Source organism: Micromonospora sp. NPDC006431, from assembly GCF_042870725.1.
GTDB lineage: Bacteria > Actinomycetota > Actinomycetes > Mycobacteriales > Micromonosporaceae > Micromonospora.
This window is the reverse complement of the sequence record NZ_JBIAHQ010000003.1, coordinates 1-111,753: the sequence shown is the minus strand read 5'-3', so window position 1 is coordinate 111,753 and position 111,753 is coordinate 1. Positions and strand designations below refer to the sequence as shown.

Genomic DNA, 111,753 nt, shown 5'->3' with positions numbered 1-111,753 from the left:
ACTCCACCCACTGCCGGTAGGCCGCCCCGTCGGCGGGATCGGCGCGCCGCCGAAGCACCCGGACCGCGGCCCGGCAGGCGGCGAGCAGGTCGACCAGGTCGGTGAGGCGTTGGTCGCAGTCGGCGGCGCCGTCGTGGCGCGCGTAGATCGCGGAGACCACGGCCCGGACCAGGTCGCTGTCGAAGGCCCGGCCGGCGGCCACGGCGTCCAGGCCGGCGAGCCCGGCGGCGACCCCGCGCGGCGGGCGTCCGGGCCCGGGCGAGGCGGCGGCGACGAGGACCCGACCCGGCAGGTCGGTCAACAGGTCCCACTCCGCCGTGGAGTAGACGGCGGTGATCAGCGGGGCGACCCGACGTCCGGAGGAGGGCGGCTCTCCGGCGACGGAGGGCCTCATGCCGCTGCTCCGCTCCGCTCCGCGGCACCCTGCGGCACCGACGCGGTGAGCCAAATGATTCGCTCGCTGCGCTCGCTCATCGGGGGACCTCCGGCGCCAGCATATGCCCCGGAACGGGAAAAGGACCCCTTCCCCACGGATCGGAAAGGGGTCCTTCGCGCCGTACGTCGGCAGGTCAGCGCGGCTCGGGGAAGCTGGGCCGCTCCGGATCGACGCCCTCGGGCACGGCGGCGGCCGCGTACTCCTTCTTGGGGACCATGACCTTGCGGCGGAAGACGCAGACCAGGGTGCCGTCCTGGTTGTAGCCCCGGGTCTCCACCGCGACCACGCCGCGATCCGGCTTCGAGGAGGACTCCCGCTTGTCCAGCACCGTGGTCTCGCCGTAGATGGTGTCGCCGTGGAAGGTCGGGGCGACGTGCCGCAGCGACTCGATCTCCAGGTTGGCGATCGCCTTGCCGCTGACGTCCGGCACCGACATGCCCAGCAGCAGCGAGTAGATGTAGTTGCCGACCACCACGTTCCGCTTGAACTGGGTCGCCGACTCCGCGTAGTGGGCGTCCAGGTGCAGCGGATGGTGGTTCATGGTGAGCAGGCAGAAGAGGTGGTCGTCGTATTCGGTGACCGTCTTGCCCGGCCAGTGCCGGTAGACCGCACCGACCTCGAACTCCTCGTAGTAGCGGCCGAACTGCATCCTTGTCCCCTTCGACGGGCGGCGATGGAGTTCGGCACAGCATGCCTTACCGCTTGTTAAGGCGGCGACAGGGGCGCTGGCGGCGAGGAAATGTCACACCGGGCCTCGCCCGGGGGGAGACGCAATGAGCGGCGGGGCCCTCCCCGGCACCCGCCGCCCACGCTCTGATGCCCAAGATTCTGCCGTACGGCAATGCCGCGCCAACAGAGACGGCCGTCACATTTACCTTTTTGTAACAACACCGTGCGTGACCGACGTACGCTCCGGAAGCGATCTCTGCACGTCGGATAGGTCCTTGTCAAGCGGCAAATTGCTGATTAGCGAGGCCCGATCGGGTCGACCTCTTTGGAAGCGCTCCCATCACGCGTGGTCACGCAAATGCGACGTGCACTTGCGATCCGCACGGCCGATGGAAGAGATTCGGTTCGATATCCCCAGGGTCACCGAGGCGCTGCGCTGCGTTTCGTCGCGTACGTCACGGGAATGGAAGGACGTCCGCCCTGGTTCCACCGGACGTAGGCAATCCGCGCTGATCGGAGAGTGCAATGGCAACGGTTGAGCTGACCACGGCCAACTTCGACGAGGTGACCGAGAGCGACGGCATCGTCCTGCTCGACTTCTGGGCAGACTGGTGCGGTCCGTGCAAGCGCTTCGCCCCCGTCTACGAGCGCTCGTCCGAGAAGCACCCGGGCATCGTCTTCGGCAAGGTCGACACCGAGGCGCAGCCGGAGCTCGGCGCCAAGTTCAACATCCGCTCGATCCCCACGGTGATGGCGATCAAGGACGGCGTGATCGTCTTCGCCCAGCCGGGCGCGCTGCCGGAGTCCGCCCTGGAGAACCTGATCGAGCAGGTCGAGAAGCTGGACATGGACGAGGTCCGCAAGCAGATGGCCGAGCACAAGCACTGACCCGCCGCTGACTCCGGCGACGGCCGGGTCCCCGCTCTGGGGGCCCGGCCCTCGCCGTCTCTCGGCCCCCAGCGCGGTACGGCAGGCAGCGACACGGCCAGCGAGGACTGGACGACGGACGGAGGCCCCGGGAGGGTCCGGTCCCGTATCGTGACCAGCCGATGGAGACCTTGACCACCCGCGGCCGCGCCGTCCGGCTGGGCGCCACCGTGCTCGGGTTGGCGCTGCTCCTCGCCGGCACCGTCCGGGGCACCGACGACGACTTCCCGTTCGGGCCGTTCCGGATGTACTCCACCTCCGACCCGCCGGACGCACCCGCCCCGGACACCCGGGTCGAGGGGGTCGACCGCACCGGCGCGCTGGTCCCGCTCGGCCAGGACGCCACGGGCATCCGCCGCGCCGAGATCGAGGGCCAGCAGGACCGCTACGCCGCCGACCCGAGCCTGCTGCGCCGGGTCGCCGACGCGTACGCCGAGCGGCACCCGGCCGCCCCCGCGGTGGTCGAGGTCCGCATCGTGATCCGCTGGTACGACATCCAGGGCGGCCGCCCGACCGGCCGCTGGACCGACCAGACCGCCGTCCGCTGGCAGGCCAACCCGTGACCCGCTGGCTGACCGAGGCGGTCCCGCGCGGCCGGGTCGCCGCCTTCCGGACCCTCGTCTACCTCTTCGTCGCCGCCGACCTGGTCGTCTTCACCCCCTGGGTACGTACGCGGGTCGACGTGCCCGGCGACCTCTACCAGCCGCTGCTGATCGGCCGGCTGCTCCCGCTGCCCACCCCCACCCCGGCCCTGGTCGGCGTGATCTTCTGGGTGCTGCTGGTGGTCTCCCTGCTCGCCGCGACCGGGCGGGCGCCGCGACTGCTCGGCTGGACGGTCTTCGCCCTCTACTTCGAGTGGATGATCGTGGCGATGAGCTACGGCAAGGTCGACCACGACCGGTTCGGGCTCCTCGTCGCGCTGGCCGCCCTGCCCACCGCCGGCCGGGCCCGGCACGGCGACCCCACGCGTACCCAGGCGGGCGGCTGGGCGCTGCGGGTCGCCCAGATCGCGGTGATCTGCACGTACTTCCTGGCCGCCTGGGCCAAGTTCCGCTTCGGCGGCCTCGACTGGGCGACCGGCTCGGTGCTGGCCCGGGCGATCATCCGACGCGGCACCGACCTGGCCGACCTGATCGCCCAGGTGCCGCACCTGCTGATCGTCGCCCAGTTCGGCATTCTCGCCTTCGAGCTGCTCAGCCCGCTGGTCTTCGTGCTGCCGGAGCGGTGGCGGCTGGCCGTGGTCGGCTTCTTCTACTCGTTCCACCTGGTGACCATCGCGACGATCACCATCTCGTTCGCGCCGCACCTGGTGGCGATGACCAGCTTCCTGCCGCTGGAGCGGGTCCGCCCGGTCAGCCTGCTGCGCCGCCGGCGGTCACCGGCCCCCCTCGGCCAACTCGGCGATCATCCCCTCGCAGCTGCGGACGACGACCTGAGCGCCGCGCCGCTGGCCCAGTCGTAGCAGCGGGTCCTCCGCGCGTTTCCGCCATCGCCACTGCGCCTCGGCGGCGACCTCCCAGAGCCGCTGCACGGTCGCGTCGTGCTCGACGCCGAGCCGGGCCGCCAGCCCGATCCCGTCGCCGCCGACCAGCCGCTGCGCCTCGGCCGCCAGCTCGGTGTCGAAGCCGAGCCGGTTGGTGCGCAGCGCGGCGAGCAGGCGCAGCTCACGGAACTCGTGCGCCCCGGCGAGGATCTGCTCGACCCGGCCGAGCAGCTCGTCCGCGCCCCGGACGGGCTCGGCCCGCAGCAGCGCCTCCACGGCTGCCAGCGCCGAGCGCGCCTTGAGCGTGTCCCGGCGGTCGATGAGGGAGCGGGCCATCGACTCGCGCAGCTCGGTCAGGCCGCTACGCCGGATCAGCTCGGCGGAGAGCTTCGCCCGGCTGTCGCAGCCGGTCCGGACCAGCGTGGTGGCCAGCCGGAGCCCGAAGAGCCCGAGCCGGTCCAGCAGCGCGGCGCGTACCCCCGGGTCCAGCCGGATCGGCAGCTCGCCGCGGACGAAGCGGTCGGCGGAGAGCAGGTGCGGGTCCAGCTCCGGACGAGCCACCCGGGCCAGCGCCGCGAGCACGGCGTAGTCCGACTCGCTGAGGATCCGACCGGCCAGGCCGAGCAGGCCGCTGCACGGCACGACCTGCACGCAGAGCGCGTTCACCCGCGGGTCGCGCTGCTGCCGCCGGGCGAGCTGGCGGGCGGTGAGCAGCCCGTCGATCCGCCCGCCGCCGGTCTCGTCCACCCGCGACAGCACCATCACGACGTTCACGGCGGCGGCCTGCCCGACGGCACTCTCCCGGCTGGTCTCCAGCGCCCGCAGGTCGCTCTCGCGGCCGTCGCGGGTCAGGTACAGCACCGCGTCCGCGTCCCGCAGCACGCGCTCCATCACCGGCGCCCGGCCCTGCTCGTCGAGGCCGGTGGCCGGCGTGTCGATCAGCGTCACCTGGCGCAGAGTCCGGGTCGGCCACTGCACCACGATGTCCCGCAGCTCGCCCGCCCGCCAGCCGACGAGGTCCACCCGCATCCCGGTGGCCGACTTGGCGATCGCCAGCTCCTGCGGCGGATGGCTGGTCGAGTACGCGGTGGCGCTCGGCTGCGGTCCGTCCTCGTACCAGGTGAAGACGGTGCTGCCGTCCACCCCGTCGACCGGCGCGACCTCCTCGCCCATGATCGCGTTGAGCAGCGTCGACTTGCCGGACCGCCACGGGCCGACGACCGCGATCCGCAGCGGTTCCTCCAGCCTGGCCAACTGGTGCCGGAGATGGTCGACCGCCCGCGGGTCGCCACCGTAGAGCTGGAGGGCCTGGTTCAGCAGCCCCCACACCGCCTCGTCCAGCCGCAGCCCGACGGTCATGCCCGAGGCCCCAACGACGCCGGGGCGGGCCGCCCGCCGGTCAACTGCTGGGCCTGCTCGAAGAGCGTGGCCAGCCGGGTCATCTTCAGCCGGATCTCGCGCTGCCGCTGGTCGCGGGCGGCCGCGTCGGTGTCGGCGGCCTGCTTGGCGCTGCGGAACGACCGGATGATGGCCTCCTGCAGTTCCTCGGTGAGCGCACTGAAGTGATCCCGCAGCATCCGCTGCACCTGCCGGGTACCGTCCCGGCGCTCCTTGGTCACCCGGACGAAGAAGTCGTCGACGTGCCGCTGGATCGCCGTCTTGACGGTCGCCTGGCGGCGGCGGAGCAGCTGGCGACTCTCGTCGTGGATGCTCTTGCCACCGAACAGGGCACCGACGCCGATCGAGAGCGGATTGATCATCGGCATCCCGGCCAGCGTCGTCGCGAGACCGACCATCAGCAGGCCGCCGTACGAGCCGCGCATGCCGGTGATCAGCTTCTGGCTCGGGGTGAAGCGGTCGATCTGCGGCCGTTCGATCTCCGGCAGCCGGTCAGCGAGGTCCGGTGGTGTCGCCAGGGACCACGGCGGCAGCACGTCACCGCCGTACCGGGCGAAGGTGTCGGCCACCCGGCGGGCGGCCCAGTCGCAGCGCTGGACCAGCCACTCGTGGTTCGCCTCCGCCGCCTCCACCAGGCTGCGCTCCAGCCACTCCTGGAAGGCGTCCCAGCCGACCAGCGGGTCGGCCTCGTCGAACGCCTCCTCGACCTGGCGCAGGATCTGCCGGGTCCGGTCGCGCAGGTCGTACTCGATGTCGGAGAGCAGGTCGGCCATCTCGTCGGCGAGCGTGTTCTGCCACCTCATGGAGCAGCGGCGCAGCTCGTCGACCTCGCGCTGGGCCGCGTGCAGGCGGGAGATCGGACCGGACTGCTCCTCGGCCTCCTGGCTCGCCAACTCGGCCCGCAGCGGCGCGGCGAGCTGCTCCACCACGGTCCGAGCCACCACGCCGACCGCGGCCCGGGCCAGTCGGTCGGACTTGCCGGCGAGGTCCCGCTGCAACCGGCCGATCAGCACGGGGAAGCCGGACTCGGCGTTGAGCTCCCGGTCGTCGACGACGGCCGCACGCAGCCGCAGGACCGCCGAGACCGGGATGACCGGCGCCGGCACACCCGCGTCGGCCAGGTGCTGCCGGTTGCGCTCGGCGACCGCGCGCCAGTCCGGTACGAGATCGGTCTTGGTCTGCACCACCACCACGTTCGGGTGCGACCGGGCCAGGTGCAGCAGCATGGTCAGCTCGCCGGCCGAGAGTTCCCGGGTGGAATCGGAGACCAGCAGAACGGTGTCCGCCCAGGCCGGCGCGGCGGTCGGGCCGGCCGCGCCGAGCGCGGCGACCTCGTCGGTGCCCGGCGTGTCCACCAGCACCAGTCCGGTGCCGAGCAGGGCCCGGGGCAGTCCGATCTCGACATGCGCGGGACCGCCGCCGGCCCGGCGGCCGAGCGTGCCGGCAACCCCCGCGGCGACCTTGTCCAGCGGTACCGGGATCCGCTCGGTGGTCACCGGAACCGCGCTGCCGGCGGACCGGCCCGGGGTCGCCGGCGGGGCCTGGACCACGGCGGCCGACGGCACCTCGGCGTGCTGCACCACGGTCGGCAGCACGGTGGTGCGGCCGTCGCCGACCGGGCAGGCCGGCGCGTTGATGATGGCGTTGATCAGCTGGCTCTTGCCCTGGTGCGACTCGCCGATGATGAGCACCCGCAACCTGGGGTCCAGCAGTTGGACCCGCTTCTGCCGCACCGTCTGGAGCAGGTCACCTCGCCCGTGTGCGCTGCACGTACGGGCGATCTCGTCGAGCACGTCCAGCCAGATCGCCGCGATCACCGCACCAAGTGTGCTGATTTCGGCTCAATTATCAAGAGGGGCCCGAACCAGCACAGGAGCGGAAGGCCGGCGAGCCGGCCTTCCGCTGCTGTTCGGGGGCCCTCCGTCAGAGCAGACCGCCCAGCAGACCGCCGTCGGAGGAGGCGTGCACGTCGCCGTGGACGGTGGCGCTGCCGTGGGCCCCGGAGTCGCCGGTCACCCCGCCGGTGAGACCGCCGACCGTGCCGGAAACCCCGTTAACCGTGCCGGTGACGCCGGACAGCGTGCCGTTCACCTGCTGCGTGACGCCGTCCACGGTGGCCGGCACGTGGACCGGCGGGACGACCCCGCCCGCGCCGTCACCGAGGCCGAGGCCGCCCAGGGTGTGGTCGACGCCGAGCGAACCGACCACGCCGTTGACCTGGGCCTGGGTGCCGGAGAGGACGCCCAGGTCACCGCCGAGCACGCCGTCGCCGCCGAGCGCGCCGTCGCCGGACAGCACACCGGTGCCGGTGGCGGTGCCGAGCGGGTCGCCCGCCGTGCCGGCGAGGTCCCCGACGACCGGGTCGACGGCGGTGTCCACCGCGCCCAGCACGTCGGAGTCGAGGGTGTGCGCGACGTCGTGCGCCCCGGTCAGGTCGGTCGCGAGGCCGCCCGGCCCGACGCCCAGTCCGATCCCCGGCAGCACGGCCGCCCCGGCGTACAGGCCGGCCGGGTCGACCGCGATGGCGCCCAGCGCACCGGCCGAGACGTCCACCCCGGCGTACGTGCTGTTGACGCTGATCTGCTGCGGCGCGGCCGCGAGCTGGCCGACCACATCGGTGGCGTCGCTCGCCAGCGGGTCGAGCCCGAGCTGCCCGGCCACCGGGGCCAGCGGCGCGAGGCCCGCCCCGGGGGCGGCGTAGTCGACCACCAGCGGCACCACGTCCTGCACGTCGGCGGCGGTGACGTCGGTGAGCCCCGCGGCCTGCAGCGCACCCTCCGGGTCGAGGTCGAAGGCCGACCGGGCGTCCGGGTCGGTGAGCAGGTTGAGCACGAAGTCGTGCAGCGTCTGGGACGAGTCCACCGACTGCTGCGAGTTGACGTACAGGCTCTGTTGCGAATCCATGGGGGAGTTCTCCTCGAACGTAGCGTCAGCACCGTCGTGCTTCGACAGTGACGCTATGAGCGGGGGCCGCTGTCGTCATCGGGGAGCGACCCGAAACCGGCCGGGAGCGGATTAGGGCATTCCCCCCCTCGTTCGTTAGGGGGAGAGGGGGAGCCGGGCCGGCCAGAGTTAGGGTACCGGGACGGAAGCGATCTCTGGTACGAAAGTAGGAGCCCACGGGGCTCGCCGGGGGTGGGTAGCCACGGTACCGACACCGTCGCCAGGGCCACTCACGGTGGAGGAAGAAACACATGCCGTACGTCCTCGGGATGGACATCGGAAGCACCAGCACAGTCGCGGCAGTCGCCCGACGGCGGGGTGAGACCTGGGCCCGACCTGAGGTGGTCGCGCTGGACGCCGGGGAACCCGTCGTACCGTCGGTGCTGCACCTGTCGCCGGACGGGTCGCTCACGGTCGGCCAGCCCGCCGTCGACGACCCCGGCCGTACCACCCGGGACTTCGTCCGCCGGATCGGCGACGACGTGCCCCTGCTGCTCGGCGGCGAGCCGTGCCCGCCGGAGAACCTGATCGCGGAGCTGGCGGCGTGGGTGGTGGAGCGGGTCGCCGCCAGGGAGGGCGGGTTGGCCGAGGCGGTCGTGCTCAGCCACCCCGCCGGGTGGGGCTCGCACCGGCGCGACCTGCTGCGCCGGGCGCTGTGGCACCTCGACCTACGCAACGTGGCGCTGCTCCCGCACCCGGTCACGGTCGCCGAGAACCACGCGGCACGCGGCTTCCCGGGCACCACCGCCGCGGTCTACGCGCTGGGCGGCAGCACCTTCGAGGCGGCGCTGGTCCGCCGCAACCCGCAGGGCACCTACGAGGCGTTCGGCCTTCCCCAGGGCCTGGACCCCCTCGGCGGCACCGACTTCGACGAGGCGCTCGCCGAGCACGTCCGTACCGTGCTCGGCCGGGATTTCGCGGGCACGGCCCGCCGGGTGACCCACCCGACGCCGCACGGGCTGCTACTCGAGTGCGACCGGGTCAAGCGGGAGCTGACCGTCGGTACGGAGACCGACGTCATGCTGGCCCTGCCGACCGGACCGGTCCGGGTGCCGGTGACCCGGACCCAGTTCGAGGACCTGATCCGGCCGGCGGTGCGGGCGACTGTCGACCTGCTGGTGCGGACCGTACACTCCGCCGGCCTGACCCCCGCGCAGCTCGACGGGGTCCTCCTCGCCGGGGGCTCCGCCCGGATCCCGCTGGTCCGCGAGTTGCTCGCCGCGGCTTTTCCGGTCCCCGTCGAGGTGGAGCCGGATCCCCAGCTGACCGCCGCCACCGGGGCGGCCCTCGCCGCCTGCCAGGTGGTGTCCCCGCGCCGCCGGCCGGTGCCGGCGCCCCCGTCCACGCCGGTCAGCGGCGCCGGGCCGGCGGCCGTCCCGGCGCGGCACAGCGAGCCGCATCGTGTCCCCCACGGCGAGCCACCACCCCGCCCGCCGATCCGGATCGCCCCGCTGAACCTGCCGAAGCCGTCCCGCCTGGCGCTGGCCAGGGGCCGGGGACGCGAAGGATGACCATGATCATGAGTAGCGTGGCGGAGGCCCGGCTCGTGCTGGGCAAGCGGTCCACGGCCCTGCTAGGCGCGGTCGCGGCGGACCTGGGTACGCCGCTCGCCGTCGGCGTGACCGGTCCCGGCGGCCATGGCAAGACCGCCCTGCTCACCGAGCTGGCGCGGGCCCACCAGCGAGCCGGGGTCACCGTGCTGGAGGGCGTCCCGAGCCCGGCCGGCCAGGTCGACCCCGAGGCGGTGCTGCTGGTCGACGACGCGCACCTGCTCGACGACGCGCGGCTGGAGACGCTGCGCCGACTGGTGGGCGCCCGCCAGCACCGGCTGCTGGTCGGCTACCGTCCGTGGCCCCGGTCGGCGGCGCTCGCCGACCTGGCCGACGCGTTGAAGCGGGACGGGCAGCAGGTCGCGCTCACCCCGTTCACCCCTGAGCAGACCGGCGCGTACCTCGCCGGCGTGCCCGAGCTGGGCCGGCGCAGCGATCTGGTCGCCTTCGTGCACGCGCAGACCGGCGGCGTCCCGCGCGACGTCGAGCGGCTGGTCCGCGGGCTGCGCGGGCAGGAGGAACCGGTCACCGTCTCGGCCGAACCGCCCCGGCCGGCCGTCCTCCAGTTCGGGCCGGACCTGGAGGAGCTGCCGCCCGACGTCCGGCGGCTGCTGCTGGCCCTCGCCGCCGGCGTGCCGCTCCCGGTGGACCTGCTCGGCGTGCTGCTCGATCGGACGCCCGAGGCGGTGGACGAGCTGGTCACCGCCACCCGGGCCGCCGGCCTGCTCGGCGCCGACGGCCGGCTCTCGCCGCTCGTACGGCGAGCCGTCGTCGCGCTCAGCCCGGCCACCGAACGCACCGCGGTCTGGCGCCGGCTCACCGAGCTGCAGCTCGGCCGCGGTGCCGCGGTGCTCCCGCTGGTCCTGTCGCTGCGCGCGGCCGGCGTACTCGGCGACTGCCCGGCCCCGGCGCTGCGGGCCGCGGCCGAGGAGGCGCTCAGCGGGGAGCCCACGCTCGCGGCCGAACTGTTCGCGGCGGCCACGGTGGCGGGGCTACCGGCCGGCGCTCGGCAGGCGCTCGCCGCGGCGCTCGCCGGCGACCTGGACGCCGCCCTGCGGCTGGCGGACCGGCTGCTCGCGACGGCCGCACCGGAAGAGCGGGTGGCGGCGGCGACGGTGGCCGCGACGGCGCTCGCCCACCGCGGCCAGGTGAGCCGCAGCGTCGAGCTGTACCGGTGGTCGGGCAGCCCCTCGGCCGCCGCGTTCGCCGCCGTCGGCGCGCTGGCCGTCGGCCGCCCGACCGCCGCCGGAGACGGGCCCCGCGACGACCGGGCCGGCGGGCCACCCACCCTGCACGCCAGCGCCGCCCGGCTGATGGCCGAGGGGGTACGGGAGAGCCTCACCGGCCCGCCGACCACTGCCCTGTCCACTCTCGTGCAGGCCGCCGCGCTGCTGGAACCGGACGGGCGGGCGGTGCTCCTGCCGGACAGTCCGGCCGCGCTCGCCGCGCTGACCGCGATCCACTGCGCCGAGCTGGACATCGCCGAAGGAGTGCTGGACCGGGCCGTCGCGACCGGCATCGGGGGCCCGCTCATGGCCCGCCGCCACCGGCTGTTGCAGGCCTGGATCCTGATGGTCCGGGGCCATACGGCCGCCGCGGCCGAGTGCCTCACGGAGGTGGCCGCCGACCAGCGCCCGCTGGAGTCCCGCGACCTGCTCCTGGCCAGCGCGCTCCGGCTGGGCATCGCCCGGCGCAACAGCGACCTCGGGGCGCTCCACCAGGGCTGGGTACCCGCCCTGGAGGCGGTGGTCCGACACCCCGTCGACCTGTTCACGTTGCTGCCGCTCGGCGAACTCGCAGTCGTGGGCGCCCGGTTGGGCGACCTGGCCCGGCTGGAGCCGTACCTGCGGGAGGCGTGGTCGCTGCTGGACCGGCTCGGCGGCCCGGCACTGTGGAGCGCCCCGCTGCACTGGACCGGGCTGCACACCGCGATCCTGACCGAGGAGCCGGTGGTCGCCGACGAGCACGTCGCCGCTCTGCTCGCCGCAGCCGACCACAGCCGGTACGCCGCGGTGGTCGCCGCCGCCGCCGCGAGCTGGGTCGAGGTGCTCCGTGGCGTGGTCGACCCGGTGCGGGTGGAGGCCGCCGCCCGCGGGCTGTACGACGCCGGACTGTGCTGGGACGCCGCCCGCCTCGCCGGGCAGGCCGCGATCCGCACCTCCGACCGGCGAGCGATGACCAGCCTGCTGGAGTGCGCCCGGGTGCTCCAGGGCCGGCCCACCACGCCCCGGGGCGGCCAGCCGCCCGCATCTGGCGACGGCCCGGCCCCGGTCGCCGGGGCTGTCACCGGCCCCGCACAGCACCGGCTCAGCGACCGGGAGCACGAGGTGGCCGAGCTGGTGCTGACCGGCCTGACCTACCGGGAGATCGGCGACCGGCTCTTCATCTCCGCCAAGACGGTGGAGCACCACGTGGCGCGGATGCGGACCCGGCTGAACTGCGCCAACCGGGCGGAGCTGCTGGCGCTGCTGCGCACCGTCGTCGCGGACCGGTCGAGCACCGCCGGCCGGCAGCCGTGGCCGGAACGGTCCGCCCGGTGAGCCACCCGGTGGACCGGGCGGAGCGGGGCGCCCGGCAGCCCGGTGACGGGCGGATCCGGCTCAAGCTCGCCGCGCTGGCGGCCGTGCTGCTGACCCTCTGGGCGTACGCGGCGTTCCTGACCGGCCGGGACGCGGCCGAGCTGGTCCGGGTCCGGGTCCTGGCGGAAACCCTCGGCCAGCCCACCGACCTGCTGATCCTCAACCTGCAGGCCGAGCGCCGGCTCACCGCCGAGGCGCTGGCCGGGGCCGGCCGGGCCCGCGCCGATCTGGCCGGGGCGCGCGATCGGACCGACCGGGCCGCCGCCCCGGTGCACGCGTTCACCGAAGGCCACGACCTGCGGCTGCTCACCGCGGGCGCGGTCCGGGGCCGGGCCGGCGAGCTCGCCCACCGGATGGCCGGGCTGGCCGCTTTCCGGTCCGAGGTGGACGCCGGGCGGCTCGACCGGGTCGGCGCGGTCGCCGGTTACGACCAGCTGATAGATGCCGCCTTCGCCGTGTACGGCCCGGAGTGGGGCGGGCGCGAGGGCGCGCTGGCCGACGAGACCCGGGCGGTGATCGCGCTGGCCCGCGCCCGGGAACTGCTCGCCCGGGAGGACACCCTGCTCACCGCCGCCCTGACCGGCGGTCGGCTCAGCGCCGACGAGCGGCACCACCTGGCCGAGCTGGTGGCCACCCAGCGGTACGCCCGCACGACAGCCGCCGCGCAGCTGCCGGCCACCGGGCGGAACCAGCACCGACGGCTGGTGGAGGGCCCCCGGTTCGCCGGTCTGCTCGCACTGGAGGACCGGCTGCTGCGGACGGCGGACGCCGGCGCCACGACCGGGATCAGCGCGCAGAGCTGGCGGGCCGCGGTCGACCCGGCGCTGAGCGGCCTACGCGAGCTGGTGATCGCCACCGCCCGCAGCAGCGCCGAGCGGGCCGCGCCGGGCGCGGCACTGGTGGTCGCGCGGACCGGCGCGGTGGTGGGGCTCGGACTCGTCGCGATGCTCGTGGTGCTGGTCGGCTGGCCCGGCACGGTACGCCGGCTCATCACGGCGCTGGACGACCGGCCGGGCGGGCTCCGCCTCGCCGACGCCCCGACGATCCAGCTGCCACCGGTCGCCGCCGGGCACCCCGACGCCCACCCGACCGGCCAGTACGACGTGCCGGGTCCGGGTGCCGCCAACCGGCGCGCCCCGGGGCCTGAAGCGGCCACCCGGGAACTGTTCCTGCGGCTCACCCAGCGCAACCAGGCCCTGCTGCGCGACCAGCTCGACCTGCTCGACACGATGGAGCGGCGCGAGCGCGCGGCGGAGGAGACCGCCGATCTGTTCCGGCTCGACCATCTCGCCACCCGGATCAGGCGCAACGTGGAGAAGGTGGTCACCCTCGCCGGCGCGACCCCGGCCCGCCGCTGGCGACGACCGGTGCCGCTGCTCGACGTGGTACGCGGGGCGGTCGCCGAGGTGCCGGACTACCACCGGGTCCTGGTCGCACCGCACTGGCCGTGGTCGCTCGCCGGCGCCGCCGTCACGGACGTCGTCCACCTGCTGGCCGAGCTGATCGAGAACGGGCTGGCCTGCTCGCCGGAGCACGCCACCGTACGGGTCGCCGGTGAGCCCGGCCGGCAGGGCTGCTCCGTGGTGATCGTCGACGACGGGCCCGGCCTCACCGCCGCCGGGCTGGCCGACGCGAACGAACTGCTGGCCCAGCCGCCGCCGGACGGCCCGCCCACCGGCCGGGCCGGGCTGTACGTCGCCGCCCTGCTCGCCGCCCGCTGCGGCGCCCGGGTCTCGCTACGTCCCGGCCCGCGCGGCGGGACCGCGGCCGTCGTACTGCTTCCGGTCGGGCTGGTTACCGGGGCCGGACCCGAGGATGGCAGGCTTGCCGGGCAGGGGCACCGGGTCCCGGGCGGCCTCCCGTACCCGCGGACCTCGCCGGAGGGCGCCGACGGCGGCGGGCTGCCGACGCGGGTCCGTCGCCCCGGGGTGAGCCGGCCCGCACCCGGCGCCACCAGCCCCGACACCGCCGGGCTCCCGTTCGGGGAACGCAGCGAGAGGACGAGATGACACCTCCAGTGGTCACCATGGACAGCCTGACAGTCGCCCTGGACGGCCTGGTCGACCGGGTGCCCGGCGCCGAATTCGCCGTCGTCCTCTCCCCCGACGGGCTGCTGCTCGCCCGGTCCCGTGCCGTGTCGGACGAGGTGGCCGAGCAGCTCTCCAGCGTGGTCAGCGGCCTGTACGCGTTGGGCCAGGCCGCCACCCGGGTGTGCGCCACCGGCACGCTGCGGCAGGTCGTCATGCAGATGTCGCGCGCGTTCGTGTTCATCGCCACCACCCGCGGCGGGGCCATCCTCACCGTCCGGATGGGCGGTGACGCCGATGTCGGCGACATGGCGTACGAGGTGGCGCTGTTCGCGGCGCAGGCCGAGCGGGACCTGCCGGTCTACCTCGAGCCGGCCCGAGTGGCGACAGGCGGGGACAGCGGTGCGGACCACTGGGGACCATGACGAGGCGTGGTACGACGACGAGGCCGGACCGGTGGCTCGCCCGTACACGATGACGCGCGGGCGGACCACGTCCGACCACGGCCAGCTCGACGTCATCTCCCTGGTGGTGGCCCGACCGGCGGCTCCCGCCGCCGCGCAACTGTTTCCCGAGCAGGCCCGGATCCTCGAGCGGTGCCGGCGTCCACTGTCGGTGGCGGAGGTCGCTGCCGCACTGGACCTGCCGTTGGGTACCGTCCGGGTGCTGCTCGGCGATCTGTTGGGGACCGGGCTGATCGAGATGCACGAGCCGCCGACGCTGTCCGGGCGACCGTCCATGGAACTGCTTGAGGCGATTCTCGCCGGGCTCCGCGCGCTCTGAACCGGCGGGACCGGAGGACGCGGACGCCGGTCCGTCGGACGATCTGAAGGGGGAAAGGTCCAGTGCCGGCACCACCGTCCCAGCCACGGCGGACCACGGCGATCATCCTGTTGGACTGGATCGTCGCCACAGCCCGGGCCGCGCGGCGCGCCCTCGCCGGCCGGGGGAACGGGTCGCGGCTCGCCCAGGTGGCCGGCGTCGCCGCACTGGGGGTGCTGCTGGCGACGGCGTACTCGGCCGTCACGGTGCTGCGTACGCCGGATCGGCTGACCCCGGTGGCCGTCGAGCCGCCACCGGACCTGGTGGTGCCCGAGGCGCCGGCCACCGGGCCGGGCCGGCAACCCGAATCGGCCAGCGCCACACCCCGGGCGTCCACGCACTCCGCGACCACCGCACCGACCGCCGCGCCGCCGGCCGCCCCGCCGCCGGCCGGCGCACCGTCACCCACCACGTTGCCACCCGCACCGGCCGCGCTGCGCGCCGACTTCGCCGTCGAGGACAACGCCCTGCTCAGCTACGGCGCCACGGTGACGATCACCAACCCGGGCACGGCCGGGGCGACGGACTGGCAACTCGTCATCGTGCTGCCTCGGGAGTCGCTCGAGGTCGGCTCCGTCACCGGGGCCCGGGCCAGCCGGGACGGCGCGACGTGGACGTTCACCCCGGACGGGGACACCGCGACGGTGCCCGGCCGCGGCTCGGTCCGGGTGACGTTCCGGGTGAGCGGCGCGGCGATCAGCGCCACCCCCAGGGCGTGCACCATCGACGGTGCCGCCTGCATCGGTCTGCCGAGCTGACCGGCCGGCCCGGAGCCGACGGGCGGGTCGGCCCGGCGGCGGGCGCACGAGCGCCGGTCGGCGAGGCTCGGTGACGCGGTCAGGGCCGGTTGGCGGACGGCACGGCGCAGGCCGCGGTGCCGCCGGGCAACCGGTGGCGGTTGCGGGCCACCCAGCGGTACGCCGGCCAGGCGGCGGCCCGGACCGGGGGGAACCGCAGGCCGGCCCCGGCGATCCGCCACAGCGGGCCGCTCTCCCCGAGCAGCCGGGCGATGGCGTCCGGCCCCGCGGCGCGTACGCCGTCGGCGCCGACCCACTGGACCGCCTCCTCGCACTCCGCCTCGGTCAGCCCGAGCGCGGCGAGGTCGGCGAACTGCCACGGCAGCACCCGCGCGCGGGTCGGGATCCGGCGCTCGATGAACTCCGCGCAGCGGGTGCAGAACGCGCAGTCGCCGTCGTAGACGAAGGTCGACGTCTCCATGCCCTCCATCCTGCACCCGCCGCCTCGGGTTCGGGCCCCGGTGTCCGGCGAGTCACTTGCGCTCTCCTCGTACACGTGTTCGAATAGTGCCTGTGCGCTGGGACAACCTTTCCGCTCCCCCGGACGAGGAGGTCCCTGGTCGGGCAGCGCCAGCGACTCCACCCCTGCCGCTGGCGCTGCCCGGCGCGGTTGCCCGCACCTTCGACACCCCCGGCTTCGCCGGGATGACCTTCTACGAGGTGCGGGCAAAGTCGATCATCAACCGGGTGCCCGGCGCGTCCCGCGTGCCGTTCGAGTGGACGATCAATCCGTACCGGGGATGCAGTCATGCGTGTGTCTACTGCATGGCTGGCGACACTCCGATCCTGATGGCGGACGGCCGCACGAGGCCGATCAGCGAACTGGAGCCGGGCGACCGGATCTACGGCACCGAGCGGCGGGGCGCCTACCGGCGGTATGTGGTCACCACCGTCCTTGACAAGTGGTCGACGGTGAAGCGGGCCTACCGGATCACGCTGGAGGACGGCACCACGCTGGTCGCCAGCGGGGACCATCGCTTCCTGTCCGACCGGGGCTGGAAGTACGTGACGGGCGCGATGAACGGTGCTGGGCAACGTCCCTACCTGACCACCAACAACCGCCTGATCGGCACCGGCCGCTTCGCGACCCCGCCGAAGCCCTCGGCCGACTACCGCCGGGGCTACCTCTGCGCAATGGTGCGGGGTGGCGCGCACCTCGGTGCCCAGTCGTACGCCTATGGGACGGTGCACCAATTCCGGTTGGCCCTCGTCGACGGCGAGGCGCTGGACCGCACGCAGCGATTCCTGACCGACGCGGGCGTCGAGACCAATCGCTTCTCCTTCGCCCCCGCCAGTGCAACCCGGCGGGCGGTAACCGGCATCCTGACGTCGAAGCGGCGCGACATCGAGGCCATCACGGAGCTGATCCGGTGGCCGGACGCTCCCGGTGACGACTGGCGGCTGGGCTTTCTCGCCGGCATCTTCGACGCCGCGGGCAGTTGCAGCAGGGGCATCTTCCGGATCAGCAACGGCGACGACCGGATCCTCGAGGAGACCGGGGCCGCCATGAACCACTTCGGATTCACCTGGGTGCTCGAGGATCCGGGCCTGCCGAACCGAGTGCGGCAGATCCGACTGACCGGCGGTCTCACCGCCCGGCTGCGCTTCTTCCACCTGACCGACCCGGCCGTCACCCGCAAGCGTTCCCTGGAGGGGGCGGCGCTCAAGTGCCCGGCGGCGCTGCGGGTGGTGAGCATCGAGGACCTCGGGCTGGAGCTGCCGCTGTGGGACATCACCACGGGCACCGGCGACTTCATTGCCAACGGCGTGGTCAGCCACAACTGCTTCGCGCGTAACACCCACACCTACCTCGACCTCGACGCCGGGGCGGACTTCGACCGGAAGGTGATCGTCAAGGTCAACGCCGGCGAGCTGGTCCGGCGCGAGCTGGCCGCCCCGCGCTGGCGCGGCGCGCACGTCGCGATGGGCACCAACGTGGACTGCTACCAGCGGGCCGAGGGGCGCTATCGGCTGATGCCGCCGATCATCGAGGCGCTGCGCGACTTCGCGAACCCGTTCTCCATCCTGACCAAGGGCACCCTGATCCTGCGGGACCTGCCGCTGCTCCGCCAGGCCGCCGAGGTCACCCGGGTCGGGCTCTCCTACTCGGTGGGCTTCGTCGACGAGGCGCTGTGGCGCGCGGTCGAGCCGGGCACGCCCAGCCCCCGCCGCCGGCTGGACGCCGTCCGGCAGCTCACCGACGCCGGGTTCGAGGTGGGGGTGCTGATGGCGCCGATCCTGCCGGGGCTCAGCGACGACGACGAGTCGATCGAGGCGACCGTGTCGGCGATCGCCGCGGCCGGGGCGACCAGCGTGACGCCGCTCGCCCTGCACCTGCGCCCCGGTGCCCGGGAGTGGTACGCGCACTGGCTGGCCCGGGAGTTCCCCCATCTGGTCCCCCGCTACCGCCAGCTCTACCGGGCGGGCGCGTACGCGCCGCAGACGTATCAGCGGGAGCTGACCGCGCGGGTCCGGATCGCGTCCCGCCGGCACGGGCTGCACCGGGGCGAGCGGGGCGACAACCGCCGGTCGCCCGAGCCGCCACCGCCCCCGGCGGAGCAGTTGACGCTGCTCTAGGTGTATCCGGCCACGACGTCGGTCGGATCGCAGTGATATGACCGGACTCAGGGACCCGGCTTGACCCTCACGTCGCGTGAGGCCGGAGGGTGGGGTGCATGAGTGACTACTACAACGCGTTTGAGATGAGTCCCGTGCCCGCTCCCGGCCCGGATGCGGTTGCGCCGGAGCCGTTCCGTGGCATCTACGGAATGCCCGCGTTCGTGACGATCCCCACGAGCGATCTGGCGGCGTCGGTGGACTTCTGGATTCGTGGGCTCGGGTTCTTCGAGCTGTTCAGCATCCCCGGCAGGCTTGTGCATCTGCGCCGGTGGGCGTTCCAGGACGTACTCCTCGTCCCGGCGGCGAGCGTTCCGGCGCAGGCACCAGCGATGAGCTTCAGTTTCGCGTGCGTGCTCAGCCAGGTCGATTCCCTTGTCGAGGCCTGTCGGGCGTTGCGCCCGAACTCGGTCGATGGCCCACGGGACACTCCCTGGAACACCCGCGATGTCGCGGTGATCACCCCCGAGAACGCACGGATCGTTTTCACTGCGGCGAAGCCCTTTGATCCGGCCAGTCAGGAGGCGCGGAACCTTGAGGCCGTCGGCATCACCCCACCGGGCGTCGGTCGCGGCGACAATGAGGAGCATGCCTGATGCCACTGACGCTGATGGCCTGACCGTCGGTCAGGTCTCGACGCGTCTGGGCGTGACAGTCCGCGCGCTGCACCACTGGGATGACACCGGTCTGGCGCGACCGTCGCTGCGCACGGCTGCCGGATACCGGCTCTACACCGCCGGTGATCTGGAGCGCCTACACCGCATCGTCGCCTACCGGGAGATCGGCCTCGGCCTGGACAGGGTCCGGGCCATCTTGGACGACTCGACCGCAGACGTGCCCGGCGCGTTGCGCGCGCAGCGCACCCAGGTTGCCCAACGGATCGACCACCTCCAGCAGCTCAGCGCCGACCTGGATCGGATGATCGCCGCCCACGAGCGCGGCCTGCTGCTGACGGTCGAGCAGCAGGCCGCGATCTTCGGCCCCGAGTGGAACCCGGACTGGCCCGCCCAAGCCCGTCAGCGCTACGGAGACACGACGCAATGGCAGCAGTACGCCGAACGCTCAGCCTCTCGCGGTCCGGAGGAATGGCAGGCCATCGCCGACACCATTGCCGACCTCGACCGCGCCCTCGGGGACGCGATGGACGCCGGCGTCACCCCTGGCAGCCCGGAAGCGAATCAACTCGTCGAGCGGCACCGCGAGGTTTTTGCTTCGTACTTTCCCCTCACCAGGCAGATGCAGGTCTGTCTCGGCCGCAGGTATGAGGCCGATCCGGCGTTTGCTGCCCACTACGACGGCATCCGCGCCGGCCTTGCCACGTGGTTCCGTCGATGCGTCGACGCCAGCGCACGCGCCCACAACATCGACCCCGACACCGCCACCTGGCAGTAGAGCGCGGGTCCGGGACACGGCCGGGCGATGGGATCGACCGCAGAACGCACGCGGGCAACGGTCGCCTGCGACTCCATCAAGGCGGCGACTGCGGAACGACAGGGTTAGGCTCGCGTGGTGCGCTCAGCCCAGCAGATCCTCGCCGACTCCGCCGTGATCGCCGTCGTGGGCGCCTCTCGCGACCCGCACAAGGCCGCACACCAGGTACCGGCCGAGATGCAGCAGTACGGCTGGCGGATCATCCCGGTGAACCCGACGGTGGACGAACTCTTCGGCGAGAAGGCGTACCCGTCGCTGGCCGACATCCCGCACCCGGTCGACCTGGTCGACGTGTTCCGTCCTGCGGTGGACGCGGTCGACGTGGTCCGGCAGGCGGTGGCGGTCGGCGCACCGGCGGTCTGGTTGCAGCTCGGGATCGTCTCGGCGGAGGCGCGGCGGATCGCCGAGGAGGCCGGGATCGACTACGTCGAGGACCGCTGCCTCATCGTGGAGCGGGCCGCAGCGGGGCTGACCCGGCTCGGCTGACCAGCCAGGTCAGGGCACCGGCGAGCGCCGGGGCGGCACCGCACGGCCGCGCTGTGCCGCAGGCTCGGGGCCGAGCAGCAGGTCCAACTGGGCGTCCAGCGTGGCGAGCGCCGTCTCCGGCGGGTAGTGCCCGCCGAGCAGGTAGACGCCCAGCCCTTCCATGACGGCGAGCAGCGCCACCGCGGCCCGGTCCGGGTCGACGCGGCTCTGCGTCGCGCCGGCGGCCTGCGCGGTGCGGATCTGCCCGGCGATGAAGGTCAGCAGCTCGGCCGACTCCTGATGCAGCCCGGCGGCGACGGCGGGGCGTACCGCGGTGTAGGCCAGGAATGCCAGCGCCACGCGGCCGTCCGCCCGGCGCGCCTCGTCGAGCGGCAGCAGCTCGGCCAGCATGGTCCGGAGCAGCGTACGCGGGGACGGCTCGTCCCCCAGTGCGGCGACGGCTCGGGTCACCCGGGCTTCGCTGCGGTCACGCACCACCGACAGGGCGAAGGTCATCATCTCGTCCTTGGTGCGGAAGTAGTGCTGCACCATCCCGGAGGAGACGCCGGCCTCCGCCGCCACGTGACGCAGGCTGACCGCCTCCAGCCCGCGTTCCGCGGCCACCCGCATCAGCGCGTCGGCGATCAGCGTCCGCCGCTCCCCGTGATCAACCCGCTTCGGCATCCCCCCATGCTTTCACAGTGCGACTGCATTGACACGCTTCCGGTCAACCGATTACGTTGCAACTGCAATGCAAAAGAGGTGAAGGGCGGGTGAGCCGTGCGGAAGCAGAGTCCTCCGGTCGCGTTAGTGCGTCGCGTGCTCGCGTATGAGGTGGGGATGTGGCTCAGCCTCGCCCGCTGGCTGCTCCGGCGGCCCCCTGCGCTGGAGGCCGGGGCGGCGGCGTTCAGCTACGTCGGCGTGGTGCAGCCGATCCTCGTCGCCTTCATCGCGCTCTCCGCGATCGAGATCCCGATCTTCGACCTGATCCTCCGGCACACCGTCCCGTGGCCGTCGGTCCGGCACACCGCGCTCGTGCTCGGCATCTGGGGACTGCTCTGGATGTTCGGTCTCTTCGCCAGCCTGCGGATCCACCCGCACGTCGCCGGCCCGGCGGGGCTGCGGCTCCGCAACGGCATCTCGGTCGACTTCGTGGTGCCCTGGTCGGCCGTGGCCCGGGTCGAGCACCGCTACCGGTCGCTGCCGTCCAGCCGCGCCGTCCAACTCGAGCAGTCCGATGTGGGGACGATCCTGAACATCGGCGTGGGCAGCCAGACCAGCGTCGATGTCGTGCTGCGCGAGCCGCTCTCGGTCCGGCTGCCGAAGGGCCCGAGCGGGCCGGTGCACGAGATCCGCCTCTACGCCGACGACCCGGCTGCCCTGGTCGCCCGGGCCCGCGAGCACCTGGCGGTACGGCTGCCCGGCGCCAACGGCTGACCCCACCCACCACCGCTGTTCGGCTGCGCCAGATCGGCGGCAGTCGCTGGAGCCGGCGCCGGTGGTGGGGGGCCGGGACACGGCGGTGCCCGAGGAGCGGCTGGTCGCCGCGATCGAGCACTTCCGGACCCGGCCGGAGATGTTGGCGGTGGGGCTGCCGGTCACCGCACCGGAGCCGGCCGTGGAGCCGGCTGGCGGGTGACCGGCGCGCCGGTCAGAGCTTGTACTCCTTGAGCAGGCCCCGGGAGATGATGGTCTTCTGGATCTCCGAGGTGCCTTCGCCGATGAGCAGGAACGGGGCCTCCCGCATCAGCCGCTCGATCTCGTACTCCTTGGAGTAGCCGTAGCCGCCGTGGATGCGGAACGCCTCCTGGACGACCTCGGCGCAGTATTCCGAGGCGAGCAGCTTGGCCATGCCGGCCTCGACGTCGTTGCGCTGGCCGGCGTCCTTGAGCCGGGCGGCGTTGACCATGAGGGCGTGCGCTGCCTCGATCTTCGTACCCATCTCGGCGAGCTTGAAGGCGATGGCCTGGTGCCGGGCCAGCGGCTGGCCGAAGGTGCGGCGCTGCTGGGCGTACGCGACGGCCAACTCGAAGGCGCGGATGGAGATGCCGCAGGCGCGGGCGGCCACGTTGACCCGACCGACCTCGATGCCATCCATCATCTGGTAGAAGCCCCGGCCGACCTTCGCCTCGCCGCCGAGCACGGCGGAGGCGGGGACGTTGACCCCGTCGAGCACCATCTCGGTGGTCTCGACGCCCTTGTAGCCCATCTTGTCGATCTTGCCGGGGATGGTCAGGCCCGGCGCCGTCTCGCCGAATCCGGGCTCCTTCTCGAGCAGGAAGGTGCTCATGTTGCCGTACACCGAGTCGGCCCCGGCGTCGGTCTTGACCAGGGTGGCCACCACCGACGAGTACGCCCCGTTGGTCAGCCACATCTTCTGGCCGTTGAGGACGAAGGTGTCGCCCTCGCGGACGGCCTTCGACTTGATCGCCGAGACGTCCGAGCCGCACTCCGGCTCGGACATGGAGAAGGCGCCGCGCACCTCGCCGGTGGCCATCCGGGGCAGCAGCCGGGCCTTCTGCTCCGCCGAGCCGTGCTGCGAGATCAGGTACGCCACGATGAAGTGGGTGTTGACGATGCCGGAGATCGACATCCAGCCCCGGGACAGCTCCTCGACCACCAGGGCGTAGGTCAGCAGAGACTCACCCAGGCCGCCGTACTCCTCGGCGATGGTGAGGCCGAAGAGGCCCATCTCGCGCATCCCGTCGAGGATGTCGGTGGGGTACTCGTCGGCGTGCTCCAGCCGCTGGGCGTGCGGGATGATCTCCTTGTCGGCGAACTCCCGGACGGTCTCCAGGATCGACCGCTGCACGTCGGTCAGGCCGGGCGTCTGGGCGAGTCGGGCCATCTCAGCCTCCGGGGGATCGGCGCATTACTCGTGGGTAACTGAACGCTCGGTCAGTATCGGTCGCGCGACCGGCGGAGCCAAGGTGACCAGTCCACACAACCGCTGTGAAAAGGTTCACCGCTGCGGGTAGCGTCCGCAAGAGAGAGGGTCGTTGACCTGCGACGGAGGGGGCGAGCGGGCGTGAGCCAAACACCCGGTGAGCCGGACCAGCCGCCGTCGCCGTACGAGCCGCCGGCCTACGGCCAGCCGTACGGGCACCCGCAGCAGCCACCGTGGGGCCAGCAGCCGCCGTACGCCCCGCAGCCCCCGTACGGCCAGTACGGGCCGCCCGGGCAGGGGCCCCGACCGCGCGGCGGCGGGCCCAACGTGCTCGCCATCCTGTCGCTGGTCTTCGCCTTCGTCTTCGCGCCGGCCGGGATCGTCCTCGGTCACCTCGCCAAGCGGCAGATCCGGCAGACCGGTGAGGAGGGCGACCAGCTCGCCACCTGGGGGCTGATCCTCAGCTACATCTTCACCGCGCTCGGGCTGCTCGTCTGCTGCGGCTGGATCGGCCTGGCCATCTGGGCCAACTCCGACAACGGCAGCTACCGCTGACGGTCAGCGGAACTGCGCCTCCCGGACACTGTTGCCGCCGTCGACCACCAGCATCTGCCCGGTGATGTACGAGGCGGCCGGCGAGCAGAGGAAGGCGATCGCGGCGGCCACCTCGTCCGGCGTGCCGGGGCGCCCGACCGGGGTGCCCAGCCCCTGCTTGATCTCGGCCATGGTGGACGCCGCGGTGTGGATGATGCCGGGCGCGACCGCGTTCACCGTCACCCCGTCGGCGATCATCTCCATCGCCAGCGCCCTGGTCAGCCCCACCACGCCCGCCTTCGCCGCCGCGTATCCGGCCTCGGTGGGCAGCGCGTTGACCGGGCCTGCGGTGGCGGCGAGGTTGACGATCCGCCCCCAGCCCCGCTCGGCCATCCCGCCGATGAACGCGCGGCTGCACAGGAACGCGGTGCTCAGGTTGCGGTCGATCTCGCCGCGCCACTCGTCGTAGCTGAGCTGCGCCACCGGCCGCAGCACCTCCGGGCTGGCTCGGCTGGCCAGGCCCGCGTTGTTGACCAGCACCTCGACGTCGCCGAGCTGCTCGGCGACCGCGTCGGCCAGCGCGCCCACCTCGGACTCGTCCGTGAGGTCGGCGACGAACCCGGTCACGCCCAGCTCGCCGGCGCGCTCGTGGATCCGCCGGGTGGTGGAGACGATCGCCACCCGGGCGCCGAGGTCGGCGAGGCGGTGCGCGGTCGCGTACCCGATGCCGTCCGGGCTGCCGGCCCCGGTGACCAGGGCGACCCGGCCGTCCAGGCGCATGGTGGCCGGCTCGGCGAGCGGCGCCGGCTGGTCCTGGTCGGCGGACCCGGCCGGGCCGCCGCCGCGGTTGCGCCGCACCAGCCCTGGACGGCTCACGTCCCGTCGCGACCGACCGCCGCGCGCGTCAAGTGCCATGCCGAGATCCTGCCCGCTGTGGACGTTGCGGGCAACGCCGGCACCCGGAAAGGGGGTCCTCGGCGCGGCGGCCCGCTGACTACCCTGACGACACCACGTCTACGGAGATGATTCTGATGAGCTATCCCCCACCGTCCGGTGGCTGGCAGGACCCGTCGGCGGCGGGTCACCAGTCGAGCCCACCGGCCGACCCGACGCTGCCGATGGGCAACCCGATCCCGAGCCAGCCGACCCCGGCCGACCCGTACGCGGCGCCCGGCTACCCGCCCGCCGGGGGCGACCCGTACGCGGCGCCCGGCTACCCGCCCGCCGGAGGCGGCCCGTACGCCGCGCCCGGCTACCCGCCCGCGGGAGGCGACCCGTACGCGGCGGCCGGCTATCCGCCGCCGGCCCACCCCGCGTACGGCCAACCGTCGAGCAAGACCAACACCCTGGCCATCGTGGCGCTGGTGCTCTCGCTGGTGGGCTTCACCTCCTGCATCACCGCCCCGATCGGCGCGATCATGGGACACGTGGCCCGCAAGCAGATCCGGGAGACCGGTGAGCATGGCGAGGGCATGGCGAAGGCCGCCATCATCATCGGCTGGATCCTCACCGTGCTGATGGTGCTGCTGATCGCGGTCTATGTCGTGATCATCATCATCGCCATCGGCTCGGACACCGGCGGCAGCACGCCCACCTTCTGACCCGCGGTGCCGCCCCGGCTCCCGGGGCGGCACCGGCGGCCGGCGGTCAGTCCGTGGGCGGGGTGAAGGACGAGGTGCGCGTCATCCCGGCCGCGCGGCCCTTGGCGGCGACCACCAGCGCCATCTTCCGGGACGCCTCGTCGATCATCTCGTCGCCGAGCATCACCGCGCCGAGCTTGCCGCCCGCCTCCGACGTGTACCAGTCGTACGCGTCGAGGATCATTTCGGCGTGGTCGTAGTCGGCCTGGGCCGGCGAGTAGACCTCGTTGGCCGCGTCGATCTGGCCCGGATGCAGCACCCACTTGCCGTCGAAGCCCAACGCCGCCGAGCGCCTGGCCACCTCGCGGAACGCGTCCACGTCCCGGATCTGCAGGAACGGGCCGTCGATCGCCTGCTTGTCGTGCATCCTTGCGGCCATCAGGATGCGCATCAGGATGTAGTGGTAGGGGTCGCCCGGGTAGTCCGGGATCAGCGCGCCGACCACCAGCGACTTCATGTTGATCGAGGCCATGAAGTCGGCCGGGCCGAAGATGATGGTCTCGACCCGGGGCGAGGCGGCCGCGATGGCGTCCACGTTGACCAGGCCGGCGGCGTTCTCGATCTGCGCCTCGATGCCGATCCGGCCGAGTTCCAGGCCGAGGGTCTTCTCGATCTGGGTGAGCGTCAGGTCCAGCCACTGCACCTGGGCGGCGTCCTGCACCTTCGGCAACATGATGCAGTCCAGGTTGGCGCCGGCGCCCTCGACGACCTCGATGACGTCCCGGTAGGTCCACGGCGTGGTCAGGTCGTTGACCCGGACCACCCGGGTCTTGCCCGCCCAGTCGCCCTCGTTCAGCGCGGCGACGATGTTCTTTCGAGCGTCCGGCTTGGCCAGCGGAGCGACCGCGTCCTCCAGGTCGAGGAAGACCTGGTCCGCCGGGAGACCCTGGGCCTTGCCGAGCATCTTGACGCTGGAACCCGGCACGGCGAGGCAGGACCGGCGAGGGCGACCGACAGCGGCCATGGATGCGCTCCTTCCAGCGTCTGCGGGCACGCCGACGCGACCAGACGGAAATCCGCGAACTTAACGATCCCAAAGGGCGTAGTGACGCCACGGTAACCTCGTGCCGTGACCGGGGTGAATGAACCTGTGGAAGATCTCACTGAGCGTCGGACCGTGGTGGTGACGGGCGCCAGCTCGGGCATCGGACTGGCCGCGGCGGTGGACCTGGCCCGCCGCGGTGACCAGGTCGTGCTGGTCGGCCGGGACCCGGCCCGGCTCCGGGCCGCCGGCGACCGGGTACGCGAGTGCTGCGGCGAGCCGCCCGAGCTGTTCCGCGCCGACTTCGCCGTGCTGGACGACGTACGCCGGCTCGCGGACAAGCTGCGTGCGGCGTACGACCGGATCGACGTGCTCGCCAACAACGCCGGCGCGATCGTGCTCCAGCCGGTCACCACCGTCGACGGCTTCGAACTGACCGTGCAGGCCAACCACCTCGCCCCGTTCCTGCTCAGCAACCTGCTGCGGGATCGGATCGGGCGGATGGTGGTGACCGCCTCCGGCGCCCACCGCAGCGGCGTGCTCGACCCGGACGACCTGAACGTGGTGCTGCGCCGCTACCGGCCGATGCGCGCGTACGGCACCAGCAAGCAGGCGAACATCCTCTTCGCCGCCGAGGCGGCCCGGCGCTGGCCGGACGTGCCGGCGTACTCGTTCCACCCGGGCGTGGTGCGCACCCGGTTCGGCAACGAGAGCCCGCTGGTCGCCCTCGGCATGCGGCTGCTGCCGTTCCGCAGCCCCGAGCGGGGCGCGGAGACCCTGGTCTGGCTGGCCAATCAGGACCCGTCCCGGCTGGTTAACGGCGGCTACTACCACGACCGGCGGCCCCGTCGGCCGCTGCCGAAGGCGGCCGACCCGGCGCTCGCCGCCCGGCTCTGGACCGCCAGCGCGCAGGCCGTCGGCCTCGACGGCTGAGGCGTTTTCCGCTGTCGCGCCGCCCGGTCCGCGGGGATACTGCGCCGCATGACCGAGGACGAGGCAACCCTGCATGTCGGTGGAACGGACGACGATCTGGCCGCCCGGGTCGAACGGGAGCTCACCGCCTACAACAACGCGGCCACCGGCGCCGACGACGAGGCCGACATCTCGATCTGGGTCACCGGCGCGGACGGCGAGTTGATCGGCGGGCTGACCGGCTGGACCTGGGGCGGCCGGGCCGGGATCAACACCATGTGGGTACGCGCCGACCAGCGGCACCGCGGCTGGGGCGGACGCATGCTGCGGGCCGCCGAGGCGGAGGCCCGCAGGCGGGGCTGCACCGAGATCTCGGTGGCGTCGTTCTCGTTCCAGGCGCCGGCGTTCTACCGAAGGCACGGCTACACCGACACCGGGATCCGGGACGGCATCCCGGGCGGACACGTCGACCAACAGTTCTGGAAACCGCTGGTCGACGACCCGGCGGGCGTGCTCCGGGTGGTCGCCCTGGTCGACCTGGGCACCGACACCGAGGCCGGCCGGCGGTACGAGGACGGGGTGCTCGCGCTGCTCGGGCGGCACGGCGGACGGCTGGAACGGCGGCTGCGGACCGGGGACGGGCGGACCGAGGTGCACGTGATCCGGTTCGCCGCCCGGGCCGGCTACGACTGGTTCCTGGCCGACCCGGAACGGGCCGCGCTCCGCGCCGACCTGGGCGACGCCGCCCCCACCGGTCAGGTGCTGGAGGTCCAGGACGTGTGAGCCCTACTCGGCGACGTGAACCGGGACGCTGGTGACCACCACGCCGGGCAGGGCCCGCAGGGCGGCGCGCAGCCGCTGCTCGGCGCGGCTGTGCAGCAGCCGGTGCCAGCGGTGGCGGAGCACCACCTCCGGCACGATCACGGTCAGGGTCAGCTCCGGCCGGGTGGCGTGCAGCGCCTCCAGGTAGTGCGCGAGCGGCCCGATCACCGCCCGGTACGGCGACACGATCGTCTCCAGCCGCAGGTGGTCGCCCCAGGCCCGCCACTGGTCGCGGAACCGGTCCGCCTCGGCGTCCTCGGGGGCGATGTGCACGGCCAGCGTCGGCTGGCCCAGCGACGCCGCGTACGCCATGGCGCGCAGCGACGCCCGGTTCAGCCGGGCCACCGGCACCACCACGAGATGGCGTACCTCCTGGGGCAGCCGCTCGCCCTCGGCCGACCCGCCGGGTCCCCGCGGCGCGTTACCTGACGTGGGCCCGGGGGACGGCGGTGGGTGCAGCGTCAGGTTGTCGTCCAGCCGGGCGTAGTGGCGGTGGATCCCGCGGCTGAGCAGCACCAGGGTGGGTACCGCGATCACCACCAGCCAGGCACCCTGGGCGAACTTGCCGATCGCGGCGGTCACCAGCACCAGCCCGGAGAGGGTGGCGCCGACCGCGTTGAGCACCAGTCGGCGTCGCCAGCCCCGGTCCCGGTGCCGGCGCCAGTGCACGACCATGCCGGCCTGCGACAGCGTGAAGGCGAGGAACACGCCGACGGCGTAGAGCGGGATCAGCGACGCGGTGTGCCCGCGGAAGGCGACGAAGATGAGCGCCGCGGCGACGGCGAGCGCGACCAGGCCGTTGTTGAACGACAGCCGGTCCCCCAGGTGCAGGAACCGCCGGGGGGCGTGGCCGTTGCGGGCCATGAAGAAGAGCAGCCGGGGAAAGTCGTTGAACGCGGTGTTCGCCGCCAGCAGCAGGATCAGCGCGGTGGCGGCCTGGAGGAACGCGTACCAGGGCCCGGTGGGGAAGGTGAGCCGGCCGAGCTGGGACAGGATCGTCTGGTCCGGCCGGGGCACCAGGCCGTTCAGGTGGATCAGGCCGATCAGCCCGGCGAAGAGCACCACCAGCATGGTGACCATCCAGCCGAGCGTGGTGCGGGCGTTGCGCCACTCCCTGGGCCGGAACGCCGGGATCGCGTTCGACACCGCCTCGATGCCGGTCATCGACACCGCCCCCGAGGAGAACGCCCGCAGCACCAGCAGCAGGCCCAGCCCCTCCGCCGCCGGCACGGGCGGCGGCGGCACCGGCGCGAAACCCCGGGCCGCCGCGCGCGCGTAGCCGACCACCAGCACGGCCAGGACCGCGGCCACGAAGGCGTACGTGGGCAGCACGAAGATGTTGCCGGCGGTACGCACCCCGCGCAGGTTCCCGGCCAGCAGCACGGCGATCACCAGCACCCCGAGCGGCACGGTGAACGGGGTGAGTCCGGGCATCGCCGAGGTGATCGCGCTCACCCCCGCCGCGATCGACACCGACACGGTGAGCACGTAGTCGAGCATCAGCCCGGCCGCGGCGGCGAGTCCCGCCGTCGTCCCGAGGTTGTCACCGGCCACGATGTACGACCCGGCGCCGTGCGGGTACGCGGGGATGGTCTGCCGGTACGACAGCCCCACCGCGATCATGAGCACCACCAGCACTGCGGCCAGCGGCAGGGAGAGCCCGAGCGCGCCGCTGCCGGCGAGCACCAGCACGACCAGCATCGCCTCCGGCCCGTACGCCACCGAGCTGAGCAGGTCGGAGGAGAGGATCGGCAGCGCGATCAGCTTCCGCATCCGCTCGTACAGCACGGCGGAGCTGGACAGCGGCGGGCCGAAGAGCGTCCGGCGCAGCCGGGTGAGCACCCGCCCGGTCCGGGACCCGGGCTCGTGGGCCGGCCCGGTGGCGCACAGCTCGTCCGGTTCCTCGACGGTGAACATGTTGATCGGGGCCAGCCGCCCGAACCGGCTCGGCGCCGGACCGGGCCGGTTGCGGCCCAGGGTCGGGTCGACGGGCAGTTCGTCAGCGTGCCGAGGGGTCTGCCAGCGTTCCCCGATCCGGCCCAATGCCGCCTGCTCCTCGGGGCCCAACGGCGGGAACTCGGCCGAGGGGGTGACGAGTGTGCCCCGATCGGGCTCGTCACCCTGCCGCTCCGTCTGCGCCCCCACCCTCCGCACTTTCATCGAAAGCGGCGGCTCGGGAGGCGGAATCGCCACACTCCCCGGAAAAGTGTGGCCGCCGCGTCACGGGCGGCCGGTGTCAGTCGGTGAGCGCGGCGGCGTCGGCGGGGACCGGAACCGGCTCGGCGCGGCGGCCGGCGCGGGCGCCGCCGAGCACGACCACGGCCACGCCGGCCAGCAGCAGCGCGAGCCCCGGCAGGGCGAGCGGGCGGGGCAGTTGGCCCAGCCAGGCCCAGGCGATCAGGGCCGCGCCGGGCGCCTCCAGCAGGATCAGCACGCTGACCGTGGTGGCGGAGACCCGGTGCAGGGCGTAGTTGAACATCGAGTGACCGAGCAGTTGGGCGCCGGCCACCAGGCCGAGGATCGCCAGCCAGGTGCCCGCCGGGTAGCCGTGCAGGCGTACCCCGCCGAGCAGGCAGACCACCAGCAGCACAGCCGCGCAGACCCCGTAGCAGATGGTGGTGTAGGTGGTGGTGCTGATGGTGGCCCGAGCGCGCTCGCCGAAGGCGGTGTAGACCGCGGCGAACATGCCGCCGGTCACGGCGAGCAGGTCACCGGCGAAGGCCCGGCCGGAGACGGCGAAGTCGGCGCCGGTGGCCAGCACCGCGCCGAGCACCGCCACGGCGATCCCGGCCCACACCGCCAACGGCCGCCGGCGGCCCTGCCAGCGGGCGATCAGCCCCTGCCACACCGGCTGGGTGGCGCCCAGCGCGGTGGCGGCGGCGACCGTGGTGAGCTGCGCGCTCGGCATCCAGGTGGCGAAGTGGGCGGCCAGCGCCACCCCGGAGAGTACGCAGTAGAGCGCCTCGCGCCGGCCGGCGCCCACGGTCAGCGCCCGGAACTCGGCACGCCGCCGGGCCAGCGAGACCGGACCGAGCACGGCCACCGACAGCAGGTTCCGCCAGCAGGCGACGGCGAGGGCCGGCGCGGCGGCGAACGCGACCAGAGGGGCAGACGACGAGACGGCGGCGACCGCCAGCACGAGCGCGCCGAGAGTCAGCGCATCGGGGGGAGGGCGGTGCGGAGCGGACGACACGGAGAGCAATCCTCACACGAACAGGGGACACCACGGATGGTCAGCACTCCGTTACGATCATGCGCGTCCCGGCGACTCCCCCCTCGACGTCCGGAGGCACTCCCCCATGCCCAGCTACCATGCGGTGCTGTTCGACTTCTTCGGCACCCTGACCCGCTGCGTCCAGCGTGGTTCCGCCCACCAGGCCACCGCCGAGTTGCTCGGCTGTCCGGCCGACACCCTGGTCGAGGTGCTCGACCGCACCTACTACCAGCGCGCCAGCGGCCAGTTCGGCAACGCCGAGGCGACCCTGCGCTGGGTCTGCGACCAGGCGGGTGTCCACCCCTCCGACCTGGCGGTACGCGCCGCCGTCGCCTCCCGCCACCGGGCGATCCGCGCCGACACCCGGCTGCGGGACGAGGCGGTCCCGGTGCTGGCCGCGCTACGTCAGCGGGGCGTACGCACCGGGCTGATCAGCGATTGCACCCACGAGTTGCCCGCGTTCCTGCCCCAGCTCGCGGTCGCGCATCTGCTCGACGTACGGGTCTTCTCGGTGCAGTTCGGGTGCTGCAAGCCGGACCCGGCGCTCTACCTGGCCGCCTGCCGCCGGCTCGACCTCGCCCCGGCCGACTGCCTCTACGTGGGCGACGGAGGCAGCCAGGAACTCACCGGCGCGGAGCGGGCCGGCATGACGGCGGTCCGGCTGGCCGCCCCGGACCTGGCCGGGCACATGGTCTTCAACGCCGACCGGTGCTGGGACGGCCCGGTGCTGACCTCGCTGACCGAGGTGCTCGACCTGCTCGACCCGGTCCCCTGCGCCGTTTCGGTCTGAGGTTCAGCGGCGGCGCACCTTGTGCAGCCGGAACGGCTTGCGGGTAGCCCGGACCACGGGGGCCTCCCGGGGCGGCTCGGCCAGCGACTCGGCCGGCAGGTCGGCACCCGCCACCGGGGTGCCCGCCGGGGCCAGCCGGTTCAGCGCGCAGCCCTCGGTGGCCCAGCGTCCGATCAAGTCGGCGGTGGGGCCGGAGGCGTTGAGCCGCTTCGCCGCGACCAGCGGTGCGGCGGCCCCCCACTCCTCCGTACCCGGTTGCAGCCGGGTGACCCGGGCCGGCCAGGTGACGATCCGGCCGCCGTGGTCGCCGCGCAGGGTCACCTGCGCCGCGTCGGCGTCGGCCAGCCCGGGAGCGGACTGCTCGCCGGGGCCGCTGACCACGAGCAGCGTCCCCTCCAGCGGCAGGCACCAGAGCGCCACCGCCGGGCCCTTCCCGACGCTCACCCAGCAGACGGCCGCCTTCTTCACCGCCTCGTCGACCAGCGGCGTCACCTCGCGGCTGTCCAACTCGTCCGTCACACCGGCATCCTCTCGTACGCGCGCACGTCGGCGGTGGGCGCTGGTCAGCCCACGAAGGGCGGGACGGCGATCTCGCCGCGGGCCACCGGCATCACCTGGCCGGCGACCGTCGCGCCCACGGCCACTCCACCGGCCGCGGTCACCGTGCAGGCCAGCGCGGACGGGCGGTTGATCTCGATGCCCTGGCGGACCGCGTACGCCGAACGCCCCTCGCCGGGCAGCAGCCCGCTGGCGACCAGCCAGACCCCGAGGCCCAGCGCGGCCGAGCCGGTGGCCGGGTCCTCCGGCACGCCGAGCCCCGGCACGAACACCCGCGCGTGCGCGGTCTGCGTGGCCGGGTCCCAGGAGAAGACGCTCACGTGCTCCACGCCGTACCGCTCCGCCGCTGGCAGGTTCAGCTTGGCCCGGGCCACCACGTCGGGGCGTACCGGAAGGTACGGAAACTCCAGGCCGCAGCCGGCCACCCGCGGTGCCGGGCCGGCGTGGTCGGCGGCGGTGAGGCCGACCATCTCCAGCAGCGGCTCCGGGTCGAGCTCGGGGCCGAGGGTGGGCGTGCCGCCGGTGAGGGTCGCGCCCGTCGCGGTCACCTCGATCGGCAGCACCCCGGCACCGCACTCCTGACTGACCTGGCCCGCGCCGAACATGCCGCGTCGGCTCGCGGTCACCGCCGCGCCCACGCTCGGATGGCCGGCGAACGGCAGCTCCTCGGCCGGGGTGAAGATCCGCGCCCGGTACGTCGCCCCGACCTGTGTCGGCGGCAGCACGAACACCGTCTCCGACAGGTTGAACTCCAGCGCGAGCGCCTGCATCTGTTCCGTGGCCAGCCCTTCCGCGCCGAACACCACGGCCAGCGGGTTGCCGGCGAACGGGCGGTCGGTGAAGACGTCCACGATCTCGTAGGCCAAGGTCGACATGTTGATAAACACTAGGCCCTTAGGCTGGTGCTGTGAGCACGCCGAACCGGGTCTACCTCGCTCGACTCGCCGGAGTCGCCGTCTTCGACCCGAACGGCGACCAGGTGGGCCGGGTCCGCGACGCGGTCGCCCGGCTGCGGCCGAGCCCGCAGTCGCCCGAGGTGGTGGGTCTGGTCGCCGAGATGCCGATGCGCCGACGCATCTTCCTCTCCATCAACCGGATCACCTCCATCGACCCGGACGCCGTCGTCCTGGGCAGCGGCACCCTCAACCTGCGCCGCTTCGAGAAGCGCCCCAACGAGCTGCTGGTGCTGCAGGAGCTGCTGGACCGGCGGGTGCAGTTGGAGAACCGGCAGCCCGGCACGGTGGTCGACGTGGCGATGGAACGCAGCCGCGGCGGCGAGTGGCCGCTGACCCGGGTGGCCGTCCGCGAGCAGACCGGCCGGCTCACCCGCCGCGGCCACCTCCAGCAGGTCGAGTGGGACCGGGTACGCGGCCTCGGCGGGGTGGGCGACACCCGCGGTACGGCCAACCTCCTCGCCGTCCTGGAGGACATGCGCCCCGCCGACCTGGCCAACGCGTTGCAGGACCTGCCCGACGCCCGACGCAACGAGGTGGCGGCCGCGCTGGACGACGAGCGCCTCGCCGACGTGCTCAGCGAGCTGCCGGAGCACGACCAGGTGGAGATCCTGGCCGCACTGGACCGGGAACGCGCCGCCGACGTGCTCGAGGAGATGGAGCCGGACGACGCCGCCGACCTGCTCAACGAACTGCCGCCGCCGGAGCAGGACGTGCTGCTGGACCTGATGGAGCCGGACGAGGCCGACCCGGTACGCCAGCTGCTGCGCTACGCCTCGGGCACCGCGGGCAGCGTGATGACCTCCGAGCCGGTCATCCTGCCCCCGGACGCCACGGTGGCCGAGGCACTCGCCCGGATCCGGGAGCCGCAGCTTTCCCCCGCCGTGGCCGCCCAGGTCTTCGTGACCCGCGCCCCGATGACCACCCCCACCGGCCGCTACTTGGGCATGGTCCACTTCCAGCGGCTGCTCCGGGAGCCCCCGGCCGACCTGCTCGGCGGGGTGGTGGTCAACGACATCGACCCGCTGCGACCGACCACCCCGCTGCCCGAGATCACCCGCCGGATGGCCACCTACGACCTGGTCGCCATGCCGGTGGTGGACCGCAGCAACCGGCTCGTCGGGGCGGTGACCGTGGACGATGTGCTGGACCACTCGCTGCCCCGCGACTGGCGCAACCGGGACGTCGCACCGGCCCCGGCCGCCGCCGAGGCGGAGACCCTGGACGGTGGCGATGGCTGACCAGCGACGGGCCGAGCGACTGGACCAGCCACGCGAACCCCGGGGCGTCCGGCTGCCCCGGGTCGACCAGGAGACCTTCGGCCGGTGGTCCGAGGGGATCGCCCGCGGCATGGGCACGGCCAACTTCATCGTCTACATGACGCTGGTCATCGGCGCGTGGTTCGCCTGGAACACCCTCGCTCCGCCGAGTTGGCGCTTCGACCCGTACACCTTCACCTTCCTCACCCTGCTCCTGTCCATCCAGGCCTCGTACGCGGCCCCGCTGATCCTGCTGGCACAGAACCGGCAGTCGGACCGGGACCGGATCGCACTGGAGGAGGACCGGCGGCGCGCCACCATGCAGAAGGCCGAGACGGAATACCTGGCCCGGGAGATCGCCGCGCTGCGGATCGCCGTGGGCGAGGTGGCCACCCGGGACTTCGTCCGCTCGGAGCTGGCCCGGCTGGCCGAGGAGCTGGACGAGGCGGCGCAGCGGCGGCAGCGGCGGGAGCGCCGGCAGCCGGCCCGGGAGCCCCGGCGGCACGGCGGCGAGTCACTCGACGAGCCGCAGGACGAACTGGACGGCGACTACGCCCGGGACCGGCGCCCGGAGGGCTGAGCCGGGCGGTGACCGGCACGTCGCCCGGGCCGCCGGCAGCCGCGGGAAAGTATTGAACGCCGCGCGCCTCAAGGGGCCAGGCGAGCGGCGTTCGCCTCGATCGTCCCACTTCGCGGCACGGCCCGTCCACCCCTCGGTCGCGTCATCGATTCGCTCACACCGGCCCCCGCCACGGCGGACGCCAATGACCAGCGACGTAGCATTGCGGGCATGTCAGCACCCGTCAGCACCGTCTCCGACGCGATCCAGGCCGCCCTGGCCACCGTCAACGACCCGGAGATTCGTCGGCCCATCACCGAGCTCGGCATGGTCCGTTCCGCCGAGGTCGGCGACGACGGCGTCGTCCGGGTCGAGCTGCTGCTCACCGTGGCTGGCTGCCCGCTGAAGGACAAGCTGCGTACCGACATCACCGCAGCCGTCGGCGCGGTGCCCGGCGTGACCGGCGTCGAGATCGAGTTCGGTGTGATGAGCCCGGAACAGCGCCAGGAGCTCCAGTCGAAGCTGCGCGGGGGCGGCGGCCAGGAACCGGTCATCCCGTTCGCCCAGCCCGGCTCCCGCACCCGGGTGTACGCCGTCGCCAGCGGCAAGGGCGGTGTCGGCAAGTCCAGCGTCACGGTCAACCTGGCCGCCGCGCTGGCCGCCCGCGGCCTCTCGGTCGGCGTGGTGGACGCCGACATCTACGGCCACTCGGTGCCCCGGATGCTCGGCGCCGAGGGCGCCCCGACCCGGGTCGAGGACATGATCATGCCGCCGCAGTCGCACGGCGTGAAGGTCATCTCGATCGGCATGTTCACCCCGGGCAACACGGCGGTCGTCTGGCGCGGTCCGATGCTGCACCGGGCGCTGCAGCAGTTCCTCGCCGACGTCTACTGGGGCGACCTGGACGTGCTCCTGCTGGACCTGCCCCCGGGCACCGGCGACATCGCGATCTCGGTGGCCCAGCTGCTGCCGAACGCGGAGATCCTGGTCGTCACCACCCCGCAGACCGCCGCCGCCGAGGTGGCCGAGCGGGCCGGCGCCATCGCGCTGCAGACCCACCAGCGGGTGGTCGGCGTCATCGAGAACATGTCCTGGCTGGAGCTGCCGGACGGCTCCCGGATGGAGGTCTTCGGGGCCGGCGGCGGCGAGGCGGTCGCCGAGTCGCTGACCCGGACCATCGGCGCGCAGGTGCCGGTGCTGGGACAGATCCCGCTGGACACCCGGGTCCGCGAGGGCGGCGACGCCGGCACCCCGATCGTGCTGGCCCAGCCGGACGCACCGGCCGCCAAGGCGATCCTGCAGGTCGCCGACCGGCTGGCCGTCCGCCGCGAGTCCCTGCTCGGCAAGCCCCTGGGCCTCAAGCCCGCCGGCCGCTGACCCCTGACCTCCCTGACCCACCTCACCGACCCTCCCCGGCCTCCCGCCCGGGAGGGTCGCTGACGTTCCGGCCCGCCTCGTTGATCATGGGGTTGGCGGTGCGACACGCCGATCCGTGCGCCGCCAACCTCATGATCAACGGCGCCGGGGGGTCGGGAAGCCCTGGGGGCGGACGGGTCAGGTGGCGTCGTCGTAGCTGGCGCGGGGGGCCGGGGCGGGGGCCGTGCTGCCGGTGGCGGTGATCGGACGGGTGGTGTTCCGCACGTCGGCCGCCTTCGCGACCTCCTTCAGGTCGTCGTGCACGCCGCTGACGTCCGCGCGCAGGCCGTCGTACATGCTCTGCAGCGGCTTCCGGATGGCCTGCTCGTCCTCCTCGCTGAGCAGGTGCTTCCGGATGAACGCCTTCGGGTGCAGGTCCTCCAGCTGGATGTCGGTGCCCAGCTCACGGCTCAGGTCGCCGGTGGCGTTCCGGGCCATGGCGCGCAGGTTACGGACCATCCGGAGCCCGTCGTTGATCACGGTGGGCAGCCGGTCGCCGAAGATCAGCAGCGCCAGGAGCAGCAGGGCGCCGATCTCCCACCAGTTCAGGTTCTCGAACACTCCGGCCTCCTCGTCCGCGTCCATGGCAAGACTACGCACGTCACCGGGCTGTCCGGGAGGGGGAGAGGGGTGCTCACTTCGCGTCTGCGGCCAGCGTTACCGAAGTGTTCTGCCGGGTTGTACCCCGCCGATACTCCACCGTCACCACCGATCCGGGGGCGTACTTGCGGACGAGTGCCACCAGATCGGTCGGGTCGGTCATCGGATGCCGGTTGAGCCGGAGCACCACATCCCCGGCACGCAGCCCGGCCGCCGCCGCCGGCCCGGACGGCTCGACGGCGTTGAGACGTACGCCACCGCCGGACACGCCGGTGCCGCCCACCTGGGCGCCGATCACCGTGCGCCGAGCCTTGCCGGTGCCGATGATGTCCTGGGTGATCCGCTTCGCCTGGTTGATCGGGATGGCGAAGGCGAGCCCGATGTTGCCGGCCTCCTGCCCGTCGGCGACCAGCGACTTGATGGTCGAGTTCACCCCGACCACCCGGCCGCCGGAGTCGACCAGCGGACCGCCGGAGTTGCCGTGGTTGACCGCCGCGTCGGTCTGGATCGCCGCGTAGTAGCGCGTCGGGCCGCCCGGCTCGCCGGCCTGCATGGTCCGGTCCACCGCGCTGACGATGCCGGCGGTGACCGTGTTGGCGAGCGAGAGCGGCGAGCCGATGGCGAGCACCGGGTCCCCGACGGCGAGCGCGTCCGAGTCGCCGAACTCCACCGGCTGCAACCCGGTACGCGTCACCTTGATCACGGCGATGTCCGACTCCGGATCCTGCCCGACGACCGTGGCCGGCGCCGAGCTGCCGTCATTGAAGATCACCGTGGCCTTGCTGGCGCCGCCGGCGACGACGTGGTCGTTGGTGATGATGTGCCCCTCGGCGCTGACCACGAAGCCGGAGCCCTCGCTGGTGCCGCCCAGGCTGGCCACCCGGATGGTCACCACACTGGGCAGCACCTTCTCGGCGACGCCTGCCAGGGACTCGGGCTTGCGCTGGGCGAGCGCCGGAGCCGACGGGGACGGCGCGCCGAGGGTGGTCACCGCACTGCCGCGCAGGAAGGCGTACGTCAGGGCACTGCCAAGCGAGCCGGCCAGCAGGGCGGTAATGAGCGAGACCAGCACCACCTGCCGCAGCTTCGGCCGGCCCTGCGCGTCCGGATCGGTCACCGGCTCCGGTTCGCCGGCGCCGACCGGGGCGGCGGGGACCACCACCGCGGCGGGTGCGTACGGGTCGCGCCACGGATCGGCGAGTGCGTCGGACCACCAGGGCGAGGTCGTGCCCTGAAGGCCCTGCGGCCAGCTCCCGGGGAGCGTGCCGCCCCCGGCGCCGTATGTGCCCTGGGGGCGCTGCGGCGGACTCCCGGGGGTCGTGCCACCCCCGGCGCCCGGTATGCCCGGGGGCGGACTCCCGGGCGCCGGCCCTCCCGCCGGTGCCGGGGTCCCGCCGGGCTGGCGCCAGTCCCAGCCGTCGGTCACGTCGGTGCCTCCCAGTCCGTCCCGCACGTCCCGTGGCGCGGGGCCGGCGAAGCCGGCCGTGCCGCACGGGACACCGTCCAGGATTGCACGAATGCCCCGAACGGAGTCAGGGGTTGCCCGGCCGTGATCGTCGCAGAGCACACTCGCGGCTGCGCGCGTCGGATCACGCCTATGGGCTGAACAACTTGATTATGAATCTTCACTGGCCATAGGTTGACCGTGTGGATCTTCTTCGACTCCCGAAGGCCGCGAAGCGTTTCGGTGGTCACCCCGTGATGCTTCTTTTGGGCCCGGGAAGATTCCGGTGATGTGGGTCGGCCGTACGCGTCGGTTCTCCTCGATCGATCTCGAGGCGATGAGCCGGTGAGCGGGAAGCTGCCGCTGGCCGAAGGCGAGGTCTTGCGTACCGCGTGCGCTCGCACTGTGGTGCGTGCGGGTGTGGACGAGAAGACCGGTGAGGTCCTGTCCCAGGCGGTGCTTGCGCAACGTATCGGCTGGTGTGCCGATCTGGTGGCGGGCATGGTCTGCGCCCTGGTTGGCGAGCACTGGAACACCGCGGATGTACAGGTGTTGGCCTCCGGGCAGGATGCGGGCGGCCGGAAACTGCCGCCGAATGCGTGGATGGCGCTGCGGCGCTTGGGCTGGGCCGCCGCCGCGCCCAAGGGTGTGAGGGTAAATGACCGGATCGTGCGGATGGCTCAGGAGCAGGCGGGGCGGCTCCTGCGTTCGGCGACGTGGCGTGCTGACCTGACAGCCGGGATCCTGGCGACCTGGCCAGCCGATCCGCGCAGACGCACCCCGCAGGAATGGGAGCAGGTACGCAAATCGGTTCCGGGCGGGGAGCATCTGCCGTCCAGCGTCATCAAGGGCCGCACTCGTCAGGTCGCCACGTTCCTTGCCGCGCATGGCCGCCTGCCGGTGGACGTGTTCGAGCTTGAAGACGCCCCGAACGTCCCGCGGATGCTGCTGCTGGCCGCGTGTGATAGGCAAGAGGCCACCATCGAACGCAGCCGGACCGACCCCACAAGTGTGTTGCTGCGCTTGCAGCTTCCCTCACGCCCGGATCCGCGGGCGTATCGGGACTGGACGTGGGTGGCCTGTCCCATCACGCTGCCGCCCACGGTCCCTGCGGGCGCGGTGGTGCACCTGCCCACTCTCCGCGTGACCGGCCGGCAGGTGCGAGCCGACGTCGCGTACACCCACGCCGTGCCGAAAACCCGGCGCATCGGGCACTCGGTGGCGCTCGGTGTGGACTGGGGCCTGAACACCCTGTTGTCCGCCGGAGCCCTACGACTCCACAAGGATGGGCGGATCACGGCTGTGGGGTCTGGTGGCCAGTTCCGGGCCGCCGGAGTCCTCGCCAAACAGCACCGCCTCCGCCGCCTGTCAGAACGACTGCACGCCAAAGCCGACCACTACCAGCGGCTCGCCAGCGGTGACGAGCAACATCAACTCTTCGGCAAGCATGCGGTACTGCGCGACGAAATCTGCCACGTGTCCCAGCGCCGCTCGCACCTGAACGCCGCGGTTGCGTGGGCCGCCGCCCGATGGGCCGTGGACCAGGCGATCGCCGCCGGGGCGACCGTGATCTATCTGGAAGACCTGCGGTCGTTGGAGGCACGGGACATGGGCACCACCATGAACACCCGCGTATCCCAGCAGGTACGCGGGCAGATCACCGACCGCATGCGGCACCTCGCCGCCGAGGCTGGTATCGCCGTGGTCACCGTGCCCGCCCGGAACACCTCCAAACACTGCCCGCAGTGCCTGGCCCCGCTGCGGCACCGCAAAGCCCCCGACCATCCCATGGTGGCAGGCTGGAAGTGGGCCATCTGCCCCAACACAGGCAGCTGCGGCTGGCAGGGCGACCGCGACGACGGAGCGTGGCGTCGTATCGCCGCCCGTGGCCTCACCCACCAGGCCAACACCATCACCGACAAGACCAGCGGGCACATGATGATCCGCGCCGTGGTCGACAAACTTGAAACGGTGGCGGTAATCACGAAGACCAGCCGGAAGGACCGGTCGAAGACCGGCCCCACCCGGGACAAGCCACCACGCCCCGCGCCCAGGCGACGCAGGGCACCCTCCCCCGCCAGGCCTCACGGCCAGGCGGGCAAGCGTCCGGAGGGACACGCACCAACGGACCGGACCCGGCTGCCCCGCGCAGCCCACCGGCTCCAGGGCGTGAGCACGATCAGCACACCCACCACCGGCCACCGGCCACGAGGGGCCGCACTGGGCGCAGGATTCCACCTGCACGCCCACGCGACCCCACCACGATGGGAAACGATCTCGGAAACATCCGATTCACGATCGCTAAGCTGATCAGAGACGCTCATAGCGCCAACCGACCACTACGCCGCCCGGAGGTGTCCCATCGCCACGGTCGCCAGCTCCGGCAACGCGACGGCCCAGGCGCTCCAGTTCGCCGAGTCGTACGTCACCGAGGATCTCGTGCTGCGGACGGCCCGCAGCCTCGCCCACGAGGTGGGCGTGGAGGCGGTGACGCCGGGGGCCGGGGCCGCGCTGCGACTGCTCGCCGCCGCCGGCAACGCCCGGGCGGTGGTGGAGATCGGCACCGGCACCGGGGTCAGCGGCGTCTGGCTGCTACGCGGCATGCGGCCCGACGGAGTGCTCACCACCATCGACCTGGAGGTGGAGCACCAGCGGATCGCCCGGCGGCTCTTCGTGGAGGCGGGCTTTCCGTCCGGGCGTACCCGGATCATCACGGGCCGGGCCCTCGACGTGCTGCCGCGGCTCGCGGACGGCGCCTACGACCTGGTCTTCGTCGACGCGGAGGCGACCGGCTTCACCGCCTGTGTGGACGCCGCGCTGCGGCTGCTGCGGCCCGGCGGGTTGCTCGCGCTCAACGGCACCCTCGCCGGCGGCCGGATCGGCGACCCCGCCGCCCGGGACGTGGAGACGGTCACCGTCCGGGAGACCATCAAGGCGATCCGGGAGTCGGAGCACTGGATCCCCGCGCTGCTGCCGGTCGGCCACGGCCTGCTCGTCGCCGTGAAGGCCTGAATCGCCGGGCGGCCTCCCGCCGGCACGGGCTGCGACCGGGCCGCACCCAGGGCTCAGCCACACCGAGCGCGGGGTGCGCCCGCGCCCAGGGGTCGACTGCGCCAGCGACGCGGCGCGAGGTCCGCCCGCCGTCAGCCCAGGGTCGCCAGCCAGCGCAGCAGCCCGCGTACGCCCCAGCCGGTGGCGCCCCGGGTCAGCTCGCCGTGCACGTCCTCCGACCAGGAGGGGGCGGACATGTCCACGTGCACCCAGCGGTCCCGCAGGTCGCCGGTGAACTCGCGCAGGAACAGGGCAGCGGTGATGGACTTGGCCGGGTCCGGGGAGCTGTGCAGGTCGGCCACGTCGCTGCCCAGGTACTCGACGTAGTCGGCGGGCAGCGGCATCCGCCAGGCGCGCTCGCCGGCCGCCCCGATCGCCGCCAGCAGGTCGGCGGCGAGTTGGTCGTTCTCGCTGTACAGGGCGCCGTGCCGCTTGCCGAGCGCCACCGCGTTCGCGCCGGTCAGGGTGGCCAGGTCGACCAGCAGGTCGGGGCGGAGCTCGCGCTCCGCGTACGCCAACGCGTCGGCCAGCACCAGCCGACCCTCGGCGTCGGAGTTGGTGCTCTCGCTGGTCAGGCCGCCGTAGTGGCGGATGATGTCGCCGGGGCGGAACGCCGAGCCACTGACCATGTTCTCGGCGAGCGGCGCGAGCGTGGTGATCCGCACCGGCAGCCGCAGCGCGGCGGCGCCCAGGGTCGCGGCGACCACCGCGGCGGCGCCCGCCATGTCCTTACGCATCAGCTTCATGGCCGGCACCGGCTTGATGGAGATGCCACCGGTGTCGAAGGTGATCCCCTTGCCGACCAGCACCACGTGGGTACGCGCGTCCGCCGGCCGCCAGTCCAGCTCGACCAGGCGGGGGCCGCTGGCCGAGCCACCGCCGACGGCGAGGATGCCGCCGAAGCCCTCCGCCGCCAACTCCTCCGGGCCGCGTACCCGCAGGTGCAGGTCGGGGCGGTCGGTCGCCGCGGCCGCGACCTGAGCGGCGAACCAGCCCGGGTTCTTGGTCGAGGAGGGGGTGTTGGTCAGGTCGCGGGCCAGCCGGGTCATCTCGGCGGTGGTCCGGGCGGCCGCCAGGGTCGGGGCGAGCGCGTCCGGGTCGCGCACCACGACGTCCACCTCGGCCAGCGCGGGCGTCCCGCCGGCCTCGGTCAGCCGGAACCGGTAGGAGCCCAGCAGCAGCCCCTCGACCAGGCCGCGTAGCGTCTCCGCCGCATCCGCCGGGAGGGTCACCGTGACGTACATCTCATCCTTGGCGGCGCGGGCCAGCGCCGCGCCCGCGCTCCGCCAGCCGTGCTCGTCGCCGTCGCCGACGCCGAGCAGCACCAGGCGCGCGGGCGTGCCACCCGGGCGCAGGTGCTCCCGGACCTCGCCTGCGGCACCGGTCAGCCGGGCGGCGGGGAGCAGTGCGGTCGCCTCGGCCCGGACGTCGTCGCCGGGCGGCGAGGCGGTGGGGACCAGCGCGGGCGGGCGGTCCGGCCCGTCGGGACGAACGGGCAGGACGAGGGTGTCGAGCCGCTCGGGCTCGCGCACCAGACGAATGGCCAGCACGCTGGACCGCACCTCCGAAAAGTTCTCAAAACGGGATAACTCGCCGAAGCGAGCCGACGAAGACCCTGAGCCACCGGCGGTGCCGGTGGCTCAGGGTAGGACGAACCGCTCGCGCGACCCGGGCCGCGCGGACCGCTCCTCGCTCAGCCGGCGGCCGCCTTCAGCGCGTCACCCAGCGCGGTGGCCTCGTCGGGAGTCATCTCGACGACGAGCCGGCCACCACCCTCCAGCGGGACCCGCATGACGATGCCCCGGCCCTCCTTGGTGACTTCCAGCGGACCGTCGCCCGTCCGCGGCTTCATCGCCGCCATGTTGTCTCCCCTCAGACCTACACCAGGGTCGGTGGGTTGCCCCACAGCCACTTCGCCATAACCACCCGCAACCATCGCGGGGGCGTCGACCAACGATTTTCCCTGATGAACACCGCCGGACCCAAACCGAAGCAGCATTGATGTAACAGCATCTAGCTTATCTTGGATAGGCCTGTCACAATGTGCGGTCATGCAGGCACGGTCGGCACTCTTCGACCTGTACGGCGACCACCTCCGGGCGAGGGGTGGGCGCGCACCGGTCGCCGCCCTGGTCAAGCTGCTGGCGCCGCTCGGGATCGCCCCTCCGGCCGTCCGCACCGCGGTCTCCCGGATGGTCCGCCAGGGCTGGCTCGAACCGCTCCGGCTCGCCACCGGACCCGGTTATTCGATCACGCCGAAAGCGGGCCGGCGACTCGACGAGGCGGCCTCCCGGATCTACCGCACCGGCCGGCACAGCTGGGACGGGCGGTTCGACATGCTGGTGCTGGAGGCGCCGACGTCCCGGCGGGACCGGCAGCGGCTCGCCGCCAACCTGACCTTCCTCGGCTACGGCACCCTCGACGACTGCACCTGGGTGGCGACCCGCCCCGGTGAGGACGTCGACGTCCTGCTCGCCGAGGCGGGCGTGCGCTACGAGCGGTTCACCGCCGCCCACGCCGCCGGCAACCCCGGCGCGATGGGGGTGGTCCGCCGGGCCTGGGACCTGGCCGAGATCGGCCGGGCGTACGAGCGGTTCGTGGCGGAGCAGAAGCCCCTGCTGTCCGGCGTCACCGTGCGCAGCAGCGACGAGGAGGCGTACGCGGCCCGGTTCCGGCTCGTGCACGCGTGGCGTACCTTCCTCTTCCGGGATCCGCAGCTGCCCCCGGCGCTGCTTCCCGAGCGCTGGCCGGGCACCAACGCGGCCGGTTTCTTCGACCGGCACGCGGCCCGGCTCCGGCCGGCCGCCGACCGGTACGTCGAGCACTGCCTCGACGCCAGCAACCGCCTCGCCCGACAGAAGGGTCGTTAGAACGTGACCGAGCCGCTGCTCGTCGACCGCACCGACGCCGTCGTCACCCTGACGCTGAACCGCCCGAACGCGATGAACTCGCTGGACGTGTCGCTCAAGGAGGCGCTCCGCGACACCCTCGCCGAGCTGGAGACCGACCGGTCCTGCCGGGCGGTCGTGCTGGCCGGGGCGGGCGGCTCGTTCAGCGCCGGGCAGGACCTGCGGGAGCACGTGCAGACCCTCGAATCCGCCGACACCGACCAGCTGGCCACCGTGCGGGCCCACTACAACCCGATCGCCGCCCGGCTGGCCAACCTGCCCAAGCCGGTGGTCGCCGCGGTCCGGGGCATGGCCGCCGGGGCCGGCGCCTCGCTGGCGTTCCTCGCCGACTTCCGGATCGGCGGGCCGAAGACGAAGTTCCTGATGGCCTTCGCCGGAGTCGGGCTCGCCGCCGACACCGGCGCCTCCTGGACGCTGCCCCGGCTCGTCGGGCACGCCAAGGCCGTCGAACTGCTGATGCTCGCCGAGCCGGTGGGCGCCGAGGAGGCGGGCCGGCTGGGCCTGCTCACCCGCCTGGTGGACGACGACGAGCAGGTGCTGCCGGCCGCGCAGGAGCTGGCCACCCGGCTCGCCGCCGGCCCGACCGTCGCGTACGGGGCGATCAAGCGCCAGCTCTCCATCGCCGACGCCGGCACCCTCGCCGACGCCCTCGCGGCCGAGGCGCAGGCGCAGTCGATCTGCGGCGCCACCGCCGACCACAAGGCGGCCACCATGGCGTTCGTCAACAAGCAGAAGCCCACCTTCGCGGGCCGCTGACCCCCACCGGGGCTTCCCCGCGCGCCGCCCTGGATCGCCACGCTTTCACCGAAATAGCGGCCATTCGGCGGAGAATGAGCCCTCTCTCCGTGAAAGAGGTGCCTCGGCGGGGCGTGCTCGGCGGGGGCGTGGGGCCCTTGCGTGGCCGGGGCGTACCGGCCGTCCGGGCACGGTAAGCGGGACGGCGACGGTCAGTCGTCCTCTTCGGGATCCTGGTTGGCCGCCGCGCCGAGCACGTACGCCTGCATGGCCAGCTCGTCGCCGGTGGGCGCGACGAAGGCGGGCAGCTCGCGGGGGCCCAGTTCCTGCACGTACGACCAGAAGAGCCGGACCGCCTCGGCGGGCGAGGACGCCTCGATCGGCAGGTCGAGGCTGACCAGCCAGGACCGCCGGGCGGGCGGCGGGCCGAGCAAGGCGGCCAGCTGCCCCCAGGCCGCCAGGTCCAGCCCGGTCACCGGCCCGTCGAGGGCCACGTCGTCCACCGGCACCGGCTCGTCGAGCACCCGCCGGGTGTACGACACGACGAGCTCCCCCGGGCCGGCCTCGGACTGCGGGTCGTCCGGGTCCTCCCGGGTCTCCGCGGTGGCCAGGGCGACCCGGCCGAGCGCCACCAGCCGCAGCGGCTCGTCGACCAGCACGGCGACCGGGTCACCGGGCCGGGGCCGGGTGACGCCGTTCAGCCCGGTGAGCTCCAGGGTGTCGTGGTGCACCAGCCGCTCGGCCTCGTACCGTTCGGCGGGCAGCAGCACCGCCCAGGCACCGGACGCGGTGCTCTCGGTCGTCCCGCTCGTACGGAGCTCGGTGTCGGTCATGGCGTCAATCCCATCACGCGGGGACGGTGCTGGTCCCGGCACGTCCGCCGGACGCCGCGGGCGTCACGTCCCGACCGGGTCGAGGGTGACGTGGCAGCCGGCGAGGTGGTCGTCCACCATGCCGGTGGCCTGCATCAGCGCGTACGCGGTGGTGGGGCCGACGAAGCGGAAGCCCTGCTTCTTGAGCGCCTTGGCCAGCGCGGTCGACTCCGGGGTGAGCGCCGGCACGGAGGCGTTCGACCGGGGCCGGGCCGGCCGGGGCGGCGGCGCGTAGGACCAGAGCAGCGCGGAGAGGCCACCGGGCAACTCCAGGGCGGCCCGGGCGTTGGCGACGGCCGCTTCGATCTTGGCCCGGTTGCGGACGATCCCGGCGTCGGCCAGCAGCCGGGCCACGTCGGCCTCGCCGTAGCCGGCGACCTTCTCGATCCGGAACTCGTCGAAGGCGAGCCGGAACGCCGGCCGCTTGCGCAGGATGGTCAGCCAGGACAGGCCGGACTGGAACGCCTCCAGGGTCAGCCGCTCGTAGAGCGCGTCGTCGCCACGGATCGGCCGGCCCCACTCCCCGTCGTGGTACACGGCGTAGTCCGGCGTGCTAGCTCCCCAGGCGCAGCGGTGCAGCCCGTCGGCGCCGATCACCAGGTCAGTCACGGCGTCAAGGCTAGGCCGACCCACCGACAACGAGCGACGACGGCCCCCGCAGGCTCAGGGCAGCCGGCCCTGCTCGACCAGCCGGGCGAACTTCTTCAGCGCCTGGGTGAGGCTGAACTTCGAGCCGGGCCAGAGCACCGGCCAGGCCACCCGGCCGGCGGTCCCGCCGGGCAGGTGGAACCACTCGTGCCAGACCACCTGGGTCCGGTCCTGCTCCACCGGGGTGCAACGCAGCACCCCGGGACCGCGCAGCAGCTTGCCGCAGTGAACCACGCCGACCTCGTACGGGGCGTCCACCCGGACCACCCGCATCTCGTCCCGCAGCACTGCCGGGCCGAGCGTGGTGACCGCCTCGACCAGGCTCCCCTCGCCGCCGTCGCCCTCCACCACCCGCACCGTGGTGAGCGGGATCCAGTCGGACTGCCGTTCCCAGGCGGTCAGTGCGGCGAAGACCCGCTCGGCCGGCGCGTCGACGATCACCGTCGCGGTGACCTCGGCGGCACCGGGTTGGGTCGCCTCGCCGAGCGATTCGCCCTCCGGGCCGGTCACGCCGACTCCGAGCGGACCACCGCGCCGCGCTCCCGCTCGCCGTCGAGGTCCGGGGCGGTCGCCCCGGTGGGGCCACCGGCCGGGGTGCCGGCGGCCGGGGCGGAGGTGGGGCCGGCCGGCGGCCGGTCGGCGGCGGCCCGATCGGTCGCTGCCTCGTCGGCGGGTGCCGCGACCGGGGCTACCGGGCCGGGGGGCGCCGGGGTGTCCGAGGGGAGCACGGCCTCGTCCTCCACCGCCGCGGCGGCCGGTGCCGCGGCCAGCCCCGCCTCGGCGGTCAGCGCGTCCGTCGAACTGTCGGCGGCCGCGTCGGCGGAGGTCCCGGTGGTCTCGCCGGCCCCGTCGGCCGGGGCGTCGGCGGGGCTGCTCCCGGCGGTCGGGCTGTCGGCCGGCTGCGTGCCGGCGGCCTGCTCCCGGGTCCGGCGCAGCGCGTCGGCCTCCTCGGTCCGCCCCGCCCGGAGCGCGGCGATCTCGGCCTCGAGCACGCCGATCAGCTCGGACTTGTAGCCGATGTCGTACGCGGCCCGGCGCATCGCCTGGTCGACCTGGGCCATCCGGTAGCCACGCAGCGCGGTGTCGAAGCGCACCTCGGCGATGTCCGACTCGTCCAGCGGGCGGCTGCCCGGCAGGGGCACGGCCCACCCGTCCGGCTCGGTGGGCACCAGGCCCGGGTCCCGCCCGGAGACCAGCACCGTCACCCCGAACACCACCGCCGCGACGGTCAGCGCCACGACCAAGAGGAGCAGAACGTCACCCATGGGGAGATCGTGGCATGCGGGCGCGCATCGGGCGAGCCCTCCACCCGCACCGATCATGATTCGAAACCCGGCGTACCGGGCGGGCCGGCCGGGGACCGACCGGATAGCGTCGGGGGCGTCCGGCGGACGATCGGGGCCGGGGCGGAGATCAGGAGGCGGGCATGACCGGGGCGCTGCGGCTCGGTGGGCGGACCTTCTCCCCCGGCGAGCTGGTGGTGATGGCGATCGTCAACCGCACCCCGGACTCGTTCTTCGACCGGGGTGCCACCTTCGCCCAGGACAGCGCGCTGCGGGCGGTGGAACGGGCGGTGACCGAGGGCGCCGGGATCATCGACATCGGCGGGGTGAAGGCCGGTCCGGGCGACGAGGTCGGGGTGGCCGAGGAGATTCGCCGGACGGTGGACACCATCGCCGCCGTCCGGGCCGCGTTCCCCGACGTGGTCATCTCGATCGACACCTGGCGGGCCGAGGTGGCTGTGGAGGCGGTGGCGGCCGGCGCCGACCTGCTCAACGACACCTGGTCGGGGGCGGACCCGGCGCTGGCCCGGGTCGCCGCGGAGACCGGCGCCGGGCTGGTCTGCTCGCACGCCGGCGGGCTCACCCCGCGGACCCGGCCGCACCGGGCCGCGTTCGACGACGTGGTGGCCGACGTGGTGGCCACGGTGACCGGGCTCGCCGACCGGGCGGTGGCTCTCGGCGTACGCCCGGACGGGATCCTGATCGACCCGGCGCACGACTTCGGCAAGAACACCCGGCACTCCCTGGAGATCACCCGCCGGCTCGGCGAACTCACCGACACCGGGTGGCCGCTGCTGGTCGCCCTGTCGAACAAGGACTTCATCGGCGAGACGCTGGACCTGCCGGTGCCGGACCGGCTCGAGGGCACCCTGGCCGCCACCGCCGTCTCGGCCTGGCTCGGCGCCCGGGTGTTCCGCGCCCACCAGGTCCGCGAGACCCGCCGGGTGCTGGACATGGTCGCCTCGATCAAGGGGGACCGGCCGCCGACCCTGACCCGCCGCGGCCTGGCCTGAGCCAGGTCACGTCCAGCGGAGGATGTTCTTCCGCCAGGCGTAGAGAATGCCGAGCGCCACCACGGCGACGAAGACAGCCATCTCCACCACCGTCGTCACGCCGAACCCCGGCCGGTCGAAGACCAGGGCCCAGGGGAAGAGGAAGACCGCCTCGACCGCGAAGAGCACGTACAGGTACGCGTAGACGTAGTACCTGATCTGCATCTGCGCCCAGTCGCCACCAACCGGGTCGAGGCCGCACTCGTAGCTGGCCCGCTTCCCCCAGGGATCGGCCGGACGGCTGGGACGTAACACCCGATTGGCTGAGAACGCCGTGACGAAGAAGAGCACGGCGGCGAGCAGCAGGAGACCGAGGGTGGCGTACGAGCCGAGATAACCGGTCACGGTCGGGAGCCTACCGCTCCGCCCGCCAGCGGGTCCCGAACGCAGGTTTGTTTCGTTTTGGGGCCAACGCCCGATGACAACCATGGCCGAAAAACGGAAACGAGCCTCACCGGAGGACAGATGACCCGCCCCCGCGTACGGCCCACCCGGCGGGCCGTGCACCTACGTACCTCGGTGCTGCTCCCGCCCGCGCTGGCCGCCGGCCTCGCGGCGGCGCTCGGCGTGGCGCCCGGGTGGGCCACCGCGTCGCCCACGGCGGCCGGCGTGGTGCGCGCGGCCACCGATCCGGCGACCGAGCCCGGCAGCGGCACCCCCACCGGGGAACCGACCACGACCCAGCCGGCACCGACCACGGCGCCGCCGACCGAGAGCGCACCCCCGGGGACCACGCCGCCGACCCCGACCAGCACCGCGCCGGCTCCGACCGGCACCGCTCCGGGCAAACCCCCGCCCACCATCACCCCGCCGACCACCACCGCACCGGCGCCGCCGCCGGCCGCCCCGCCCGGTCAGCCGGCCGGCGCTCGGCTCGGGGTACGGGTCACCACCGAGGACGTCACGCTGACCTCGGCGTACTGGAACGCCGACCGCGCGGTGACCACACTGCGGGTGACCGTGACCAACACCGGCGGCAGCACCGCACGGATCCGGCTCGGCTACACGCTGCCGGCCGGCCTGACCGACGTGGGGACCGCAGGCTGCGCGCCCGCCGGGGGCGGCAGCTACCGCTGCGGCGAGTGGACCACCCCGCCGGGCGCCCGGTTCCGCAGCGCGATCCGGGTCCGGGTCGCCGGCACCGCCTGGCGGTCCATGCCGCTGGCCGGCTCGGTCCAGGTCACCGCCACCGCACCCGGGGTCAGCGGCTCGGCCACCGACGACGAGGGCTTCGCCGTCCTCTTCCCGCCCGGGCCGCCGGCGCCCGGCATCGCGCTCCGCGCCGAGGAGGTGCTCCTCGACGACAGCGGCGGCCCGACCACCCTGGCGGTACGCCTGGGCAACACCGGCCGGGTCGACGCCGCCGGCCGGGTCGACGTGGTCCTCCCTGACGGGGTGACCCCTGCCGGCCCGCCCGCCGGCTGCACCGCCGTGACCCCGGGCCGCACCCGGTGTGACCTGGGCACCGTGCCGGCGGGACGCACGGCCACCCTGCGGCTGCCGGTGGCGGCCACGCCGGAGGCCCGGCGCCGGGCCCCGCTGTCCGGCGCGGTCGCCGGCCGGCTGGAGCCCCGCAGCGGGCGGGACCGACAGGTGCAGATGAGCTTCCGGATCACCTCCGCCGCCGCGCCGGCCAGCCCGGTCGTCGATACGCGCGGCTCGCAGGGCGAGCTGGATCACGCGGGACGGCCCGGGGGCGAGGACGACGCCAGCCCGGTGCGGACGGCCGTCGTCCTGATCGCCGCCTCCGGACTCGTGGTGGTGCTCGCGTTGGTCCTGGCGACCGCCTCGCTGCGCCGCCGGATGAGCGGCGGCCGAGCCGCGGCAGCCGCCACCCGAAGTGATCCGCCGGACCACTCCAGGCGTGCGGTGATCTGAGTTACGGTGACGGTACTAATGCCGCAAAGCCGGGCATACAGCCGGCCGAGCAGGTCCCACACGTCGGACCTCCACCAAGGTGGCCCTAACGGACCGACGTAGGCTCTGACGTGAGAAATGGAGCGGGCCGAACCGGGCACGGACGGCTCGCGGTAGCAGCGCGTCAAGGAGGGCACGTGGCCGGGCAAGGCGGGGTCACCATCATGTTCAGCCGCCCGTGTGACGGCGCTGAGCGAAGCGAGGTGCGGGCGTGACCAAGCAGATCCGTCAACTGGACCGGGTGGTCATCCGGTTCGCCGGCGACTCCGGCGACGGCATGCAGCTCACCGGCGACCGGTTCACCTCGGAGACGGCCCAACTGGGCAACGACATCTCCACGTTGCCCAACTTCCCGGCCGAGATCCGGGCCCCCGCCGGCACCCTGCCGGGCGTGTCGAGCTTCCAGGTGCACTTCGCCGACTACGACATCCTGACCCCCGGCGACGCGCCGAACGTGCTGGTGGCGATGAACCCGGCCGCCCTCAAGGCCAACCTGGCCGAGCTGCCGCGCGGCGCGGACATCATCGTCAACACCGACGAGTTCACCAAGCGCAACCTGGCCAAGGTGGGCTACACGACCAACCCGCTGGAGGACGGCTCGCTCTCCGGCTACGTGGTGCACCCGGTCGCGCTGACCTCGATGACGGTCGGCGCGCTGGCCGCGCACGAGGTGTCCAAGAAGGACGCCGAGCGGGCCAAGAACATGTTCGCGCTCGGCCTGCTGAGCTGGATGTACTCCCGCCCGTACGACTCGACGCTGCGCTTCCTGGAGCGCAAGTTCGCGGCCCGCCCCGAGCTGGTCGCGGCGAACGTGGCCGCCTTCCGGGCCGGCTGGAACTTCGGCGAGACTACCGAGGACTTCTCCGTCCGGTACGAGGTCAAGCCGGCCAGCATGGTGCCGGGCACCTACCGGAACATCACCGGCAACGCCGCGCTGTCGCTGGGCCTGGTGGCCGCCGGCGTCCGCTCCGGGCTGCCCGTCTTCCTCGGGGCGTACCCGATCACCCCGGCCTCGGACATCCTGCACGAGCTGAGCAAGCACAAGCGGTTCGGCGTGATCACCATGCAGGCCGAGGACGAGATCGCCGCGGTCGGCGCGGCGCTGGGTGCGTCGTACGGCGGGTCGCTCGGGGTCACCACCACCAGCGGCCCGGGCGTGGCGCTGAAGGGCGAGACCATCTCCCTGGCCGTGGCGCTGGAGCTGCCGCTGGTCATCGTCGACGTGCAGCGCGCCGGGCCGTCCACGGGCATGCCGACCAAAACCGAGCAGGCCGACCTCAACATGGCGCTCTACGGCCGGCACGGCGAGGCCCCGGTCGCGGTGATCGCACCGAAGTCCCCGGCGGACTGCTTCTACGCCGCCCTGGAGGCGGCGCGGATCGCGCTGACCTACCGCACCCCGGTGATCCTGCTCTCCGACAACTACGTCGCCAACGGCTCCGAGCCGTGGCTGCTGCCGGACGTGGCGAGCCTGCCCGACCTCCGGGTCGACTTCGCCAGCCGGCCCAACGGCGAGGACGGCACCACCTTCCTGCCGTACCTGCGGGACCCGGAGACCCTGGCCCGGCCGTGGGCCGTCCCGGGCACCCCCGGGCTGGAGCACCGGATCGGCGGCCTGGAGAAGGCCGACAAGACCGGCGACATCTCGTACGACCCGGCGAACCACGACTTCATGGTGCGGACCCGGGCGGCGCGGATCGAGACCATCCCGGTGCCGGACGTCGAGGTGGAGGACCCGGACGGCGACGCCCGGGTGCTGGTGCTCGGCTGGGGCTCGACGTACGGCCCGATCGGGGCGGCGTGCCGTGGCCTGCGGCAGCGCGGGCTCTCCATCGCCCAGGCGCACCTGCGCCACCTGGCCCCGATGCCGGCCAACCTGGGCGAGGTGCTGCGCGCGTACGACCGGGTGGTCATTCCCGAGATGAACCTCGGCCAGCTCGCCCACGTGATCCGGGCGAAGTACCTGGTCGACGCGATCGGCTACAACCAGGTCCGCGGCCTGCCGTTCACCGCCGCCGAGCTGGAGACGATGCTGGAAGAGGTCCTGAAGAATGTCTGAGCCCATCGCCCTCAAGCTCACCGCCAAGGACTTCAAGTCCGACCAGGAGGTGCGCTGGTGCCCCGGCTGCGGCGACTACGCCATCCTGGCGGCCGTGCAGGGCTTCATGCCGGAGCTGAACATCCCCCGGGAGAACATCGTCTTCATCTCGGGCATCGGCTGCTCGTCCCGCTTCCCGTACTACATGAACACCTACGGGATGCACTCGATCCACGGCCGCGCCCCGGCGATCGCCACCGGCCTGTCGGCGACCCGACCGGACCTGTCGGTCTGGGTGGTCACCGGTGACGGCGACGCGCTCTCCATCGGCGGCAACCACCTGATCCACGCGCTGCGCCGCAACGTCAACCTCAAGATCCTGCTCTTCAACAACCGGATCTACGGCCTGACCAAGGGGCAGTACTCGCCGACCTCCGAGGTCGGCAAGATCACCAAGTCGACCCCGGTCGGCTCGGCGGACGCCCCGTTCAACCCGCTGTCGCTGGCGCTCGGCGCGGAGGCCACCTTCGTCGCCCGGACCATCGACTCCGACCGCAAGCACCTCCAGTCGGTGCTGCGGGCCGCCGCCGAGCACCAGGGCTCCGCGTTCGTGGAGATCTACCAGAACTGCAACATCTTCAACGACGGCGCGTTCGACCAGCTCAAGGAGCCGGCCACCCGGGACGACTACCTGATCCGGCTGGAGCACGGCCAGCCGATCACGTTCGGCAAGGACGGGCAGTTCTGCGTCGTCCACCCGCCGGGCGGCTTCGGCCTGGAGGTCCGCGACACCGCGGCCACCCCGGCCGAGGAGATCGTGGTGCACGACGCGGGCGTCACCGACCCCGCGTACGCCTTCGCGCTGTCCCGGCTGCCAGGGGCGGACCTGCGCAACACCCCGATCGGCGTGTTCCGCTCGGTGACCCGCCCGTCGTACGACCGGGTGGTGCAGGAGCAGGTCGCCACGGCTAAGGCCACCGTCGACGAGACGCCGGAGCAGCAGCTCGCCGGCCTCCTCGCCAGCGGTGACACCTGGACGATCGGCTAGCGTCCCGACGGAGAGGCCAGGGAAAAGGGCCCGCGACCTGTGGTCGCGGGCCCTTTCGTTGAGCGGTGGAGCGATCCCGGTCAGAAGACCAGGTTGTAGGAGCCCCAGCCGGTGGCGATCACCTGGCCGCGGCCGTCGATCCACTTGCCGTGCCCGTCGGTGGTGTAAATGCGCATGCTGTTGCCGCCGTCGACGCCCAGCATGTCCACCATGTTGTCGCCGTTCCAGTCACCCGGCGTGAGGATGTTCTTGAACCCGCCCCAGCCGGTGCCGATGAGCGTGCCCTTCGGGTTGGTCCAGCCACCCGTGCCGTTCGACTGGTACAGCTTCAGCTCGCCGACGCTGGTGCGGCCGATCAGCACCTCCAGGCCGTCACCCTTCCAGGCGCCCGGGGTGAGGAACAGGTTGAACGTGTTCCAGCCGGTGCCGATCAGGGTGCCCTTCGGGTTGTCCCAGCCGCCCTGGCCGTTGCTGGTGTAGCGGATGAGCTCGCCCTTGGAATTGCGGACCATCAGGCTCGGGCGGTTGTTGCCCAGCCAGTTGTTCGTCACCATCAGGGCGGTGAAGCCGCCCCAGCCAGTGCCGATCAGCTTGGGGCTGCCGAGGAACTTGCCGGCGCCGTCGGTGTTGTAGATCCACAGCTCGTTGGCCGTGTTCACCGCCATGATCGACGGCTTGTTGTCGCCGTTCCAGTTGTAGACCCGGAAGACGCGCTTGAAGCTGCCCCAACCGCTGCCGATGATCCGGCTCGACCAGATGCCGCCGTACCCGTCGTTGAAGAACCCGCTACCCAGGAAGAGCCGCAGGTTGCCGGCCGTGTCCCGGCCGATCAGGTCGGTGTGGCCGTCGCCGGTCCAGTCGGCGTTGACCAGCGGCGGGCGGGTGAAGTCCGCCTTGATCGCGTTGGAGTAGTAGCCCAGCTCCTCGTAGAAGCCCGGGTGCTCACCGCAGTTGCCGTAGCCCCAGTCGGTGAGGCCGACCTGCTTGGTGCCGTTGTTCACCAGCAGCGGGCCGCCGGAGTCGCCGCCGCAGGTGTCGGCGGACGGCGCGGTGGGCGTGCCGTCCCCGGCGCAGAGCATCCGGTTGGCGTCGTACCCGATGCCGACCCGGTTGGCGTCGGCGGCACAGTAGCTGTCGGTCTGGATCGGCACCGACGCCTTGCGCAGCCGGGTGTCACCCCTGACGTTCGGGTCCGACGTCGTGACGCCGTACCCGACGATGTCCGCCGTGTTGCCGGGCGCGTACGCCGTCTCGCCCTGGGCGCTGAAGGTGACCGGCGTGTACTCGACCGGCAGGTCCTTCTTGAGCGTGAGGACGGAGACGTCGTCGAGGATGATGTTGCTGCCCGCGTACTGCGCGGCGATGTTCCAGTTCTGGTGGGTCCAGGTGGAACCGACCTCCGCGACGTAGCCGGCGGTGGTGATGATGTCGCCGTTGGCGTCGAGGAGCTGGTCGTGCCCGGCGATGACCCGGGTGGTGCCCGCTCCGTCAGCGGTGCAGTGCGCCGCCGTCAGCACCTTGTTGCGGGCGATGATCGTGCCCGTGCACCAGCCATAGCCGCCCCCTTCGAGGTAGGTGACGACCCCGACGATGTAGGGGTGGTCCGCCGCGCTGACGGTGGTGCCGCCGACGATCCGCGGAGTCGCGCCAGTGCCCTTCGACTGGAACCGGGGACCGTACGCGCCCGGGGCGGGCGGGGTGAAGTTCCCCTCCCGGAAGTGCGGCAGCTTCGTCGGCCGTTCGGCCTGGGCGGTGCTCCCCGCGTCGTACGCGCCGGGCGCCGGGGCGGCCTGGACGGCCGTTCCCGGCGCGACGATCGCCGCGCCGCCGAGAGCGATGCCGGCCACAATTCCGGCCGCCCGTCGCCGTCGGGTTCCTGCGTTTTCTGCCTCTTGAGCCATAGTTTTCCCGTCGTTTGGTTACCGAGGCACTCGAAACTGCCGTCGTGACGCGGCACCCAGCGGAGGCTGAGAACGAGACACACGAGCTCCATGCGCTCGCGTGACAGTGAATCCCCCGTGCCCGGGCCAAGGTAATGGCGCCGGCGACCGACCGGTTGCCGCGCCCGTTGGCAGTTCCAAGCGGCCACACGCTAACAAGTCCGCGCCGAAAGATAAACATCCAAGTGGTTGATCGTGAATGTCCGACCGACCCTTGGCCCGGCATATCGCGGCACCCGAACACCTGGACCGGCGCCCCAACGCGCACGGCACCCGACGGCAACCGGATCAGGGTGCGGCGGCCGTCGCCTGGGGGCGGTCGTCTCGGACGTACACGACCATGTCGCCGGTCTCGATCTCCGCACCGGCCCGGTCGGTGAGCGTCACCACCCGGCCCCGCCGGACCAGCGCGATCACCAGGGAGTCCAGTTCGCGCGGCGACCTGCCCACCTCGTCGCGCTCCGCCGAGCGCATCGCCAGCGCCATGCCCTGCCCCGGGGTGAGCAGGTCCTCCACCACGTCGATCAGCGGCGGGGCGGAGGTGGAGAGGCCGAGCAGCCGGCCGGCGGTCGCCGAGGAGACGATCACGTGGTGCGCGCCGCTCTGCTTGAGCAGCGGGGCGTTCTCCGCCTCGCGTACCGCCGCGATGATCCGGACCTGGCCGGCGGTGAGCTGCCGCACGGTCAGCGCCACCAGCACCGAGGCGTCGTCACTGTCGGTCGCGATGATCACCGCGCGGGCCGTCCGGATGTGCGCCTGCTCCAGCACCGCCGACCGGGTCGCCGAACCCTCGATGGCGACCAGCCCGGCCGAGGTGGCCTGCCGCAGCGCGGCACCGCTCCGCTCCACCACCACGATCCGGGACTTGTCCGTCCCGTTCTCCAGCAGCGCGGAAACCGCGCTGCGGCCCTTGGTGCCGTAGCCGCAGATGATGACGTGGTCCTTCACGGTCCTCCTCCACCGCGACAGGCGACGGCCGGTCCGGTACTGGTCGGTCAGGACTTCCAGGGTGGTGCCGACCAGGATGATCAGGAAGAGCACCCGGGCCGGGGTGACGAAGACGACGTTGATCAGCCGGGCCGAGGGGCTGGCCGGGGTGATGTCGCCGTAGCCGGTGGTGGAGAGCGAGACCACCGCGTAGTAGAAGCAGTCGAGGAGGGTCATCCCGTCCTCGTTGACGTCGCGGTAGCCGTCCCGGTCGAGCCAGACCGCGGCCACCACGGCGCAGACCAGGGCCAGGGCGGCGAGCAGGCGCAGACTGAGCGCGCTCAGCGGCCCCCGCCGTTGCGCGGGAAAATGGATCACTGGCGGTCCTGCTCCGCCACGGTCACCTGCACGAGCACAAGATAGCCGTTGCGGCGGGCGCCGGCCTCCCGGGTCGCGGACCGCGCCCGCGTGACGTGCCCGGCCGTCGGACGGGGCATGATGGGGACGTCCCGGGACGACGACCGCGAGGAGGCCCGCATGTCGTTGCTGCGACGGGTGATCGGCGGGGTGCTCCGCCGGGTACGGCTGCGGCAGGGCCGGACGCTGCGCGAGGTGGCCCAGGCGGCCGGGGTGTCGCTGCCGTACCTCTCGGAGGTGGAGCGCGGCCGCAAGGAGGCATCCTCGGAGGTGTTGGCCGCCATCTGCCGGGCCCTCGGGATCCACCTCTCCGACCTGCTCGAGGAGGCCCGCGACGAGCTGCGGCAGGTCGAGCGGCGGACGCCGGTGACGTCGGGGGTGGCCCTGGCCCGGCTGGACCGGGTGCCGGCGGCGCACGCCCCCCGCACCGGTCCGCACGTGCGGGTGGGTGGTGCACCCCGGCTGCACGTCGCCCGACGCCCCGCCCTGCCGGCACCGCTGCTCGGCGGGTCGCTGCGGCTGCCGGAGGCCGCGTTCCCGCTCGGCGGCGCGAGCCTCGGTTACCCGTCGCCGACGACCGTCGGGTCCGGCACCCGGATCTGGCTGTTCCCCGCGCCGACCGACGCGCGGCGTCGCCCGCGTACCTCGGCCACGCTGGCCAGGCGGCGGGCCCGGGCGGGCCGGCGGCGACTGGCCGCGGCCTAGGGCCCGCCGGTTCTGCCGACGGCGGATCTGCCGCGGGCAGAAACCCTGGGCCCGGGGCCACCGTCCGCCGGACGCTGGAGACCGCCGGTTCCCGGGCGGCCCGTCGCCCGCCGGTGGCACGGAGGGTGGTCAGGTCATGGGGTACGGCATCTGGATGCTGGACGAGGGGCAACCGTCCCTCGGCGATCGGGTCTTCGAGCGGCTGCTCGCCGAACGCATCATCTTCCTCGGCACCGAGGTCACCGACGCCTCGGCCAACCAGATCTGCGCGCAGATCCTGCTGCTCGCGGCCGAGGATCCGGAGCGGGACATCTTCCTCTACATCAACTCGCCGGGCGGCTCGGTCAGCGCCGGGATGGCCGTCTACGACACGATGCAGTATGTCAAGAACGACGTGGCGACGCTGGCGCTCGGGATGGCCGGCTCGATGGGGCAGTTCCTGCTCTGCGCCGGGACGGCCGGGAAGCGGTTCGCCCTCCCCCACTCGCGGATCATGATGCACCAGCCGTCCGGCGGTTTCGGTGGCACGGTCGCCGACATCAGCATCCAGGCGGAGAACATGCTGCACGTGAAGCGGACCATGCAGGAGCTGATCGGCCGGCACAGCGGGCGCCCGCTGCCGGAGATCCAGCGCGACTGGGACCGGGACCGCTGGTTCACCGCCGAGGAGGCCCTCGAGTACGGCCTCATCGACCAGGTCGTCGCCCGAGCCGAGCAGCTCGCCGCCTGACCGCCGGCCGACACTGGGGCGACCGGCCGGGCGCGCGTGGCGCAGATCGCCCGGAACGTGCGCGGGCATCGGCGACGGCCGGTGCCGGACACGCCCCCTCGATCGCGTCCGACACCGGCCGTGGGTGGCCGCGAAGGCTCATATGCACCGGAGCCTATGGTCGGGACGGTGCCTGTGCACGGTGGAGCGGGCGCAGCGCGTTCCGGTGAATTTTTGTTACCTCACCGGCGCGCCGCGCCCGCGCCCCCGTCTCACGGGTAGCTGATCACCGGGCTGGTGCCGTACGAGCCGACGACCGGCGTGCCGGCCTCGTTGATGGTGCGTTCGATGCCGCCGCTGCCGTCGAGGAAGACGGTGATCGCGTTGTGGAACCGCACACCGGCCCGGCGCGGCGCCTCGATCGCCCGGTCACAGCGGATGTCGACGCCCTGGTTGAAGTAGGAGTAGACCCCCAGCCCCCACGCCTCGTGCGTGCGGACGTGGTCGGCGACCCGGTACGACGCCCAGCCCCGCCCGGTCGGGCTGTGCCAGGCGGCCTGGCTCGGCGGGTCGTACGGCAACTCGCTCTGGTAGAACACGGTCCGGCCGCGCTCACCGTTCCAGACGGTCTGCCACCGCTGGTAGTGCTCGACGAAGAGCCCGTACGCGGTCACGTCGTCGCCGTTGACCACCACCCCGGTGCCGGCGGTGTTGACGGTCCAGCCGATGGTGCCCGGCTTGCCGTGGTCGCCGCGCCAGGCCCAGATGTTGTCGATCAGGGTGTGCCGGCTGTTCACCACCAGGCTGGTGACCGCCCGGCCGGCCGAGGGTCCGCCGATTCGGAAGAAGACGTCCTGGAGCGAGATCGGGTTGGTCGCGTGCGACCGGTGGCTGTTCCGCTTGCCGACCTCGACCAGCACCTCCGACTCGACCGGCCCGGCGTCGACCAGTACCCCCGCGATGCGTACCCCGTCCACGTCCTCGATGCGCAGGGCCGCGTCGCCGGTGGTCGGGGCGAGGCTGGGCATGCCGAGGCCGAGCACGACGGTGTCCGGGTGCTTGACCCGCAGTGTCCGGTCGAGGTGGTAGACGCCCGGGGTGAGCAGCAGGTGTCGACCCCGGGACAGCTCCTGGTTGATCCGCTGCGCGGAGTCGGTGGGCCTGGCGACGAAGAAGGCGGACAGCGGCAACGAGGGTACGGCCGCGCCCCAGCTGGTGCCGGCGGTGTCGTGCCGGAGCCCGGGTACGGCCACCCGCCAGCGGCCCGCGCCGTCGACGAAGAGGTACGGCTTCTCCCGGGTGACCGGGCTGGTCGGCAGGGTGGTGTACGGCGGGTTCGGGAAGCCCTGCGCGGGCGCGCCGAGCACGCCGGAGAAGACCTGGTTCCAGACCCCGTTGGTCCAGTCGCCGCCGAGTTCGCTGTCCCGGGTCAGCCACTGCTGCTGGGAGCCGTTGATGGTGATGCCGTCCACCTTGGAGTCGGCGATGTAGCCGCCGCTGGAGTAACCGCCGTTGCCCGGCTCCAGCCAGAGGATGCCCTTGATGTGCACCCGGCGCATCGGGGACGCCTGGGAGACCGCCCACTGGTTCGACCAGTCGGTCGGGGTCACGGCGAGGTTCTCCACCGAGCGCCAGAAGTTGGTGAGGGCGGAGATGCCGGCCGGCGAGTTCGGGTCGGGCTGCCCGATCACCCGTACCGCGCCGTGGATCTCCACGTCGTCCGGGTGGGCGCCGAGACCGGCGACGGTGGTGTAGTAGCCGAGCTTCGCGTTGGCCTCGTACCGGCCGGGCTTGAACAGCACGGCGTACCGGTCGGTGCCCATCTCGTTGCGTTCCTGTGCGGCGAAGAGACGGTCCAGGGTGGACTGGATCTCCTCGATCGGGGTGGTCGGGTCGTACACGAAGACGTTGGGGCCGAGGTCCGGCTCGGCGTCCTCGGGACGGCCGGGCGCGGCGGCGGCCGGGAGAGCGGGGAGCCCGAGGCCGGTGAGGGACGCGGCCGAGGCGGCGGTCAGGGTGAGGAAACGGCGGCGGGAGGGGTCGAGTGGTCTCATCTACCTGCCCTGTCGGTGATGGGGTAGGGATCGGCCGGGGAGCCGTGAGAGCGCTCTCCGGGACGGGACGCCCTGTTCCTACCGCATCGACGCCGATCGCGCCAGGGTGCGCCGGTTCCGGAACCGTCAGCGGGCGTCGTAGCGGGCCCGGGCGGCCTCCACCTCGTCGAGGTGGGTGGTGGCCCACGCCTCCAGGCCGGCGACCAGGTCGAGCAGGCTGCGACCGAGGTCGGTGAGCGCGTAGTCGACCCGGGGCGGCACGCTGGCCTGCACGGCACGGGTGACGATGCCGTCGCGTTCCAGCCCGCGCAGGGTCTGGGTGAGCATCTTCTGGCTGATCCCGTCGATCCGCCCGGCCAGTTCGCCGTAGCGCTTCCCGCCGTCGGCGAGAGTGAGCACGATCAGCACGCTCCACCGGTCGCCGATCCGGTCGAGGACCTTCCGGCTGCCGCAGTTCCGGTTGAACGGGTCCGCCTGCACGCGCTTCACTCTCCTTCGGTGCGTATCGAACTTGAAGGTGCCTACTCTCCAACGGGAAGTAAGGCTGCGATGTTCCCGTTGCTGTGCGAAGACAGTGTTCTCAGCACCGACCACAGGGAGTTCCCATGTCCATCGTCGTCACCGGCGCCACCGGCCACCTCGGCCGCCTGATCGTCCAGTCGCTGCTCGACCGGGGCGTACCGGCCGACCAGATCGTGGCGGCCGGCCGCGACGTCGACCGGCTGGCCGGCCTCGCCGGGCGCGGCCTGGTCACCCAGCGGGTGGACTACGACGACGCCGAGTCGTTGCAGGCCGCCTTCGCCGGCGCGGAGCAGCTGATGTTCGTCTCCGGCAGCGAGGTCGGCCGGCGCGTGGTGCAGCACGGCAACGTGATCACCGCCGCCAAGGCCGCGGGCGTCGGGCTGGTCGTCTACACCAGCATCGCCAAGGCGGACACCTCCAGCCTGGTGCTCGCCGCCGAGCACAAGGCGACCGAGCAGCTGATCCTGGACTCCGGCCTGCCGCACGTCTTCCTGCGCAACAGCTGGTACCTGGAGAACTACACCGGGCAGCTCCCCACGTACCTCCAGCACGGGGTCGCCGGCGCGGCGAACGACGGCCGGGTCAGCGCCGCCACCCGCGCCGACTACGCCGAGGCCGCCGCCGTCGTCCTCACCACCGAGGGGCACACCAACCGGGTGTACGAGCTGGGTGGCTCGCCGTTCACCATGACCGAGCTGGCCGCCGAGATCTCCCGGCAGAGCGGCAACAGCGTGTCGTACCTCGACCTGCCGGTCGACAAGCTCACCGAACTGCTGGTCGCGGCCGGTCTGCCCGAGGGGTACGCGGCCGTGCTCGCCGACGGCGACCGCGGTCTCGCCCAGGGTGACCTGGAGGTCGGTGACGACCTGGCGAAGCTGCTCGGCCGCACGCCGACCACGCTCGCCGAGGCGATCCGCGCGGCGCTCTGAGCCGCCTGGGCAGCGGGGCCTCAGCACGCGCTTGGGGCCCCGTTTCCGGGCTCGGCGGTTACGCCCGCTGAGCGTGCCGCCGGACCAGGTCGTCGACGAGCACCTGCACGTAGTCGGCCGTCTCCTCCCAGCAGGTGACGGCGTGGCACCGGATGCCCATCGCCTTGACCGGGTAGTCGTTGCCGCCGTGGTCCAGCCGGTCGCCGACGAAGAGCACGTTGTCGTGCTTCAGGTCCAGGCACTCCAGCAGCTTGCGCATGCCATACGCCTTGTCCACGCCCTTGCGGGTGACGTCGATCGAGGTGGAGCCGCCGCCGCGTACCTCCAGGTCGGGCAACTGCTCGGCGACCGCGTCCCGGAGCCGCTTCTTCTTGCTGCCGTCCGGGTCCCAGCCGTACTTCTCCTGCGGCGGGGCGGACTGGCCCAGCGCCGAGAAGGTGATCTGGCTGCCCCGGTCCTCGATGATGTCGCCCCAGGTCCGGTCCTCCCAGAGGCCGAGCGCCTTCGCCGACTCGGTGAGCGCCGCGACGATCCGGATCTTGTCCGCCTCGCTCAGGTCCTCGGCGTAGACCAGCCGCCAGTCGCCGTCCCGCCAGCGGTAGTACCGGGTGCCGCAGGTCGGCATGAGGTGCAGCCGGCTGCGCTGCTCCTCGGTGAGCTCGAGGTGGGCCAGCACCTGCGCCTCGAACTGCTCGAACCGGCCACCGGAGATGATCAGGACGTCCACCTCGGTGAGCAGGTGGCCGAGGAGTTCCGCCATGCGACGATCGATCTGCGACTTGGAGACGGCCAGGGTGTCGTCCAGGTCGAACGCCACCACTCGAAGATCGTTCATCAACAAACCACCATGTCGTCGCGGGCAGGCCAGGACTAGCAGGGTACCGATGTGACACCCTCCGCCGGCCGCGAGTCCAGAACGTGACGGTACGCAGTCCTCCCGCGCGGAGCGTAACAGCGCGGCGAGTGGGCCCGGGCCCGGACGACACGGCAGCACCCGAACGGCGTCACGCCGCACCGCCGGCACCCGGCCAGCCGGCCGTGCCGACGCAGGCCTCGTTGCCCTCGGCGTCGGCCAGCACCCAGTTCGGCGGCGCGTCCGCGTCGCTGACCAGCCGTCCGCCGGCCGCCAGCGCCGCCGCCACCCGGGCCTCGGCCTGGTCGTACGGGACCCAGACGTCGACGTGGACCCGGTTGCGTTGCGGTCGCGGCGCGTCCATCGCCTGAACCCAGAACGCCGGCCCCCGGCCGCGCGGGTCGACCAGGTCCTCAGGGCTGCCGGCCCGGTGGACGTAGCCGAGCAGGGCGCGCCAGAACGGCGTCACGTCGGGGCCGACCAGCGCGTCGATGGTGACCTGCACGGTCTGCACGGCCGACGGGTCGGCGGGTACGCCCAGCTCCCGGGCCACCGCCGAGATCCGCCGGGCCAGCTCGAGGTCGCGCCCGGTCAGCCCGTAGTAGTCGGACGTGAGAGTGATCAGCCGGACGGCCACCCCGCCGTGCCGCAGGTCGACGTCCGGATGATGGTCGTCGAGGCCGGGCAGCTCGCCGATCGCCCGGACAAGGCGGGCACCGGCCGCGAACGAGCCGGTACGGAACCAGGCACACGCCCCCTCGCCCAGCACCCGCCATTCCTCGACCCCGGCGGCCGCGTGGAACTGCCCCGGCGTGATCCGCTCCGACAACGTCTTCTCCCTCGGTGATGCGACTCGGTCCACCGAGGTGACGGCGGACCGTTCCCCGTCCGGCGGGAGTTTCTGAAGCCGCGTATGTGACGACAACAGAGCTGGGAGGCTGGCGTAGACCCCTACGTCGGCAGGACCAGGCGACCGTGAGGAGAGCCCGATGGTGGACCGCGACGATCTTCCCGCGCCACGGCAGGGTCTGGTTGTCACACACTTCCTCACCGTGCGCGACGTCGCCGTCTCGCGGAAGTTCTACGCCGACATCTTCGGTGGGCAGGTCGTCCTCGCCGAGAACCCGACGATCGTCAAGATCGCCAACAGCTGGATCATCATGAACCCCGGCGGCGGGCCCACCCCCGACAAGCCCGACATCACCCTGACCCCGCATGAGCCGGGCGACCCGGTCTCCGCGTTCCTCAACGTCCGGGTGGCCGACATCGCCGCCTTCTACGCCGACGCCCGGGCCAAGGGCGGGCAGTTCCTGACCGAACCACTCGACCGCAAGGCCGAGGTGCGCTGCTACCTCCGCGACCCGGACGGCTACCTCATCGAGATCGGGCAGGCCACCGGGATGCTGCAGGGCATCTACGCCGACAAGCCCGCCAGTTCGAGCTGATCCTTCCCGCCCTGGGCGGTGGCCGTCCCGGCGTCCGCCGCGCTTCGACCTGGCGAGCAGCGCTGGAGTACGGGAGCGGAATTCTGGGCTCGTGACCCAGAGAGCGTAGCGGCCATTTGACGGCATTGAGTCGAGACGCAGGTTGGGCCCGCCGCGGAGCAGCGAGCCGAACCCCCGTGTCGCATGTGTGCGGCTATCCCCGGCTAACCGATGAGTTCTGAGACTGATCGGTCAATGTTGATGGTCAGCGGACCGTCTGGCTGGAAGCCCGGAAGACCCACAGCGCGATCGACCGACGCCAACCATTCCGGGAGTGCCGACTCCACCAGGTCGATGGATGTGGTCACCGGCGAGTACCCGATATCGAAGGCACGAATTTCATCACCTACCTCGATCCTTACGTAGTGCCACTGCGAACCGGCGCGTTCAGCGGAGCGCAACGTCAACTCGGAATTATTCATCGAGGCAACAAAGTCTTCCGTAACACCGATCACCTCAGGACCGGTGTTTCGATTAACGAACGTAAAGACATTCTCCACCTGCTCACCGCACGAGAGATACGACCTGAAGTTTGATGCCTTCTGCACCGAGGCGAGGTCGGCATCGAGCAGCCAGGCAGATTTTCTCGAGCAGAAGGTCGGGCCCTCCCCTTCCGGCTCCCGCCCCAGGGGAGAGTCGGTCCGGTAGACCCCCGTGACGGAAACAGAGCTGGCCTCATCGATCATGACCGTCAACCAGGGCTGGAACAACAGGCGATCCCCCGAGAAGGAGGCGCTGATCATTCGAATTCCGGCCAGCTTGGATACGGCGATGCGCTTGAGCGTGCCAACGTTCTGCAGGAGGCGAGGCGGTCGCATCACGACGAAACCAGGGTACCCAGCTTCCGAACCTTCACCCTCGCTCACGGGACCCACCCTTCAATATCACCCCTTCCGCGATCACCACCTAAGGACCACTTGGCACGTGGTCGACAGCATCGATATCGACGTTGCCGGCTGGATCCGCCGCCTTTATGGCGTTCAGCGGATCTGCCAACGGAAGTCCCACAAAGCCCATTCCCATCGTCCGCATCACTAGCTGAAAGGGGATTTGGCGCGCTCCCCCCGACAGCCTCGCCGCAGCGCCGGGCCCGCTGGAGCGCGCATGTCAGCAGCGGCCGCCGACCTGCCCTACGTCCTCTGCGTCCTCTGCGACCACCATACGGAGATCCTCGGCCTTCCCTTCATCACCGAGAACGGCCAATGAGCCGCTCACCGGCTCAACGGCGAAGTCAGCGTACTCACCGCGGAGCACGAGGGAGAAGTCTCCTCCGTTCGCCGGCGTCGCCCAGATTCCCGAAGTCGCCCAGATTCCCAAACCTGATTTCTCACCGGAGACAAGCAAGCTGCAGTCGTTCAGTGCGACGAGTTGAGTGGGACGCCGCAACGTCTCGACTGACCTACGCACGTTCTTCCACTGGGGATCGGATCGGTAGACGAACCATTCCACATCGCCTCTGCCTTCGGGCTCAACACCTGCCGACGACGGAGCAGCGAGAAGAGCCACCGACTCCCCGGCCCGGGTGACAAAGCCACCCATGGGCAGCTCGCGGCAGTCGGAATCTAGTCGTCGATACGTCGAACCGACGTCCAGCAGTCCGCCGCCCACCTCGAGCGCGGGGATCGGATCAACGTGTGACCCGCTGACAACACCCACCGCCGAGCAATAGTAGCCATCGCCGGAGACCAGAAGTTGCGACCCGTACCATTCGACCCGGTTCACCACTGGCCGGGAAGGCTCATGGCTAATGCGGGCGACCTCTTCCGTACGGCCGGTCTCCGGGTCGAGGAGCGCCACGACGGAGGCCGCATCGCATTCCCACAGCAGCGTGATACGGCCTTCCGCACCCGCCGCCAGGTCTTTGATCACGCCCTCGTCGCACCCTCCGGCAAGGGGGACCCGGGCCGCTCGATGCTCTGGTCCGACACTCCAGAGCTCGGTCGCCCCAGCGCTCGCATACAGTGGTTCCCGCGCGAAGTACAGCTTCCGCTCATGCCAGAGCAGGCTCGACAGGTAGCCGCCGGGCACGCCATCAACTCTGTCGCCCACGGCTTTCAAATGACCGAGGATCTGGGCTCCGCCGACGACTGTCCCCAGTACCGAGACCGCCAGGATGACGGCAGTCAGTACGGGCCGTCGGCGGAGCCAGATCAACATTGACTTCCTTAGTTTGCTAGTCGACATACCGACCGATATAGATGGATGGCATTCCCCGCTTGACCTGCGCTTGCCCCCGGGAAACCGGATGGAAGGTTGTCACAGCACGGCGTTGACCGGCACCATCGAGACAAAAGAGGCAATTCCCTGCCAACCGAGGTCCCGCCAGGCGGACCGTGGCCGGGTCGATTCGCCGGCGCGCAGGACATGCGCCGGCGCGAGCGGCACGGCGGCCAGCTCGGTGAGATATTCACGAACCAGCGCCGGCAGGTGGTAGCCAGCGGGGCCGTCCGGGTGGAGCAGGTGGGCGTCGACGAGGCTGTCCAAGGCCCGTCGGATTCGCTGGGTGCTGACCCCGAGCTGGGCGGCAGCTCGATCCGCCAGTTCTGGCGCATCGGGGTGGGCACCGAGCAGTTCCAGGAGCTGCCCGGCCACCTCGTCCTCGGCACGGACAGCGGCGACGATGCTGGCCAGGCTGGCCCGCACCGACAGATCCCCGTCAGCGAGCAGGTCCAGCCGGTCGCGGTCGTCGCCGAGCTGGGCGACCAGGGTGGCCACCGGCATGGTGGGCCAGCGCGCCAGGCGGGCGCCGGCGATCCGCAACGCCAGCACCGAGCCGGCGCACAGTCGGACCAACTCCGCGGTGGCCGCTCCATCGGCCGCCAACCGTTGCCGCCCCACAATGCTGGCCAGCAGGTCCCGTGCCTGCCCAGCACCCAGCGGCCGCAGCGCTACCCGCCGGATGCCGTCCAGGCTGCCGAGCTGCCGCGAACCGACGGCGATCAGGGCGGGCCCCGGACCGGCGGGAATCAGCGGTCGCACCTGGGCCGCCCTCGTGACGCCGTCAACGACCATCAGCAGCCGGCGCCCGGCGACCAGGGAACGGAACCAGCCAGCCCGCTCGTCGCCGTCCTCGGGCACGTCAGCGGGGGCGACCCCCAACGCCCGCAGCACCCGGGCCAGTACCTCACCCGGAGTCACTGCGCTGCGGTGGCCGAGGTCGACGAAGACCTGCCCGTCCGGGAAGTTGGCGGCCACCTGGTGCGCGGCGCGGACCGCCAGCGAGGTCTTGCCGCTGCCCGCCGCGCCGGTGACGATCACCGCGGCCGGTGCCGGACCGCGCAGCGCCGCGACCACGTCGGCGGTCTCCCGGACCCGGGCGACGACGGTGACCAGGTCCGCCGGAAGCTCCCGCGGCACTGCCCAGCCGGCAGCAGACCGCGTCTCGACGGCCGGCATGACCAGGGGGCCAGAGGGCGCCGCCGTCGACAGCTCGGGCGCCCGATCGAGCATCGCTCGATGCAGGCTCGTCAGCGCCTCACCGGGCTCGATACCGAGCTGTTCGTTGAGGACGGCCCGCGCATCCCGATAGACAACGAGCGCCGCCGGCACCTCCCCACAACGGTAGAGGGCGAGCATGAGCTGCCCCCAGGCCCGCTCCCGCAGCGGGTGCGCGGCGAGGTGACGACGCAGTTCGGCAAGCAGTAGCGCATGCTGGCCGGCGGCGAGTCGGGCCTCCGCCAGCTCCTCGAACACCTGCAACCGCTGCTCGTCGAGACTGGCCCAGCGGTTGTCCAACGCCGTGCCACGCGGCACCCCGTCACCGGAGGCGCCACGCCATTGCGCCAGTGCGCTGGCCAGCGCCCCGATGGCGCCGAGCGGGTCGGGCGTAGCCAGCATGCTGTGCCCCTCCCCCGCCAGCCGCTGGAACTCGGTCACATCCAGCTCATCCGCCGCCAGCCGCAGCTCATACGCATTTCGGTGCGCGACGAGGCGGGCACCCAACATGCGCCGCAACACGGCGACGTGCGACCGCAGGTTAGCCACGGCGGAAGCCGGCGGGGCATCGGACCAGACCATGCCGGCCAGCCGACTGAGCGCGACGGGCCGGTTCGCATCGAGGGCCAACCCGGCCAGAACCGCCCGCCGATTGGCCCCGCTAGGGGTGGCCTCCTCGCCGTCCATGAGGACTTCCACCGGGCCTAGAAGCCGAATCCGTAGTTCCATGCCGCGCTCCCCCGTTGAACCCATGAGCGCGCTCAGGCTAGGGAAGCGATTCATCGGTCGGCAAGGCGCAAACCGGACGGACTGTCGTGACGAGCGTCAATATCTTCCAGCGGCGTGTCCATGTAATACAACTGCCGATGCAGACGCCCAGTTCTTGACCCGTTACGAACAGCCACCGGGACCGGGCTCGACCGAACGTGCCGCCGGCACCCTACACCGTGCCTGCCCCAACCGATCTGGCAGCGCTGCCCATCAGCTGACAACACGAAGGCAATCGCTGAGGCGAATCACCGGCCGCCGAGCTCCCTCGTCTGTCGCTCGCATGACGGTCGCCATGGCCGGTTGCTGTGCCCGGGATCAGGGGTGTTCGCTCAGGACGGCGCAGTCGTGGTCGGCGGCGGCGAGCAGCGCGGTCGCTGTGTCGAGCTGGCCAGTCCTGCGACAGATGACGGCGAGTGCCCTCCATTTGAGCGGATCAACGGTGAGCACCGCCGCAGCTGGATGGTTGACCAGGAGGTCCAGCCGGATGGGGTCAGCCCCTGATCTTGATGCCTCAGCCAGGCACATCACGGGTAGCCCGAAGAGGCCACCCTCATCGGCAACCGCCGCGATCGTTTGGCCCACGGCGATCGAGCCCTTGGCGAACGCCATTATCGCGGATGTGTCGAGGATGACCCGGATGGAAAGGTCGTTCAGCGGGTGGGCGCGGGCGGGCTGGTCCGGGTGCCTGGTTCGGGCGGATGCGTGGTGGCCGGGCCGCCGCTGTCCCGGGTAGCGCCACATCGGATAGGTGATGGTGCCGTCGGGCAGGCTGAATGGCTCGTGGGGAACGTAGCCGTGCCGGGCGTACAGGTCTCGCTCGGCGGTGGTTGTCGCCTCGGCGTATGTGGGCAGCAGGCCTTGGCCCATGCGGGCGTTGCTGGTGGCGAGCAGGGTGGCGGCGCGCCGGTTGCGGTGGGGAACGGGTGCCACGCTGAAGAACGCCAGGTGGTTGTGGGGATCGACAGGTCGGTGGGCGCGCAGGACGTCGTCGAGGTGAAGGAAGCGGTCCAGGTAGTCGCCGCAGGCGACAGCGAGCCGCTCCCCGTAGCCATTCGGCGGTGGGACGGGACCGTACCGGTGTAGCCACACGGCGGCGGCGGAATGATCCTTCAGGAGGTAGGCCTCGCCGAAGAGCAGAGCGTGTTCGGCCCAGACCCGGATGACGGCGGCGAGCACGTCACGCCGGCGGTGCCCCTCGGGTACGAGCCATGCGCCGACGGCGCTCTCGGCGAAGGGGCCGACGACAAGATCGACGATCTCGGGGATGTCTCCCCATCGGGCACGGCAAACGGGCAGGGTGTTGCTCACGGACCTCTCCTGTTGGTGGGTGTGACTGGTCGGCGGACGACGGCCGGGGCGGCAGGGACGGCGCCGGCCAGGATCAGGCGTGGAGCAGCGCCTTCGGCCAGGGCACCGCGTCGCCATGCGGGCGGGTGTCGGGCCTCAGGCGGCAGCGGCGGTGGCAGTTCCTGCCAGCGGCGTGAGTGGTCATCGCGGCGCTCCTGCACGCGATGGAACTACGGGCGCCGGACCTGCCGGGGCAGGCCGCACCGTTCACACCAGCCGTGGCTGTTCCGCCTCTCGCCCAGGCGGCCGGGGCTCTCAGGCGGGTCTGGTGTCCGGTTGACTCGACCGGTACGCCAGCTTGTCGCACCGGCAGAGGCGGCAGCCGAGAAGTTGTAGGTCCGGCGACCAGCAACGAGGTGACGCGCTGGCGGGGATGCCCGTCCCGGCGGTAGCGGAGCCGGTCCCGGCCGTGCTGACGGGGGCGGCAGGCGTCACTCCGGGGGTTCCCTCCGGGTCGCCAGGCCAGGACACCTGAACCATCTCGCCATCGCCCGCTGGCACCTCATCCCGACTTGGCGGCTTGGCCGGAACCTCCGGTGACGGAGCTTCCGGGTGAGTCGCAACGACCGGCAGCACAGGGCGGGCGATCGTGGCGCCGGCGCCATCGGTCGACGCCTGCCGGGCCGGTGTCGGCGCCCCGTCGGCCGGAGCGCCGGAAGAAGGCGGAGGCGCAGCGGGTGCGCCGATGATCGGCTGGGTCAGCCCGAGCACCGGGGCCAGGGCGGGAGGCAGAACGTCAACGATCGGCTCGGCGACCGGCCTGACGGCATCCCGGACCGGCTCCAGCAGCCGCGTGTCGGAGATCCCCGCGACCACCGGCGACGCCAGGTACACGACCGGACGCGTCACCCCGATGACCGCCTCGACGCCCCTCTCCACGCCCGGCACTGCCGCAGCATCCTCCGCTCGGTCGGGTTTGCCCGTAGGTACTCGTGCCGGTGTCACCACGGCTGTCAGCGGCTGGCCCAGGTTCGCAACCGTCACATCAGCGCCGGCGCGTGCATGAGCCACGTCATCCGCAATCGCATCGTGAACAGCCCACACGCCGAACGCGCCACCGACCAGGAGTGCCCCGCGCAGCGTCCACCGAGCCAGTCGGCCGCGACACCACAACAACGGACACCTCCGAACGGAACGCCTCATCCTTGTGCCAAGGCCCTCAATTCTGCCCTTCATGGCCACACCAGCACCCGCCGACACACCGGTTAAATCGACGCCCATTGAAGTATGCGAAGGGAATTCGGCTCGCCCGAGAGGCCGCTGCCTACAATGGCTCATTGCCCGGCCCGCACCCACCTGGCTCGATGCTCGGTCATCAACCAGCGCAGCGGGCTGGTCAACCTGGGCGGATCCCTGGCATCCCGGGTCGACGCGCAGGTCGCTAGACTGAGCGCTCGCGCCCTCGTAGCTCAGGGGATAGAGCAACGGTTTCCTAAACCGTGTGTCGCAGGTTCGAATCCTGCCGGGGGCACCAGCATCGCCTGGCCAACGATCGCCTTCTCCGCCGTCCGGTACGTCCGGGCCCGATCCAGGTTGCCCAGCCGGACGGCACCTCCGCGTCGCGCCGGCGCCCTGGAAAGGCCGCAGACCGAGCTCGGCATCAATTCCGGCCTCACCGATGGCCCCACCACCGTCGGATCCACACCGGCTCCATCGGATCGCGCAGGCCGACCAAAAGGCACCGGAGGGCGCTCCGTCCCGGGCTACGCGAACACCCGGGTGGCGGCGAGCCCTGCAACCGGCCAGGGCTTGTGGCAACGTCTCTGTAGTTGCCAATTGTTTGCAACAACTCCGCCACAGCTCTGGACAACCTGCCGCGCTGGTAACTAGCGTCTGCGCTATGAGTCCTTACGAGCTTGACCCGCGCGCCTGGCAGGAGAGCTGGGACCGGCAGCAGGAGGCGTACCTGCCGGACCGGGAACACCGGATCACCGCGATGCTCGACGCGGTCGACGCCGTGGTGGACGGCGACCGCCCACGGCTGCTCGACCTGGCCGGCGGCACCGGCTCGATCAGTCTGCGGACGCTGGCCCGCTTCCCCCGGGCCGAGGTCACCCTCGTCGACCTCGACCCCGTGCTGCTGGCCATCGCCGAGGCGTCCCTGGCCGGGCGGGCCACGGTCGTCACAGCCGACCTCAACACCCCCGACTGGGTGGCGGCCCTGCCGCACCGCGAGTTCGACGCGGTCCTCACGGCCACCGCCCTGCACTGGCTCGACGCCCCGCGCCTGGCCACTCTGTACGGCGAACTCCACGGGCTGCTCCGGCCCGGCGGCGTGTTCGTCAACGCCGACCACATGCCCGACGACGCCCTGCCGGCGCTCAGCACCCGCCTGGCCGCACGCGCCCACGCCCAACGCGAGGCGCGGCACGCGGCCGGGGCGGCCCTCTCCTGGTCGGCCTGGTGGGATCAGGTCGGCACCGACCCCGGTCTCGCCCCGCTCGCCGAAAAGCGCCGGCAGATCTATCCGACCGGCCACAGTCCCGAGTGGACGCCGCCGGCCGCCTGGCACCTCGACGCCCTCGGGGCGGCGGGGTTCACCGAGGCCGGCGTGCACTGGCGCAACGGTGCCGACGCCGCCGTCGCGGCCCTGAAATGAGCGGCGGCGACGGACCGCACGGAGAGCCGGATCAGGGGCGGTAGCGGTAGCCCATGCCCGGCTCCGTGATCAGGTGCCGGGGCCGGGCCGGGTCGTCCTCCAGCTTGCGGCGCAGCTGTGCCATGAACTGCCGCAGGTAGTTGGTCTCCTGGTGGTACTCCGGGCCCCAGACGTCGTGCAGCAGCTGCCGCTGGCTGATCAGCTTTCCCGGGTTGCGGAGCAGCTTCTCCAGCATGGCCCACTGGGTGGGGGTGAGCTTGACCTCGGCGCCGTCGTCCCGGGTGACCGTCCGGTCGGCCAGGTCGACGGTGTGCCGGCCGATCCGGAGAGCGGGGGCGGCCGGGGTGGCGCCGCCGAGCCGGCGGGTGACGGCCCGGATGCGGGCGAGCAGCTCGTCCACGCCGAACGGCTTGGTGACGTAGTCGTCCGCGCCGGCGTCGAGGGCGGAGACCTTGTCCTCGCTGCCGGCCCGGCCGGAGAGCACGATGATCGGCACGGCGGTCCAGCCGCGCAGGCCGCGGATCACGTCGACGCCGTCCAGATCGGGCAGCCCGAGGTCGAGCACCACCAGGTCCGGCGGGTGGCTGGCGGCGGCCTTGAGCGCGGCGGCGCCGGTCTCGGCGACCTGGACGTCGTAGCCGCGGGCGCGCAGGTTGATCCGCAGGGCGCGCAGGATCTGCGGTTCGTCGTCCACGACCAGGATGCGGGTCACCGGACCCCCCTCTCCTCGGCGGCGGGCAGCCGCAGCACCATGGTCAGCCCCCCACCCGGGGTCGTCTCGGGGGTGATGCTGCCACCCATCGCCTCGGCGAGTCCGCGGGACAGTGCGAGCCCGAGGCCCACCCCGGTCTGGTTGTCCCGGTCGCCGAGGCGCTGGAACGGCAGGAAGACGTGCTCCCACTGGTCCTCGGGGATGCCCGGGCCGGTGTCGATGACCCGCAGCTCCACCTGGCCGGCGTGGACGCTGGCGGTGATGGTGGGCGGCTGCCCGGGCGGGCTGTGCCGCAGGGCGTTGGCCACGACGTTGACCAGCACCCGTTCCAGCAGGCCCGGGTCGGCGGTGGCCGCCGGCAGGTCGGCGGGGATGTCGGTGGTGACGTCGGCAGCCGCCGGCCCGAGTTCGTCCAGGGCCCGGGGTACGACGTCCTCCAGCCCGACCGCGGTGGCGGTCACACCGAGTACGCCGGCCTGGAGCCGGCTCATGTCGAGCAGGTTCGCCACCAACCGGCCGAGCCGGTCCAGGGACTCGTCGGCGGTGGCCAGCAGTTCCTCCCGGTCTTCCGCGCCGAACTCCACGTCGTGACTGCGCAGGCTGCTCACCGCCGCCTTCGCCGAGGCCAGCGGCGTACGCAGGTCGTGGCTGACCGCGGCGAGCAGCGCCGTGCGCATCCGGTCGGCCTCGGCGAGCGGCCGGGCGGTGGCGGCCTCCTCGGCGAGGCGTTCCTGGCGCAGCGCAACGGCGGCCTGGGCGGCGAACGCCTCGACCACCCGCCGGTCGGCGGCCTCCAGCCGTCGTCCGGCGAGGACCACGGTGAGCCGCTCGTCCACCGGCACGGCGGTCTCCCCGGCGCCCGGGCTGCCCGGCGGCCGGTCGCCGACGGCGGCCACCACCCGCCAGGCCGCCTCCTCCTGGGCCCGGCCGGGACGTCCCTCGGCCTCGGCCACCAGTTCCAGCACGCTCACCGCGCGCAGCGCGAAGGTCTCCCGCAGCCGGTCCAGGAGCGCCCGCAGCGGCCGCTCGCCGCGCAGCACCCCGCCGGCGACGGTGGCCAGGGTCTGCGCGTCGGCGGAGGCCCGCGCCGCCTCCCGGGTACGCCGGGCGGCCACGTCGACCACCCAGCTCACCGCGACCGCGACGCCGACGAAGACGCCGAGCGCGAGGAGGTTGTCCGCCTCGGCGATGGTCAGCGTGTAGAAGGGCGGGGTGAAGAACCAGTTCAGCAGCAGGGAACCACCCAGCGCGGCGACCAGCGCCGGCCACAGTCCACCCACCAGCGCGACGCCGACCACGCCGGCGAGGAAGAGCAGGATGTCGTTGGTCAGCATGAGGTCGGGCAGCACCCACAGCAGCCCGGTCAGGGCGGGCATGCCGAGCACGGCGAGCGCGAACCCCAGCAGCCGGCGCCGCCGGGACAGCGCGGCGGGCACTGCGGCACCGCGCCGCCCCCGCCCGGCCTCGGCGTGCGTGACCAGGTGTACGTCGATCGCCCCGGACAGCGCGGTGGTGGTGACGCCGACCCCCCGGGACAGCAGTTGGGCGAAGCGTCCCCGCCGGCTGGCGCCGAGCACGAGCTGGGTGGCGTTGACGCCGCGGGCGAAGTCCAGCAGCGCCGCCGGGATGTCGGTGCCGAGCACCTGGTGGTACGTCCCGCCCAGGCTCTCCACCAGCACCCGCTGCCGGGCCAGCTGGGCCGGGTCCGCGCCGGCCAGGCCATCGCTGCGGGCCACGTGCACGGCGAGCAGGTCGGCGCCCTTGCTGCGGGCGGCGATCCGGGCCGCGCGGCGGATCAGGGTCTCCCCCTCGGGGCCGCCGGTGAGCGCCACCACCACCCGCTCCCGGGCCTCCCAGGTGGCCGAGATGCCCTGCTGGGCGCGGTACGCGTCGAGCTGCTCGTCGACCTTGTCGGCGAGCCAGAGCAGCGCCAGTTCGCGCAGCGCGGTCAGGTTGCCGACCCGGAAGTAGTTGCCCAGGGCCGCGTCGATCTTGTCGGGGCGGTAGATGTTGCCGTGGGCCATCCGGCGACGCAGGGCCTCCGGGGTCATGTCGACCAGCTCGACCTGCTCGGCGGCCCGCACCACCTGGTCCGGCAGCGTCTCCCGCTGGGTGACACCGGTGATCTGCGCGACCACGTCGTTGAGCGACTCGAGGTGCTGGATGTTGACGGTCGACAGCACGCTGATCCCGGCGTCGAGCAGCTCCTGGACGTCCTGCCAGCGCTTCTCGTGCCGGCAGCCGGGCACGTTGGTGTGCGCAAGCTCGTCGACCACGGCGACCTCGGGCCGGCGGGCCAGCACCGCGTCGAGGTCCATCTCGGTGAACTCGACACCCCGGTAGGTCACCGTGTGTCGGGGCACCACCTCGAGCTTCCCGATCATCGCCGCGGTGTGCGGCCGGCCGTGGGTCTCGACCAGGCCGATCACCACGTCGGTGCCCCGCTCGGCCCGCCGCTGGGCCTCCTCCAGCATCGCGTACGTCTTGCCGACGCCGGGGGCGGCCCCGAGGTAGATGCGGAGCTCTCCCCTTGCCACGGACACGATCCTCCCTGATTGCTGGAAGGCGGCGCCCCTCCTTGGCGCCCGGCGCGGCGAAGGGGGTCCTTCCTGACCTGTCAGCGGGCGGGGAACTCTCGGTCGAGCGCGAGGTTGAGCTCGAGCACGTTGACCGCGGGTTCGCCCATGAAGCCGAGCGTCCGGCCGGTGGTGTGCGCAGACACCAGGCGGCGGACGGCGGCCGGGTCCGCGTCCCGCTCCCGCGCCACGCGGGCCACCTGGATCTCCGCGTACGCCGGGCTGATGTGCGGGTCGAGGCCACTGGCGCTGGCGGTGACCGCGTCGGCCGGCACCGCCGGCTCGGCGGGAGCGTCACCCCGGATCGGGGTGACCACCCCGCCCTCGGCGACGTAGTCGTGGCCGGGCTGGGCCAGCTCCACCGGCACCCCCTGGTAGCTACGGAGGACAGGGGTGGCCGGGGCGACCTGGTTGACGCTGACCACTCGGGTGATCCGGCCGGTCAGCCCGTCGGTGCGGAACACGGCCAGCACCGCGCCCACCCCGTCCGGGGTGCAGTAGGGCCGCCGCCCGTCGACGCCGTCGAACTCGCCGATGGCCCTGCTCCGGGCGCAGACCTGGGTGAGCAGGCTCTGCTTCGAGTCGTCGGGTGTGCTGGCGATGGTGTCGACCACGCTCTCCGGGCCCAGGTTGCTGGCAGCGGTGGCGGTGGGGTCGTAGCCGGCCGCCGACGGCCGGGACTGGAAGTAGCGCGGGACGGGGTTGCCGTCCCCGTCGGTGAACGACTGCCCGATGAGCGAGCTGCCCACGGTCCTGCCGTTCACGCTCACCAGCGAGCCGTCGGCCTTGCCGTCGAGTGCGGGGACCCGGCCGACGGCGACCATGGCCAGCGGGTACGCGAGGCCGAGCAGGACGGTGAACACGAGCAGCGCGCGCAGCGCGGCCAGGTGTTGAGCGAGCCAGGTAGGGAGGCGCATCACGAGATCCCCGGGACGAACTGGATGAGCAGGTCGATGAGCTTGATGCCGAGGAACGGCATGAGGATGCCGCCCAGGCCGTACACCAGCAGGTTGCGGCTCAGCAGCTTCGACGCGCTGGCCGGCCGGTAGCGCACGCCGCGCAGGGCCAGCGGGATCAGCGCGACGATGACGATCGCGTTGAAGATGACCGCGGACAGGATCGCCGACTCCGGGCTGGCCAGCCGCATGATGTTCAGCGCGGCCAGGCTCGGGTAGATGCCGGCGAAGATGGCCGGGATGATCGCGAAGTACTTCGCCACGTCGTTGGCGAGGCTGAAGGTGGTCAGCGACCCTCGGGTGATCAGCAACTGTTTGCCGATCTCCACGATCTCGATCAGCTTGGTCGGGTCGGAGTCGAGGTCGACCATGTTGCCGGCCTCCTTGGCGGCCGACGTGCCGGTGTTCATGGCCACGCCGACGTCGGCCTGGGCGAGGGCGGGCGCGTCGTTGGTGCCGTCGCCGGTCATCGCGACCAGCCGGCCGCCCTCCTGCTCCTTCTTGATCAGGGCGAGCTTGTCCTCCGGGGTGGCCTCCGCGAGAAAGTCGTCCACCCCGGCCTCGTCCGCGATGGCCTTGGCAGTACGCGGGTTGTCGCCGGTGATCATGACGGTGCGGATGCCCATCCGGCGCATCTCGTCGAAGCGCTCGCGCATCCCCGTTTTGACGATGTCCTTCAGGTGGATGACGCCGAGCGCCCGGGCCGGTTCGCCCTCGACGTGCTCGGCGACGACGAGCGGCGTGCCACCGATCCCGCTGATCTCGTCGACGAGCTGCCCCACCTGCTCGGTGGGGTGGCCGCCGTTCTCCCGGACCCACTTCATCACGGCCGCGGCGGCGCCCTTGCGGATCCGCCGGGCCGGCGCGCTGGCACCGCCGTCGGCGGTGCTGTCGGGGGTAAGGTCGACGCCGCTCATCCGGGTCTGCGCCGTGAACGGCACGAAGGTGGCGTGCGGCATCAGGCCCGGCTCACGCTCACGCAGCCCGAACTCGTTCTTCGCGAGCACCACGATCGAGCGGCCCTCGGGCGTCTCGTCGGCGAGGCTGGACAGCTGCGCCGCGTCGGCAACCTCGCCCACGGTCACGCCCGTGACCGGGAGGAACTCGTCCGCCTGCCGGTTGCCGAGGGTGATGGTGCCGGTCTTGTCGAGCAGCAGGGTGTTCACGTCGCCGGCCGCCTCGACGGCCCGGCCGCTCATGGCCAGCACGTTGCGCTGGATCAGGCGGTCCATGCCGGCGATGCCGATGGCCGAGAGCAGCGCCCCGATGGTGGTCGGAATCAGGCAGACCAGCAGGGACACCAGGACCACCCCGGTGACCCCGGCGTCGGTGATCGCACCGGTGTCGGGGGCGGCCGCCTGGAAGCCCTTGGCGAAGATCGCCAGCGGCTGGAGGGTCACCACGGCCAGCAGGAAGATGATCGTGAGCGCGGCGAGCAGGATGTTCAGCGCGATCTCGTTCGGGGTCTTCTGCCGGTTGGCACCCTCGACCAGGGCGATCATCCGGTCGATGAAGCTCTCGCCCGGCTTCTGGGTGATCTTGACGACGATCCGGTCGGAGAGCACCCTGGTGCCGCCGGTGACCGCGCTGCGGTCGCCGCCGGACTCGCGGATGACGGGCGCCGACTCGCCGGTGATGGCGGACTCGTCGACGCTGGCGATGCCCTCGACCACGTCGCCGTCGCCCGGGATGATCTGGCCCGCCTCGACCAGGACGATGTCGCCCTGCTTCAACTCCGGCGCGGGCACCGCCTCGTCCCGGTACCGGTTGGCCGGGGCGCCCGGGGTCCAGCCGATCAGCCGGGTGGCCATGGTGTCCTTCTTCGCCTGCCGCAGCGTCGCGGCCTGGGCCTTGCCGCGGCCCTCGGCCACCGCCTCGGCCAGGTTGGCGAAGATCACGGTGAGCCAGAGCCAGGCCGTGATGGCCCAGGCGAACACCGATGGGTCGGCGACGGCCAGCACGGTGGTGAAGACCGCGCCGATCTCGACGATCAGCATCACCGGGTTGCGCCACAGGGTGCGCGGGTCCAGCTTGCGCAGCGCGCCCGGCAGGGACCGGATCAGCTGCTTCGGGTCCAGCAGGCCCCCGCCGACCCGGTTGCCCTGGGTGGCCGGGGTGCCGGCGACCGGCTGCTCGCCGGCGCCGTGTGTCACGGGCGCGACGGACATGTCCTCGTTCCTCATGATGGTCACAGCCCCTCTGCGAGGGGGCCGAGCGCGAGCGCGGGCAGGAAGGTCAGCGCCACGAGGATCACCGTGACGCCGACGACCATCCCGACGAAGAGGGGTCGGTGGGTCGGCAGGGTGCCCTCGGAGGCGGGGGTGGGTTTCTGGCGCGCCAGCGAACCGGCCAGCGCGAGCACGAAGGCGATCGGCAGGAACCGGCCGAGCAGCATGCACAGCCCGAGCGCGGTGTTCCACCAGGGCGTGTTCACCGTGATGCCGGCGAACGCGGAGCCGTTGTTGTTGCTCGCCGAGGTGAACGCGTAGAGCACCTCGGAGAGGCCGTGCGGGCCGACGTTCAACGCGGTCGAGTTGTTGCCGGTGGCGAAGGCAGCCGCGGTACCGATCAGCACCAGGGCCGGAGTGATCAGGAAGTACAGCGAGGCGAGCTTGATCTCGCGGGAGCCGATCTTCTTGCCCAGGTACTCCGGGGTGCGGCCCACCATCAGTCCGGCCACGAACACGGTGACCACGGCGAGGATCAGCAGGCCGTAGAGGCCGGAGCCGACCCCGCCCGGGGCCACCTCGCCGAGCATCATGTTGATCATCGGCATCATCCCGCCGAGGGCGGTGTACGAGTCGTGGAACGAGTTCACCGCGCCGGTCGAGGTGAGCGTGGTGGCGGCGGCGAAGGTCGCCGAGTCCGACACGCCGAACCGGACGTCCTTGCCCTCCATGGCGGCGGCGACCGCCTGCGGCACGGTGCCGTGCCCGGCCAACTCGAAGACGTTGGTCAGGGTGACGCTGGCCAGCGCCAGGATCGCCATGACCGCGGCGATCGCGTAGCCCTGGCGGGGCTGCCCGACCATCCGGCCGAAGACCCGAGGCAGGCTGAACGGGATGACCAGGATCAGGAAGATCTCCAGCCAGTTCGTCCAGGTCGTCGGGTTCTCGAACGGGTGGGCGCTGTTCGTGTTGTAGAAGCCGCCACCGTTGGTGCCCAGCTGCTTGATCACTTCCTGGCTGGCCACCGGCCCGCCGGTGATCGTCTGGCTGCCGCCGGTCAGCGTGGTGACGTCGGTGCCGCCGGACAGGTTCTGCACCACCCCGCCGATCATCAGCGCCAGCGCGCCGAGCACGGCGATCGGCAGCAGGATCCGCAGCGTGATCCGGGTCAGGTCGACCCAGAAGTTGCCCAGTTCGCCGGCCCGGTTGCGGGCGAACCCGCGGACCAGGGCGACCGCCACGGCGATGCCGACCGAGGCAGAGACGAAGTTCTGCACGGCCAGGCCGGCCATCTGCACCAGGTGACCCATGGTCGACTCACCCGAGTACCACTGCCAGTTCGTGTTGGTCACGAACGAGACCGCGGTGTTCCAGGCGCCGTGCGGGACCACCGGATCCAAGCCCAGCGAGAGCCACAGGTGGTTCTGCAGGCGCTGGAACCCGTACAGGAACAGGATCGACACGGCCGAGAAGGCCAGCACACTGCGGGCGTACACGGCCCAGGTCTGCTCGGCGGCGGGGTTCACCCCGACCAGGCGGTAAACCACCCGCTCGACACGCGACTGCCGGGTGCCGGAGACCACCCCGTACAGGTAGTCGCCGAACGGCTTGTGGACCGCGACGAGCGCCGCCACCAGGGACAGCAGGAAGACGATGCCGGCTGTTGTCATGGTCATCAGAAGCGTTCCGGGAACAGCAGGGCGACGACCATGAACGCGCCCAGGCCGATCGCCAGCACCAGACCGACGGCGTTCACCGCACTCACAGCTTCTCCACCCCTCGTACGACGAGGGCGAGCGCTGCGAACAGCCCCACCGTGATCAGCACGAACACCAGGTCAGACACGGCTGACTCCTCTTACGGACGTCCCCCGCGGCCGACTCCCGGCCGCGCCGGGCAATCACAACGCCCCTGCCAGCAGACGGACAGGGGCCATAACGGGACCGTGACGGCGACCCGCGGTTTCTTGACGCGCTTTTCACGGCGCCCGTCCCTGAGGTGAACCCGGTCACTCGGCCAGGCCGGGCAGCACGAACATCGCCAGCGCCAGCGCCACCTGCGGGAGCCACCACAGGTGGCGGAGGCGGTGGGTGGTACGGGTGGACGGGTTGACGGTCGTCGGATTTCCCCTTCGCCGAGGTTGGCACTTTCCCGGTACGTCGGAGCCGGGGCGGGGATCCGGACCGTGAAATCCGTCAGCCGTCGAGGCGGCGGACCATGTTCATGATCGTTTCGACCTGGTAGCCGCCCTTGATCGGGTAGTTGGTGGCGCCGAGGTAGCCCCACCAGTCCCAGCAGCCGTTCGGATTGGCTCCGGTCGCGATGGCCTGCGGGTAGAGCACGATCAGCCGGTTGGTGTCGGCGTACTGGTTGAGGTTCGCCCGGTCGACGAAGGCGGTGCCGATCTTGGCGTACCCCTGGGCGCAGCCGTGCAGGGCGACCAGCAGCCGGCAGGTCTGGCCGGCGGCGCAGGCGCTCGGCACGTACGCGAAGCCGTTGGCGTCCATGCTCAGCCCGTTGGCCCAGCCGTTGGTCGCGAAGGTGTCCTGGCTGAACCGGATGAGCGTGCCGCCCAGCGGCCCGGTGTTCGGGGCGGACACCGGGCCGAGCAGCTTGCCGAGGAAGCTGCCCTCCGGGTCGGTGCCGCAGTCGTTGAGGAACGGCGAGGCGGTCGCCGTGCAGCCGACCGTGCCGTACGGGGTGACCCAGGCGTGGCCGGCGGCGCTGCCGCTGTCGTAGCGGACGCTGGCGCCGAAGTCCTGGTAGTAGCGGACCAGGTCGTCGGTGACGGACTTCTTCACGGTGTTGTCGTTGCCGCCGTGATAGACGTACACCGGCTGGCCGGGGAGGTTGCCGGTGCCGTCGATCCAGCCGTACGACGCCCAGGTGCGGGTGTAGCTCTCCAGGGTGGACAGGTACGTCGGGTAGATGTTGTCGCCGCAGCCGTAGAGCGCCTGGGCCACGTTGTTCTGGGCGCAGTAGTACGGGCCGGCGGCGAAGACGGCCGCGCCCCGGATCCGTGCCGAGTACGCGACCTGGAGCTGGGTGGCCAGGTACCCGCCGGAGGAGACCCCGGCGACGTACACGGCGGAGACCGGATAGCTGCGGAGCGAGCCGGCGATCGGGGTCTTGGTGTACGGGGTGCCCGCGGCCCGGGCGGCGGTGCCCCCGGGCAGGATCAGGAGCAGGGCCGCGGCGAGGGTGGTGGCGACTTTCCACGGTGTCTTCATGGGGTTCTCCCCTCCGAGCGCCGGCGGGTCGGCCGGCGTGCCGGAACGCTAACGCGACATTGACCACAGCAGATATCCGTACGGCCGACACCTCCGGGCCGGCGGCGGTGTGGGCTGCCCACCGGGGTATTTCGGTTGGCGGTCGGCGGGATGAGGGTTACCGTCCCCGCGACGTCACTCCGAGATCGCGAAGAGGGTGTTTCTGGTGCCGGTGCCGAGCGCGACCAACCGAACCGACCTGCCCGACGGACCCACCTTCTGGAGTGACCGCATTGGATCTGCCACGTAGTTTCGTCATCCGCGAGGGCGACCTCCGGATTCTCAACCCGTTCGACGCCGGCAAACTCGCCACCCTGGGCCGGGCGATCAAGCTCGCACCCGGCACGTCGATCCTGGATCTGTGCAGCGGCAAGGGCGAGCTGCTCTGCACCTGGGCCCGCGACCACGCGGTGACCGGCACCGGCGTGGACATCAGCACCGCCTTCACCGCAGCCGCCCGGGAGCGCGCCGTCGAGCTGGGCGTCGCCGACCGGGTCCGGTTCGTGCACGGCGATGCCGCGACCTTCGTAGCCGAGGCGCCCGTCGAGGTGGCCGCCTGTGTCGGCGCCACCTGGATCGGCGGGGGTGTCCCCGGCACCCTGGAGATCCTCCGGCGCAGCCTGCGCCCCGGCGGGATGGCGCTGGTCGGGGAGCCGTACTGGCGACGCGACCCGCCCGACGCGGAGACTGTGGCGGGGTGCCACGCCCGGTCGCGGGACGAGTTCCAGGATCTGCCCGGGCTGGCCCGGCTCTTCGGGGAGTGCGGCTGGGACCTGGTGGAGATGGTCCTCGCCGACCAGGACAGCTGGGACCGGTACGCGGCGGCGCACTGGCTCAACCTGCGCCGCTGGTTGGACGCCCACCCGGATGACGAGCTGGCCGGGGAACTGCGCCAGGAGCTGACCGAGGATCCGCTCCGGCACGTCCGCTACCAGCGGGAGTACCTGGGTTGGGGAGTCTTCGCCCTGCTCCCGCGGTGATCGCGCCCGGGTCGGTTCCCCCGCGCGGGGAGCCGGCCCGGGACGACGTTCCGCCGCCGTTCGGCGGCCGGACCGGCTCGGGCGGCTTAGCGGGCGGCCACCAGGGTAAGGCAGGATCATGGGACAGCTGCGCGCGTCGCCGCCGCCGTCACGGACCACGGAACTGGAGCGGTGGGGCCTCGGCACCCCGACCGAGCTGCGCGACCTGCGGGCCTCGCTGCGCGACGCGCTGACCCGGCACGGCCTCACCCAGGGTGAGGATCTCGACGAGATCCCGCACCTCGTGGTGCTGGTCGCCACCGAGCTGGCAACCAACGCTCTGCGGCACGGCATACCGCCGACCATCGTCACCCTGCTTGCCGCCGACGACTGCTTCATCCTCGACGTGGCCCACCACGACCTCAGCACGAGCCCCGACCTGAGCGACACCAGCCCGCTCGACTCGGGCGGTCGCGGGCTGCTGCTGGCCCAGTCGGTCTCCCTTGCCGTCGGGTGGTACGCGACCGGGGACACCAAGAACATCTGGGCCTCGTTTCCCCGCTGAGCACCCGCGTCGATCTCCGTCCGTCGCATCGCTGCGGTCTGGGCGGGACCACGGACGCCGGGGCTGGAGGGTTGACGGCCCGAGGTGAGGGCACTCACGGGCGGCGGCACCGGGTCCGCCGGTACCGTTCCTCCTCGGGCGCGCGACCCGCCGCGCCGTCGGCGAGTTGCGGCATACCGCGCCGTCCCAGCTGCGGTGACGGCCTGAACTGCCGCACCCCGAGTGGATCATGGCGCGCCCGCCGGACGACCCCGAGAAGAGGAGGGCCCAGCGTGCCGGACGCCGAGCAGCTGCTCGCCGACGCCCTCGCGGCGGCGCGCGGCACCGACGTACGGGCGGCCGAACGCGCCCTCGACCGGCTGGTGGTCGGCGACGGCCCGGCGGTGGACGCGGTGCTGCTCGCCCGCCTGACCCGGGGCGTCGGGCGGCTCTGGCCGCGGGGCTGGCAGCCGGTCGACCTGGACCGCATCGCGGCCCGGCGGCTGGCACCCCGGGGCGTGCAACTGCTCCGGGGCGTGCTGGCCGCCCAACGGCGGGAGCAGCCAGGCCCGGTCCCGCAGTGGTTCGACGACCAGCTCGCCGAGCTGGACGCGCGCTGGGACGGTGACGCCGGCTGGCTGGACCGCCAGGCCGGCGGCGACCGGATCACCGCGCTGCGGGACGCGGTCGACGCGGTCGGGCTGGTCGAGGCGCTGCCGCCGGTCGCGGTCCTCCGCCCGCCACCGGGCGGTCCGGCCGCCACCTCGCGGACCGCCACACCGGCCACCGGCTCGCGGATGCTGGACCGGGTACGCGCCCTGCTGGCCAAGGCTGAGTCGACCACCTTCCCGGCCGAGGCGGAAGCGCTCACCGGGAAGGCGCAGGAGCTGATGGCCCGGCACAGCATCGACGCCGCCCTGCTCGACGCGACCGCCGAGCGGCCGGACCAGCCCAGCGGCGTCCGGCTCGGCACCGACGCCCCGTACGCGGCGGCGAAGGCGCTGCTGATCCAGGAGGTGGCGGCGGCGAACCGGTGCGAGTCGGTGTGGTCCGACGACCTCGGCTTCGCCACCGTGCTCGGCTTCCCGGCCGACCTGGCGGCGGTCGAGCTGCTGCACACCTCGCTGCTGGTGCAGGCCACCGCGGCGATGCTGCGCGGCCGGGGCGAGCGCCGCGCGGGCCGCGGCCGGCGCACCAAGGGCTACGACGAGTCCTTCCTCAACGCGTTCGCGCTGCGCATCGGGGAGCGGCTGCGGGCGGTCACCGCGGCGGCGGACCGGGAGGCGGCCGGGGAGCGCGGCGGTGACCGGCTGCTCCCGGTGCTCGCCGCCCGCTCGGACGCCGTCCGGGAGCGCGTCGACCAGCTCTTTCCCGGCGTCACCCGGCACCGGCTCCAGGTACGCGACGCCGAGGGCTGGACCTCGGGCACCTCGGCCGCCGACCGGGCCTCGCTGGAGGTCGGCGCCCCGGCACGCCGGCCGGTACAGCGGGGCCGCTGATTTTTTCGGGGAAGATGTCGGATCGGACGTCCCGGCTCCGACCCGTCTGCGAGAGGCGCCACCGCCGGTGGCCCGTACCCGAGGAGTGGACCGTGAAGTACATGCTGCTGATCTGGAACCGGCCCGGCTTCGTCGAGGAGCTGTCCGAGGCGGATCGGAACGCGATCTTCGGCGAGGTCGACGACATCATGAAGCGGCTGACCGAGTCCGGTGAACTGGTCGGCGGGGAGGCCCTGGCCCACCCGTCGCAGACCCGTACGGTCCGGACCGGCGCCGCCGGCGTCGAGATCACCGACGGGCCGTTCGTGGAGAGCAAGGAACAGTTCGCCGGCTACCTGATGGTCGACTGCGAGACCCCGGAGCGGGCCGCCGAGATCGCCGCGAACTGGCCGGACGTGCGGCGCGGATTCGGGGTGCTGGAGGTGCGTCCGGTGATGGACCAGGCCGGGACGGAGATGTGACGTTCCCCGTCGTCGAGGACCTGCTGCGCACCCTCGCGCCGCAGGTCCTCGGCGTGCTCGTGCGCCGGCACGGCCAGTTCTACGCCTGCGAGGACGCCGTGCAGGAGGCACTGCTCGCCGCCGCCACGCAGTGGCCGGAGCAGGGCGTGCCGGACCACCCCCGCTCGTGGCTGGTCACCGTGGCGACCCGTCGGCTCACCGACGAGTGGCGCAGCGAGCGGGCTCGCCGGGACCGCGAGGTCGCGGTGGCGGTCCGCGAGCCGGCGTACGCGGCGGTCGCGCCGGCCGCCGACGAGGAGCCGCCGAGTGCGGACGACACGCTGAAGCTGCTCTTCCTCTGCTGCCATCCGGCGCTCACCGGCTCCGCCCAGGTGGCACTCACGCTACGTGCCGTGGGCGGGCTGAGCACGGCCGAGATCGCCCGGGCGTACCTGGTGCCGGAGGCCACGATGAGCCAGCGGATCCGCCGGGCCAAGCAGCGGATCGAGGCGGCCGGTGCCCGCTTCGCGCTGCCCTCGGCCGCCGACCGCGACGAGCGGCTGCGGGCCGTGCTGCACGTGCTCTACCTGGTCTTCAACGAGGGGTACACCGCCTCCAGCGGCGGCGAACTGCACCGGGCGGAGCTGACCGGCGAGGCGATCCGGCTGGCCCGGGAACTGCACCGGCTGCTCCCGGACGACGGCGAGGTCACCGGGCTGCTCGCGCTGATGCTGCTCACCGACGCACACCGGGCCGCCCGGACCGGCCCGGGCGGGGAGCTGGTGCCGCTGACCGAGCAGGACCGCACCCGCTGGGACCGGAGCGAGATCGAGGAGGGCATCGCCCTGGTGACCGAGGCGCTGACCTGGTCGCCACCGGGTCCGTACCAGGTGCAGGCGGCGATCGCGGCGGTGCACGCCGAGGCGCCGTCGGCGGCGGAGACGGACTGGCCGCAGATCGTCGCGCTCTACCGGGTACTCGCCCGGATCGCGCCGAACCCGATGGTCACCCTCAACCAGGCCGCCGCGGTGGCCATGGTGGACGGTCCCCGGGCCGGGCTCGCCCTGCTGGCCCCGCTGGACTCGGACGACCGCACGGCCGGGCACCACCGGCTCGCCGCGGTCCGCGCCCACCTGCTCGAAATGGCCGGCGACCGGGACGAGGCGCGGGAGGCTTACCTGGCCGCCGCGCGCGCGACGACCAGCCTGCCCGAGCAGCGCTACCTGGAGGTACGCGCCGCGCGCCTGGCCGTGGAGCGCTGATTCGGAACAGCCGCCCCGGGCCAGCACACCGGTCAGGCGCGGCACTCCCGGGCCAGCCGCTGCGGGATCTCGACGAAGCTGGCGCTCAGCCACGTGACCGGCGCGGACGACTTCGCCCCGACGTCGATCCGCCGCGCGGCGTCCGTCACGAGCGCCTTGATCTCCGGATCCTGCGCCCGGGTGGCCTGCCGGCGTACGTCGTCGGCCAGGTCGGCGAGATTCGCCTTGACCTGGTCGTTGATCTGCTCGGGAGTGAGGTCCCGGCGGGTGGCCGCGGCGGAGTCGGCGGCGATCTCCTTGCTCTTGGCGATGATGAGCTTGTCGACCTCGGCACAGACCGCGGCGGTGTTGGCCGCGGTCACCGGCGACGGCGACGCGGTGGCGGTCGGGGCCGGTGCGGTGGCGGAGGCGGTCGGCGGGCCCGCCCAGTTGCCCGTCGACGCCCCGGTGTCCTCCTCCGGGGACGGCTGGCAGGCCGTGGCGAGGGCCGTCATGGTCACCAGGGCGGCGGCACGGATGGCGGCGGTACCCGACATGGTTCTCCCCGTACGGTCGTCGGCCGTCGGTGACGGCGCGTGGTCACCCGGGGCTCCGTCCTGGGCCGCCGCCCGCGCCCCGGGCAGATCGAGCGGCGACGGATCGAGTGTGCCAAGGATCCGGCGCGACCGCCGGACGCGGCCCGCGCGCGGCACGCCGGGTCGGCGAGATGCCGGTGAGCGAGACGCCGGCCGCCGGCCCCGGGCGGACCGGGACCGGCGGCGGGTGCGGAGGTCAGCCGACCGGCCGGAAGCGCCGCAGCCGGAGGCTGTTCGCCACCACGAAGACCGACGAGAAGGCCATCGCGGCGCCGGCGATCATCGGGTTGAGCAGGCCGGCGGCGGCCAGCGGCAGAGCCGCCACGTTGTAGGCGAAGGCCCAGAACAGGTTGCCCTTGATGATGCCGAGGGTCCGCCGGGAGAGCCGGATGGCGTCCACGGCCGCCATCAGGTCACCCCGGACCAGGGTCAGGTCGGACGCCTCGATCGCCACGTCGGTGCCGGTGCCCATGGCCAGCCCGAGGTCGGCCTGGGCCAGGGCGGCGGCGTCGTTGATGCCGTCCCCCACCATCGCGACCGTCCGCCCCTCGGCCTGGAGGCGCTGCACCACCTCGACCTTGTCGGCCGGCAGCACCTCGGCGATCACCTGGTCGATGCCGACCTCGGCGGCCACCGCCTTCGCGACGGTGGTGTTGTCGCCGGTGAGCAGCACCGGGGTGAGCCCGAGTTCGCGCAGCCGGGCGATGGCCGCCGCGCTGGTCGGCTTCACCACGTCGGCCACCGCCAGCACGCCACGGGCCCGGCCGTCCCAGCCGGCCAGGACCGCCGTCCGGCCGGCGGCCTCCGCCTCGGTCGCCGCCCGCACGACCTCCTCGGGTACGTCCAGACCCCGCTCCCGCAGCAGCCGGAGCCGCCCGACGACCACGTCCCGGCCGTCGACCGAGCCGGCAACGCCGAGCCCTTCCGCGTTGGCGAAGCCGGTGACCGGGGGCACCGGGCCGGCCCCCGCGGCACCGTCGGCGATCGCCCGGGCGATCGGGTGCTCGGAGGCGGCCTCCAGCGCGCCGGCCAGCTGGAGCAGCTCGTCGGCGTCCTGACCGGCGGCCGGGAGCACGTCGACCAGCGTCATCCTGCCGGTGGTTACCGTGCCGGTCTTGTCCAGCACCACCGTGTCGACCTGGCGGGTCGACTCCAGCACCTCGGGGCCCTTGATCAGGATGCCGAGCTGGGCACCCCGCCCGGTGCCGACCAGCAGCGCGGTCGGGGTGGCCAGGCCGAGGGCGCACGGGCAGGCGATGATCAGGACGGCCACCGCGGCGGTGAACGCCGCCGTCGTCCCCGCCCCGGTGCCGAACCACCAGCCCAGCGTGCCGGCGGCCAGGGCGATCACGATCGGCACGAAGATCCCGGAGATCCGGTCGGCGAGCCGCTGCACGGCTGCCTTGCCGGTCTGCGCCGCCTCGACCAGCTTGGCCATCTGGGCGAGCTGGGTGTCTCCGCCGATCCGGGTGGCCCGCACGACCAGCCGGCCGCCGGCGTTGACGGTGGCGCCGACGACGGTGGCGCCGGGCCCGACCTCGACCGGGACCGATTCGCCGGTGAGCATGCTGGCGTCGACGGCCGAGGTGCCCTCCTCGACCACGCCGTCGGTGGCGATCTTCTCGCCGGGCCGGACCACGAACCGGTCCCCGACCACCAGCTGGTCCACCGGGATCCGGGTCTCCCGGTCGCCGCGAAGCACCGCGACGTCCTTGGCGCCCAGCTCGAGCAGGGCCCGCAGGGCGGCGCCGGCGGTCCGCTTGGACCGGGCCTCGAAGTAACGGCCGGCGAGGATGAAGGCGGTGACCCCGGCCGCCGCCTCGAGATAGATGTTGCCGGCGCCGTCGCCGCGGGTGATGTCGAAGCGGAACGGGTGCACCATCCCGGGCATCCCGGCGTCACCCAGGAAGAGCGCCCAGAGCGACCAGCCGAACGCGGCGAGAGTGCCGAGCGACACCAGGGTGTCCATGGTCGCCGCGCCGTGCCGCAGGTTGATCCAGGCGGCCCGGTGGAACGGCAGCCCGCCGTAGACCACGACCGGGGCGGCCAGGGTCAACGACAGCCACTGCCAGTAGGTGAACTGCCAGGCGGGCACCATGGCGAGCAGGATCACCGGCACGGCCAGCGCGACCGAGACCCACAGCCGGGTACGCAGCCCGCGCAGCTCGTCCACCGGCTCGGCGGTCGCCTCGGCCAGGGCCTGGGCCGGCGGGGGCGGTACGGCTGCCGTGTAGCCGGTCTTCTCCACCGTGGCGATCAGGTCGTCCGGCGTCACGTCGTCGGCGTACCGGACGGTGGCCTTCTCGGTGGCGTAGTTGACCGTGGCCTCGACGCCGTTCATCCGGTTGAGCTTCTTCTCGATGCGGGCTGCGCAGGAGGCGCAGGTCATGCCGCCGATCGCGAGTTCGATCTGGTTCGGCGCGACCGGCAGGGACGAAGAGCCCGCGCTCTTGGCGGTCGATGTCATCGCGGCACCTCCGGTCAATTGTGCCCGTGACCCGGGGTGCCGTGGTCGGCCTCCGGGGTCGGTGTGGTGGTCGGGGCCGGCGCGCCCGTCGCCGGCGCGCCCGGGTCGCCGGCCACGACGGTGAACTCCGCGGTGTGCACCGCGTCGCCGTGCCGGAAGTCCAGGTAGAGGCGGTACGTCCCGGCCGAGGGCACCTCAGCGGAGAAGGTGACCGCCGGCCCGGCCGCGGTCCGCCCGTCACCGGGCGCGCCCTCCGGGTGCACGTGCAGGTAGGCCAGGTCGCCCTGCCGCAGCGCCACCAGGTGCCCGTACGCCCCGAGGTAGGGCTGGAGGTCGGTGACCGGCCGGCCGTCCCGGCTCACGGTCAGGGTGAGCTGGCTGGTGCGGCCCGGCTGCGGGGTGCCGCCGAGGGTGACGGTGTAGCCGTCGACGGTGGTGCTGGTGGCGGGTGCCGGCAGCGGCCGGTCGGCCAGCGTGCCGGGGACCGTGACGTCGACCCCGAGCGTCAGCGGCACGCCGCCGGTCGGGGTGAAGTCGGCGAACGCCCGCCAGGTGCCGGCGCCGGCGAGCGGCGAGGCGACCCGCCAGGTGCCGTCGGCGGCCAACTCGGGGTGGACGTGCCGGAACCCGGAGAGGTCACGCCGGGCGACGATCAGGTGCATGCGCTTGTCGTGCGCCACGTCGTAGCGGGTGACCGGCCGGCCGTCGGGGCCGGTGATCCGGAAGGCGAACTCGCCGGCCGGGGCGCTCACCGGCTGCAGCGTGTAGCCGCGGTCGGAGACGAGCAGCCCGCCGGGCAGGTGGTCGGTGGCGGCCGCCGTGTGGCCGGCGTCGCCGTGACCTCCGTCACCGTGATCGCCGTCGGTGGTGTCGTGCGGGGTCACGGCGGGCGGGGCGACGGGGCCGGCCAGGTGACCGACCCCGTACGCCGCGCCGAACACCGCCGCGAGGCCGAGGGCGAAGCCGCTCAGCTTCGTCGTCGTGTTCATGGGGTACCTCGGTTCCTTCGGGTCCGCGGACCCGTCACGCCCCGACGAGGTCGTAGCCGGCCTCGTCCACGGCGGCGCGGACGGCGTCCGTGGCCAACGGGCTCTCACTGGTGACGGTGACCTGGCCGGAGGCCAGGTCGACCTGGACGTCCGTGACGCCCGGGATGGCGCTCACCTCGGTGCTGACCGAGTTGACGCAGTGCCCGCAGGTCATGCCCTGCACCTGGTACGTGGTGGTGACCATCGCAACTCCCCTCTCGCCGCCCCCACCCTATACCCCCTGGGGGTAACTGGTGGAGAGACTGCGCCACTCTCCTGTTACCGCTACCCCGTGGGGGTATCAGCTAACGAAGAGGACCGTACCATACCCCAGAGGGGTACGCTATCCTGGACGCCATGACCGCACCGACGACCCCGACCCGGGGCTACACCGCCAGCAAGGACCAGCTGCTCGCGCGGCTCCGCCGTATCGAGGGCCAGGTCCGCGGCATCGAGAAGATGGTCGAGGACGACCGCTACTGCATCGACGTGCTGACCCAGATCTCCGCCATCCAGGCCGCCCTGGACAAGGTCGGCCTCGGCCTGCTCGACGGGCACGCGCGGCACTGCATGCACGAGGGTGCGGCCGAGGGTCGCGCCGACGAGATGGCCACCGAGATGATGGCCGCCGTCGGCCGGCTGATGAAGCGCGGCTGACCAGGCCCGTTGGGGGCCGGACGGCGCGTCCGGCCCCCAACGGCTGCGGTGTCAGCGCCCGTCGAGCAGCTTCCGCATGCTGTCGATCTCGGCCCGCTGGGCGTCGACGATCCGCTGGGCGAGCGCCCTGGCCTCGGGATTGGCGCCCCCGGTCAGCTCCGCCTGCGCCATCGTGAGCGCACCCTCGTGGTGGGCGATCATCATGGTCAGGAACTGCCGGTCGAAGTCGGCCCCGGACGACGCCTTCAGCGTCGCCAGGTCGGCGTCGGACATCATCCCGGGCATGCCGTGGTCCATCCCCGGCATGCCGTGGCCGGCACTGGCCGGAGGCACCGGCCGGCCCCATGCGCTGAGCCAGTCGGTCATGCTGGCGATCTCCGGCGCCTGGGCCGCCTTGATCTGCCCGGCCAACCTCCGCACCTCGGGGTCGGCGGCCCGGTCGTCGGCCAGCTCGGCCATCGCCACGGCCTGCCGGTGGTGCGGGATCATCATCTGGGCGAACGTCACGTCCGCCTCGCCGAAGGAGGCCCCGGGGGAGGGCGATCCCGTGGCGGGCGTGTCGTGGCCGGTGCCGGCGATCGGGTGGTCGCCACCGCCACAGCCGGTGAGGGCGAGCGCGGCGGCTACGGTCACGCCGGCCAGGGCGGCCCGACGCGCGAGGGTACGAGTGGACATGGAATGGCCTTTCGGTGTCGAAACCTACGCAGCGGACGGCGGACGCGGGGTGACCGGTCTTCCGGTCCACCCGCGCCGGGGCGTCCTATCTGCGCAGCACCGACACCGTCGCCAGGCGCAGCCCGTACGGTCGGGGCGGCGGGGCGCGCGGTCCTGGGGCGGCCCGGAGGGCCACCCTGGCGGCCGGCCCGTAGGTCCGGGCCCCGGCCCGCAGCAGCAGCGCGACCAGCAGCGTGACGGCGAACGCGCCGAGCACGGCCAGGCAGATGCTCCAGCCGGACCGGTCGCCGCCGGGATCACCCAGCGGGAGCAGCCGGGCCTGGGCGTCCGTCGGCGGGAGGACCCGGGCCGGGCCGCAGCCGTCACCCGGGCAGTCGCCGGCCCAGCCGGCCACCGCGGCCGGCAGAGTGGCGGGACCGGCCACCGCGGCCGGCGGGGCGGCGTGGTTGGCCGCCGCGTGGTCCCCCGGGCCGCCGGAGGCGTGCGTGCCGTGGCCGAGAGTGTGCATGGCGGTCAGCCCGACCAGGGTGCAGAGCAGCAGCAGGAGCCGGACCCACGGTCCGGTCGTCACCGCTGGCGCCGTACGCACGAGAACCACGCTAGTGGGTGCGCCGGGCCGGGCCGGCAGGAACCACCGGAGATCGCTCATCGCCTGCGTCGCGCCCCCGGACCTGGCTACCATTCCCGGCGGCGACCGGCCTGCACTCCCCCCGCCGGCGCCAGCGCCGGCCCGGTGAACCGACCAGCCCGGTGACACGTATCGCGCTGTGACTCGTTGGGAGACACGCCATGGGCGCCGACCACACCCGTCCCGCTCCGCCCGCCCCGCCCGGGGTGCGACGGATCCTCGTCGCGACGGTGGTGCCGCTGTTCCTGGTGACCGTGGTCGCCGCGCTGGTGCTGTGGCCGCGGGACAGCCGGGAGCCGACGGGTGGCGCGGACCTGCCGCGTTACCACGGCACGGTGACCCGGGTGGTGACCGAGCCGTGTCCGCCGACGCCGGAGGACGACGGCACCGGCCAGGCCACGGGGCCGTGCGGAACCGCGACGGTCGCCGCCGAGCAGGGCCCGGACGCCGGCCGGCAGGTCGAGGCACCCCTCCCGTCCGGCCCCGGGGCACCCCGGGTCGAGGTCGGTGACAAGATCATCCTCGTCGAGCTGATGGACCCGGCCGACCTGACGATCAAGACCTACAACATCGCCGAGCACCAGCGCGGCACGCCGCTGGTCTGGCTGGCCGTGCTGTTCGCCGTCGCCATCGTGGCGTTCGGGCGCTGGCGCGGACTGGCCGCGCTGGGCGGCCTGGTGGCAAGCTTCGCCGTGCTGCTCGGCTTCGTGCTGCCCGGGATCGGCGCCGGCCAGCCGCCGCTGCTGGTGGCGATCGTCGGCGCCGCGCTGATCATGTTCGTGGTGCTCTACCTGACCCACGGGATCACCGCCGAAACCTCGGTGGCGGTGCTCGGCACCCTGGGCAGCCTGGTGCTGACCGGCATCCTCGGCACCCTGGCCACCGCGGCCACCCACCTGACCGGCTACGGCAGCGAGGACGCCACCACGCTGTCGATGTTCCAGCAGAACGTCGACCTGCACGGGTTGCTCCTGGCCGGCATCATCATCGGCTCGCTCGGCGTGCTGGACGACGTCACCGTCACCCAGGCGGCCACGGTCACCGAGCTGGCGAACGCGAACCCGGGGCTGTCCCGGATGCAGCTCTACCGGGCGGCCACCCGGGTGGGCCGCGCGCACATCGCCTCCACCGTCAACACCATCGTGCTGGCGTACGCGGGCGCGTCGCTGCCGCTGCTGCTCCTGCTGGTCGCCGACTCGCGACCGGTGGGCGAGATCCTCACCAGCGAGTTCATGGCGCAGGAGATCGTCCGGAGCGCGGTGGCCACGCTCGGCCTGATCGCCGCCGTACCGCTGACCACCGGTCTGGCGGCGGTGGTCCGGACGGCCGGACGGGCCGGCGCCGCGACGGACGCCGGACCCCGCCCGCCGTCGTCCCGGCCGCCGGCCGAACGGCACGACGCGCTGGAGGCACTCGGCGGAGCGGCCACCGGACGATCCGGACCGGAGAGGAGCACGGAAGCCGCATGGTGACACTCCGCAGCGTGACCGGCCGGCGCGAACGCGACGCTGGTCACGCAGGGCGACGACGAAAACGTGCGATTGGTCGGCTTCCGGACGTAGATCGCCGACCCGCCTCTCGGGTAACCTCGCTGCCGGTAACCGCCGAAGGCGCGCACCGGCGCCAGCGGTACCACCGCCCAATCGCCCTGTGGCGAACCGGGGAACCAGGTACCTGGGGTGAATCCGCGCGAGCGGTAGGGGCCACTTCCGTCCCGAACCCGACAGCTAACCCGGTCGGCGGTCGACGGAAGGGAACACTGTTGACGGCACCCCTGCGCCGCTGGTTGACACCTGTGGTGGCCGTGCTCACCGCGTTCGCCATCGTCGCCGGGCCCACCCCGGCGCTGGCCGCACCCAACACCCCCAACCCATCGGGCCACGAGGAGGACAACGATCCTCCGCTCATCACCGAGGTCATCGATGCCGCCAATCGCGGCTTCCTGCAGGCCAAGGCGAAGCTGGACAAGTCGAAGCAGCGCCAACTCCAGTTGGCCCTCGAGATCCGGGCGGCGCAGGCCGACCTGGACGCGCTGCGGCCGCAGGTGAGCCAGATCGCCACGCAGTCCTATCGGACCGGCCGGATCGGCGCGATGGCCCTGCTGCTGGAGAGCAACGCGCCCGACTCGTTCGTCCAGCGGGCCTCCGCCCTCGACGAACTGAACCTGATGAACGCGCAGAAGCTCGCCGAGGTCAACGCCGCGAAGAACCGCGCGGAGCAGGCCAAGATCGCGCTCGATGCGGAGATCCGCGAGCAGCAGAAGCAGACCAACGCGATGCGGCGCGAGAAGGCCGAGGCGGAGAAGGCCCTGCGGCTGGTCGGCGGGCGGGGTTTCACCGCGGGTCTGGTCGCGGCCACCTCCCCGGTCGCCCGGATCGCTCCCGGGCGGACGGCTGACGGAGGGTGGAAGCCCGAGTCACGCAGCGTGAAGGATCCGACCACCTCGGGCTACATCACCCCGCGCACGCTGCACATGTACAAGGAGGTCAAGCGGGCCGGCTTCGACCGCTTCGTGGGCTGTTACCGCCCGGGCGGTCCCTGGGAGCACCCCAAGGGCCGGGCCTGCGACTGGTCGCTACAGCGCAGCGGCTTCTCCCCCTGGCACAACAACGACATGCGGATGTACGGCAACAACCTCGCCGCGTTCCTGATCCGCAACGCCGACCGGCTGGGCGTCTACTACGTGATCTGGAACCGGCAGATCTGGTTCCCGGCGACCGGTTGGAAGTCCTACAGCGGGCCCTCCAACCACACCGACCACGTGCACGTGTCGCTGCTGTAGCCGGAGTACCACGCCGAGGGGCCGTTCCGCGACCGCGCGGGGCGGCCCCTCGGCGTCAGGAAGGACTCAACCGGCGACGGCGGTGGGTGCCGGGTCCGCGGGCGTGGCCGCGCCCGGCAGCGTCGCGCTCGGCTTGCCGGCCGGCACCTCGGCCACCGTCCGCACCTCGCCCGCGCTGAGCCGGTACGACATGCCGACCACCCCGCACCGCCCGGCCGCCACCCGCTCGGCGAGCACGGCGGACCGGGCCAGCAGCGCCTCCACGGTCCGCGCGATGTGGATGTCGACGATCTCGTCGAGGTCCTCGACACCCTCCCGGGCGGCTCGGGCCAGGCTGGGCACGACGGCGTCCACCAACGCGCCGAGGTGGCCGGCGGGGGGCGTGCCGGTGGCGACCACCTCGCGGGCGGCCTGCACCGCGCCGCACGAGTCGTGGCCGAGCACCACCACCAGCGGGGTGCCCAGCACGGTGACCGCGTACTCGACGCTGCCGAGCACCTCGGGGCCGACGGTGTGGCCGGCGGTCCGCACCACGAACAGGTCACCGAGGCCACGGTCGAAGATGATCTCGGCGGCGAGCCGGGAGTCGGCGCAGCCCACGATCACCGCGAACGGGTGCTGGCCGTCGGCGACGGCGGCGCGGTGCTCGGCGTCCTGGTTGGGATGACGGGGTACGCCGGCGACGAATCGCCCGTTGCCGGCGAACAGCTCGGCGAGCGCCTGTTCGGGATTGGTCGGCAGCACTGCACTCACCTCGTCCTCGCGCGAAACGACCTGGTCAGCCGGGCCGGCGGCAGAGGCGGCCTCGACCACCACGGTCACACCCGAGCCAAGACACGTCAAGATTTACGTGATACGGATTTCATACGTCACCGGTCACTTGACGGGCGGCCGCCCGCGGCCCGCCGCCGCCCGGGGCCGGTCGACACCGGCGCGGGGCCATACCATGACCACCATGGCGACGACAGCGGGCGAGAACGGGAGCGGCCGGAACTGGACCTTCCTCACCAACCACGGGCACGTGCTGCTGGCCATCGCGCGCAACCCCACCGCGCGGCTGCGTGACGTGGCCGACGAGGTGGGGGTGACCGAGCGGGCCGCCCAGGCGATCGTCGCCGACCTGGCGGCCGGCGGCTACCTGCGGCGCACCCGGGTCGGCCGGCGCAACGAGTACACGATCAACCCGAGCGGCCACTTCCGGCACCCGGCGGAGGCCGACCAGCAGGTCGGTGCCCTGCTCGCGCTCTTCACCACCGAACCGGCCGACAGGCGCGCCGCCGAGGCGTGACCGACCCCGGCGGCTCCCGTCACCGCACGACCGGCGCGCCGACGGTAATCTCAGCGCGTGCGCGACAGCTTGCGGCCGGACGGGACGACGGTGCGCGTCCGTACCGGGCACCGGATCCGGTCCATCCTCTGTGGAGCGGGAGCGGCCGCCCTGCTCGGCGCCGTCCTGGTGGCGCCCGGGCCCGCCTCGGCGGCCCCGAAGTGCGGCCCGCCCGGCGGCCCCGCCCCGACCGAGGCGTCCTGGGCGCTGGAGCGGCTCGACCCGGCGGCGGCCTGGCGGGTCACCCGGGGCCAGGGCGTCACCGTGGCGGTCATCGACTCCGGCGTCTCCCCCAGCCACCCCCTGCTGCGCGGCCGGGTGCTGCCCGGTGAGGACTTCAACAACCTGGTCCACCTCAAGGGACAGTGCGACCTCGTCGGCCACGGCACCCTGGTGGCCGGCATCATCGCCGGCAAGGAGGGCACCGGCGTGCCGTACAGCGGGATCGCGCCCGAGGCCAAGATCCTGCCGGTCCGGGTGCTGGCCGACAACCAACGCACCTTCGACGAGTCGATCCCGGCCGAGATCGGCCGGGCGATCAAGTGGGCGGCCGACCACAAGGCCGACGTGATCAACCTGTCCCTGGTGACGCTGGACGACCCCCGGCTGAAGGACGCCGTGGACTACGCCCTCGACAAGGGGGTCGTCGTGGTGGCCGCCGCCGGCAACCGGCAGGAGAACCAGCAGGACCAGCCGGGGTACCCGGCCGCGTACCCGGGGGTCATCGCCGTCGCCGGCATCGACGACGCGGGCGAGCACGTCGGCAGCTCGGTCACCGGCGACTACGTGGACATCGCCGGCCCCGGGCTGAAGATCGTCGGCCCGGCGCCACAGGGGTCGGGATACCGGGCGGAGCCGCAGGGCGGCACCAGCTTCGCGACCGCGTACGTCTCGGGGGTGGCCGCGCTGGTCCGCGCCGCCCACCCGGACCTTTCCCCGAAGGAGATCGCCTTCCGGCTGACCCAGACGGCCGACAACCCGCCGGACGGGCACAACGCCGAGGTCGGGTACGGCATGGTCAACCCGTACCGGGCGGTGACCAGCCTGCTGGGGAGCCGGACCGACCCGCCGCTCGGCGCGCTGCCGAAGCCGACGCCGCCGGCCGACCCGCTCGCGTGGCAGCGGACCGTGGCGATCTGGGTGGCCGCGGTCGGCGGGCTGCTGGCCGTCGCCCTGCTGGCGCTCCGGCCGATCCTGATTCACGGCCGCCGGCGCGGCTGGCGCCCTGGACGCCGCCCCGCGGCCCTGGACGCCTGAACGCACCCACCCCGGCCCCGGACACCGCCCCGCGCACCAGCGGCGGTCAGCGCGCCGCTGGTGGCGCGGGAAAAGCACTACGGCCCCGACCCCGGACAGAGCCGGAGCGGAGCCGCAGCAGGGCCGGTAGGGTCAGTTGCCCCAGACCTTGGAGTTGCTCATCTCGGTGGTCATGTAGTTCTCGCGGGCGATGCCGACCGCCTGGCCGATGTCGTTTAGGACCTTGTTGATGTCCCGCACGGCGGCGTCCCACTGGGCCTGGTGCTGCTGGTAGGCGACGCGGTCCTGGCCCTCCCACTCGAGCCTGGTCAGCATCGAGCGCAGCGTGTCCAGCTTCTCGTCGATGGTCCGCGAGATGGCCTGCATCTGCTGGTTGCTGCTCTCGAGGACGGCGTAGTCGACCTTGATGCTCATCGTTCCTCCTCTACCTGGCTACTACGCGGATCACGGGTTGAGAGCAGCGTGGAACTTGTCCAGCATCTGCTGCTGCTCTTCGTCGTTGACCTGGTGCGTCGTACCCGACTTGTCGAGCAGGTCGGCGATGTTGTCCATCGCGGTCAAGAGCTTGTTCGTGTCCTCGTTCCAGCGCGTCATCAGGCTCTGAAAACCCGTGGACGCCTGGCCCTTCCAGGCCATCGCCAGGTCGTCGACGACATTCCACAGCTTCTTGAGCTCACCGTCGACGTCGCTGCGCGTGGACCGCACGTCACTCGCGGCGGTGTGCAGAGTCGCTGCACTGACCTCGAACGCCATGCTTCACACCCTTCCGTCATCTTCGTGGCGGCGGATCCGCCGCGCCCCTCCCCCGCGGCAAGGCGTACACACCCCACCGACGGACACTTCAACCGAACCGTAGCGGACGACGTCCAACCCGCGCAGCCCTGTCCCCGTATCGTCGTCTCCCGGCAAGCCAGGATCCACAACACATTCCCTGTCGGACCGTACGATATGGACGGACGACCCCTCGATCCGCACCGGCCTCAGGACGGCTGGCGGTACGACTTGACGTGCATCATCACCCCGAACACCAGCAGTACCGCCAGCAGCACCACCACGGCCCACAGCACCGGCCGCTCGAAGGCGCGCTGGAGCACCACCGGAAGCAGCGCCACGCCACCGGTGAGCATCACCACTTCGGCGGCTCGCCGGACCCCTGCCGAGCCCGTGAGCCGGGCCGCCAGGGCGAGGCCGAGGAAGACCGGGATGGTCAGCAGGAAGTACATGAACAGCCAGTAGAGCGCCGCGAACACCCCGACCCCTCTCGTCACTGGTAGAATTTGGAATCCTTGACCCAGTCGATCTTGATGTCCTTGATGTCCGGGTCGGAGCCGGTGGGCGCCCAGCCGGGGCGGGAGTCCGACACGAACGCGAACCGGCTGTTGGTGTTGAAGCCAGCCATCACGGCGTGCAGGAGCGCGCCGATGTCCCCGAAGACCATCACCAGGATGGCGGAGGCAGCCGTCAGTCCGGCGATGCCGATCGCCTGGGCCAGCGCGGTGGTGCCGGGGAAGAACTGGAACACGATCGAGGCGATCACCGCGACCAGGATCGGCAGGAGCGCCTGGGCCATCCCGGAGACCGCGTCGTTGTAGGCGTCCCGCGCCGAGGTGAGGGTGTCCTTGTTGGCGTTGAACGCCTCGGCCAACGAGTTGATCTCCGCCCCCAGCTTGCGCATGAAGAGGTCGAACGCATCCCGGTCGTCGAAGTCCCACTCCTTCGGGTCCGGCGGGACCGCCGCGATCGCCGCGCCGAACTGCTCCGAGCCGAGCAGGCTCGCGGCGTCGCTCCACTTCTTGATGGCCTCGTTGACCTCCTGGTTGTCGAACGTCTCCAGGTAGAGGATCGAGCCGATCAGGATCCCCGAGAAGACGATCCACATCCAGTTGCCGCGCGCGACGGCCGCCGCCGTACGCACCGGCGCCGTCGTCTCGGCGACCGAGACGGTGCCGGTCACCGCGCCGGAGGCGTTGGCGATGAAGATCTCCGGTGGCATCAGATGCTCCCCCCGTGGCTGGCCCGGCCGGTCACTTGACCACCCAGGGCTGGTCCGACTTCTCCCAGTTCTTCGCGCTCTGCTCGAGCTGCTCCGCGGCCTTGTGCAGGTGGTCGATACCGGTCTTGACGTTGTCGAGGTGCCCGTCGACCGAGGCGTTGTGCTGGGCCACCGTCCCGTGGCCGAAGAGGCTCAGCGCGCCGCCCGGCAGCTTCACCTCCTCCAGCAACGCCTGCACGTTGCGCAGGTACTGGATCGGGCCGTCCGGAGCGTCGAGCAGCTTGCTCGCCTTCCGGATCGCGTCGACGTCGACCTTGTTGGCCATCGCGCCTCCTCCCAGCTCAGCGACGCAGGCCGCGGGTCGGGTCGGACAGGTCCACACCGAACTGGCGGAACCAGTCCTCCGGGGTCAGGGAGCCCTCCTGGGCCCGGCGGACCAGCTCGGAGCCGCCGAGCATCTCGGTCAGCAACTCCTGCTGGCGCTCATTGAAGGCCGCGTACGCCGCGTCGATGGCGGCCTGGAGCGACTCCGCCAGCGAGTAGCTGTCCAGCCGCATCGCCCGCGCGTTGAGCTCGATGTCGCCGACCTTCATCTCGCCGTCCACGGTCACCCGGACCAGGCCGTCCGGGCTCTCCCCGGTCATCCGCAGGTCCGCTCGCTGCTGCTGGAACTCGGCCAGCCGGCGCTGCTGCTCCTGCGCCTGGCGCAACATGTTCTCCACGGCGCCACCGGCGCCACCGTAACCCCACGGGCTGCTCACGACGGGTCCCTCTCTGCACGCGCGACGGTCGGGCCGACGCTATCGGAACGTTTGCCTGGCGTCCGCCCCTAGGCCGGCTCCGTCCAGGCGGTCTGGATCAGCTGCTGGCCGTCCCGGCGGCGGACCAGGGTGCCCCGACCCGGCGGCTGCGGGCTCGGCCGCAGGTTGCCGAAGACCGCACCCTCCTCCCGGCTGCCGGACATCAGCAGGCCCGGCGAGTCCAGCTCGCGCAGCCGCTGCAGCACCGGCTCGTATAGGGCGCGCGCCACGCCGCCCACCCGGCGGGTGATGATCAGGTGCAGGCCGATGTCCCGGGCCTGCGGCAACAGCTCGTGCAGCGCGCTGAGCGGGTTGCTGCCGCCGGAGGCGACCAGGTCGTAGTCGTCCACCAGGACGTAGAGGTCGGGGCCCTTCCACCAGCTCCGGTCGCGCAGCTGGGCGGTGGTCACGTCCGGGCCGGGCAGGCGGTTCTGCAGCGCGCTGCGGATCGAGCCCAGCCCCTGGCTGAACACCTGGTTGGACGGTGCGTAGTCGAGCAGGTGGTCGCCCTCCACCGCACCGAGCAGGCCGCGGCGGTAGTCGGCGATGACCAGCCGGGCCTGGGCCGGGGTGTACCGCTCGGCGATGCCCCGGGCGATCAGCCGCAGCAGGTTCGTCTTGCCGCACTCGGCGTCGCCGAACACGGTCAGGTGCGGCTCGCCCGCCAGGTCCAGGTAGACCGGGGCCAGCGCCGACTCGTTGACGCCGATCGGGATGCCCGGGACCGACCGGTCGATGACCTTCGCCAGCTCGCCGACCGGCAGCTTGCGCGGCAGCAGCCGTACCTTGGGCGCCGGGCGGCCCGACCAGTTGGCCGCGATGTGCCCGGCCAGGGCGACCGACGCCTCGGTCAGGTCCTCGATGTCGCGCTTGCCGTCGATCCGCGAGATCCCGCTGAGGAAGTGCAGCTTGTCGTGGGTCAGACCGCGGCCGGGCGTGCCGACCGGCACGTTCTGCGCGGCCCGCCGGTCGATCTCCGACTCGGCCGGGTCGCCGAGCCGCAGCTCCAGCTTCGTGCCGAGCAGGTCCCGCATGTTGATCCGGATCTCCGCCCACCGCACGGCCGTGACAACCACGTGTACGCCGAAACCCAGCCCCCGGTTGGCCAGGTTGGTGATGATCTGCTCCAGCTCCTCGTACTCCTGGCGCAGCGTGTTCCAACCGTCGACCACCAGGAAGATGTCGCCGAACGGGTCGTCGGCGAACTCCCCGGCCGCCCGGCGGCGGCGGTAGCTGGCCATCGAGTCGATGCCGTGCTGGGTGAAGCGCAGCTCCCGGTCGTCGATGATCGCGACCACCTCGGCCACGGTCCGCCGGACCGCCTCGGTGTCCCGCCGTCCGGCCACCCCGGACATGTGCGGCAGCCGCTCCAGGCTGCGCAGCGCGCCGCCGCCGAAATCGAGGCAGAAGAACTGCACCTCGCGCGGCGTGTGGGTGAGCGCCAGCGAGGCGAGCATGGACCGCAGCATGGTGCTCTTGCCGCTCAGCGAGGCACCGACGATCACCACGTTGCCGCCCGCGCCGGACAGGTCGATCATCATCGGGTCGCGCCGCTGCTCGTACGGGCGGTCGACGATGCCGACCGGCACGGTAAGTCGCCCACGCCCCGGCCAGTTCGCCGTGGTCAGGCCGAACGTCGGGTGCACGCTCAACGGCGGCAGCAGCTCGGCCAGGCCCGGCGGCTCGGCCAGCGGCGGCAGCCAGACCTGGTGCGCCGGGCGCCCCCGCCCCTTGAGCCGGTCGATCAGCACGTCCAGCATGGCCACCGCCTTGCCGTCGGCCGCCTGCTCCGGCTCCGGCGCGGTCTCCGCCGGGCTCGGCAGGGCCGGCACCGGCACGTAGTCGATGCCGTACGGCACGATCCGGCGCTGCACCTGCGCCCGGGTGGACCGCTGCACCTGCCCCGGCGCCCGGTACGGCCCGGAGACGTACGCCGCCCGGAACCGGAGCATGGTGCTGGTGTCGGTCTTCAGGTAACCATGACCGGGCGCGCTCGGCAGCTCGTACGCGTCGGGCACGCCGAGCACGATGCGGCTCTCGACCGCCGAGAAGGTACGCAGACCGATCCGGTACGACAGGTGGGTGTCCAGGCCGCGCAGCTTCCCCTCCTCCAGCCGCTGGGAGGCCAGCAGGAGGTGCACGCCGAGCGACCGGCCGAGCCGGCCGATCATGACAAACAGGTCGATGAAGTCCGGCTTGGCGGCGAGCAGCTCGCTGAACTCGTCACAGATGATCAGCAGGCTGGGCATCGGCTCCAGCGGCTCGCCGGCCGCCCGGGCCTTCTCGTAGTCGTACCGGGAGACATAGTTGCCGGCCGCCCGGAGCACCTCCTGGCGCCGGTTCATCTCGCCGGCCAGGGCGTCCCGCATGCGGTCGACCAGCGGCAGCTCGTCGGAGAGGTTGGTGATCACCGCGCTGGTGTGCGGCAACGCGTCCAGCGAGGCGAAGGTGGCGCCACCCTTGAAGTCGACCAGGACGAAGTTGAGCTCCTCGGACGAGTGCGTCACGGCCAGCGCCCCCACCACCGTCCGCAGCAGCTCGCTCTTGCCGGAGCCGGTCGCGCCGATGACCAGGCCGTGCGGGCCCATACCCTCGTGCGCGGACTCCTTGAAGTCCAGCTCCACCACATTGCCGTCCGGCCCGAGGCCGAGCGGGATCCGCAGCCGGTCGCGGTGGCTGCGCGGCCGCCAGGTCTGCTGCACGTCCACCGCCGCCGCATCGCCGACGCCGAGCAGGTCCGGCAACTCCATGCTGCGGGCCAGCGGCTCCTCCGTGCTGGCGCCCTGCTGCTGGGAGAGCCGGTAGGGGGCCACCTGCCGGGCCAGCCCCTCGGCACCCGCCATGCTGAGCCGGTCCGGCCGGCCGAGCCGCGACGCCGTGGCACCGCGGACCAGGTCCAGTCCGCTGCCGTCACCGGTGTCAAGGCAGAGCAGCCAGCGGCCGGCGTCCCGGGGCACCGTGCCGGACAGGTCGATGACCGTGGCGCCGAGCAGGCCGGGACCCATCAACGCGCAGGTCGACGAGACCTCGCCGCCGTCGAGCACCACCACCAGGTGTGGGGCGGTGGTGAGCGGCTTCGCCTCCGGGGCGAAGCGGGGCCGGCCGCCCAGCTCGTTGGCGAGCGCCGCCTCCGCCTCGGCAAGGCTGGCGAACACCATCCGGCGCGCGCCCGCCGCGTCCGTACGCCCCGGGTGCTGGGCGTGCGGCAGCCACTTCACCCAGTCCCACACCGGCTGCCGGTCGGGCGCGGCCACCACCGCCACGATGAGGTCGTCCGGGGCGTGGAAGGTGACCAGCTGGCCCAGGGCGGCCCGGGCCAGGTCGAGCAACGGCTCCCGGTCGCCGCGCAGCACGATCCGGCTGAACGCGCGCAGCGAGAGCGCGGTGGGCAGGTCCGGCACGGTGGAGTGGGCCCGGACGAACCGGCGCAGCGCGATCGCGCTCATCGGCTCCAGGTCCTCCACCGGCTTGGTCTCCGGCGGCACGATCTCCACCGCCAGCCGCTGCGGGCCGAGCGCGATCCGGGCCTCACCGAAGTCGTCCTCGGTGATCCGCCGCTCCCACAGCCGGCGCGAGGCGGCGATCGACCAGAGCGCGTCCGGCTCCGGATGCCGCCAGGTCATCCCGGCACGCTGCTGCTCGGCGGCCCGCCGGGTGCGCTTGCGCATCTGGGCCAGATACCGCATGTAGTCGCGGCGCTGGGCATTCAACTCGGCCTTGTTGTTGCCGCCGTTGCCCAGCGTGCCGATCGCCATGCCAAGCATGGACACCCCGAAGAGGCCGCCCGCGACGTACGTCATCATGCCGCCGCCCCGGCCGGCGTACAGGAAGGCCATCGCGCCGACGCCGCAGAGCATCGGCAGGATCATCAGCACCTGCCCCATGCCCCGCGACTGCTGCTCAGGCAGCTCGGGCGGAGACTCCAGCAGCACCTCGCCGCGCGGCAGCGCGGGCCCCGGTTGACGCGGCAGTCGGCGGAACACCACCGTGCTCACGGCGTCTCCTCCCCAGAATCAGCCCTGATCGTGGTCTGCCAACGGCCCGAGTCGTCGGGTGGGCAACCTGTGCGACCGCCATCGTAGGTAATCTCCCGGAGGCGCCGTGGACCCGTGTCGGGGCGACGCCGCCGGCCGAGGTGGATCGTAGGCGAGTACGAGGAGGCCACAGTGGCGACGAAGACCGCGACCGGCGGGCTGAGCCGGATCACCATCGTGGCGCCGCGCACCAGGATGGATCTGGCGTTGCCGTCGGACGTCCCGTTGGCCGACCTGCTGCCCACGCTGCTCCGGTACGCCGGTGAGGACCTCGCCGACGAGGGCGTGCGGCACGGCGGATGGAGCCTGTCCCGGCTCGGCGGACAGCCGCTGGACAGTGGGCGTACCGCCGCGCAGCTCGGCGTCCGGGACGGCGAGGTGCTCTACTTCAACCCTCGGGCCGCCGCCGCGCCGGAGATCGTCTTCGACGACGTGGTGGATGCCGTCGCCACGGCCACCAACCAGCGCCCCGGCACCTGGCAGGTCGGCACCACCCGCTCGTTCGCGGTGCTCCTCGCCGGGGCCGCGCTGACGGCCGGTGCCGCGGCGGCGCTGTTCGCCGGGCCGCCGCAGCTGCCCGGCGCGCTGGCCGCGCTGGTGGTCGCGGTCGCCCTGCTGGTGAGCGCCGCGGTGCTGTCCCGGGCGGCCGGCGACAGCCGTACCGGCGCGATACTGGCCATGGGCGGCCTCGGCTACGCGGCGATCGGCGGCCTGCTGGTGCTCGCCGGGGACCGGGCGCTGGCCGACCTGGCCAGCCCGCACGTGCTGCTGGCCGCGACCGCGGCGGTGCTGTTCGGCGCAATGGCCGCGCTGGCCGTCGGCGACCGGCTGCCGCTGTTCCTCGGCGCGGTCGCGGTGGGGGTGGCCGTCGGCATCGGCGCGGCGCTCTGCCTGGCCTTCGGCATCGGCGCGGCGGCCGCCGCGGCGGTGGTGGCGACCGTCGCCTTCGCCGCCCTGCCGGCGCTGCCGATGATCGCCTACCGGCTGGCCCGGCTGCCGGTGCCGTCGATCCCGACCGGGCCGGACGACCTGAAGACCGACAGCGAGTCCGTCGACGGCCCGCAGGTGCTGAGCAACAGCGAGCGCGCCGACGCGTTCCTCACCGGCCTGCTCTGGACGGTCTCGGTGCTGGTGCTCGGCGGTCAGGTGGTGCTCGCCGACAACGGCCGGCTGCCGGCGGTGCTGCTCTGCCTGGTGCTGGCCCTGCTGTCGCTGCTGCGGGCCCGCCCGTTCATCGGCCGCGCGCAGCGCACCCCGGTGCTGCTCGCGGGCACCCTCGGTCTCGGACTGGCCGCGGCGGCCACCTTCGGCGCCGGGTCGCTGCCGGTCCGGCTGGGGTTGATCCTGGGCGGGCTGCTGCTGACCACGGTGATCGGCCTGATCTACGGCCTCACCGTGGCGGGCAAGCGGATCTCGCCGGTCTGGGGTCGCCTCCTCGACATCGTCGAGATCCTGCTGATCATCGCCGTGGTGCCGCTGGCCGTCTGGGTCTGCGGCCTCTACGGCTGGATCGTCAACCTTCGACCGTGACCGTGCCCATCGCGGTGGCGACCGGGGCGGTGGCGTAGACGCCGGGGCCGTGCTGCCCGTCCAGCGGGCGGGCCGGCACGCCGCTGCGCTTCGCCACGTCCCGGACCACCTTCACCAGCGCCTCGGCATGCCCGTCCATCGCCGCCACCCGCAGCAGCGGAGGCACCCGGCGGCCACCCGGCAGCACCACCGCCGCGACCGTGTGTGACGGCGCGGAGGTGGCGGTGACGGCGTCCACCAGCGCGCCGAGCGATCCGTTGGGGCGGACCCGCAGCGCCAGGCAGCGCTGGGTCCAGCCGCCGCCGCGCAGGCTGGTCCAGCTCTCCACCGGCGCCTCCGGGGCCAGGTCCAGCCCGGCGCCGGAGACCACCGCGGTGTGCAGCTCGTCCCGGCCCAGCACCCGGTGGCCGAGGCCGGCGGCGTTCAGCGTCTTGCCGAGCCGGCCGATCCCGGCCGCCACGGTCCGGTGCACACCGCGTATGCCGCCGCCCCGGCTCACCGCTTCCGCGCGGGCGTCGGACACCGACAGGCGGAGCGCCACCCAGATCGTGCGGTGCGCCGCCGGCGGGGCGCCCGGCGCGGGGTACCAGACCAGGGTGTGCGAGACGACCTGGGTCTGCGTGACCGGCCCGGTGAAGTCGGCGAGCACCGCGAGGGCGCGGTCCATCGTCGCCGCCTCCACCGACCCGGCGGGCGCGCCGGGCCGGCCGGTCAGCGCGACCGCGGCGAACCAGCCCCGGTCGTCCTGGCCGATGCCGAGCCGGGTGCCGCGCTCGGTGAGCTCGACGACGGTCAGCTCCGGGGCGAGCGCGGCCAGTCGCGGGTCACCGGACGGCGTGGCGCTCCGGGCCCGCCCGCGGCGGCGGCGCAGCCGGCGGCGGAGCATCAGGTCCTCGTACCACCAGCGGCCGCCTCGGCGGGCGAACGCGGCGACGACGGCCAGCACGGCCAGCACGCCGACCGACGCGAGCAGCCAGGCGGGGCCACCGGTGGCGAACCAGACGGCCAGCGCGGCGCACTCCAGCACCACGAGCTGACCGACGACGAGCGGGCCGAGCCGACCACGCCGACGCTGGTCGGCCGGGATGATCGGGCGGTCCGCCGGGGCGGCGGGGGCGGTGGCCGTACGACCGGGTGGCGCCTGGACCTGCGTCATCGGTGAGCGTCCCTTCTGGACATTCTGGGCTTCCGCCCCGGCGTTGCGTCGCCGGAGGACGGGCGGGGTCCCGGTGAACCGCCGCCGGCCCCTTATCGTAGGGAAGCCCGCGGCGACGTTCGGACCTGATCGTCGCGGACCCACCCCTGCCGGAGGTTAGCCATGCGGACCCGCCGCGATCAGGTGCAGGCGTACCGCTTCGTCACCCGCCGCATCGTCTCCGCGCTGCTCTCCGGCGACCCGGAGACCAACGACCTGCCGATGCGCCGGCTCGGCATGGCGGTGTTCGGCAGTGTCATCGCCGCCGCCGTCGTGCTCGGCGGTGCGGGCGCGTACGGCCAGCTCACCGGCAACGCCGCGCCGCTGGAGTCGAACACGCTGGTGATCGAGCGGGAGACCGGAGCCACCTACGTCTTCACCGACGGGGTGCTGCACCCGACGCTGAACTACGCCTCCGCCCGGCTCATCCTCGACGAGGCCGATCCGGCGGTCCGCACCATGTCGCAGGCGTCGATCAAGGAGCGCCCGCGGGGGCGGGCGGTGGGCATCGTGGGCGCCCCGGACGACGTGCCGGACCGCAAGTCGCTCGTCGGCCTCCCCTGGTCGGTCTGCGACGTGCCCGACCCGGCCGATCCACAGCGCTCCACCACCCGGCTGGTGATCGACCGGCCGCTGCCGGGCGGCACCTCCCTCACCGACCGGGCGGTCCTGGTCCGGGTGAACGAGGCGCGGTACCTGCTCACGGGCGGTTCCCGGCTGCGAGTGGTCGGTGACGAGCAGGCGCTGGTCGCGTTGAAGATGGCCGGCGCGGCCACCCTCACCGTGGGGCAGCAGCTGCTCAACGCGGTGCCGGTGGGGCCGGCGCTGCGCAAGCCGACCATCGACGGGGACGGCAGCTCCAGCGGCCTGACGGTGGGTGACCGCCCGGCGAAGGTCGGCCAGGTCTACCGGGCCGCCGGCAACCACTACGTGCTGACCCGGCAGGGACTGGTGGCGATCAAGGAGATGACCGCGCTGCTGCTGCTCGGCGGCGGCGGTCAGATCACCGACATCACGCCGGACCAGGCCGGCCAGCTCCTCACCGACCAGCGACTGGAGCCCGAGGGCCTGCCGGACAAGCTGCCCACCCTGCACGAGGTCCGCGCCGGCCGGACGGTACTGTGCGCCACCTACCGGGCCGGGGTGCCCGGCCAGCCGCCGGTCACCACGCTGGAGGTCTTCGACCAGCCGCCGGCCGAGCTGACGGCGGCGACCGGGGTGGCCGCCCGGCAGACCTCCCGGGACGCCGTGCGGACCGCCGAGAGCGTGCTGCTGCCGGGTGGCAAGGGCGTGCTGGTGCAGGCCACGGCCGGGGAGAGCGGGAAGGCGGCGGCCGGCGCCACGGTCTACCTGATGACCGCGCAGGGGGTCCGCTATCCGCTCGGGCCCAACGCGAAGGTCGCGCTTGGGTACGGCGACGCGACGCCGACGGCGGTGCCGGCATCCCTGCTGGCGCTGGTGCCGACCGGGCCGACGCTGGGGCGGCAGCACGCACTGGCCTTCTTCGATCCGGGCGCCGTGCCGGCTGGCTCCGCGACGACCGGCCCGGGCGGCAACCAGCAGTCGGGGGCGGGCCCGGCCCAGGGTGGCTGACCTCGGACCGCCGTCCGATGTGGAATAGGGGCGGCCACGGGTCGCCCGGGCTGGGCCGGGTCGACTAACCTGAGCGTGACCAACGGTTATCGACGATGACTACGGGGATGCAGCCATGACCGGGCGCACGACAGTGGACGTACTGTCCCTGGAGGATTTTCACCAGCGACTGGGGCGGCGACTCAGCGAGGCCGAGTCGGTGCTGAAGAAGCTCAACACGGAGATGCAGTGCCGGCCGCCCGCGCTGGGCACCTTCACCGACGCGACCGGCAACGCCCGTCGCTACTCCGAGACGCACACGAGCTTCGCCAACCACGTCGAGCGGCTGCGCCAGGCGATCGAGGCCGCCCAGAAGGCGACCAAGACGATCATGACCAACTACAAGACCGCCGAGGCACGCAACGCGGCCGCCGCGGCCGACATCGTCGCCGCCCTCTCCGGCCTGGATGCGGCGATGAGGCCGGCGAAGGGAGAGGATCCGCGTGTCTGAGTACGTTCAGCGTTACGAGCACGTCAGCCACAAGGAGCTCTACCAGGGCGTCACCTCGGGCGACCCGAAGCAGGTCGACGGGCTCAGCGCCCAGTGGAGCTCGCTGAAGGACACCCTGGAGGGCCTCGGCCGGGACCTGACCAGTGACCTGGACGCGCTGGCCAAGACCTGGACGGGCGACGCCGCCCGGGAGTTCCACCGGCGGCTGAACCTGGTCGTCGGCTACTCCGGCAACCTGGCGCAGGGCATGGCCGACATCCGGCAGGCGCTCGACATGATGGCCACCGAGCTGCGCACCGCCCAGTCGAAGGCGGAGAGCCCGGAGGAGACCGACGACAACGACAAGCTGCTCTCCGGCGCCGGCAAGGGCTTCCTGGTCGGCGGGCTGCCGGGCGCGGTGATCGGCGGCATCGTCGGTCACCAGCAGGACAAGGAGGAGCAGGAGAAGGCCCACCAGCGGATGGTGCAGGTCGTCGCCAACCTCGCCGAGGGTTACGACTTCTCCGCCTACGGCCGGATCGTCGTGCCGGAGCCGCCGGACCCGGGCCTGCCCGGCGACGGCGACCCGACGAACCCGACGCTGAAGAACGGCCCCTCTGTGGGCACCCCCTCCGCCAGCCCGACCTCCGGCACCTTCGGGCCCACCGCGGGGGCCACCGCGACCACGTCAGGCGTGCACCACACGGGCCCAGGCAGCGGCACGGTGGGCGAGGGCCCGACCGGGCACCCGGGCGCGGGCAGTCCCGGCACGATCGGCTCGGTGGGCGTCGTCGACCCCGCCGGCACCTCACTCGCCGGCGCCGGCCAAATGGTCACCAGCCCGACGACCCCCGGCCTCCCCGGCACCGGCACCGCCAGCGCCCCCACCACCACCGTCCCGAACGGCGGCGGGGGCCTGCTCTACGGGCTGCCGAACGGAGGCACGGGCGCGCTGGCCAGCTCGGGTCCCGGCACGGCCAGGGTCGGGGGCATGCCCGGGGCCGAGAACCGGTCCGCAGCCGGCACCGGGCGGCTCGCCTCCGGGCGGGGCGTCACGATCAACGCGGAGGGCCGCTCCAACGGTGGCCGGGGCACCAACGGGCGGCCCGCGATGGCCGGGCGCAACGGCGTCCTGGGCGGGCGCGGCACCTCCGACGAGGACGAGTCGGAGGAGCGGCTGACCTGGCTGACCGAGGACGAGATGGTCTGGGGCGACGGCAAGTCGGCCCCGCCGCCGGTGCTCGGCACCAATTGATCGCACGCTGACGAACGGCGCGGGGGCCCCCCCGGGGGGGGGCCCCCCCCCGCGCGGTTTACCCCCATTTCTAAGTTGGGTGGGGCGCAGCGTCCAATAACCCGGGTTGGTTGGAGCGGGGAAAAAGTAAAATAAGTTTGAGAGG

The 111,753-nt window shown here is 72.8% G+C and carries 106 protein-coding genes, 1 tRNA gene and 1 riboswitch (1 of these 108 only partly in view); of the genes, 51 read left to right on the top strand and 56 right to left on the bottom strand.

Annotated features, from left to right (window positions below; translation table 11 throughout):
- Both ACFYM6_RS06880 and ACFYM6_RS06875 read right to left on the bottom strand, forming a co-directional pair.
- A protein-coding gene (locus ACFYM6_RS06880; RefSeq protein WP_387273016.1) for a hypothetical protein crosses the window boundary here: on the bottom strand, positions 1-394 show its 5' portion. The gene continues 98 nt to the left of window position 1, outside the view; 394 of the gene's 492 nt are visible here — the first part of the coding sequence; it begins with the start codon at positions 392-394; the stop codon falls past the left edge of the window.
- 175 nt (positions 395-569) lie between these two features.
- Positions 570-1,085 (bottom strand): MaoC family dehydratase, encoded by a 516-nt coding sequence (locus ACFYM6_RS06875; protein ID WP_073840021.1) that lies wholly within the window; start codon positions 1,083-1,085, stop codon positions 570-572.
- A gap of 545 nt (positions 1,086-1,630) precedes the next feature.
- Between ACFYM6_RS06875 and trxA the strand changes: the two genes are divergently transcribed.
- The 3 genes from trxA to ACFYM6_RS06860 all read left to right on the top strand — a co-directional run bounded on the left by trxA (position 1,631) and on the right by ACFYM6_RS06860 (position 3,494).
- A complete protein-coding gene (gene trxA, locus ACFYM6_RS06870; protein ID WP_387273014.1) occupies positions 1,631-1,993 on the top strand; it encodes a thioredoxin in 363 nt (120 codons plus the stop codon).
- Positions 1,994-2,154: 161 nt separating this feature from the next.
- Entirely contained in the window at positions 2,155-2,595 is a 441-nt protein-coding gene (locus ACFYM6_RS06865; protein ID WP_387273012.1) for a hypothetical protein, read from the top strand.
- Positions 2,592-3,494 (top strand): MFS transporter permease, encoded by a 903-nt coding sequence (locus ACFYM6_RS06860; RefSeq protein WP_387273010.1) that lies wholly within the window; start codon positions 2,592-2,594, stop codon positions 3,492-3,494. The genes ACFYM6_RS06865 and ACFYM6_RS06860 overlap by 4 nt, the downstream gene beginning before the upstream one ends.
- Here the strand turns inward: ACFYM6_RS06860 and ACFYM6_RS06855 are convergent.
- The 3 genes from ACFYM6_RS06855 to ACFYM6_RS06845 form a co-directional block, all read right to left on the bottom strand.
- Entirely contained in the window at positions 3,408-4,874 is a 1,467-nt protein-coding gene (locus ACFYM6_RS06855; protein ID WP_387273008.1) for a dynamin family protein, read from the bottom strand. The genes ACFYM6_RS06860 and ACFYM6_RS06855 overlap by 87 nt on opposite strands.
- The gene (locus ACFYM6_RS06850; RefSeq protein WP_387273006.1) at positions 4,871-6,730 is read right to left on the bottom strand and encodes a dynamin family protein; all 1,860 of its coding nucleotides are present in this window, start codon (positions 6,728-6,730) and stop codon (positions 4,871-4,873) included. The genes ACFYM6_RS06855 and ACFYM6_RS06850 overlap by 4 nt, the downstream gene beginning before the upstream one ends.
- A gap of 106 nt (positions 6,731-6,836) precedes the next feature.
- Entirely contained in the window at positions 6,837-7,817 is a 981-nt protein-coding gene (locus ACFYM6_RS06845) for an IniB N-terminal domain-containing protein (protein WP_387273004.1), read from the bottom strand.
- A gap of 290 nt (positions 7,818-8,107) precedes the next feature.
- Here ACFYM6_RS06845 and ACFYM6_RS06840 point away from each other — a divergent pair, with 290 nt between their 5' ends.
- The 6 genes from ACFYM6_RS06840 to ACFYM6_RS06815 all read left to right on the top strand — a co-directional run bounded on the left by ACFYM6_RS06840 (position 8,108) and on the right by ACFYM6_RS06815 (position 15,592).
- Positions 8,108-9,367 carry an Hsp70 family protein gene (locus ACFYM6_RS06840; RefSeq protein WP_387273002.1) on the top strand — a complete coding sequence of 420 codons (1,260 nt, stop codon included), beginning with the start codon at positions 8,108-8,110 and terminating at the stop codon, positions 9,365-9,367.
- 8 nt (positions 9,368-9,375) lie between these two features.
- Positions 9,376-11,946, top strand: a complete 2,571-nt coding sequence (locus ACFYM6_RS06835; RefSeq protein WP_387273000.1) for a LuxR C-terminal-related transcriptional regulator — start codon at positions 9,376-9,378, stop codon at positions 11,944-11,946.
- A complete protein-coding gene (locus tag ACFYM6_RS06830) occupies positions 11,943-13,994 on the top strand; it encodes a nitrate- and nitrite sensing domain-containing protein (protein WP_387272998.1) in 2,052 nt (683 codons plus the stop codon). Before ACFYM6_RS06835 ends, ACFYM6_RS06830 begins: the two co-directional genes overlap by 4 nt.
- 17 nt (positions 13,995-14,011) lie before the next feature.
- Positions 14,012-14,437, top strand: coding sequence for a roadblock/LC7 domain-containing protein (locus tag ACFYM6_RS06825; protein WP_387272997.1), 426 nt, complete (start codon positions 14,012-14,014; stop codon positions 14,435-14,437).
- Complete coding sequence (locus tag ACFYM6_RS06820) at positions 14,415-14,795, top strand: DUF742 domain-containing protein (protein WP_387272995.1); 381 nt, start codon at positions 14,415-14,417, stop codon at positions 14,793-14,795. Before ACFYM6_RS06825 ends, ACFYM6_RS06820 begins: the two co-directional genes overlap by 23 nt.
- A 62-nt stretch (positions 14,796-14,857) precedes the next feature.
- Positions 14,858-15,592, top strand: coding sequence for a cellulose binding domain-containing protein (locus tag ACFYM6_RS06815; RefSeq protein ID WP_387272993.1), 735 nt, complete (start codon positions 14,858-14,860; stop codon positions 15,590-15,592).
- Between the two features lie 79 nt (positions 15,593-15,671).
- Here ACFYM6_RS06815 and ACFYM6_RS06810 read toward each other — a convergent pair whose 3' ends face one another.
- On the bottom strand, positions 15,672-16,052 hold the full coding sequence (locus ACFYM6_RS06810) for a thiol-disulfide oxidoreductase DCC family protein (protein ID WP_073840033.1): 381 nt from the start codon (positions 16,050-16,052) through the stop codon (positions 15,672-15,674).
- A gap of 86 nt (positions 16,053-16,138) precedes the next feature.
- Between ACFYM6_RS06810 and ACFYM6_RS06805 the strand changes: the two genes are divergently transcribed.
- The 4 genes from ACFYM6_RS06805 (at position 16,139) to ACFYM6_RS06790 (ending at position 20,164) form a co-directional block, all read left to right on the top strand.
- Entirely contained in the window at positions 16,139-18,208 is a 2,070-nt protein-coding gene (locus ACFYM6_RS06805) for an intein-containing Rv2578c family radical SAM protein (RefSeq protein WP_387272991.1), read from the top strand.
- A gap of 98 nt (positions 18,209-18,306) precedes the next feature.
- On the top strand, positions 18,307-18,843 hold the full coding sequence (locus ACFYM6_RS06800; RefSeq protein WP_387272989.1) for a VOC family protein: 537 nt from the start codon (positions 18,307-18,309) through the stop codon (positions 18,841-18,843).
- Entirely contained in the window at positions 18,836-19,639 is an 804-nt protein-coding gene (locus ACFYM6_RS06795) for a MerR family transcriptional regulator (RefSeq protein WP_387272988.1), read from the top strand. The genes ACFYM6_RS06800 and ACFYM6_RS06795 overlap by 8 nt, the downstream gene beginning before the upstream one ends.
- 117 nt (positions 19,640-19,756) lie before the next feature.
- A complete protein-coding gene (locus ACFYM6_RS06790; RefSeq protein WP_387272986.1) occupies positions 19,757-20,164 on the top strand; it encodes a CoA-binding protein in 408 nt (135 codons plus the stop codon).
- A gap of 9 nt (positions 20,165-20,173) precedes the next feature.
- Here ACFYM6_RS06790 and ACFYM6_RS06785 read toward each other — a convergent pair whose 3' ends face one another.
- Positions 20,174-20,827 (bottom strand): TetR/AcrR family transcriptional regulator, encoded by a 654-nt coding sequence (locus ACFYM6_RS06785; protein WP_387272984.1) that lies wholly within the window; start codon positions 20,825-20,827, stop codon positions 20,174-20,176.
- Positions 20,828-20,953: 126 nt separating this feature from the next.
- Here ACFYM6_RS06785 and ACFYM6_RS06780 point away from each other — a divergent pair, with 126 nt between their 5' ends.
- Together ACFYM6_RS06780 and ACFYM6_RS06775 are read left to right on the top strand one after the other, a co-directional pair.
- On the top strand, positions 20,954-21,580 hold the full coding sequence (locus tag ACFYM6_RS06780; RefSeq protein ID WP_387272982.1) for a hypothetical protein: 627 nt from the start codon (positions 20,954-20,956) through the stop codon (positions 21,578-21,580).
- Between the two features lie 61 nt (positions 21,581-21,641).
- The gene (locus ACFYM6_RS06775) at positions 21,642-21,782 is read left to right on the top strand and encodes a hypothetical protein (protein WP_387272980.1); all 141 of its coding nucleotides are present in this window, start codon (positions 21,642-21,644) and stop codon (positions 21,780-21,782) included.
- Positions 21,783-21,794: 12 nt separating this feature from the next.
- Here the strand turns inward: ACFYM6_RS06775 and ACFYM6_RS06770 are convergent, their stop codons facing one another.
- Positions 21,795-22,991: an acyl-CoA dehydrogenase family protein gene (locus ACFYM6_RS06770; RefSeq protein ID WP_387272978.1), complete on the bottom strand. Its 1,197-nt coding sequence runs from the start codon at positions 22,989-22,991 to the stop codon at positions 21,795-21,797.
- A 180-nt stretch (positions 22,992-23,171) separates the two neighbouring features.
- On the opposite strand from ACFYM6_RS06770, the gene ACFYM6_RS06765 reads away from it, so the two are divergent.
- On the top strand, positions 23,172-23,585 hold the full coding sequence (locus ACFYM6_RS06765; RefSeq protein WP_387272976.1) for a DUF4190 domain-containing protein: 414 nt from the start codon (positions 23,172-23,174) through the stop codon (positions 23,583-23,585).
- A gap of 3 nt (positions 23,586-23,588) precedes the next feature.
- On the opposite strand, the gene ACFYM6_RS06760 is transcribed toward ACFYM6_RS06765, so the two are convergent.
- Positions 23,589-24,479: an SDR family NAD(P)-dependent oxidoreductase gene (locus tag ACFYM6_RS06760; RefSeq protein ID WP_357437291.1), complete on the bottom strand. Its 891-nt coding sequence runs from the start codon at positions 24,477-24,479 to the stop codon at positions 23,589-23,591.
- Between the two features lie 116 nt (positions 24,480-24,595).
- Here ACFYM6_RS06760 and ACFYM6_RS06755 point away from each other — a divergent pair, with 116 nt between their 5' ends.
- Complete coding sequence (locus ACFYM6_RS06755; RefSeq protein ID WP_387272974.1) at positions 24,596-25,165, top strand: DUF4190 domain-containing protein; 570 nt, start codon at positions 24,596-24,598, stop codon at positions 25,163-25,165.
- Positions 25,166-25,211: 46 nt separating this feature from the next.
- Here the strand turns inward: ACFYM6_RS06755 and ACFYM6_RS06750 are convergent, their stop codons facing one another.
- Positions 25,212-26,168, bottom strand: coding sequence for an HpcH/HpaI aldolase/citrate lyase family protein (locus tag ACFYM6_RS06750; protein WP_387272972.1), 957 nt, complete (start codon positions 26,166-26,168; stop codon positions 25,212-25,214).
- 126 nt (positions 26,169-26,294) lie between these two features.
- Between ACFYM6_RS06750 and ACFYM6_RS06745 the strand changes: the two genes are divergently transcribed.
- Both ACFYM6_RS06745 and ACFYM6_RS06740 read left to right on the top strand, forming a co-directional pair.
- Positions 26,295-27,119, top strand: a complete 825-nt coding sequence (locus ACFYM6_RS06745) for an SDR family NAD(P)-dependent oxidoreductase (protein WP_387272970.1) — start codon at positions 26,295-26,297, stop codon at positions 27,117-27,119.
- Between the two features lie 48 nt (positions 27,120-27,167).
- A complete protein-coding gene (locus ACFYM6_RS06740; RefSeq protein WP_387272968.1) occupies positions 27,168-27,881 on the top strand; it encodes a GNAT family N-acetyltransferase in 714 nt (237 codons plus the stop codon).
- 3 nt (positions 27,882-27,884) lie between these two features.
- Here ACFYM6_RS06740 and ACFYM6_RS06735 read toward each other — a convergent pair whose 3' ends face one another.
- Together ACFYM6_RS06735 and ACFYM6_RS06730 are read right to left on the bottom strand one after the other, a co-directional pair.
- Positions 27,885-30,065, bottom strand: coding sequence for an APC family permease (locus tag ACFYM6_RS06735; RefSeq protein ID WP_387272966.1), 2,181 nt, complete (start codon positions 30,063-30,065; stop codon positions 27,885-27,887).
- A 91-nt stretch (positions 30,066-30,156) separates the two neighbouring features.
- Entirely contained in the window at positions 30,157-31,113 is a 957-nt protein-coding gene (locus tag ACFYM6_RS06730; protein ID WP_387272964.1) for a DMT family transporter, read from the bottom strand.
- 106 nt (positions 31,114-31,219) lie between these two features.
- Between ACFYM6_RS06730 and ACFYM6_RS06725 the strand changes: the two genes are divergently transcribed.
- The gene (locus ACFYM6_RS06725) at positions 31,220-31,924 is read left to right on the top strand and encodes an HAD family hydrolase (RefSeq protein WP_387272962.1); all 705 of its coding nucleotides are present in this window, start codon (positions 31,220-31,222) and stop codon (positions 31,922-31,924) included.
- A 3-nt stretch (positions 31,925-31,927) separates the two neighbouring features.
- Here ACFYM6_RS06725 and ACFYM6_RS06720 read toward each other — a convergent pair whose 3' ends face one another.
- On the bottom strand, positions 31,928-32,443 hold the full coding sequence (locus ACFYM6_RS06720) for a hypothetical protein (protein ID WP_387272960.1): 516 nt from the start codon (positions 32,441-32,443) through the stop codon (positions 31,928-31,930).
- Positions 32,444-32,487: 44 nt separating this feature from the next.
- The gene (locus tag ACFYM6_RS06715; RefSeq protein ID WP_387272956.1) at positions 32,488-33,357 is read right to left on the bottom strand and encodes a PhzF family phenazine biosynthesis protein; all 870 of its coding nucleotides are present in this window, start codon (positions 33,355-33,357) and stop codon (positions 32,488-32,490) included.
- A gap of 32 nt (positions 33,358-33,389) precedes the next feature.
- Here ACFYM6_RS06715 and ACFYM6_RS06710 point away from each other — a divergent pair, with 32 nt between their 5' ends.
- The 3 genes from ACFYM6_RS06710 (at position 33,390) to ACFYM6_RS06700 (ending at position 36,630) form a co-directional block, all read left to right on the top strand.
- Complete coding sequence (locus ACFYM6_RS06710; protein WP_387272954.1) at positions 33,390-34,676, top strand: magnesium transporter MgtE N-terminal domain-containing protein; 1,287 nt, start codon at positions 33,390-33,392, stop codon at positions 34,674-34,676.
- A complete protein-coding gene (locus tag ACFYM6_RS06705) occupies positions 34,669-35,274 on the top strand; it encodes a DUF1003 domain-containing protein (RefSeq protein ID WP_387272952.1) in 606 nt (201 codons plus the stop codon). The genes ACFYM6_RS06710 and ACFYM6_RS06705 overlap by 8 nt, the downstream gene beginning before the upstream one ends.
- A gap of 210 nt (positions 35,275-35,484) precedes the next feature.
- Positions 35,485-36,630, top strand: a complete 1,146-nt coding sequence (locus tag ACFYM6_RS06700) for an Mrp/NBP35 family ATP-binding protein (RefSeq protein WP_387272950.1) — start codon at positions 35,485-35,487, stop codon at positions 36,628-36,630.
- A gap of 177 nt (positions 36,631-36,807) precedes the next feature.
- On the opposite strand, the gene ACFYM6_RS06695 is transcribed toward ACFYM6_RS06700, so the two are convergent.
- Both ACFYM6_RS06695 and ACFYM6_RS06690 read right to left on the bottom strand, forming a co-directional pair.
- Entirely contained in the window at positions 36,808-37,230 is a 423-nt protein-coding gene (locus ACFYM6_RS06695) for a preprotein translocase subunit TatB (RefSeq protein WP_387273726.1), read from the bottom strand.
- A 73-nt stretch (positions 37,231-37,303) separates the two neighbouring features.
- Positions 37,304-38,710 (bottom strand): S1C family serine protease, encoded by a 1,407-nt coding sequence (locus ACFYM6_RS06690; protein ID WP_387273725.1) that lies wholly within the window; start codon positions 38,708-38,710, stop codon positions 37,304-37,306.
- Between the two features lie 348 nt (positions 38,711-39,058).
- Here ACFYM6_RS06690 and ACFYM6_RS06685 point away from each other — a divergent pair, with 348 nt between their 5' ends.
- Both ACFYM6_RS06685 and ACFYM6_RS06680 read left to right on the top strand, forming a co-directional pair.
- Positions 39,059-41,023, top strand: coding sequence for a zinc ribbon domain-containing protein (locus tag ACFYM6_RS06685; RefSeq protein ID WP_387272948.1), 1,965 nt, complete (start codon positions 39,059-39,061; stop codon positions 41,021-41,023).
- Positions 41,024-41,152: 129 nt separating this feature from the next.
- Entirely contained in the window at positions 41,153-41,725 is a 573-nt protein-coding gene (locus ACFYM6_RS06680) for an O-methyltransferase (protein ID WP_387272946.1), read from the top strand.
- Positions 41,726-41,856: 131 nt separating this feature from the next.
- On the opposite strand, the gene ACFYM6_RS06675 is transcribed toward ACFYM6_RS06680, so the two are convergent.
- Both ACFYM6_RS06675 and ACFYM6_RS06670 read right to left on the bottom strand, forming a co-directional pair.
- On the bottom strand, positions 41,857-43,314 hold the full coding sequence (locus ACFYM6_RS06675) for a leucyl aminopeptidase family protein (protein WP_387272944.1): 1,458 nt from the start codon (positions 43,312-43,314) through the stop codon (positions 41,857-41,859).
- A 143-nt stretch (positions 43,315-43,457) separates the two neighbouring features.
- Positions 43,458-43,625, bottom strand: coding sequence for a DUF3117 domain-containing protein (locus ACFYM6_RS06670; protein ID WP_013283866.1), 168 nt, complete (start codon positions 43,623-43,625; stop codon positions 43,458-43,460).
- A gap of 190 nt (positions 43,626-43,815) precedes the next feature.
- On the opposite strand from ACFYM6_RS06670, the gene ACFYM6_RS06665 reads away from it, so the two are divergent.
- On the top strand, positions 43,816-44,634 hold the full coding sequence (locus ACFYM6_RS06665) for a PaaX family transcriptional regulator C-terminal domain-containing protein (RefSeq protein ID WP_387272942.1): 819 nt from the start codon (positions 43,816-43,818) through the stop codon (positions 44,632-44,634).
- A gap of 3 nt (positions 44,635-44,637) precedes the next feature.
- Entirely contained in the window at positions 44,638-45,429 is a 792-nt protein-coding gene (locus tag ACFYM6_RS06660; RefSeq protein ID WP_387272940.1) for an enoyl-CoA hydratase/isomerase family protein, read from the top strand.
- 191 nt (positions 45,430-45,620) lie between these two features.
- Here the strand turns inward: ACFYM6_RS06660 and ACFYM6_RS06655 are convergent, their stop codons facing one another.
- The 4 genes from ACFYM6_RS06655 to ACFYM6_RS06640 form a co-directional block, all read right to left on the bottom strand.
- The gene (locus ACFYM6_RS06655; RefSeq protein WP_387272938.1) at positions 45,621-46,241 is read right to left on the bottom strand and encodes a hypothetical protein; all 621 of its coding nucleotides are present in this window, start codon (positions 46,239-46,241) and stop codon (positions 45,621-45,623) included.
- Between the two features lie 63 nt (positions 46,242-46,304).
- Positions 46,305-46,889, bottom strand: coding sequence for a DNA-3-methyladenine glycosylase I (locus tag ACFYM6_RS06650; RefSeq protein WP_387272936.1), 585 nt, complete (start codon positions 46,887-46,889; stop codon positions 46,305-46,307).
- A 54-nt stretch (positions 46,890-46,943) separates the two neighbouring features.
- Entirely contained in the window at positions 46,944-47,438 is a 495-nt protein-coding gene (locus ACFYM6_RS06645; protein WP_387272934.1) for an SRPBCC family protein, read from the bottom strand.
- Positions 47,435-48,193 carry a DivIVA domain-containing protein gene (locus ACFYM6_RS06640; RefSeq protein WP_387272932.1) on the bottom strand — a complete coding sequence of 253 codons (759 nt, stop codon included), beginning with the start codon at positions 48,191-48,193 and terminating at the stop codon, positions 47,435-47,437. The genes ACFYM6_RS06645 and ACFYM6_RS06640 overlap by 4 nt, the downstream gene beginning before the upstream one ends.
- 161 nt (positions 48,194-48,354) lie before the next feature.
- Between ACFYM6_RS06640 and folP the strand changes: the two genes are divergently transcribed.
- A complete protein-coding gene (gene folP, locus ACFYM6_RS06635) occupies positions 48,355-49,224 on the top strand; it encodes a dihydropteroate synthase (RefSeq protein ID WP_387272930.1) in 870 nt (289 codons plus the stop codon).
- A 6-nt stretch (positions 49,225-49,230) separates the two neighbouring features.
- Here the strand turns inward: folP and ndhC are convergent, their stop codons facing one another.
- Positions 49,231-49,608 (bottom strand): NADH-quinone oxidoreductase subunit A, encoded by a 378-nt coding sequence (gene ndhC, locus ACFYM6_RS06630; protein WP_073840061.1) that lies wholly within the window; start codon positions 49,606-49,608, stop codon positions 49,231-49,233.
- Positions 49,609-49,728: 120 nt separating this feature from the next.
- On the opposite strand from ndhC, the gene ACFYM6_RS06625 reads away from it, so the two are divergent.
- From ACFYM6_RS06625 to ACFYM6_RS06615, 3 genes are all read left to right on the top strand, one after another.
- Positions 49,729-51,141 carry a hypothetical protein gene (locus ACFYM6_RS06625; RefSeq protein ID WP_387272928.1) on the top strand — a complete coding sequence of 471 codons (1,413 nt, stop codon included), beginning with the start codon at positions 49,729-49,731 and terminating at the stop codon, positions 51,139-51,141.
- Between the two features lie 250 nt (positions 51,142-51,391).
- Entirely contained in the window at positions 51,392-53,239 is a 1,848-nt protein-coding gene (locus ACFYM6_RS06620; RefSeq protein WP_387272926.1) for a 2-oxoacid:acceptor oxidoreductase subunit alpha, read from the top strand.
- Positions 53,232-54,266, top strand: coding sequence for a 2-oxoacid:ferredoxin oxidoreductase subunit beta (locus tag ACFYM6_RS06615; RefSeq protein WP_387272924.1), 1,035 nt, complete (start codon positions 53,232-53,234; stop codon positions 54,264-54,266). The genes ACFYM6_RS06620 and ACFYM6_RS06615 overlap by 8 nt, the downstream gene beginning before the upstream one ends.
- Positions 54,267-54,346: 80 nt before the next feature.
- Here the strand turns inward: ACFYM6_RS06615 and ACFYM6_RS06610 are convergent, their stop codons facing one another.
- From ACFYM6_RS06610 to ACFYM6_RS06600, 3 genes are all read right to left on the bottom strand, one after another.
- Positions 54,347-56,113, bottom strand: a complete 1,767-nt coding sequence (locus ACFYM6_RS06610) for a trypsin-like serine protease (RefSeq protein WP_387272922.1) — start codon at positions 56,111-56,113, stop codon at positions 54,347-54,349.
- Between the two features lie 381 nt (positions 56,114-56,494).
- Complete coding sequence (locus ACFYM6_RS06605) at positions 56,495-57,511, bottom strand: potassium channel family protein (protein WP_387272920.1); 1,017 nt, start codon at positions 57,509-57,511, stop codon at positions 56,495-56,497.
- On the bottom strand, positions 57,508-57,630 hold the full coding sequence (locus tag ACFYM6_RS06600) for a hypothetical protein (protein WP_387272918.1): 123 nt from the start codon (positions 57,628-57,630) through the stop codon (positions 57,508-57,510). The genes ACFYM6_RS06605 and ACFYM6_RS06600 overlap by 4 nt, the downstream gene beginning before the upstream one ends.
- Positions 57,631-57,670: 40 nt before the next feature.
- On the opposite strand from ACFYM6_RS06600, the gene ACFYM6_RS06595 reads away from it, so the two are divergent.
- The gene (locus ACFYM6_RS06595) at positions 57,671-58,255 is read left to right on the top strand and encodes a helix-turn-helix domain-containing protein (protein ID WP_387272916.1); all 585 of its coding nucleotides are present in this window, start codon (positions 57,671-57,673) and stop codon (positions 58,253-58,255) included.
- A 136-nt stretch (positions 58,256-58,391) separates the two neighbouring features.
- On the top strand, positions 58,392-58,985 hold the full coding sequence (locus ACFYM6_RS06590) for an ATP-dependent Clp protease proteolytic subunit (RefSeq protein ID WP_387272914.1): 594 nt from the start codon (positions 58,392-58,394) through the stop codon (positions 58,983-58,985).
- A gap of 251 nt (positions 58,986-59,236) precedes the next feature.
- Here the strand turns inward: ACFYM6_RS06590 and ACFYM6_RS06585 are convergent, their stop codons facing one another.
- Positions 59,237-61,018 (bottom strand): adenylyl cyclase, encoded by a 1,782-nt coding sequence (locus tag ACFYM6_RS06585; RefSeq protein WP_387272912.1) that lies wholly within the window; start codon positions 61,016-61,018, stop codon positions 59,237-59,239.
- 126 nt (positions 61,019-61,144) lie between these two features.
- The gene (locus tag ACFYM6_RS06580; RefSeq protein ID WP_387272910.1) at positions 61,145-61,498 is read right to left on the bottom strand and encodes a winged helix-turn-helix transcriptional regulator; all 354 of its coding nucleotides are present in this window, start codon (positions 61,496-61,498) and stop codon (positions 61,145-61,147) included.
- 125 nt (positions 61,499-61,623) lie between these two features.
- Here ACFYM6_RS06580 and ACFYM6_RS06575 point away from each other — a divergent pair, with 125 nt between their 5' ends.
- Complete coding sequence (locus ACFYM6_RS06575; RefSeq protein ID WP_387272908.1) at positions 61,624-62,469, top strand: SDR family oxidoreductase; 846 nt, start codon at positions 61,624-61,626, stop codon at positions 62,467-62,469.
- Between the two features lie 58 nt (positions 62,470-62,527).
- Here ACFYM6_RS06575 and ACFYM6_RS06570 read toward each other — a convergent pair whose 3' ends face one another.
- Both ACFYM6_RS06570 and ACFYM6_RS06565 read right to left on the bottom strand, forming a co-directional pair.
- The gene (locus tag ACFYM6_RS06570) at positions 62,528-63,304 is read right to left on the bottom strand and encodes an HAD-IIB family hydrolase (protein ID WP_387272906.1); all 777 of its coding nucleotides are present in this window, start codon (positions 63,302-63,304) and stop codon (positions 62,528-62,530) included.
- A gap of 169 nt (positions 63,305-63,473) precedes the next feature.
- The gene (locus tag ACFYM6_RS06565) at positions 63,474-64,151 is read right to left on the bottom strand and encodes a VOC family protein (protein ID WP_387272904.1); all 678 of its coding nucleotides are present in this window, start codon (positions 64,149-64,151) and stop codon (positions 63,474-63,476) included.
- A 160-nt stretch (positions 64,152-64,311) separates the two neighbouring features.
- Between ACFYM6_RS06565 and ACFYM6_RS06560 the strand changes: the two genes are divergently transcribed.
- Positions 64,312-64,767: a VOC family protein gene (locus ACFYM6_RS06560; RefSeq protein ID WP_387272902.1), complete on the top strand. Its 456-nt coding sequence runs from the start codon at positions 64,312-64,314 to the stop codon at positions 64,765-64,767.
- 203 nt (positions 64,768-64,970) lie between these two features.
- Here ACFYM6_RS06560 and ACFYM6_RS06555 read toward each other — a convergent pair whose 3' ends face one another.
- From ACFYM6_RS06555 to ACFYM6_RS06540, 4 genes are all read right to left on the bottom strand, one after another.
- Positions 64,971-65,672, bottom strand: a complete 702-nt coding sequence (locus ACFYM6_RS06555; protein ID WP_387272900.1) for a hypothetical protein — start codon at positions 65,670-65,672, stop codon at positions 64,971-64,973.
- A gap of 241 nt (positions 65,673-65,913) precedes the next feature.
- The gene (locus tag ACFYM6_RS06550; RefSeq protein WP_387272898.1) at positions 65,914-66,963 is read right to left on the bottom strand and encodes a hypothetical protein; all 1,050 of its coding nucleotides are present in this window, start codon (positions 66,961-66,963) and stop codon (positions 65,914-65,916) included.
- A gap of 99 nt (positions 66,964-67,062) precedes the next feature.
- The gene (locus ACFYM6_RS06545) at positions 67,063-68,790 is read right to left on the bottom strand and encodes a BTAD domain-containing putative transcriptional regulator (RefSeq protein WP_387272896.1); all 1,728 of its coding nucleotides are present in this window, start codon (positions 68,788-68,790) and stop codon (positions 67,063-67,065) included.
- A 537-nt stretch (positions 68,791-69,327) separates the two neighbouring features.
- Entirely contained in the window at positions 69,328-70,320 is a 993-nt protein-coding gene (locus tag ACFYM6_RS06540; RefSeq protein ID WP_387272894.1) for a hypothetical protein, read from the bottom strand.
- Between the two features lie 1,437 nt (positions 70,321-71,757).
- Between ACFYM6_RS06540 and ACFYM6_RS06535 the strand changes: the two genes are divergently transcribed.
- Positions 71,758-71,833 (top strand) — tRNA-Arg (locus ACFYM6_RS06535).
- A 366-nt stretch (positions 71,834-72,199) separates the two neighbouring features.
- Positions 72,200-72,958: a class I SAM-dependent methyltransferase gene (locus tag ACFYM6_RS06530; protein ID WP_387272892.1), complete on the top strand. Its 759-nt coding sequence runs from the start codon at positions 72,200-72,202 to the stop codon at positions 72,956-72,958.
- 31 nt (positions 72,959-72,989) lie between these two features.
- On the opposite strand, the gene ACFYM6_RS06525 is transcribed toward ACFYM6_RS06530, so the two are convergent.
- The 7 genes from ACFYM6_RS06525 to ACFYM6_RS06495 form a co-directional block, all read right to left on the bottom strand.
- The gene (locus tag ACFYM6_RS06525) at positions 72,990-73,670 is read right to left on the bottom strand and encodes a response regulator (RefSeq protein ID WP_387272890.1); all 681 of its coding nucleotides are present in this window, start codon (positions 73,668-73,670) and stop codon (positions 72,990-72,992) included.
- A complete protein-coding gene (locus tag ACFYM6_RS06520) occupies positions 73,667-76,207 on the bottom strand; it encodes a DUF4118 domain-containing protein (RefSeq protein WP_387272888.1) in 2,541 nt (846 codons plus the stop codon). The genes ACFYM6_RS06525 and ACFYM6_RS06520 overlap by 4 nt, the downstream gene beginning before the upstream one ends.
- A gap of 80 nt (positions 76,208-76,287) precedes the next feature.
- A complete protein-coding gene (locus ACFYM6_RS06515; RefSeq protein ID WP_387272886.1) occupies positions 76,288-77,163 on the bottom strand; it encodes a potassium-transporting ATPase subunit C in 876 nt (291 codons plus the stop codon).
- Positions 77,163-79,370 carry a potassium-transporting ATPase subunit KdpB gene (gene kdpB, locus ACFYM6_RS06510; protein ID WP_387272884.1) on the bottom strand — a complete coding sequence of 736 codons (2,208 nt, stop codon included), beginning with the start codon at positions 79,368-79,370 and terminating at the stop codon, positions 77,163-77,165. Before kdpB ends, ACFYM6_RS06515 begins: the two co-directional genes overlap by 1 nt.
- 20 nt (positions 79,371-79,390) lie before the next feature.
- The gene (gene kdpA, locus ACFYM6_RS06505; protein ID WP_387272882.1) at positions 79,391-81,046 is read right to left on the bottom strand and encodes a potassium-transporting ATPase subunit KdpA; all 1,656 of its coding nucleotides are present in this window, start codon (positions 81,044-81,046) and stop codon (positions 79,391-79,393) included.
- Positions 81,046-81,135, bottom strand: a complete 90-nt coding sequence (gene kdpF, locus ACFYM6_RS06500; protein ID WP_357442282.1) for a K(+)-transporting ATPase subunit F — start codon at positions 81,133-81,135, stop codon at positions 81,046-81,048. Before kdpF ends, kdpA begins: the two co-directional genes overlap by 1 nt.
- 430 nt (positions 81,136-81,565) lie before the next feature.
- Positions 81,566-82,600 (bottom strand): poly(3-hydroxybutyrate) depolymerase, encoded by a 1,035-nt coding sequence (locus ACFYM6_RS06495; protein ID WP_387272879.1) that lies wholly within the window; start codon positions 82,598-82,600, stop codon positions 81,566-81,568.
- A 263-nt stretch (positions 82,601-82,863) separates the two neighbouring features.
- Between ACFYM6_RS06495 and ACFYM6_RS06490 the strand changes: the two genes are divergently transcribed.
- From ACFYM6_RS06490 to ACFYM6_RS06470, 5 genes are all read left to right on the top strand, one after another.
- The gene (locus tag ACFYM6_RS06490) at positions 82,864-83,619 is read left to right on the top strand and encodes an SAM-dependent methyltransferase (protein ID WP_387272877.1); all 756 of its coding nucleotides are present in this window, start codon (positions 82,864-82,866) and stop codon (positions 83,617-83,619) included.
- Between the two features lie 118 nt (positions 83,620-83,737).
- On the top strand, positions 83,738-84,163 hold the full coding sequence (locus ACFYM6_RS06485; RefSeq protein ID WP_387272875.1) for an ATP-binding protein: 426 nt from the start codon (positions 83,738-83,740) through the stop codon (positions 84,161-84,163).
- 272 nt (positions 84,164-84,435) lie between these two features.
- Positions 84,436-85,641 carry a DUF2786 domain-containing protein gene (locus ACFYM6_RS06480; protein WP_387272873.1) on the top strand — a complete coding sequence of 402 codons (1,206 nt, stop codon included), beginning with the start codon at positions 84,436-84,438 and terminating at the stop codon, positions 85,639-85,641.
- A gap of 101 nt (positions 85,642-85,742) precedes the next feature.
- On the top strand, positions 85,743-86,102 hold the full coding sequence (locus tag ACFYM6_RS06475; protein WP_387273723.1) for a YciI family protein: 360 nt from the start codon (positions 85,743-85,745) through the stop codon (positions 86,100-86,102).
- Positions 86,099-87,343 carry an RNA polymerase sigma factor gene (locus ACFYM6_RS06470; protein ID WP_387272871.1) on the top strand — a complete coding sequence of 415 codons (1,245 nt, stop codon included), beginning with the start codon at positions 86,099-86,101 and terminating at the stop codon, positions 87,341-87,343. The genes ACFYM6_RS06475 and ACFYM6_RS06470 overlap by 4 nt, the downstream gene beginning before the upstream one ends.
- Before the next feature lie 32 nt (positions 87,344-87,375).
- Here ACFYM6_RS06470 and ACFYM6_RS06465 read toward each other — a convergent pair whose 3' ends face one another.
- From ACFYM6_RS06465 to ACFYM6_RS06450, 4 genes are all read right to left on the bottom strand, one after another.
- On the bottom strand, positions 87,376-87,879 hold the full coding sequence (locus ACFYM6_RS06465; RefSeq protein ID WP_387272869.1) for a hypothetical protein: 504 nt from the start codon (positions 87,877-87,879) through the stop codon (positions 87,376-87,378).
- A 235-nt stretch (positions 87,880-88,114) separates the two neighbouring features.
- Positions 88,115-90,385, bottom strand: coding sequence for a heavy metal translocating P-type ATPase (locus ACFYM6_RS06460; RefSeq protein ID WP_387272867.1), 2,271 nt, complete (start codon positions 90,383-90,385; stop codon positions 88,115-88,117).
- A 14-nt stretch (positions 90,386-90,399) separates the two neighbouring features.
- Positions 90,400-91,374: a hypothetical protein gene (locus ACFYM6_RS06455; protein WP_387272865.1), complete on the bottom strand. Its 975-nt coding sequence runs from the start codon at positions 91,372-91,374 to the stop codon at positions 90,400-90,402.
- Between the two features lie 34 nt (positions 91,375-91,408).
- Positions 91,409-91,618 (bottom strand): heavy-metal-associated domain-containing protein, encoded by a 210-nt coding sequence (locus ACFYM6_RS06450; RefSeq protein WP_073839153.1) that lies wholly within the window; start codon positions 91,616-91,618, stop codon positions 91,409-91,411.
- 152 nt (positions 91,619-91,770) lie between these two features.
- Here ACFYM6_RS06450 and ACFYM6_RS06445 point away from each other — a divergent pair, with 152 nt between their 5' ends.
- Positions 91,771-92,070 carry a metal-sensitive transcriptional regulator gene (locus ACFYM6_RS06445; RefSeq protein WP_046568942.1) on the top strand — a complete coding sequence of 100 codons (300 nt, stop codon included), beginning with the start codon at positions 91,771-91,773 and terminating at the stop codon, positions 92,068-92,070.
- A gap of 51 nt (positions 92,071-92,121) precedes the next feature.
- Here ACFYM6_RS06445 and ACFYM6_RS06440 read toward each other — a convergent pair whose 3' ends face one another.
- Both ACFYM6_RS06440 and ACFYM6_RS06435 read right to left on the bottom strand, forming a co-directional pair.
- Positions 92,122-92,745 (bottom strand): DUF305 domain-containing protein, encoded by a 624-nt coding sequence (locus ACFYM6_RS06440; protein ID WP_387272863.1) that lies wholly within the window; start codon positions 92,743-92,745, stop codon positions 92,122-92,124.
- Positions 92,746-92,830: 85 nt separating this feature from the next.
- Positions 92,831-93,334: a hypothetical protein gene (locus ACFYM6_RS06435; RefSeq protein ID WP_387272861.1), complete on the bottom strand. Its 504-nt coding sequence runs from the start codon at positions 93,332-93,334 to the stop codon at positions 92,831-92,833.
- Between the two features lie 200 nt (positions 93,335-93,534).
- On the opposite strand from ACFYM6_RS06435, the gene ACFYM6_RS06430 reads away from it, so the two are divergent.
- Both ACFYM6_RS06430 and ACFYM6_RS06425 read left to right on the top strand, forming a co-directional pair.
- The gene (locus ACFYM6_RS06430; protein WP_387272859.1) at positions 93,535-94,845 is read left to right on the top strand and encodes a YibE/F family protein; all 1,311 of its coding nucleotides are present in this window, start codon (positions 93,535-93,537) and stop codon (positions 94,843-94,845) included.
- Positions 94,846-94,999: 154 nt separating this feature from the next.
- Positions 95,000-95,130, top strand: a riboswitch (cyclic di-AMP (ydaO/yuaA leader).
- Positions 95,131-95,135: 5 nt separating this feature from the next.
- Positions 95,136-96,155, top strand: a complete 1,020-nt coding sequence (locus tag ACFYM6_RS06425; protein WP_387272857.1) for a coiled-coil domain-containing protein — start codon at positions 95,136-95,138, stop codon at positions 96,153-96,155.
- A gap of 66 nt (positions 96,156-96,221) precedes the next feature.
- Here ACFYM6_RS06425 and ACFYM6_RS06420 read toward each other — a convergent pair whose 3' ends face one another.
- Complete coding sequence (locus tag ACFYM6_RS06420) at positions 96,222-96,899, bottom strand: carbonic anhydrase (protein WP_387272855.1); 678 nt, start codon at positions 96,897-96,899, stop codon at positions 96,222-96,224.
- Positions 96,900-97,101: 202 nt separating this feature from the next.
- Here ACFYM6_RS06420 and ACFYM6_RS06415 point away from each other — a divergent pair, with 202 nt between their 5' ends.
- Positions 97,102-97,443 (top strand): helix-turn-helix transcriptional regulator, encoded by a 342-nt coding sequence (locus ACFYM6_RS06415; RefSeq protein WP_387272853.1) that lies wholly within the window; start codon positions 97,102-97,104, stop codon positions 97,441-97,443.
- Positions 97,444-97,500: 57 nt separating this feature from the next.
- The gene (gene mycP, locus ACFYM6_RS06410) at positions 97,501-98,739 is read left to right on the top strand and encodes a type VII secretion-associated serine protease mycosin (RefSeq protein WP_387272851.1); all 1,239 of its coding nucleotides are present in this window, start codon (positions 97,501-97,503) and stop codon (positions 98,737-98,739) included.
- Positions 98,740-98,871: 132 nt separating this feature from the next.
- On the opposite strand, the gene ACFYM6_RS06405 is transcribed toward mycP, so the two are convergent.
- The 7 genes from ACFYM6_RS06405 to eccCa form a co-directional block, all read right to left on the bottom strand.
- Complete coding sequence (locus ACFYM6_RS06405; protein WP_073839147.1) at positions 98,872-99,153, bottom strand: WXG100 family type VII secretion target; 282 nt, start codon at positions 99,151-99,153, stop codon at positions 98,872-98,874.
- A 30-nt stretch (positions 99,154-99,183) separates the two neighbouring features.
- On the bottom strand, positions 99,184-99,492 hold the full coding sequence (locus ACFYM6_RS06400) for a WXG100 family type VII secretion target (RefSeq protein WP_073839146.1): 309 nt from the start codon (positions 99,490-99,492) through the stop codon (positions 99,184-99,186).
- A gap of 227 nt (positions 99,493-99,719) precedes the next feature.
- On the bottom strand, positions 99,720-100,007 hold the full coding sequence (locus ACFYM6_RS06395) for a hypothetical protein (protein WP_357442249.1): 288 nt from the start codon (positions 100,005-100,007) through the stop codon (positions 99,720-99,722).
- Positions 100,004-100,732, bottom strand: a complete 729-nt coding sequence (locus ACFYM6_RS06390; RefSeq protein WP_387272849.1) for a hypothetical protein — start codon at positions 100,730-100,732, stop codon at positions 100,004-100,006. Before ACFYM6_RS06390 ends, ACFYM6_RS06395 begins: the two co-directional genes overlap by 4 nt.
- 31 nt (positions 100,733-100,763) lie before the next feature.
- A complete protein-coding gene (locus tag ACFYM6_RS06385; protein ID WP_387272847.1) occupies positions 100,764-101,057 on the bottom strand; it encodes a hypothetical protein in 294 nt (97 codons plus the stop codon).
- Positions 101,058-101,073: 16 nt separating this feature from the next.
- Positions 101,074-101,493, bottom strand: a complete 420-nt coding sequence (locus tag ACFYM6_RS06380) for a YbaB/EbfC family nucleoid-associated protein (protein WP_387272845.1) — start codon at positions 101,491-101,493, stop codon at positions 101,074-101,076.
- A gap of 68 nt (positions 101,494-101,561) precedes the next feature.
- Positions 101,562-105,527, bottom strand: coding sequence for a type VII secretion protein EccCa (gene eccCa, locus ACFYM6_RS06375; protein WP_387272843.1), 3,966 nt, complete (start codon positions 105,525-105,527; stop codon positions 101,562-101,564).
- Positions 105,528-105,698: 171 nt separating this feature from the next.
- Between eccCa and eccD the strand changes: the two genes are divergently transcribed.
- On the top strand, positions 105,699-107,096 hold the full coding sequence (eccD, locus tag ACFYM6_RS06370) for a type VII secretion integral membrane protein EccD (protein WP_387272841.1): 1,398 nt from the start codon (positions 105,699-105,701) through the stop codon (positions 107,094-107,096).
- On the opposite strand, the gene ACFYM6_RS06365 is transcribed toward eccD, so the two are convergent.
- Complete coding sequence (locus ACFYM6_RS06365) at positions 107,080-108,252, bottom strand: type VII secretion protein EccE (protein WP_357442237.1); 1,173 nt, start codon at positions 108,250-108,252, stop codon at positions 107,080-107,082. The two genes, eccD and ACFYM6_RS06365, sit on opposite strands and share 17 nt — an antisense overlap.
- Before the next feature lie 162 nt (positions 108,253-108,414).
- Here ACFYM6_RS06365 and eccB point away from each other — a divergent pair, with 162 nt between their 5' ends.
- From eccB to ACFYM6_RS06350, 3 genes are all read left to right on the top strand, one after another.
- Positions 108,415-109,884 carry a type VII secretion protein EccB gene (gene eccB / locus ACFYM6_RS06360; RefSeq protein WP_387272839.1) on the top strand — a complete coding sequence of 490 codons (1,470 nt, stop codon included), beginning with the start codon at positions 108,415-108,417 and terminating at the stop codon, positions 109,882-109,884.
- Between the two features lie 115 nt (positions 109,885-109,999).
- Positions 110,000-110,374: a hypothetical protein gene (locus tag ACFYM6_RS06355; RefSeq protein WP_387272837.1), complete on the top strand. Its 375-nt coding sequence runs from the start codon at positions 110,000-110,002 to the stop codon at positions 110,372-110,374.
- Positions 110,367-111,608 carry a WXG100 family type VII secretion target gene (locus tag ACFYM6_RS06350; protein WP_387272835.1) on the top strand — a complete coding sequence of 414 codons (1,242 nt, stop codon included), beginning with the start codon at positions 110,367-110,369 and terminating at the stop codon, positions 111,606-111,608. The genes ACFYM6_RS06355 and ACFYM6_RS06350 overlap by 8 nt, the downstream gene beginning before the upstream one ends.
- The last annotated feature ends 145 nt before the right edge of the window (positions 111,609-111,753 follow it).

Bases quoted from the DNA above. Each gene is read 5' to 3' on its own strand.
- ACFYM6_RS06875 (WP_073840021.1), bottom strand. From the start codon at position 1,085: ATGCAGTTCGGCCGCTACTACGAGGAGTTCGAGGTCGGTGCGGTCTAC.
- trxA (WP_387273014.1), top strand. From the start codon at position 1,631: ATGGCAACGGTTGAGCTGACCACGGCCAACTTCGACGAGGTGACCGAG.
- ACFYM6_RS06865 (WP_387273012.1), top strand. From the start codon at position 2,155: ATGGAGACCTTGACCACCCGCGGCCGCGCCGTCCGGCTGGGCGCCACC.
- ACFYM6_RS06855 (WP_387273008.1), bottom strand. From the start codon at position 4,874: ATGACCGTCGGGCTGCGGCTGGACGAGGCGGTGTGGGGGCTGCTGAAC.
- ACFYM6_RS06845 (WP_387273004.1), bottom strand. From the start codon at position 7,817: ATGGATTCGCAACAGAGCCTGTACGTCAACTCGCAGCAGTCGGTGGAC.
- ACFYM6_RS06840 (WP_387273002.1), top strand. From the start codon at position 8,108: ATGCCGTACGTCCTCGGGATGGACATCGGAAGCACCAGCACAGTCGCG.
- ACFYM6_RS06835 (WP_387273000.1), top strand. From the start codon at position 9,376: ATGAGTAGCGTGGCGGAGGCCCGGCTCGTGCTGGGCAAGCGGTCCACG.
- ACFYM6_RS06825 (WP_387272997.1), top strand. From the start codon at position 14,012: ATGGACAGCCTGACAGTCGCCCTGGACGGCCTGGTCGACCGGGTGCCC.
- ACFYM6_RS06810 (WP_073840033.1), bottom strand. From the start codon at position 16,052: ATGGAGACGTCGACCTTCGTCTACGACGGCGACTGCGCGTTCTGCACC.
- ACFYM6_RS06800 (WP_387272989.1), top strand. From the start codon at position 18,307: ATGAGTGACTACTACAACGCGTTTGAGATGAGTCCCGTGCCCGCTCCC.
- ACFYM6_RS06795 (WP_387272988.1), top strand. From the start codon at position 18,836: ATGCCTGATGCCACTGACGCTGATGGCCTGACCGTCGGTCAGGTCTCG.
- ACFYM6_RS06785 (WP_387272984.1), bottom strand. From the start codon at position 20,827: ATGCCGAAGCGGGTTGATCACGGGGAGCGGCGGACGCTGATCGCCGAC.
- ACFYM6_RS06770 (WP_387272978.1), bottom strand. From the start codon at position 22,991: ATGGCCCGACTCGCCCAGACGCCCGGCCTGACCGACGTGCAGCGGTCG.
- ACFYM6_RS06760 (WP_357437291.1), bottom strand. From the start codon at position 24,479: ATGGCACTTGACGCGCGCGGCGGTCGGTCGCGACGGGACGTGAGCCGT.
- ACFYM6_RS06755 (WP_387272974.1), top strand. From the start codon at position 24,596: ATGAGCTATCCCCCACCGTCCGGTGGCTGGCAGGACCCGTCGGCGGCG.
- ACFYM6_RS06750 (WP_387272972.1), bottom strand. From the start codon at position 26,168: ATGGCCGCTGTCGGTCGCCCTCGCCGGTCCTGCCTCGCCGTGCCGGGT.
- ACFYM6_RS06740 (WP_387272968.1), top strand. From the start codon at position 27,168: ATGACCGAGGACGAGGCAACCCTGCATGTCGGTGGAACGGACGACGAT.
- ACFYM6_RS06725 (WP_387272962.1), top strand. From the start codon at position 31,220: ATGCCCAGCTACCATGCGGTGCTGTTCGACTTCTTCGGCACCCTGACC.
- ACFYM6_RS06715 (WP_387272956.1), bottom strand. From the start codon at position 33,357: ATGTCGACCTTGGCCTACGAGATCGTGGACGTCTTCACCGACCGCCCG.
- ACFYM6_RS06705 (WP_387272952.1), top strand. From the start codon at position 34,669: ATGGCTGACCAGCGACGGGCCGAGCGACTGGACCAGCCACGCGAACCC.
- ACFYM6_RS06700 (WP_387272950.1), top strand. From the start codon at position 35,485: ATGTCAGCACCCGTCAGCACCGTCTCCGACGCGATCCAGGCCGCCCTG.
- ACFYM6_RS06670 (WP_013283866.1), bottom strand. From the start codon at position 43,625: ATGGCGGCGATGAAGCCGCGGACGGGCGACGGTCCGCTGGAAGTCACC.
- ACFYM6_RS06665 (WP_387272942.1), top strand. From the start codon at position 43,816: ATGCAGGCACGGTCGGCACTCTTCGACCTGTACGGCGACCACCTCCGG.
- ACFYM6_RS06655 (WP_387272938.1), bottom strand. From the start codon at position 46,241: ATGACCGACACCGAGCTCCGTACGAGCGGGACGACCGAGAGCACCGCG.
- ACFYM6_RS06640 (WP_387272932.1), bottom strand. From the start codon at position 48,193: ATGGGTGACGTTCTGCTCCTCTTGGTCGTGGCGCTGACCGTCGCGGCG.
- folP (WP_387272930.1), top strand. From the start codon at position 48,355: ATGACCGGGGCGCTGCGGCTCGGTGGGCGGACCTTCTCCCCCGGCGAG.
- ACFYM6_RS06625 (WP_387272928.1), top strand. From the start codon at position 49,729: ATGACCCGCCCCCGCGTACGGCCCACCCGGCGGGCCGTGCACCTACGT.
- ACFYM6_RS06615 (WP_387272924.1), top strand. From the start codon at position 53,232: ATGTCTGAGCCCATCGCCCTCAAGCTCACCGCCAAGGACTTCAAGTCC.
- ACFYM6_RS06600 (WP_387272918.1), bottom strand. From the start codon at position 57,630: ATGCCCCGTCCGACGGCCGGGCACGTCACGCGGGCGCGGTCCGCGACC.
- ACFYM6_RS06595 (WP_387272916.1), top strand. From the start codon at position 57,671: ATGTCGTTGCTGCGACGGGTGATCGGCGGGGTGCTCCGCCGGGTACGG.
- ACFYM6_RS06590 (WP_387272914.1), top strand. From the start codon at position 58,392: ATGGGGTACGGCATCTGGATGCTGGACGAGGGGCAACCGTCCCTCGGC.
- ACFYM6_RS06585 (WP_387272912.1), bottom strand. From the start codon at position 61,018: ATGAGACCACTCGACCCCTCCCGCCGCCGTTTCCTCACCCTGACCGCC.
- ACFYM6_RS06575 (WP_387272908.1), top strand. From the start codon at position 61,624: ATGTCCATCGTCGTCACCGGCGCCACCGGCCACCTCGGCCGCCTGATC.
- ACFYM6_RS06570 (WP_387272906.1), bottom strand. From the start codon at position 63,304: ATGAACGATCTTCGAGTGGTGGCGTTCGACCTGGACGACACCCTGGCC.
- ACFYM6_RS06560 (WP_387272902.1), top strand. From the start codon at position 64,312: ATGGTGGACCGCGACGATCTTCCCGCGCCACGGCAGGGTCTGGTTGTC.
- ACFYM6_RS06550 (WP_387272898.1), bottom strand. From the start codon at position 66,963: ATGTTGATCTGGCTCCGCCGACGGCCCGTACTGACTGCCGTCATCCTG.
- ACFYM6_RS06530 (WP_387272892.1), top strand. From the start codon at position 72,200: ATGAGTCCTTACGAGCTTGACCCGCGCGCCTGGCAGGAGAGCTGGGAC.
- ACFYM6_RS06515 (WP_387272886.1), bottom strand. From the start codon at position 77,163: ATGCGCCTCCCTACCTGGCTCGCTCAACACCTGGCCGCGCTGCGCGCG.
- kdpB (WP_387272884.1), bottom strand. From the start codon at position 79,370: ATGTCCGTCGCGCCCGTGACACACGGCGCCGGCGAGCAGCCGGTCGCC.
- kdpA (WP_387272882.1), bottom strand. From the start codon at position 81,046: ATGACCATGACAACAGCCGGCATCGTCTTCCTGCTGTCCCTGGTGGCG.
- ACFYM6_RS06495 (WP_387272879.1), bottom strand. From the start codon at position 82,600: ATGAAGACACCGTGGAAAGTCGCCACCACCCTCGCCGCGGCCCTGCTC.
- ACFYM6_RS06485 (WP_387272875.1), top strand. From the start codon at position 83,738: ATGGGACAGCTGCGCGCGTCGCCGCCGCCGTCACGGACCACGGAACTG.
- ACFYM6_RS06475 (WP_387273723.1), top strand. From the start codon at position 85,743: ATGCTGCTGATCTGGAACCGGCCCGGCTTCGTCGAGGAGCTGTCCGAG.
- ACFYM6_RS06465 (WP_387272869.1), bottom strand. From the start codon at position 87,879: ATGTCGGGTACCGCCGCCATCCGTGCCGCCGCCCTGGTGACCATGACG.
- ACFYM6_RS06460 (WP_387272867.1), bottom strand. From the start codon at position 90,385: ATGACATCGACCGCCAAGAGCGCGGGCTCTTCGTCCCTGCCGGTCGCG.
- ACFYM6_RS06455 (WP_387272865.1), bottom strand. From the start codon at position 91,374: ATGAACACGACGACGAAGCTGAGCGGCTTCGCCCTCGGCCTCGCGGCG.
- ACFYM6_RS06450 (WP_073839153.1), bottom strand. From the start codon at position 91,618: ATGGTCACCACCACGTACCAGGTGCAGGGCATGACCTGCGGGCACTGC.
- ACFYM6_RS06445 (WP_046568942.1), top strand. From the start codon at position 91,771: ATGACCGCACCGACGACCCCGACCCGGGGCTACACCGCCAGCAAGGAC.
- ACFYM6_RS06440 (WP_387272863.1), bottom strand. From the start codon at position 92,745: ATGTCCACTCGTACCCTCGCGCGTCGGGCCGCCCTGGCCGGCGTGACC.
- ACFYM6_RS06430 (WP_387272859.1), top strand. From the start codon at position 93,535: ATGGGCGCCGACCACACCCGTCCCGCTCCGCCCGCCCCGCCCGGGGTG.
- ACFYM6_RS06415 (WP_387272853.1), top strand. From the start codon at position 97,102: ATGACCACCATGGCGACGACAGCGGGCGAGAACGGGAGCGGCCGGAAC.
- ACFYM6_RS06405 (WP_073839147.1), bottom strand. From the start codon at position 99,153: ATGAGCATCAAGGTCGACTACGCCGTCCTCGAGAGCAGCAACCAGCAG.
- ACFYM6_RS06400 (WP_073839146.1), bottom strand. From the start codon at position 99,492: ATGGCGTTCGAGGTCAGTGCAGCGACTCTGCACACCGCCGCGAGTGAC.
- ACFYM6_RS06390 (WP_387272849.1), bottom strand. From the start codon at position 100,732: ATGCCACCGGAGATCTTCATCGCCAACGCCTCCGGCGCGGTGACCGGC.
- ACFYM6_RS06385 (WP_387272847.1), bottom strand. From the start codon at position 101,057: ATGGCCAACAAGGTCGACGTCGACGCGATCCGGAAGGCGAGCAAGCTG.
- ACFYM6_RS06365 (WP_357442237.1), bottom strand. From the start codon at position 108,252: ATGACGCAGGTCCAGGCGCCACCCGGTCGTACGGCCACCGCCCCCGCC.
- eccB (WP_387272839.1), top strand. From the start codon at position 108,415: ATGCGGACCCGCCGCGATCAGGTGCAGGCGTACCGCTTCGTCACCCGC.
- ACFYM6_RS06355 (WP_387272837.1), top strand. From the start codon at position 110,000: ATGACCGGGCGCACGACAGTGGACGTACTGTCCCTGGAGGATTTTCAC.